At 51.6% G+C, this 113,754-nt stretch carries 127 protein-coding genes, 2 tRNA genes and 1 other annotated feature (1 of these 130 only partly in view); of the genes, 14 read left to right on the forward strand and 115 right to left on the reverse strand.

The features are described 5' to 3' along the window. Nucleotides 1-12 precede the first annotated feature (12 nt). The 10 genes from panD to V5G20_RS15650 form a co-directional block, all read right to left on the reverse strand. A complete protein-coding gene (panD, locus tag V5G20_RS15605) occupies nt 13-396 on the reverse strand; it encodes an aspartate 1-decarboxylase (protein WP_003387042.1) in 384 nt (127 codons plus the stop codon). A gap of 23 nt (nt 397-419) precedes the next feature. Beyond that, nucleotides 420-1,280, reverse strand: a complete 861-nt coding sequence (gene panC / locus V5G20_RS15610; RefSeq protein WP_003387043.1) for a pantoate--beta-alanine ligase — start codon at nt 1,278-1,280, stop codon at nt 420-422. Next, complete coding sequence (gene panB, locus V5G20_RS15615) at nt 1,277-2,140, reverse strand: 3-methyl-2-oxobutanoate hydroxymethyltransferase (protein WP_003387044.1); 864 nt, start codon at nt 2,138-2,140, stop codon at nt 1,277-1,279. Before panB ends, panC begins: the two co-directional genes overlap by 4 nt. A 263-nt stretch (nt 2,141-2,403) precedes the next feature. After that, nucleotides 2,404-3,387: a biotin--[acetyl-CoA-carboxylase] ligase gene (locus V5G20_RS15620; protein WP_024985008.1), complete on the reverse strand. Its 984-nt coding sequence runs from the start codon at nt 3,385-3,387 to the stop codon at nt 2,404-2,406. Continuing rightward, on the reverse strand, nt 3,377-4,600 hold the full coding sequence (locus V5G20_RS15625) for a CCA tRNA nucleotidyltransferase (RefSeq protein ID WP_024985007.1): 1,224 nt from the start codon (nt 4,598-4,600) through the stop codon (nt 3,377-3,379). The genes V5G20_RS15620 and V5G20_RS15625 overlap by 11 nt, the downstream gene beginning before the upstream one ends. A 132-nt stretch (nt 4,601-4,732) precedes the next feature. Further along, nucleotides 4,733-5,854: an N-acetyl-alpha-D-glucosaminyl L-malate synthase BshA gene (bshA, locus tag V5G20_RS15630; RefSeq protein WP_031933270.1), complete on the reverse strand. Its 1,122-nt coding sequence runs from the start codon at nt 5,852-5,854 to the stop codon at nt 4,733-4,735. Between the two features lie 18 nt (nt 5,855-5,872). After that, nucleotides 5,873-6,568 carry a bacillithiol biosynthesis deacetylase BshB1 gene (gene bshB1, locus V5G20_RS15635; RefSeq protein WP_311067562.1) on the reverse strand — a complete coding sequence of 232 codons (696 nt, stop codon included), beginning with the start codon at nt 6,566-6,568 and terminating at the stop codon, nt 5,873-5,875. Nucleotides 6,569-6,573: 5 nt separating this feature from the next. Next, the gene (locus tag V5G20_RS15640; RefSeq protein ID WP_003387049.1) at nt 6,574-6,975 is read right to left on the reverse strand and encodes a methylglyoxal synthase; all 402 of its coding nucleotides are present in this window, start codon (nt 6,973-6,975) and stop codon (nt 6,574-6,576) included. 51 nt (nt 6,976-7,026) lie between these two features. Beyond that, on the reverse strand, nt 7,027-7,779 hold the full coding sequence (gene dapB, locus V5G20_RS15645) for a 4-hydroxy-tetrahydrodipicolinate reductase (RefSeq protein ID WP_024985006.1): 753 nt from the start codon (nt 7,777-7,779) through the stop codon (nt 7,027-7,029). Further along, nucleotides 7,779-8,120, reverse strand: a complete 342-nt coding sequence (locus V5G20_RS15650) for a nucleotide pyrophosphohydrolase (RefSeq protein ID WP_003387052.1) — start codon at nt 8,118-8,120, stop codon at nt 7,779-7,781. Before V5G20_RS15650 ends, dapB begins: the two co-directional genes overlap by 1 nt. A 332-nt stretch (nt 8,121-8,452) precedes the next feature. Here V5G20_RS15650 and V5G20_RS15655 point away from each other — a divergent pair, with 332 nt between their 5' ends. Next, the gene (locus V5G20_RS15655; RefSeq protein ID WP_003387053.1) at nt 8,453-9,310 is read left to right on the forward strand and encodes a YitT family protein; all 858 of its coding nucleotides are present in this window, start codon (nt 8,453-8,455) and stop codon (nt 9,308-9,310) included. A 144-nt stretch (nt 9,311-9,454) separates the two neighbouring features. Here the strand turns inward: V5G20_RS15655 and V5G20_RS15660 are convergent, their stop codons facing one another. From V5G20_RS15660 to aroC, 24 genes are all read right to left on the reverse strand, one after another. Beyond that, a complete protein-coding gene (locus V5G20_RS15660) occupies nt 9,455-10,270 on the reverse strand; it encodes a sporulation protein YpjB (RefSeq protein WP_031933269.1) in 816 nt (271 codons plus the stop codon). Between the two features lie 48 nt (nt 10,271-10,318). Continuing rightward, nucleotides 10,319-10,918: a DUF1405 domain-containing protein gene (locus V5G20_RS15665; RefSeq protein WP_003387055.1), complete on the reverse strand. Its 600-nt coding sequence runs from the start codon at nt 10,916-10,918 to the stop codon at nt 10,319-10,321. Between the two features lie 74 nt (nt 10,919-10,992). Further along, nucleotides 10,993-11,790, reverse strand: coding sequence for a menaquinol-cytochrome c reductase cytochrome b/c subunit (locus V5G20_RS15670; protein ID WP_003387056.1), 798 nt, complete (start codon nt 11,788-11,790; stop codon nt 10,993-10,995). A 26-nt stretch (nt 11,791-11,816) separates the two neighbouring features. Continuing rightward, on the reverse strand, nt 11,817-12,488 hold the full coding sequence (qcrB, locus tag V5G20_RS15675; protein ID WP_003387057.1) for a menaquinol-cytochrome c reductase cytochrome b subunit: 672 nt from the start codon (nt 12,486-12,488) through the stop codon (nt 11,817-11,819). 1 nt (nt 12,489) lies between these two features. Further along, entirely contained in the window at nt 12,490-13,008 is a 519-nt protein-coding gene (locus V5G20_RS15680; protein ID WP_003387058.1) for a ubiquinol-cytochrome c reductase iron-sulfur subunit, read from the reverse strand. Nucleotides 13,009-13,237: 229 nt separating this feature from the next. Continuing rightward, entirely contained in the window at nt 13,238-13,645 is a 408-nt protein-coding gene (locus tag V5G20_RS15685; RefSeq protein WP_003387059.1) for a DUF2487 family protein, read from the reverse strand. A gap of 81 nt (nt 13,646-13,726) precedes the next feature. Continuing rightward, the gene (locus tag V5G20_RS15690; protein ID WP_003387061.1) at nt 13,727-13,942 is read right to left on the reverse strand and encodes an IDEAL domain-containing protein; all 216 of its coding nucleotides are present in this window, start codon (nt 13,940-13,942) and stop codon (nt 13,727-13,729) included. Between the two features lie 9 nt (nt 13,943-13,951). Beyond that, the gene (locus V5G20_RS15695; RefSeq protein ID WP_024985003.1) at nt 13,952-15,067 is read right to left on the reverse strand and encodes a hypothetical protein; all 1,116 of its coding nucleotides are present in this window, start codon (nt 15,065-15,067) and stop codon (nt 13,952-13,954) included. A gap of 118 nt (nt 15,068-15,185) precedes the next feature. Beyond that, nucleotides 15,186-16,124 carry a tetratricopeptide repeat protein gene (locus V5G20_RS15700; protein ID WP_172921101.1) on the reverse strand — a complete coding sequence of 313 codons (939 nt, stop codon included), beginning with the start codon at nt 16,122-16,124 and terminating at the stop codon, nt 15,186-15,188. Nucleotides 16,125-16,244: 120 nt separating this feature from the next. After that, nucleotides 16,245-16,874: a zf-HC2 domain-containing protein gene (locus V5G20_RS15705; RefSeq protein ID WP_231504352.1), complete on the reverse strand. Its 630-nt coding sequence runs from the start codon at nt 16,872-16,874 to the stop codon at nt 16,245-16,247. Nucleotides 16,875-16,888: 14 nt separating this feature from the next. Beyond that, nucleotides 16,889-17,479, reverse strand: a complete 591-nt coding sequence (locus V5G20_RS15710; protein WP_003387065.1) for an RNA polymerase sigma factor — start codon at nt 17,477-17,479, stop codon at nt 16,889-16,891. 147 nt (nt 17,480-17,626) lie between these two features. Then, complete coding sequence (locus tag V5G20_RS15715; RefSeq protein WP_338461247.1) at nt 17,627-18,748, reverse strand: amidohydrolase family protein; 1,122 nt, start codon at nt 18,746-18,748, stop codon at nt 17,627-17,629. A 315-nt stretch (nt 18,749-19,063) separates the two neighbouring features. Beyond that, nucleotides 19,064-20,344 carry a 3-phosphoshikimate 1-carboxyvinyltransferase gene (gene aroA / locus V5G20_RS15720; protein WP_003387067.1) on the reverse strand — a complete coding sequence of 427 codons (1,281 nt, stop codon included), beginning with the start codon at nt 20,342-20,344 and terminating at the stop codon, nt 19,064-19,066. A gap of 114 nt (nt 20,345-20,458) precedes the next feature. Then, nucleotides 20,459-21,559, reverse strand: a complete 1,101-nt coding sequence (locus V5G20_RS15725; protein ID WP_024985000.1) for a prephenate dehydrogenase — start codon at nt 21,557-21,559, stop codon at nt 20,459-20,461. 70 nt (nt 21,560-21,629) lie between these two features. After that, entirely contained in the window at nt 21,630-22,724 is a 1,095-nt protein-coding gene (gene hisC, locus V5G20_RS15730) for a histidinol-phosphate transaminase (protein WP_003387069.1), read from the reverse strand. 30 nt (nt 22,725-22,754) lie between these two features. Beyond that, nucleotides 22,755-23,573, reverse strand: coding sequence for a tryptophan synthase subunit alpha (gene trpA / locus V5G20_RS15735; protein ID WP_003387070.1), 819 nt, complete (start codon nt 23,571-23,573; stop codon nt 22,755-22,757). Then, on the reverse strand, nt 23,570-24,802 hold the full coding sequence (gene trpB / locus V5G20_RS15740) for a tryptophan synthase subunit beta (protein WP_003387071.1): 1,233 nt from the start codon (nt 24,800-24,802) through the stop codon (nt 23,570-23,572). Before trpB ends, trpA begins: the two co-directional genes overlap by 4 nt. After that, complete coding sequence (locus V5G20_RS15745) at nt 24,799-25,443, reverse strand: phosphoribosylanthranilate isomerase (RefSeq protein ID WP_003387072.1); 645 nt, start codon at nt 25,441-25,443, stop codon at nt 24,799-24,801. The genes trpB and V5G20_RS15745 overlap by 4 nt, the downstream gene beginning before the upstream one ends. Continuing rightward, nucleotides 25,440-26,249, reverse strand: coding sequence for an indole-3-glycerol phosphate synthase TrpC (gene trpC / locus V5G20_RS15750; protein WP_251237474.1), 810 nt, complete (start codon nt 26,247-26,249; stop codon nt 25,440-25,442). The genes V5G20_RS15745 and trpC overlap by 4 nt, the downstream gene beginning before the upstream one ends. After that, the gene (trpD, locus tag V5G20_RS15755) at nt 26,239-27,264 is read right to left on the reverse strand and encodes an anthranilate phosphoribosyltransferase (protein ID WP_003387074.1); all 1,026 of its coding nucleotides are present in this window, start codon (nt 27,262-27,264) and stop codon (nt 26,239-26,241) included. Before trpD ends, trpC begins: the two co-directional genes overlap by 11 nt. Beyond that, nucleotides 27,258-28,775 carry an anthranilate synthase component I gene (gene trpE / locus V5G20_RS15760; RefSeq protein WP_024984997.1) on the reverse strand — a complete coding sequence of 506 codons (1,518 nt, stop codon included), beginning with the start codon at nt 28,773-28,775 and terminating at the stop codon, nt 27,258-27,260. The genes trpD and trpE overlap by 7 nt, the downstream gene beginning before the upstream one ends. Before the next feature lie 439 nt (nt 28,776-29,214). After that, a complete protein-coding gene (gene aroH / locus V5G20_RS15765; protein WP_024984995.1) occupies nt 29,215-29,580 on the reverse strand; it encodes a chorismate mutase in 366 nt (121 codons plus the stop codon). 6 nt (nt 29,581-29,586) lie between these two features. Next, nucleotides 29,587-30,687 carry a 3-dehydroquinate synthase gene (gene aroB, locus V5G20_RS15770; RefSeq protein WP_338461256.1) on the reverse strand — a complete coding sequence of 367 codons (1,101 nt, stop codon included), beginning with the start codon at nt 30,685-30,687 and terminating at the stop codon, nt 29,587-29,589. Continuing rightward, nucleotides 30,687-31,847, reverse strand: coding sequence for a chorismate synthase (aroC, locus tag V5G20_RS15775; protein WP_003387080.1), 1,161 nt, complete (start codon nt 31,845-31,847; stop codon nt 30,687-30,689). Before aroC ends, aroB begins: the two co-directional genes overlap by 1 nt. 266 nt (nt 31,848-32,113) lie before the next feature. Between aroC and V5G20_RS15780 the strand changes: the two genes are divergently transcribed. Next, nucleotides 32,114-33,559 (forward strand): IS1182 family transposase, encoded by a 1,446-nt coding sequence (locus V5G20_RS15780; protein ID WP_024985259.1) that lies wholly within the window; start codon nt 32,114-32,116, stop codon nt 33,557-33,559. Between the two features lie 41 nt (nt 33,560-33,600). Here the strand turns inward: V5G20_RS15780 and V5G20_RS15785 are convergent, their stop codons facing one another. From V5G20_RS15785 to V5G20_RS15895, 23 genes are all read right to left on the reverse strand, one after another. Further along, the gene (locus V5G20_RS15785) at nt 33,601-33,768 is read right to left on the reverse strand and encodes a hypothetical protein (protein ID WP_170208335.1); all 168 of its coding nucleotides are present in this window, start codon (nt 33,766-33,768) and stop codon (nt 33,601-33,603) included. A gap of 73 nt (nt 33,769-33,841) precedes the next feature. Next, on the reverse strand, nt 33,842-34,615 hold the full coding sequence (locus V5G20_RS15790; protein WP_003387081.1) for a CheR family methyltransferase: 774 nt from the start codon (nt 34,613-34,615) through the stop codon (nt 33,842-33,844). A gap of 150 nt (nt 34,616-34,765) precedes the next feature. Next, on the reverse strand, nt 34,766-35,209 hold the full coding sequence (gene ndk / locus V5G20_RS15795; protein ID WP_003387082.1) for a nucleoside-diphosphate kinase: 444 nt from the start codon (nt 35,207-35,209) through the stop codon (nt 34,766-34,768). A gap of 103 nt (nt 35,210-35,312) precedes the next feature. Then, the gene (locus V5G20_RS15800) at nt 35,313-36,278 is read right to left on the reverse strand and encodes a polyprenyl synthetase family protein (RefSeq protein WP_003387083.1); all 966 of its coding nucleotides are present in this window, start codon (nt 36,276-36,278) and stop codon (nt 35,313-35,315) included. A 19-nt stretch (nt 36,279-36,297) separates the two neighbouring features. Further along, nucleotides 36,298-37,149 carry a menaquinone biosynthesis protein gene (locus V5G20_RS15805; protein ID WP_024984993.1) on the reverse strand — a complete coding sequence of 284 codons (852 nt, stop codon included), beginning with the start codon at nt 37,147-37,149 and terminating at the stop codon, nt 36,298-36,300. Nucleotides 37,150-37,153: 4 nt separating this feature from the next. Continuing rightward, complete coding sequence (locus tag V5G20_RS15810) at nt 37,154-37,750, reverse strand: UbiX family flavin prenyltransferase (RefSeq protein WP_024984992.1); 597 nt, start codon at nt 37,748-37,750, stop codon at nt 37,154-37,156. Continuing rightward, nucleotides 37,747-38,616: a UbiA-like polyprenyltransferase gene (locus V5G20_RS15815; RefSeq protein WP_003387086.1), complete on the reverse strand. Its 870-nt coding sequence runs from the start codon at nt 38,614-38,616 to the stop codon at nt 37,747-37,749. Before V5G20_RS15815 ends, V5G20_RS15810 begins: the two co-directional genes overlap by 4 nt. A 42-nt stretch (nt 38,617-38,658) precedes the next feature. Next, entirely contained in the window at nt 38,659-39,384 is a 726-nt protein-coding gene (locus V5G20_RS15820) for a demethylmenaquinone methyltransferase (protein ID WP_003387088.1), read from the reverse strand. Then, entirely contained in the window at nt 39,384-40,217 is an 834-nt protein-coding gene (locus V5G20_RS15825) for a heptaprenyl diphosphate synthase component 1 (RefSeq protein ID WP_003387089.1), read from the reverse strand. The genes V5G20_RS15820 and V5G20_RS15825 overlap by 1 nt, the downstream gene beginning before the upstream one ends. 103 nt (nt 40,218-40,320) lie before the next feature. After that, nucleotides 40,321-40,836 (reverse strand): hypothetical protein, encoded by a 516-nt coding sequence (locus V5G20_RS15830; RefSeq protein WP_003387091.1) that lies wholly within the window; start codon nt 40,834-40,836, stop codon nt 40,321-40,323. Nucleotides 40,837-40,879: 43 nt separating this feature from the next. Beyond that, complete coding sequence (mtrB, locus tag V5G20_RS15835) at nt 40,880-41,122, reverse strand: trp RNA-binding attenuation protein MtrB (RefSeq protein WP_003387092.1); 243 nt, start codon at nt 41,120-41,122, stop codon at nt 40,880-40,882. A gap of 41 nt (nt 41,123-41,163) precedes the next feature. Next, nucleotides 41,164-41,838, reverse strand: coding sequence for a lytic transglycosylase domain-containing protein (locus V5G20_RS15840; RefSeq protein ID WP_003387093.1), 675 nt, complete (start codon nt 41,836-41,838; stop codon nt 41,164-41,166). Between the two features lie 156 nt (nt 41,839-41,994). Next, nucleotides 41,995-42,071: transfer RNA gene (locus tag V5G20_RS15845), tRNA-Pro, on the reverse strand. 274 nt (nt 42,072-42,345) lie between these two features. Then, on the reverse strand, nt 42,346-43,617 hold the full coding sequence (locus V5G20_RS15850) for an MFS transporter (RefSeq protein ID WP_122958397.1): 1,272 nt from the start codon (nt 43,615-43,617) through the stop codon (nt 42,346-42,348). Nucleotides 43,618-43,913: 296 nt separating this feature from the next. Next, a complete protein-coding gene (locus V5G20_RS15855) occupies nt 43,914-44,195 on the reverse strand; it encodes a hypothetical protein (protein ID WP_243014301.1) in 282 nt (93 codons plus the stop codon). A gap of 263 nt (nt 44,196-44,458) precedes the next feature. After that, nucleotides 44,459-44,535 (reverse strand) — tRNA-Pro (locus tag V5G20_RS15860). A 67-nt stretch (nt 44,536-44,602) separates the two neighbouring features. Continuing rightward, on the reverse strand, nt 44,603-45,163 hold the full coding sequence (gene folE / locus V5G20_RS15865; RefSeq protein ID WP_003387096.1) for a GTP cyclohydrolase I FolE: 561 nt from the start codon (nt 45,161-45,163) through the stop codon (nt 44,603-44,605). Nucleotides 45,164-45,334: 171 nt separating this feature from the next. Continuing rightward, on the reverse strand, nt 45,335-45,607 hold the full coding sequence (locus tag V5G20_RS15870) for an HU family DNA-binding protein (protein ID WP_003387097.1): 273 nt from the start codon (nt 45,605-45,607) through the stop codon (nt 45,335-45,337). Between the two features lie 237 nt (nt 45,608-45,844). Further along, the gene (gene spoIVA / locus V5G20_RS15875; protein ID WP_003387098.1) at nt 45,845-47,323 is read right to left on the reverse strand and encodes a stage IV sporulation protein A; all 1,479 of its coding nucleotides are present in this window, start codon (nt 47,321-47,323) and stop codon (nt 45,845-45,847) included. Nucleotides 47,324-47,501: 178 nt separating this feature from the next. Beyond that, the gene (locus tag V5G20_RS15880) at nt 47,502-48,233 is read right to left on the reverse strand and encodes a hypothetical protein (RefSeq protein WP_003387099.1); all 732 of its coding nucleotides are present in this window, start codon (nt 48,231-48,233) and stop codon (nt 47,502-47,504) included. A gap of 18 nt (nt 48,234-48,251) precedes the next feature. After that, nucleotides 48,252-48,596, reverse strand: a complete 345-nt coding sequence (locus V5G20_RS15885; protein WP_003387100.1) for a 2Fe-2S iron-sulfur cluster-binding protein — start codon at nt 48,594-48,596, stop codon at nt 48,252-48,254. Between the two features lie 15 nt (nt 48,597-48,611). Further along, complete coding sequence (locus V5G20_RS15890; protein ID WP_024984949.1) at nt 48,612-48,908, reverse strand: 2Fe-2S iron-sulfur cluster-binding protein; 297 nt, start codon at nt 48,906-48,908, stop codon at nt 48,612-48,614. A 15-nt stretch (nt 48,909-48,923) separates the two neighbouring features. Next, nucleotides 48,924-49,112 (reverse strand): DUF2768 family protein, encoded by a 189-nt coding sequence (locus V5G20_RS15895; protein ID WP_003387103.1) that lies wholly within the window; start codon nt 49,110-49,112, stop codon nt 48,924-48,926. Nucleotides 49,113-49,250: 138 nt separating this feature from the next. On the opposite strand from V5G20_RS15895, the gene V5G20_RS15900 reads away from it, so the two are divergent. Further along, nucleotides 49,251-49,739, forward strand: a complete 489-nt coding sequence (locus V5G20_RS15900; RefSeq protein WP_003387104.1) for a hypothetical protein — start codon at nt 49,251-49,253, stop codon at nt 49,737-49,739. Nucleotides 49,740-49,858: 119 nt separating this feature from the next. Here the strand turns inward: V5G20_RS15900 and V5G20_RS15905 are convergent, their stop codons facing one another. The 17 genes from V5G20_RS15905 to prsW form a co-directional block, all read right to left on the reverse strand. After that, on the reverse strand, nt 49,859-50,131 hold the full coding sequence (locus V5G20_RS15905) for a stage VI sporulation protein F (RefSeq protein WP_003387105.1): 273 nt from the start codon (nt 50,129-50,131) through the stop codon (nt 49,859-49,861). A gap of 78 nt (nt 50,132-50,209) precedes the next feature. Next, nucleotides 50,210-51,262: an NAD(P)H-dependent glycerol-3-phosphate dehydrogenase gene (locus V5G20_RS15910; RefSeq protein WP_031933259.1), complete on the reverse strand. Its 1,053-nt coding sequence runs from the start codon at nt 51,260-51,262 to the stop codon at nt 50,210-50,212. An 11-nt stretch (nt 51,263-51,273) separates the two neighbouring features. Then, a complete protein-coding gene (gene plsY / locus V5G20_RS15915; protein ID WP_024984947.1) occupies nt 51,274-51,879 on the reverse strand; it encodes a glycerol-3-phosphate 1-O-acyltransferase PlsY in 606 nt (201 codons plus the stop codon). Nucleotides 51,880-51,894: 15 nt separating this feature from the next. Beyond that, complete coding sequence (gene der, locus V5G20_RS15920; protein WP_338461272.1) at nt 51,895-53,208, reverse strand: ribosome biogenesis GTPase Der; 1,314 nt, start codon at nt 53,206-53,208, stop codon at nt 51,895-51,897. Nucleotides 53,209-53,262: 54 nt separating this feature from the next. Beyond that, the gene (locus V5G20_RS15925; protein WP_003387109.1) at nt 53,263-53,445 is read right to left on the reverse strand and encodes a capping complex subunit for YIEGIA; all 183 of its coding nucleotides are present in this window, start codon (nt 53,443-53,445) and stop codon (nt 53,263-53,265) included. Beyond that, complete coding sequence (locus tag V5G20_RS15930) at nt 53,435-54,352, reverse strand: YIEGIA family protein (RefSeq protein ID WP_003387111.1); 918 nt, start codon at nt 54,350-54,352, stop codon at nt 53,435-53,437. The genes V5G20_RS15925 and V5G20_RS15930 overlap by 11 nt, the downstream gene beginning before the upstream one ends. Nucleotides 54,353-54,358: 6 nt before the next feature. Next, the gene (locus V5G20_RS15935; protein ID WP_327926562.1) at nt 54,359-54,997 is read right to left on the reverse strand and encodes a YphA family membrane protein; all 639 of its coding nucleotides are present in this window, start codon (nt 54,995-54,997) and stop codon (nt 54,359-54,361) included. A 104-nt stretch (nt 54,998-55,101) separates the two neighbouring features. Continuing rightward, a complete protein-coding gene (gene fni, locus V5G20_RS15940; RefSeq protein ID WP_327926563.1) occupies nt 55,102-56,130 on the reverse strand; it encodes a type 2 isopentenyl-diphosphate Delta-isomerase in 1,029 nt (342 codons plus the stop codon). 57 nt (nt 56,131-56,187) lie between these two features. Next, nucleotides 56,188-57,360 (reverse strand): 30S ribosomal protein S1, encoded by a 1,173-nt coding sequence (gene rpsA, locus V5G20_RS15945; RefSeq protein ID WP_024984945.1) that lies wholly within the window; start codon nt 57,358-57,360, stop codon nt 56,188-56,190. A gap of 247 nt (nt 57,361-57,607) precedes the next feature. After that, the gene (locus tag V5G20_RS15950; RefSeq protein ID WP_003387115.1) at nt 57,608-58,216 is read right to left on the reverse strand and encodes a lysophospholipid acyltransferase family protein; all 609 of its coding nucleotides are present in this window, start codon (nt 58,214-58,216) and stop codon (nt 57,608-57,610) included. A 4-nt stretch (nt 58,217-58,220) separates the two neighbouring features. Continuing rightward, on the reverse strand, nt 58,221-58,883 hold the full coding sequence (gene cmk, locus V5G20_RS15955) for a (d)CMP kinase (protein WP_003387116.1): 663 nt from the start codon (nt 58,881-58,883) through the stop codon (nt 58,221-58,223). A 137-nt stretch (nt 58,884-59,020) separates the two neighbouring features. Continuing rightward, entirely contained in the window at nt 59,021-59,203 is a 183-nt protein-coding gene (locus V5G20_RS15960; RefSeq protein ID WP_003387117.1) for a hypothetical protein, read from the reverse strand. A gap of 23 nt (nt 59,204-59,226) precedes the next feature. After that, nucleotides 59,227-59,916 carry a flagellar brake protein gene (locus tag V5G20_RS15965; protein ID WP_003387118.1) on the reverse strand — a complete coding sequence of 230 codons (690 nt, stop codon included), beginning with the start codon at nt 59,914-59,916 and terminating at the stop codon, nt 59,227-59,229. A gap of 105 nt (nt 59,917-60,021) precedes the next feature. Further along, complete coding sequence (gene ypeB, locus V5G20_RS15970) at nt 60,022-61,389, reverse strand: germination protein YpeB (RefSeq protein WP_003387119.1); 1,368 nt, start codon at nt 61,387-61,389, stop codon at nt 60,022-60,024. Between the two features lie 25 nt (nt 61,390-61,414). Beyond that, nucleotides 61,415-61,942 carry a cell wall hydrolase gene (locus tag V5G20_RS15975; protein WP_003387121.1) on the reverse strand — a complete coding sequence of 176 codons (528 nt, stop codon included), beginning with the start codon at nt 61,940-61,942 and terminating at the stop codon, nt 61,415-61,417. Nucleotides 61,943-62,113: 171 nt separating this feature from the next. Next, nucleotides 62,114-62,275 (reverse strand): hypothetical protein, encoded by a 162-nt coding sequence (locus V5G20_RS15980; RefSeq protein ID WP_170208336.1) that lies wholly within the window; start codon nt 62,273-62,275, stop codon nt 62,114-62,116. A 21-nt stretch (nt 62,276-62,296) separates the two neighbouring features. Continuing rightward, a complete protein-coding gene (prsW, locus tag V5G20_RS15985; RefSeq protein ID WP_003387124.1) occupies nt 62,297-62,971 on the reverse strand; it encodes a glutamic-type intramembrane protease PrsW in 675 nt (224 codons plus the stop codon). Nucleotides 62,972-63,056: 85 nt separating this feature from the next. Between prsW and V5G20_RS15990 the strand changes: the two genes are divergently transcribed. Next, nucleotides 63,057-64,028, forward strand: coding sequence for an asparaginase (locus tag V5G20_RS15990; RefSeq protein ID WP_003387125.1), 972 nt, complete (start codon nt 63,057-63,059; stop codon nt 64,026-64,028). A 55-nt stretch (nt 64,029-64,083) separates the two neighbouring features. Here V5G20_RS15990 and V5G20_RS15995 read toward each other — a convergent pair whose 3' ends face one another. Beyond that, a complete protein-coding gene (locus V5G20_RS15995; protein WP_412679164.1) occupies nt 64,084-65,316 on the reverse strand; it encodes a Glu/Leu/Phe/Val family dehydrogenase in 1,233 nt (410 codons plus the stop codon). 397 nt (nt 65,317-65,713) lie between these two features. On the opposite strand from V5G20_RS15995, the gene V5G20_RS16000 reads away from it, so the two are divergent. After that, nucleotides 65,714-66,460: a PIG-L deacetylase family protein gene (locus V5G20_RS16000; RefSeq protein WP_039070924.1), complete on the forward strand. Its 747-nt coding sequence runs from the start codon at nt 65,714-65,716 to the stop codon at nt 66,458-66,460. A gap of 81 nt (nt 66,461-66,541) precedes the next feature. Here the strand turns inward: V5G20_RS16000 and V5G20_RS16005 are convergent, their stop codons facing one another. From V5G20_RS16005 to V5G20_RS16035, 7 genes are all read right to left on the reverse strand, one after another. Beyond that, nucleotides 66,542-67,144 (reverse strand): genetic competence negative regulator, encoded by a 603-nt coding sequence (locus V5G20_RS16005; RefSeq protein ID WP_003387128.1) that lies wholly within the window; start codon nt 67,142-67,144, stop codon nt 66,542-66,544. Nucleotides 67,145-67,422: 278 nt separating this feature from the next. Beyond that, entirely contained in the window at nt 67,423-67,845 is a 423-nt protein-coding gene (locus V5G20_RS16010) for a hypothetical protein (RefSeq protein WP_003387129.1), read from the reverse strand. A 118-nt stretch (nt 67,846-67,963) separates the two neighbouring features. Continuing rightward, on the reverse strand, nt 67,964-68,866 hold the full coding sequence (locus V5G20_RS16015) for an NAD(P)/FAD-dependent oxidoreductase (protein WP_122958402.1): 903 nt from the start codon (nt 68,864-68,866) through the stop codon (nt 67,964-67,966). A gap of 59 nt (nt 68,867-68,925) precedes the next feature. Continuing rightward, nucleotides 68,926-69,690, reverse strand: coding sequence for a LysM peptidoglycan-binding domain-containing protein (locus V5G20_RS16020; protein ID WP_122958403.1), 765 nt, complete (start codon nt 69,688-69,690; stop codon nt 68,926-68,928). Next, nucleotides 69,687-70,259 (reverse strand): CPBP family intramembrane glutamic endopeptidase, encoded by a 573-nt coding sequence (locus V5G20_RS16025; protein ID WP_227277478.1) that lies wholly within the window; start codon nt 70,257-70,259, stop codon nt 69,687-69,689. The genes V5G20_RS16020 and V5G20_RS16025 overlap by 4 nt, the downstream gene beginning before the upstream one ends. A 5-nt stretch (nt 70,260-70,264) precedes the next feature. Beyond that, a complete protein-coding gene (locus V5G20_RS16030) occupies nt 70,265-71,848 on the reverse strand; it encodes an ATP-dependent DNA helicase RecQ (protein ID WP_327926580.1) in 1,584 nt (527 codons plus the stop codon). Then, nucleotides 71,829-72,962: a helix-turn-helix domain-containing protein gene (locus tag V5G20_RS16035; protein ID WP_122958406.1), complete on the reverse strand. Its 1,134-nt coding sequence runs from the start codon at nt 72,960-72,962 to the stop codon at nt 71,829-71,831. Before V5G20_RS16035 ends, V5G20_RS16030 begins: the two co-directional genes overlap by 20 nt. A 104-nt stretch (nt 72,963-73,066) precedes the next feature. On the opposite strand from V5G20_RS16035, the gene V5G20_RS16040 reads away from it, so the two are divergent. From V5G20_RS16040 to V5G20_RS16070, 7 genes are all read left to right on the forward strand, one after another. Beyond that, the gene (locus V5G20_RS16040; protein ID WP_003387143.1) at nt 73,067-73,978 is read left to right on the forward strand and encodes a hypothetical protein; all 912 of its coding nucleotides are present in this window, start codon (nt 73,067-73,069) and stop codon (nt 73,976-73,978) included. Nucleotides 73,979-74,081: 103 nt separating this feature from the next. Then, nucleotides 74,082-74,291, forward strand: a complete 210-nt coding sequence (locus V5G20_RS16045) for a ferredoxin (RefSeq protein ID WP_003387144.1) — start codon at nt 74,082-74,084, stop codon at nt 74,289-74,291. A gap of 124 nt (nt 74,292-74,415) precedes the next feature. Next, nucleotides 74,416-75,348, forward strand: a complete 933-nt coding sequence (locus V5G20_RS16050; protein WP_003387145.1) for a manganese-dependent inorganic pyrophosphatase — start codon at nt 74,416-74,418, stop codon at nt 75,346-75,348. Nucleotides 75,349-75,673: 325 nt separating this feature from the next. Next, nucleotides 75,674-75,920 (forward strand) — a binding site (T-box leader). A 162-nt stretch (nt 75,921-76,082) separates the two neighbouring features. Beyond that, nucleotides 76,083-77,237, forward strand: coding sequence for an alanine--glyoxylate aminotransferase family protein (locus V5G20_RS16055; protein WP_338461289.1), 1,155 nt, complete (start codon nt 76,083-76,085; stop codon nt 77,235-77,237). Beyond that, nucleotides 77,230-78,813: a phosphoglycerate dehydrogenase gene (gene serA / locus V5G20_RS16060; RefSeq protein ID WP_003387147.1), complete on the forward strand. Its 1,584-nt coding sequence runs from the start codon at nt 77,230-77,232 to the stop codon at nt 78,811-78,813. The genes V5G20_RS16055 and serA overlap by 8 nt, the downstream gene beginning before the upstream one ends. Nucleotides 78,814-78,936: 123 nt before the next feature. After that, nucleotides 78,937-80,217, forward strand: coding sequence for an SLC13 family permease (locus tag V5G20_RS16065; protein ID WP_122958407.1), 1,281 nt, complete (start codon nt 78,937-78,939; stop codon nt 80,215-80,217). A 15-nt stretch (nt 80,218-80,232) separates the two neighbouring features. Further along, nucleotides 80,233-80,508 (forward strand): hypothetical protein, encoded by a 276-nt coding sequence (locus V5G20_RS16070; protein ID WP_003387149.1) that lies wholly within the window; start codon nt 80,233-80,235, stop codon nt 80,506-80,508. Nucleotides 80,509-80,767: 259 nt separating this feature from the next. On the opposite strand, the gene V5G20_RS16075 is transcribed toward V5G20_RS16070, so the two are convergent. The 7 genes from V5G20_RS16075 to V5G20_RS16105 all read right to left on the reverse strand — a co-directional run bounded on the left by V5G20_RS16075 (nt 80,768) and on the right by V5G20_RS16105 (nt 88,852). Beyond that, a complete protein-coding gene (locus V5G20_RS16075; protein ID WP_122958409.1) occupies nt 80,768-81,904 on the reverse strand; it encodes an HAD family hydrolase in 1,137 nt (378 codons plus the stop codon). A 19-nt stretch (nt 81,905-81,923) separates the two neighbouring features. After that, nucleotides 81,924-83,702, reverse strand: coding sequence for an ATP-binding protein (locus V5G20_RS16080; protein ID WP_122958410.1), 1,779 nt, complete (start codon nt 83,700-83,702; stop codon nt 81,924-81,926). After that, on the reverse strand, nt 83,703-84,419 hold the full coding sequence (locus V5G20_RS16085) for a response regulator transcription factor (protein WP_003387153.1): 717 nt from the start codon (nt 84,417-84,419) through the stop codon (nt 83,703-83,705). It abuts the gene before it with no gap. Between the two features lie 103 nt (nt 84,420-84,522). Continuing rightward, entirely contained in the window at nt 84,523-85,752 is a 1,230-nt protein-coding gene (gene ccsB / locus V5G20_RS16090; protein ID WP_003387154.1) for a c-type cytochrome biogenesis protein CcsB, read from the reverse strand. A gap of 24 nt (nt 85,753-85,776) precedes the next feature. Continuing rightward, a complete protein-coding gene (resB, locus tag V5G20_RS16095; protein ID WP_003387155.1) occupies nt 85,777-87,405 on the reverse strand; it encodes a cytochrome c biogenesis protein ResB in 1,629 nt (542 codons plus the stop codon). An 8-nt stretch (nt 87,406-87,413) separates the two neighbouring features. Further along, nucleotides 87,414-87,941, reverse strand: a complete 528-nt coding sequence (gene resA / locus V5G20_RS16100) for a thiol-disulfide oxidoreductase ResA (protein ID WP_031931834.1) — start codon at nt 87,939-87,941, stop codon at nt 87,414-87,416. A 161-nt stretch (nt 87,942-88,102) separates the two neighbouring features. Further along, a complete protein-coding gene (locus tag V5G20_RS16105; protein ID WP_338461300.1) occupies nt 88,103-88,852 on the reverse strand; it encodes a pseudouridine synthase in 750 nt (249 codons plus the stop codon). Between the two features lie 169 nt (nt 88,853-89,021). On the opposite strand from V5G20_RS16105, the gene V5G20_RS16110 reads away from it, so the two are divergent. Further along, on the forward strand, nt 89,022-90,389 hold the full coding sequence (locus V5G20_RS16110; RefSeq protein WP_031931833.1) for an MATE family efflux transporter: 1,368 nt from the start codon (nt 89,022-89,024) through the stop codon (nt 90,387-90,389). 140 nt (nt 90,390-90,529) lie between these two features. Next, a complete protein-coding gene (locus tag V5G20_RS16115; protein WP_003387160.1) occupies nt 90,530-90,979 on the forward strand; it encodes a MarR family winged helix-turn-helix transcriptional regulator in 450 nt (149 codons plus the stop codon). A 122-nt stretch (nt 90,980-91,101) separates the two neighbouring features. Here the strand turns inward: V5G20_RS16115 and V5G20_RS16120 are convergent, their stop codons facing one another. The 26 genes from V5G20_RS16120 to V5G20_RS16245 form a co-directional block, all read right to left on the reverse strand. Continuing rightward, on the reverse strand, nt 91,102-91,635 hold the full coding sequence (locus V5G20_RS16120; RefSeq protein ID WP_003387161.1) for a spore maturation protein: 534 nt from the start codon (nt 91,633-91,635) through the stop codon (nt 91,102-91,104). Between the two features lie 12 nt (nt 91,636-91,647). Beyond that, entirely contained in the window at nt 91,648-92,238 is a 591-nt protein-coding gene (locus V5G20_RS16125; RefSeq protein ID WP_003387162.1) for a nucleoside recognition domain-containing protein, read from the reverse strand. Beyond that, nucleotides 92,231-93,397, reverse strand: coding sequence for a D-alanyl-D-alanine carboxypeptidase family protein (locus tag V5G20_RS16130; protein WP_003387163.1), 1,167 nt, complete (start codon nt 93,395-93,397; stop codon nt 92,231-92,233). The genes V5G20_RS16125 and V5G20_RS16130 overlap by 8 nt, the downstream gene beginning before the upstream one ends. Nucleotides 93,398-93,484: 87 nt before the next feature. Further along, the gene (gene scpB, locus V5G20_RS16135) at nt 93,485-94,069 is read right to left on the reverse strand and encodes an SMC-Scp complex subunit ScpB (RefSeq protein WP_003387165.1); all 585 of its coding nucleotides are present in this window, start codon (nt 94,067-94,069) and stop codon (nt 93,485-93,487) included. A 3-nt stretch (nt 94,070-94,072) separates the two neighbouring features. Continuing rightward, a complete protein-coding gene (locus V5G20_RS16140) occupies nt 94,073-94,828 on the reverse strand; it encodes a segregation and condensation protein A (protein ID WP_003387167.1) in 756 nt (251 codons plus the stop codon). Between the two features lie 21 nt (nt 94,829-94,849). Further along, nucleotides 94,850-95,524, reverse strand: a complete 675-nt coding sequence (locus tag V5G20_RS16145; protein ID WP_003387168.1) for a site-2 protease family protein — start codon at nt 95,522-95,524, stop codon at nt 94,850-94,852. An 87-nt stretch (nt 95,525-95,611) separates the two neighbouring features. After that, on the reverse strand, nt 95,612-95,941 hold the full coding sequence (locus V5G20_RS16150; RefSeq protein ID WP_003387169.1) for an AzlD domain-containing protein: 330 nt from the start codon (nt 95,939-95,941) through the stop codon (nt 95,612-95,614). Then, nucleotides 95,938-96,666 (reverse strand): AzlC family ABC transporter permease, encoded by a 729-nt coding sequence (locus tag V5G20_RS16155; protein ID WP_003387170.1) that lies wholly within the window; start codon nt 96,664-96,666, stop codon nt 95,938-95,940. The genes V5G20_RS16150 and V5G20_RS16155 overlap by 4 nt, the downstream gene beginning before the upstream one ends. Then, nucleotides 96,666-97,397, reverse strand: a complete 732-nt coding sequence (locus V5G20_RS16160) for an alanyl-tRNA editing protein (protein WP_003387171.1) — start codon at nt 97,395-97,397, stop codon at nt 96,666-96,668. The genes V5G20_RS16155 and V5G20_RS16160 overlap by 1 nt, the downstream gene beginning before the upstream one ends. Nucleotides 97,398-97,462: 65 nt before the next feature. Further along, nucleotides 97,463-98,278, reverse strand: a complete 816-nt coding sequence (locus tag V5G20_RS16165; RefSeq protein ID WP_031931827.1) for a TrmB family transcriptional regulator — start codon at nt 98,276-98,278, stop codon at nt 97,463-97,465. Nucleotides 98,279-98,453: 175 nt separating this feature from the next. Then, nucleotides 98,454-98,888 (reverse strand): peptidylprolyl isomerase, encoded by a 435-nt coding sequence (locus V5G20_RS16170; RefSeq protein ID WP_003387173.1) that lies wholly within the window; start codon nt 98,886-98,888, stop codon nt 98,454-98,456. A 168-nt stretch (nt 98,889-99,056) separates the two neighbouring features. Further along, nucleotides 99,057-101,339: a bifunctional diguanylate cyclase/phosphodiesterase gene (locus tag V5G20_RS16175; protein WP_338463476.1), complete on the reverse strand. Its 2,283-nt coding sequence runs from the start codon at nt 101,337-101,339 to the stop codon at nt 99,057-99,059. A 167-nt stretch (nt 101,340-101,506) separates the two neighbouring features. After that, a complete protein-coding gene (lysA, locus tag V5G20_RS16180; RefSeq protein ID WP_338461311.1) occupies nt 101,507-102,829 on the reverse strand; it encodes a diaminopimelate decarboxylase in 1,323 nt (440 codons plus the stop codon). Nucleotides 102,830-103,003: 174 nt separating this feature from the next. Beyond that, the gene (locus tag V5G20_RS16185; protein WP_003387176.1) at nt 103,004-104,476 is read right to left on the reverse strand and encodes a spore germination protein; all 1,473 of its coding nucleotides are present in this window, start codon (nt 104,474-104,476) and stop codon (nt 103,004-103,006) included. Further along, nucleotides 104,457-105,044: a stage V sporulation protein AE gene (locus V5G20_RS16190; RefSeq protein WP_003387181.1), complete on the reverse strand. Its 588-nt coding sequence runs from the start codon at nt 105,042-105,044 to the stop codon at nt 104,457-104,459. Before V5G20_RS16190 ends, V5G20_RS16185 begins: the two co-directional genes overlap by 20 nt. 30 nt (nt 105,045-105,074) lie before the next feature. Then, nucleotides 105,075-105,425: a stage V sporulation protein AE gene (gene spoVAE, locus V5G20_RS16195; RefSeq protein WP_003387182.1), complete on the reverse strand. Its 351-nt coding sequence runs from the start codon at nt 105,423-105,425 to the stop codon at nt 105,075-105,077. Beyond that, complete coding sequence (gene spoVAD / locus V5G20_RS16200) at nt 105,425-106,453, reverse strand: stage V sporulation protein AD (protein WP_003387183.1); 1,029 nt, start codon at nt 106,451-106,453, stop codon at nt 105,425-105,427. Before spoVAD ends, spoVAE begins: the two co-directional genes overlap by 1 nt. A gap of 11 nt (nt 106,454-106,464) precedes the next feature. After that, the gene (gene spoVAC, locus V5G20_RS16205) at nt 106,465-106,944 is read right to left on the reverse strand and encodes a stage V sporulation protein AC (protein WP_003387184.1); all 480 of its coding nucleotides are present in this window, start codon (nt 106,942-106,944) and stop codon (nt 106,465-106,467) included. Nucleotides 106,945-107,046: 102 nt separating this feature from the next. Next, nucleotides 107,047-107,469 carry a stage V sporulation protein AB gene (locus V5G20_RS16210; protein ID WP_003387185.1) on the reverse strand — a complete coding sequence of 141 codons (423 nt, stop codon included), beginning with the start codon at nt 107,467-107,469 and terminating at the stop codon, nt 107,047-107,049. Continuing rightward, nucleotides 107,466-108,080 carry a stage V sporulation protein AA gene (locus tag V5G20_RS16215; protein WP_003387186.1) on the reverse strand — a complete coding sequence of 205 codons (615 nt, stop codon included), beginning with the start codon at nt 108,078-108,080 and terminating at the stop codon, nt 107,466-107,468. The genes V5G20_RS16210 and V5G20_RS16215 overlap by 4 nt, the downstream gene beginning before the upstream one ends. An 85-nt stretch (nt 108,081-108,165) precedes the next feature. Continuing rightward, nucleotides 108,166-108,921: an RNA polymerase sporulation sigma factor SigF gene (gene sigF / locus V5G20_RS16220; protein ID WP_003387187.1), complete on the reverse strand. Its 756-nt coding sequence runs from the start codon at nt 108,919-108,921 to the stop codon at nt 108,166-108,168. A gap of 11 nt (nt 108,922-108,932) precedes the next feature. After that, nucleotides 108,933-109,382: an anti-sigma F factor gene (gene spoIIAB, locus V5G20_RS16225; RefSeq protein WP_003387188.1), complete on the reverse strand. Its 450-nt coding sequence runs from the start codon at nt 109,380-109,382 to the stop codon at nt 108,933-108,935. Beyond that, nucleotides 109,382-109,732, reverse strand: coding sequence for an anti-sigma F factor antagonist (gene spoIIAA / locus V5G20_RS16230; RefSeq protein WP_003387189.1), 351 nt, complete (start codon nt 109,730-109,732; stop codon nt 109,382-109,384). The genes spoIIAB and spoIIAA overlap by 1 nt, the downstream gene beginning before the upstream one ends. Nucleotides 109,733-109,880: 148 nt before the next feature. After that, entirely contained in the window at nt 109,881-111,068 is a 1,188-nt protein-coding gene (locus tag V5G20_RS16235; protein ID WP_003387190.1) for a D-alanyl-D-alanine carboxypeptidase family protein, read from the reverse strand. 256 nt (nt 111,069-111,324) lie between these two features. Further along, nucleotides 111,325-113,391 carry a methyl-accepting chemotaxis protein gene (locus V5G20_RS16240; RefSeq protein WP_338461316.1) on the reverse strand — a complete coding sequence of 689 codons (2,067 nt, stop codon included), beginning with the start codon at nt 113,389-113,391 and terminating at the stop codon, nt 111,325-111,327. Nucleotides 113,392-113,562: 171 nt separating this feature from the next. Further along, on the reverse strand, nt 113,563-113,754 hold the end of the coding sequence (locus tag V5G20_RS16245; protein ID WP_003387192.1) for an ABC transporter ATP-binding protein. Its footprint extends 768 nt past the window's final position; 192 of the gene's 960 nt are visible here — the last part of the coding sequence; its start codon lies off the right edge, out of view; it ends in the stop codon at nt 113,563-113,565.

Below are 113,754 nucleotides of genomic sequence, written 5' to 3' on the forward strand. Positions count from 1 at the left end.
AGATTCTCCCGATTAATAGACGGTGGCGTGTACTTCCTCGGCGAGAAGCTGTGCAATTTTATTGTGCTCATCCATGATCGCAACCCGCGGTTTGTGGCTGCGGGCTTCTTCATCGCTTACCAGCGCATAGGAAATGATGATGACGATATCGCCGGGCTGCACCAACCGGGCTGCCGCTCCATTCAGGCAAATAACGCCGCTTCCCGGTTCTCCCTCGATCACGTACGTCTCCAGACGAGCTCCGTTGTTGTTGTTGACAATCTGCACTTTTTCATTCGGCAAGATGTCCAAGGCATCGAGAATGTCCTTGTCAATCGTAATACTTCCTACGTAATTCAGATTCGCTTCCGTTACCGTTGCCCGGTGAATCTTTGCTTTCATCATCGTACGAAACAAAGGGGAATCCTCCTTTTCCTGCATCAAACTGTCACAATCACGTTGTCAATCAAGCGTGTTTTGCCAAATCGCACAGCCAGGGCGATCAATACCCGGTCTCCCTTTTCCGGTGCTTCTGGCTTTGTCAAATCAGGGTATCGCAACAGCTCTACATAATCGATGTCCGCCAGCGGCTCGGCCTCGATGGTACGGATCATCTCATCCCGGACGCTATCGAGGTCTGCTCCGCTCGCCACTTTCTTTTCGGCTAGCTGCAGGCTGCGGTACAAGACAGCAGCCTGTTTTCGTTCTTCGGCGCTGAGATAAACATTTCGCGAGCTCATCGCCACGCCGTCTGCTTCGCGGACAATCGGGCAAGGGATGATGGTCACAGGCACGGAAAGATCCCGTACCATCTGCTCCACAACAGCAACCTGCTGCGCATCCTTTTGTCCAAAAAAGGCGTAATCGGGCTGCACGATCTGGAACAGCTTCAAAACGACTGTTGCCACACCGTCAAAATGACCGGGACGGGAGCGGCCGCAGAGCGGTTCCGAGACGCCTGAGACAGAGACGTTTGTTTTTACTTGCTGCGGGTACATTTCCCCTACACTGGGCGAGAACACAAAGTCAACACCGGCAGACGCCGCCATCTTCAAATCCCGCTCCATATCGCGAGGATAACGGTCAAAATCCTCGTTTGGCCCAAACTGCAGCGGATTGACGAAAATGCTCATTACGACGATCTCACAGTGTTTTTTTGCTTCATTCACCAAACTGAGGTGTCCCTCATGCAAGTAACCCATCGTCGGTACGAGCCCAACCCGTTTTCCCTGACGACGAGCTTCTTTCAGATGCTGCCGCAGCTCGGCAATCGTCACTACTTGCTGCATGGTCTGCATCATGACCGTAATCCCCCTCCTCCGTACAGCTTCGAAACCATTTCTTCTTTGGCATGAAAGACATGTTCCGGAGCAGGGAAACGGCGTTCCTTTACTTCGGATACATAATCACGCACTGCGTCCCGGATGGAAGTGCCGACATCCGCGTACCGTTTCACGAACTTCGGCTGCAATTGCGACGCATACCCCACCAGGTCATGAAAAACGAGGACTTGTCCATCGCAAGAACTGCCAGCGCCGATGCCGATAACCGGAATGTCCAGTTTGGCGGAAATAAGCGCTGCCACCTCTTCCGGCACACATTCCAGCACGAGGGAGAAAATGCCTGCCTCCTGCAATGCTTCCGCCTCGTCCATCAGCCGGCGCGCCGCTTCCAGATCCCTTCCCTGGACCTTGTAGCCGCCTAATTGATGAACAGCCTGGGGGGTCAAGCCGATATGACCCATCACGGGTATGCCCGCCTGCACGCAACGTTTTACGAGCGGAACAAGTTCGGTGCCCCCCTCCATTTTGACGGCCTTTGCCAACCCTTCCTGCAAGAGCCTGCCCGCATTTTTCACGCCTTCTTCTACGGTACCGTGATAGCTGAGAAACGGCAAATCCGCCACGACGAACGCTCTCTTGGCCGCTCTGGTCACAGCTTTGGTATGGTGCAGCATGTCATCCATTGTCACTGGCAGCGTCGAGTCGTATCCGAGTACGACCATGCCGAGTGAATCACCGACAAGGATCATTTCGGCCCCGGCCTCTTCCACCAGCTTGGCTGAGGGAAAATCGTAAGCGGTAATCATGGCGATTGGTTCGCCCGCATGTTTTTTTGCGCGCAGATCAGACGTTGTGATCGGCGCCAGGTTGTTTGTCATCTCTCTCCCACCTCTACATGCGCCCTTTCCCGTGAGACCAGTACGGAAACAAAAAAACCTTCTCGCCGATAAAGGGAGAAGGTTGTCCACGCAAATACCTGGCAACATCATCAATGTCGCCGGATTCCTTCTGTCTCGGTCCACACAGGCTCTGAGCAGATTGTTGTCCATAGCATTACACAGAATGAAAAGAAAAACCCCACATACGGGAGTGCCGGTCGGAAACCCGATACAGCCTCCACTCATGGAGTATATCAAAAGAATCAGGAATTTGCACCATAATTGACGTCTGCCGAGTACACCTTGTGCCTCTTTCCAGTAGCGTCTTCCAGGATCAGCACGCCTTCCTCGTCCAGGCCAATCGCCCTTCCTTCGAGCGTATGCTGAATCGTGCTCACGGTAATCCATTTGCCGATCGTATAGGAGTGCTGCTCCCATTCCGATTTGACCCGCTCAAAGCCCTCCCGCAAATAGTGATCGTATTCCCGCTCAAAATTCTCGCAAAAGCGCTGGATGAAAGCGACCCGCTTGATCGGCTTGCCCGATTCGATGCGAAGGGAAGTCGCGATCGAGGACAGCTCCGGCGGGACGTCCTTTTGCTCGAGATTGGCGTTGATCCCCATTCCGATCACCAGGTAGTTGACGCGGTCCGACTCTGCATTCAATTCCGTCAAAACTCCGCTGACCTTCTTGTCGCCGATAAAAAGATCATTGGGCCACTTTATTTTGATGTCAACGCCGGTTTCTTCCCACATCGTCTTGGCCAACGCTACCGCGGTCAACAGCGTCATTTGCGGAGTTTTGGGCAGCGGAATTTCGGGTCTGATGATCAGACTCATCCAGATACCGGTCCCCCTCGGAGAATGCCAGGGGCGGCCAAGTCGTCCCTTTCCGCCCGTTTGCTGCTCCGCGATCACTAGTGTTCCCTCAGGCGCACCTTTGGCGGCAGCCTCGTGCGCCAATGGCTGCGTCGAGAGAACGGTGTCATACGCCAGAACCTGCTGGCCGATCCGATAGGTGCTGAGTCCGGCTCTGATCTCCTCCGCTGAAAGGCGGTCGGGTGCAGCGATCAAGCGATAGCCTGATTTCCGCAGAGCCTCAAACTCATACCCGTCCTTGCGCAGCTCCTCGATATGCTTCCAGATCGCTGTACGCGAGCATCCACAGGTCTGACTCAGCTCCTCCCCGGAGATGAACTCCCCGGGTTTTTCATGAAATGCCTTGATAATCTCTTGCTTAATATTCATGACGGGCAACCTCTTTCTTCGCTTCCTCAAGCAATGCCTCCGGCGTATTCGCCAAACCGTAAAATGCCGTCTGCTCCCACAGATGCTGCAGCATGTGCTGTACCCATTGGCCGGGCTTTTTGTCCAGCAACGTATACAGTTGCTTTCCGTTCAAGGCCAATTCCTGCACCGATTTGACAGGCATTTTTTCGCAGGTATCTTCCAATGATTTTTTCAAATCAAGAGCCGGCATGTTTTTCCATACGGCCTCAAGAAGATTCGACAGCTCCAGACAGAACGGCAAACCCGTTTGCAAGAGCAGGGGCCTCCAGTCGATCACAGTTGGTTCATCCCATTTCGGCTTCAATTGCGTAATATGCTGGACAAAGGAACAGACCGCTTCTGTCTCCCGTTTTGACAGCTTCAGCTCATGGCAAACGCCTCTTGCCTGATCGGGGTCAAGCCCGGCCGCATACATCAGCAATGCCCATTTTTGCGGAAGGTTCGCAAGGAAAGGCAATCGCGAGACATACTCCTGTCTCACCGAGAAAAGGCGCTGCAGCAAAGGTGATGTGTGCAGTGCTGCCGTCTCCGCCAAAAGCCTTGCCCCTACCTCCGGCGCTGGACTGTCCATGATTTTATGCAGTTCATCACGAACTCGCTCCATCGCGATATGGGACAGCAGAAAAGAGGTTTCGCTCATGGCTGCAAGAGTTGCGGGCTCGATCTGAAAGTGTAATTGTGCGGCAAAGCGAACAGCCCGCAAAATACGAAGCGCATCCTCCCGAAAGCGTTGAACCGGTATGCCTACCGCGCGAATCAGACCGTTTTCCAGATCAGCCTTGCCCTGAAGGGGGTCTTTCAAACAGCCATTCCGATCCATGGCAATGGCATTCATCGTAAAGTCCCTTCGCTCCAAATCGATTCGCAGCTCCGAGACAAAACTGACTTCGCTCGGCCTGCGAAAATCTTCATACCTTCCTTCAGTGCGATAGGTCGTCACTTCATAGAGCGAGCCGTCCAGCTTGACAGAAACAGTCCCATGCTTGAGTCCTGTCGGCACATGGTCGGGGAACAAGCGCATCACGTCGCCTGGATGGGCATTGGTACATATGTCTATATCATGCACAGGTCTATTCAGCAGCCAGTCACGGACGCAACCGCCGACGAAATAAGCCTCGTACCCGTTTTCCTCCAGTATTTTCAAAATGATTTCTGCCTGTTTCTTTCCCACACGTTACACTCCGTTTTCGTCCGCCCTGGTTAGTAGGAGGCGTAGTTGATGAAATTTCTCATGGGTTTATTTATTATGATTTCGAAGCTGTTTCAGCTTGCAAAAAGCAGTCCGGTCCGTTCCGTCCATAAATCAAGATTGATTGATTAATTGCAGATAGAGCGACTCGTACTCCGAAGCGATCTTGTCGTGACAAAATGTTTCACATGAGCGCTCGATGCTGCTCCGGGAAAAGCGGGCGTACAATTCTTCATCCTGCAGTAAACGCAGCGTCTGTTCAGCCATTCCAGCCACATCTCCGATTGGGCGGAGAAACCCGCACACGCCGTCCAACACGACTTCCGGCAAGCCGCCAGCCAGTGTAGCGACCACAGGTACGCCACATGCCATCGCTTCCAAGGCTACGAGTCCAAAGCTCTCTTTTTCGGAAGGAAGCAGCATCACATCCGCCATCGAGATGACTTCGGCAACATCCTCCTGCTTCCCGAGGAAATGAACGTCTCCCTCCAGGCCTTTTTCAACGATTTTCTGGCGTACCATGCTCAGATCAGGCCCTTCTCCGATCAACAGCAGCTTTGCCGGCATCTGATCCCGGACCCTTGCGAAGACTTCAATCACGTCCTGTGAACGCTTGACCGGTCGGAAGTTGGAAATATGCATGATAATTTTCTCGCCGTTCGGGGCAAATACCCGCTTGATTTCGCTTACTTCCTTGGGGTAGTACCGGCGCTTGTCGACGAAGTTATACACAGGGACAATGTCTTTCTCCACGTGAAGCAATTCTTTTGTCTGGCGTATCAAATCATGGGATACCGCCGTGACCATGTCGCTTTGTTCGATCCCAAAGCGGATCAGGCTGCTCAAGCTCGAATCGTAACCGAGCACCGTGATATCGGTCCCGTGCAAAGTCGTGACGATTTTAAGCTGCTCGCCCACCATCTGTTTGGCCAGATAGGCACAGAGAGCATGCGGTACGGCGTAGTGAACATGCAGAACGTCCAGCTTCTCGTTCTTTGCCACTTGTGCCATGCGGTTCGCCAGCGTCAGATCATAGGGCGGATATTTGAAGACGTCGTAATGACTGACCTCTACCTCGTGATAAAAAATGTTGGGGTGAAACTTCCCGAGGCGAAACGGCATGCTTGATGTAATGAAATGCACCTGATGCCCGCGTTCGGCAAGAAGCTTCCCCAGCTCTGTCGCCACAACGCCAGAACCTCCCAGTGACGGATAGCAGGTAATTCCGATGTTCATTCTTGATTTCACCTCTGTTTACAAACGATCCAGCACATAGGGTGTGGCGCTGACAAACCCTTCGGCATACATAACACCAGACTGCTGTCCGAATAACCGCTCCCGGTATTCCACTGATTCCAGATAGCCGTTATTCAACGGGGTAGCGACTGTCCCCTCTTCACGTTCAAATTGGCTCCGGTAACAGCGCAGCACATCCATTTTTTCTTTGTAGACAGATGTAATGTCTACAACGACATTTGGTGTCACGGTCGTATTGATAAAGTAGTACAACAGTTTTTCCGGACGATAAGCAGGAAGCGACAGGCCAGCCGGGTACTTGCGGATTCCCGCGGAAAACACGGCTTCGCGGACGATTCTGCTCACGCTTTCGTGATCGGGATGCCGGTCCTTCCAATAAGGAGCGAGCACAACGCGCGGTTTGATCTGCCGAATCAAATCGACCGTCCGGCTGATAGCCTCTTCCTTTACAGCTTCCAGGCCGCGGTCAGGCAACCCGAAATTGTACCTTGTAATTCCCCCTAAAGCCCGGTCTGCCGCCGCTGCTTCCTGCTGCCTGCGCTCTACGGTCCCATTGGAAGAGAGCTCTGCATAGGTCAAGTCCAGGATTCCGACACGCTCTCCTCGTTTTGTGGCGAGCAGCAAGGTTCCTGCGGCGCCTATTTCCACGTCATCGGGATGCGCTCCGATTGCCAGGATATCTACACGATCCATGCGTTTCACTCCTTGTGAACAATTTCCCGCCAGCTAAGCTCACCGCGTTCCAGAGCTTTCAATAAGACCTCAGCCGTTCCCAGATTGGTGGCAAACGGGATTTTGTGCACGTCGCAAAGTCTCAGCAAAGCGATAATATCCGGCTCATGAGGCTGAGCCGTCAGCGGGTCGCGCAGGAAGATGATCAGATCCATTTCATTCCGTGCGATCATGGCCCCAATCTGTTGGTCACCACCAAGCGGTCCGGAAAGGAAACGAGTCAGGGTCAAGGAGGTCGCCTCCATGATCCGAAGACCTGTCGTACCGGTTGCATACAGCTCGTGTTCAGATAAAATGCCTTCGTACGCCATGGATAGGTTTACAATCTCTTCTTTCATCCGGTCATGGGCAATCAATGCGATTTTCAATCAGACCTCTCCCTTGTCAGTAGGAATTAAACGATCGTTTAAAAATGCAACCTAGTCGATCAAATGCTCCAGTCCATAGACCAATTGATTGAGGTTCATCACGGCTTTAATGGCCATGTTCACGCCAGGCATGAACGATTCGCGGTTGATCGAATCGTGCCGAATCGAAAGAGTCTGACCAGTCGCTCCAAACAGCACTTCCTGATGAGCCACCATCCCCGGCAAACGAACGCTGTGGATGCGAAAACCATCGTAGTCAGCACCCCTGGCTCCAGCGATTGTTTCTTTCTCTTCCGGATGCCCTTGCTTCATGTTCTCCCGGACAGCAGCGATCATTTCTGCTGTTTTCAATGCGGTTCCGCTTGGTGCATCCAGCTTTTTATCGTGGTGAAGCTCGATAATTTCCACATGCGGCATGTATTTTGCTGCCATCGCCGCGAATTTCATGCACAAAATGGCCCCGATCGCAAAGTTCGGGGCAATAATGGCTCCAAGCCCCGCTTCTTTATAGCGGGCCGTCAAGTCTTCCAATTGCTCCGGAGTAAGCCCGGTCGTCCCGACAACCGGTCTTACATTGTGACGCAAGCACAGCTCCATATGCCGATAAACCGTATGCGGAGTCGTGAAGTCAACCAGCACATCCGGCTTCATCTCTGCCAGCTGCCGCTCAATTACTTCATCACTCACCCTCGTGTCCAATGCTCCAGTATAGACCAGCTCCTGATCCTCGCCAAGCATTTTGACGACTTCTTGTCCCATTCGGCCTTGCGCTCCTGCAACCGCGATACGAATCTGTTTTTCCATCATTCTTCCGTCTCCTCTATTCTTGTCCACCGGTCTTTATCCCGTGTGTTGAACTTATGCATGATACGGTCAAATGCCTCTTGCAGGTCGATGCCGAGCGAATTGGCAAAACAGAGCACAATAAAGAAAACATCACCCAGCTCCTCTTCGACCGTTTTTTCGCCCTCATCCTTTTTCTTTGGCTTTTCGCCGTAAAAATGATTGATCTCCCTTGCCAGCTCGCCCACTTCTTCTGTCATTCGGGCCATCATTGCCAAGGGGGAAAAATAACCTTCTTTAAACTGTGATATGTATTGATCTACTTCTTGCTGGATTTCCTCCAGGGTTTTGCGCTGAGTCATCGGGTCACTCCTTTTGCAGCCTTGATTTGCCATTGCCTTTATCGTAACCGAAACAGGGCCGTTTGCCAAATCTCAATACGCTGCGACTGGCAGCATATGGACATTTCCATCAGCCTTCAATTATAATGGCTGTCGTATACATCAAAGCAACTAGGTATGATAAACAAAGTTTCGCCAGTATGAAGGAGGCACCCGAAGGGCACGGGATCTGGCTGCGCATGGATGCTTATTCGAGGCAGTTTCGCCAGTTTAAGGAGGCACCCGAAGGGCACGGGATCTGGCTGCGCATGGATGCTTATTCGAGGCAGTTTCGCCAGTTTAAGGAGGACTTTATGAAAATTCGGTTGACAAGCATTATTGCCATCATCATTGGTTCTGCCATCATGGGGTTTGGCATTAACGCCTTTAATATTCCCAATAACCTGGCAGAAGGCGGAATCACAGGGATCAGTATCTTGATCAAGCTGCTTTTCCCGAGCGTCGACCAAGGTATTGTGTTTTTCTTGCTGAACATTCCCCTGTTCATCCTCGGCTGGAAGGTTTTGGGGCGGACTGCTTTCATCTATACCATTTTGGGAACTGTCTCGTTATCCGTTTTTCTCTCCTTGTTTGAAGGTGTCTACCCGATGCCGATGCAGGACCGCCTGCTCGCCTCCCTGTTTGCCGGGGTTGCTGTAGGTGTCGGACTGGGGATCATTTTCCGATACGACGGAACGACGGGTGGAGTCGACATCATTGCCCGATTGCTGCAAAAATACATGGGAATTAGCATGGGACGTACACTCTTTTTCGGAGATATTCTCGTCATCGGAGCATCCCTTGTCTATTTGAATGTGGAAAGCGCGATGTACACGCTGGTGGCGGTATTTATCGCTGCGCGAGTGATCGACTTTTTTCAGGATGGAGCGTATGCCGGAAAAGCGCTCACCATCATTTCCGATCACGCAGACGACATTGCCAAACAAATTCTTGACCTTGGCCGCGGCGTAACACTTTTGGCGGGAAAAGGGGCATTCTCCGGCGCAGAAAAGCAAGTCGTCTATGTCGTCGTTAGCCGAAATGAGGTAATGCGCTACAAAAGCATCGTACAGGGCATCGATCCTCACGCGTTTGTGATCGTCAATGATGTTCATGAGGTGCTTGGCGAAGGCTTTACATTGGACGAAAACAAGCAGCCTATACGGAGTTAACGATTTAAGCCAATCAACGGGAAAACACCTCGGGATTTTTTCATCTCGAGGTGTTTTTTTCGGGAAAGTATAAAAGCCTAATAAGAAGAAAAAGAGGACAGGCATAAGGCGGTTAGCTTCAACATCTATCTCCTCCACGCTATGCTACGATACCGTCCGGAACTGTCCCTGATACTTTTTCCACGCTACGTAGGCCAAGGTCATCAAAACAGCCGCTACGATGCTGAAAATCAAACCAAATGGCGATTCGCTGCTGATCAGGTAGGCAATCGTGCTCTTGTCTTCGCCGATAAAAGCTTCCTGCATGCTGGTTTGCAGTTCCCGCAGAGCGCTCCGGATTTGATTCCATTCGATTTTGCTGTTCCTCATTTCCTTGGAGATGGCGTCATATGCCGAATCGATTTTCTTTAGCTGTTGTTCGGGAAGATGGATCGTCATCGCTGGTCTGATCACGTGATACAACCGAGAGTTTTCTTCGAATTGTTCGCGAAAATGAGCGTAATCACGCTTGACCGCAGATTCCAACAAATCCTGCAGCTGTGCAGAAACGGACGTGTAATAGCCCCTCCACATCGGCTGATGATCATGTGTCAGCGCGTCGATAACGACTCGTACACGAGTAGCATGCTCCAGCAGTTGCTGCTCATCGAGCGCCGTGTTGTTCAAGCCGTTCCTGGCAGCAAGAATTGATTGCGTGACCGCATTCAAGCTTTCGATTCTCAGCGTTTCCGGCAGCTGCAGATGAGGGAACTGCTCTGCCAGCATCCGGACCCGCTGCCGGGCCGACTCCAGGTCCCCTTTTCGTGCTGCGTCCAACATCTGGTGAGCTATGTCATCCAATGCGGCAAGCTGCTTTTCCTCCGCCGGCCGCTCAAGGTTCGTCAGTAATGAATGAATCGGCCACGATAAGAGCAAGCCGATCACCAGGAAGAACAGCAGGAACCGGATGTTCTTCTTCACACAAAAACCCTCCTTCCCTTAGTACAACCTATGGAAAGGAGGACATGTTTAGACCTTGTTTCTGCCGAATCGCATATTGGCAAACCAAATAATCGAGATCGAAACGATACTGAGAAGCACTGTACAAAAACCGATGATACCCGTATAGGGATCGAGCACGGCAGGCAGCCACGGATGAATATCCATCACATAATCGAGGAAATCATTGTTCAATGTCCATAGTGCAGCAATTCCTACAGGAAGCCAGCTCAATTTATAAAAACGAGCATACAACACGGACTCGGCGGCCATTCCTGTATGAGAAACCAACAGCATAATATCGGTTCCGCGAATGGGATTCCCCATCATCCAGCCGGCAATGATAATCGCTACCGCCCATATGCCGTATTTAAAATTGGTAATGCCAGCGAGGGCTTCCAAAACAGGAATGTGGCGTCCGAGCAAATACGTTAGCAACACCAGGGTAAACAAACCACTGCCTGTCGGGCTGTCCGGGACGAACAAGCGAAGATACGCCGGTGTGTCAGCTAATTGATTGCCGTACCAGATGAATCCATAAATGGTTCCTAGCAAGTTTACGACAAACAGGGTCCAGAGAAACCACCTTTTCCCTAATGACTGCCAAAACCACTCCCATAACAAGCTCATGAAAATCGTCTCCCGCTATGTTCGCCGCTAAAGAAAAAGCTGACCGAACGACAGTCAGCTTTTTCTTTATAGGCTTATTTCAAGGATGCCAGGTACTCTGCAAGTTTTTGGATCTCTGCCTCGTCCTGAATCAGGCCGCCAGGCATCTGTCCTTTACCGTTCTTGATGACTTCTGCAATCTGTGCAGCGTCGAGCTGGCTACCGATCTTTTGCAGATTCGGTCCGAGTGCGCCTTCCATGTTTTTGCCGTGGCAACCCATGCAACCCGTTTGTGCTGTCCAGAGAGGATCTGGCTTGAAGCTTGGGTCGGCTGGTGCTGCAGGAGCAGCAGCGCCGGAGCCACCGCCGTGTCCGCCGCTTCCGCCCTTGCTGGAGGCATGGTTCAGAGAGTGCTCATGGTCAGCTGCCCAAGTCAGGTAAAAGATACCAACCAACGCTGTCAGCATCAGGCCTGTCGCAACAGGACGACGAGACGGACGGCGGTCTTTACCAGTGTCCAGCCAAGGTGCCAGCATCAAAGCACCGAACGCAATACCTGGGATGACAACTGTTCCGAGGACGACCCAGTCCCCTGCAGCCCAAGGATACTTGAGCAATTGGTACAGGAACAAGAAGTACCAGTCAGGCAGCGGGATGAACGAAGTGTCGTTCGGGTTTGCCAGATCGGTCAAAGGCGATGGGTGTGAAACCGTTAACACCAGGAAACCGACCAAACAAACAGCTGCGACCATCCATTCTTTCAGCAGGAAGTTCGGCCAAAACGGCTCGGATTTTCCCGGAAAATCCGAATAAGATGGGGCAATATTCGGGATGCGCTTCGCCGATATTCGGGAGTCTCCGACGAAGGTAGCATCTTTGTCCTGTTTTGCCATGCTAATACCTCCTTAGTATCGAAAACTTATAGTGGGCCCGAAATACCTTGCACCCGAATCATAACGAAGTGAGCTCCCAACAGTCCAAGCAGTGCGCCTGGGAGGAAGAACACGTGAATCGCGAAGAAGCGAGAAAGCGTCGTCGCCCCTACGATGTCCCCACCGGTCAGCAGCGTCTTCAAATAAGGTCCGATCAGGGGAACAGAGTTTGCGATCTCCAGACCTACCTTTGTTGCGAAGTACGCAGTGTTATCCCAAGGAAGCAGGTAACCGGTGAAACCGAGGCCGAGCATTACGAAAAAGATCAGAACGCCCACTACCCAGTTCAGTTCGCGTGGACGCTTGTAGGAACCGGTAAAGAATACGCGCAATGTATGTAGGAACATCATTACGATCACCAAGCTGGCTCCCCAGTGGTGCATACCGCGAACGATTACGCCAAAGGCTACTTCGTTCTGCAGGTATTTTACCGATTCGTACGCGTTGATAATATCTGGTACATAGTACATGGTCAAGAACATACCAGACAGAATTTGAATGACTGTAATAAAGAACGTAAGGCCACCAAAGCAGTAAACAAATGCAGAGAAATGGTGAGCAGGGTTTACGTGCTCCGGTACTTCATGGTCGGCCAAATCCCGCCACATCGGAGTAATGTTTAAGCGTTCATCGACCCAGTCATACATTTTTTGCAACATGTTAGCCACTCACCCCCGGACGTGGATTTGGTTTCAGTTTGCCCAGATAGAGCTTGCCGTCTTTTACTTCCGTCTCGTATTCATCGAGGGATGCTGTCGGCGGTGTACCCAGAATGTGTGCCCCTTCAATGTCATAGCGTCCAAGGTGGCACGGGCAGAAATACTCGTTTGGATGATTCGGGTCGGTATTCCAGTTGACCGTGCAACCCAAGTGCTTACAGATTGGGGACAGAGCGAGAATCTCACCCTTCTCATTCTTGGTTACCCATGCAGACAAGGTCGATTCGGATTCATACCAACCGTCCTTGGTATGTACCTTAAATTCCACAAGCTTTGGCTCTGGACCAAAATCATCGACACTACCAACAGCTACTGTATCTCCACCCGCATGGCCCTTGAGCAAGGGGTCGACCGCAAAACGGATCATAGGTGTGATCATACCCGCAGCAAGGAACCCGCCAGTTCCCATAAGTGCGTAGTTTAGAAATGTTCGCCTGGAAATTTCTCTGTTATCGCCCATCTCTTTTTCCCTCCTTATCCTGTAGAATCGCACAACGATGGCGTTTTCAATACATATACACTAGGTCAATCCCAATCATAGCTAACGCCTAAAAAGATGTCAAGAATGTCCAATAGACATGCCGCATGGCAATCGCGCAAGTAGAAGAGATTGTTACCATTTTGTCAAATATGGCATATTGCTTCTCTGATTTTCCTAGTGTCTCCAAAAATATCAAGCATTAATGCCTCTATTTCTCCTGCCACATGCGGATGACTTCCTGAGTCAAAATGTCGACCGTAACCTCGAACCGGAGGGGGGAATCGAGGTCCTCATCGCCAACTGTCAGCCTGCGCGCTTCTTGACCGAGCAGCTTGATATCATCTCCGCTGAACTGAAGCAGGATGCAATGCTGAAAGCCCTCGGGAAACTGCTGCGGGATCGGTTCGTGCCCAAATTGGTAGCAGAGTGGAAACAGAAGCACTCTCCCCTTCAACTTCTGCTCAATCGAGGCTGCCACATTTAACAGATAACTCGTTCTCATCACATGATCCACGAGCTTTGTGTCCGGACGGTACAAATAAAGAGGGAGCAGCGCAGTATCCACGAAGGGCTGCAACTCCTCCCACTTTTCCATTTCCTGTATGTTCCATTGCATATGCCGTCTCCTCTTTCCTGTTTTTTTCTGGAGACTAGCGTATCACGAAATCCGCAGCTCTAGCAATTGTCCTTTCCCAAACTACGTGGCTTCGTAAGCCATGATTTCACGCAGCTCGTTCGTCAAGACGAGGAAGCGCTCCTTGTCCTTTTCCGCTAAAGCTTCGTCAATTTCCTGGTACAGCGTTCTCTTCCGGTACAGCCGCACTTGCTCGTCGATCAGCATTTCGGAAAGCAAACCGGATACTTGCTGATTGTTCGTTCCATATGTATTCGAATAAAAATTTGGCCACTCCATGCACATCCCTCACTTCAATAAAATGGTAGATTCTGTGAATCCATTGTATTTGCGAAGCCAAGATTGGCTGGCGTACGTCCCGGAGTAAATCCACTCTTCACCCGACTGGCCGACGCGAATCAAGCCAAGGTGAACCATCATTTTTAAAATCCGATTCACCAGAATATTGTTCGGATCATCATAGTAAAAAGCGCGAATCCAGGGAAGAAGACTTCTCGCAAGAGCCGTCTGGGTGACCCAGCCGCTTGCTGCCATCATCGGTATCAGTTGGACGAGCATGGGCAGATTCGGTATGGCACGCTTGTACAGCCTCATCCAGAAGCGGATGACTTCGTGATACAATGCGTCACTATACGGTTTCTGCAATTGTTCATTGCCCGCTTCCGTGAGTGATACCTGACCCGGAATCTCTTCGATCCACCTCTGGTAGTAGCAAAAATCGTAGATGAGAGAAAACCTGTCCGGATACAGATCAAAATGCAGACCGTAGCCAAAGCGCCAGCGCTCCGGCGTGAGCGGCTCCTCCTTCACCTGCAAAAATTGAAGCACCTGCTGCTGATACCGTTTGTACATCCCGCCTTCTGCAGTCAATGGGACGGGCTCCCGCTGAAGAAATCGCAAAAATTGCATGATATCGTCAACAAGGGCCGTGCCTTCATCCCGATACGCATCCGGCTCCAAAACGAATGCATTTTCGTCCTTCTGCCATTTTTGCAGCCAAGTGTGAAGAAGCGGCTCTCTGATGTCCAGCGGCACCTGGTACTGTCCGATCGTCCTGCTTTTTGCCGGAAAAATCCAGCCGCGCTTCATCGCTTTCGCTACGTATTTGCGGGCCTCCTCCTGCTTGCCTTCCTTCTTCGCATCCAAAGCTACGCCGGCCTTTGCGAGAAGGTCCTCCAGAGACATCTCCGTGCGCTTGTCCAAGAACAGGAGCAGAAAAAAATGCGTCTCTTCCGGCGACAGCTGTTCGATCTCGCGGGAGATTGTCTGCTTATGGCGCAAGTTGGCCAGCAACGTAGTGATCAATTCGTTTTTTGAGTGAGGATTGCATTCACAGCCGTAATGGTCGGCCATCTGATTGAGCTGCCGGATGTCGGTGTAGACTAAAATCTCTGCCAAGTTCATCTGGGCATCCCTTCCTTAACGAAGGCTTTTGTTACCCACCATTCTTGTCCAATTTCCGGCAAAATAAACAGGAAGCCACAATAGTGACTTCCCTAGGAAACAAGCAATTTGCCCGCATTTACTCTTCGTCTACATTCCAAGCATCGAGCAGCTTCTGGTATTCTTTTGCGTCCTCATAGCGTCCGGATTGCGTCAACAGGGCGACCAGCCTGCGGATTTGATCGAGATCGAAGCCCGACAGCTCCACGTATTGCTCAAGCGCTTCGATCGATTTTTCCGTTTTCCCCATGGAGAGGAAAATGTCAGCCGCCAACGGATACCCGGCGACGTACTCTTCATCCAGCGCGAGCAATCTTCCCACATAATCAGCTGCCTCTTCGACATTGCCCGTATGAAAAGCCATCAGGGCACAGCCGTACAGAATCTCTGCGCTTTGCTCCTGTTCGAGAGCATGCTGGTACAGATGATAAGCCTGCTCAAAGTCTCCATTCTGAGCCAGAACGCGGGACTTCGAGAGGAGCAGCTCCACACTTTGCTCCCCGGCCTGTTCCAGCGCTTTCATCGCTTCATCATCTTTGCCGATCTGGAAGTACATGTTCCCAAGCGCCGTGAGAATTTCCTTGTTGTCAGGTTCCTTCTGGCGCGCCTGTTCCAGGTACTTGATGGCGACCTCATCCAGCCCTTGCATGGCGTACAGATCAGTCAGCAATAGGTCCAGCCGCAGGTTCTCATAGCCGGACTCCTTCAATTCGTACAAGATGTGCTGCGCCGCTTCAAAATCGTTCCCATCCAGCGCAATTTCCACAAGGAGCAGCTGGCACTCCCGTCGCAGCGGCGGATCAAGCTCAGGATTTGCCTTCATGACCTCTGCAAGCAATTCCGCCGCTTCATCCAGATGGCCCAATCGATACCACACCTCCGCCAGATACAGCATCACTTCCGGCAAATCCTTGCCATGCTCCTGAACCTTTTGGAGCGCTTGCAGCCCTAGCTCCACTTCATCGTTCTCAATCCGCTTGATCGCTTCGTCGATCACATACAGCCACTGTTTCGTCATTTTTGTTCACCTCATCTATAGGGTGGCATTTCTTATGTACAAGCTTTATATCAAAACAAGCTGCAAAAGACCGTCCGAAGACGGTCTTCCCAAATAGGACGATACTATAAAGATAAACCATTAAGCCCGCGTAAACCAGCTCATTGTCAAAACGGTTACCAAAATGCCAAACACACTGAGGACGACGGCGTAATTTGGGCTTTCATACTCGCTGGCTCCCTGCTTTCCGTCCATCGGTACAATAGAGGCCGTCGCATTGGCAAGCGGCTGTCCTTCAGAGACTAACTGATCCGATTCGACGATATATGTACCGTCTTCGGTCTGCATGGAGGAGGTCACGACTTGCGCCTGTTTGCCCATCGCCAAAACCTCGCCGCCGATCAAAAGAGAGTTTGCCTGTTCTGCATTGCTTGTGTTTACATACAACGTAAACGTACAAAGCATCAACAAAACGACAGCGGCGCACGCACCGATGCGACGCATTCTCGCTGTAACCGAAAACACCTTTCGGCCAAACGGAATCGCCCACTTCTCTTCTGACAGAATACGCGCCATGACCGCATCCACGATCGACTTGGTGGGCGCAATGGAATGGTACCGCTCTTTGTCAGTCTCCATCCACTCGCTGCTGTCCTTCCACAGTTCGTAATCTGAGCGACAGGAAGAACATGCAGCCAAATGATGATCGACACGCCGCCGCGTTACATCGGGCAGTTGTCCATCTGCGTAATCCGGCAACTTATCTTGCACATCTTCACATCTCATCATCGATTCATCCCTTCAGCTTCATCCAAATGAGGGTCCAGGATGTAGGCTTCCAATTGAGTCTTGATGCTCTGCCGCGCTCGAAACAGCAAAGATTTCACTGAACTCACTGTCAAATCGAGGATCACGGCTATCTCATTGTAGTCCATTTGCTCGTATTCCCGCAAAATCAGGGCGGAGCGCTGTTTTTCAGGCAAATTGTTAATCGCCTGGCGAACGAGATGCTCCCGCTCGTTGCGAAGCAGCACTTGCTCCGGCAAGCGTTCAAACGAAGCCAACGGCACCTGCAAAGTATCTTCGAGATACACATCCGAATTCCGGCTCTTGCGCAGCTCGCTCAATACGGAATTGCGGGCTATGGTGTAGAGCCAGGTAGAAAAGGTCGCTTCTACATCACGGAACGAATGAATGCTCTTGTACGCCTTGTAAAAAGTCTCCTGGCATAAATCCTCTGCCACATGCTCCAGATGTGCCTGACGGAGCAGATGCGTGATAAATGCAAGAATCTTTTTTTCATACCGACGTATCAACTCGGCATAGCATTCGAGATTACCTTCTTTTATTTCGCGGATAAGCTGGGAATCGGTCATGATCAGGATTACCTCCTTGCGATTCCGATCCCTCCGCAGTCTTTGTATGTTTAGACTGCCAGGGATGTAAAAAGTTGCGCTGACCTGACAAATCTTTTTCTCGTCAGGTACCCGGAATCCTTTACGAAAAAACCCCCAAATCTGGGGTCACATGACAAAATTGTATGGCTTGATGTCCAGATGGCATCGTCCCATGCCTATGTTTGCGGCAAATTGCTGCTCGGCAAAAATCCACTTTCCGTTCGACATAACAGATGTTGGAAGGCGGATTTCGCTAAAATTGAGAATAGTGTAAAGATCAAATTTTGTCAACCATTGTTCTTTTTTCACGAATAAAAGATCTGCGTCAGCACCGGGAATGATGCACCCTTTGCGTGGGTAAAGCCCCAATGCCTTGGCGGTATTTGTCGAACAGAGCTTGACGAGTAAGCGGAGCAATTCCGCATCCAGCCACTTCGTACGCCTCAGATCTACCTGGACGCTGTCCAGCGAAGCCATTACGGAAAGCGAGCGGAAAGGATGCTCGGCCAGAAAACGGAGCGCATGATCTGCGGTCATCCCCTTTACTTGATACACATGGTAGAAATCATCAAATGACTCCAAAGCCTGTGCCCAATCGGCCTTGACCCATGTGCGAATCTGCCAGAAGCGGCAGCGCCTGAGCCATTGCCTGTGCATATTTCGCTTTTCCTCCCGTGAAATAGCGGAATCGTCCGGTATGTGCAAAGTTAGTAGCACCCTATAAGACGTAAGTATCGGGGAAAACGTTTCCCATTCCAGACGGTTAATTTCTTCCTGCTTGCGAACGGTCACCCTGATCGACCTGTATCCTTCCAAGCAAAGCTGCCGAACCAGTCCATGCGCCATTTGGCTGGCGGAGACCTCCACCACCATCGTATAGTCGATGACATTGTTGAAATGAATGGCAGCCTGATACCGCCATTGATCGGATTTTTTCCAAGGATCTACGTGCAGCACATCGGTCATGCAGGTGTAGCCGTTTGCTGCCAAAGAACGGACGGCATGCAGATATTCTTCCAAGCTTCTGATTTTCGCATAGGATTTATCGAGCAAGGCAAGAAAGCCCGGCAAAATGTACATTCCGGAGGCATCCCACTCTTCAAGCGGCTGGTCGGTATCTCTGTACACCCGTAACAGATCCTTGGCCACCCGTTTGATTTTCCCGTCCTCTATCCAAATGTCTGCTTCGACAATACCGCTCGCGGTTACAACAGTTCCATTTCGAATAACCAGTTCGTTCATTGCCATAGCTCGTCCCTCCTCCATCCGCAGATGGACGCTCTTCCAGTACGAGCATATGCATGGGTGGAGGAAAAAAGGACAAAAAAAAAAGCCACCGTCAATGTAAGCGCATTCAAACGGCGGCAGCACATCTGTGCTTTATTATATTGGATAGGAGTGGAGAGAAACCATACTGTACCTTTATTATATCTGAATGTAAGCGCTTGTCAAACACTTTTTACCTATTTTTCTGTCCATTCTTTTCGAGGCTTATCCCGTCTTCACTAGTCAAAAAACGAACCCGCGATCAGCACGGGTTCGTCTCGTTGTTTCATCGTTTCGCTATTTACTGATGCTCTGGAGAACGTCAGGAAAGCCAGGGAATGAAACCAAAATGGCGTCGTCATTCTCGATCAGCGTTTCCCCTTCTGCTGCCAGCCCTGCGATCGCCATGGCCATTCCGATCCGATGATCGCCAAAGCTGTCGATGACTGCACCCTTCAGCGGAGTTGGTCCCTCGATAATCATGCCATCCTCCGTCGCGATGATCTTTGCTCCCAGCTTTGACAGTTCGCTCACAACAGTGGCAATTCTGTCCGTTTCTTTTACTTTTAACTCCTCCGCGTCCTTGATGACGGTGCGTCCGCCAGCTTGCGTCGCCATTACAGCAATAACGGGGATTTCATCGATCAGCCGGGGGATGATGTCGCCGCTGATCTCGATTCCTTGCAGCTCGGAATAGGTCACGAGCAGGTCTGCGACCGGCTCTTCATTGACCACTCGTTCGTTGATCCGCTCAATTTTTCCGCCCATTCTGTCTACGACATCCAAAATTCCGGTGCGGCTTGGGTTGATCCCCACATTTTCGATCAGCAGAGAGCTGCCCGGCACCATCATCACTGCCGCAATCATGTAGGCTGCAGAGGAAATGTCTCCTGGGACCTGAATGGCTCTCCCCTTCAATTTCTGCCCGCCTTCAATTGAAACGGTCAAGCCGTCGCGGACGAGCTTGACGCCGAACGCTTGCAGCATTCTCTCCGTGTGATCTCGGGATAGATGCGGCTCGGTCACACTCGTAACGCCGTTTGCCTGCATGCCGGCGAGCAAAATCGCCGATTTGATTTGGGCACTGGCCACAGGGGATTGATACGATATCCCTTGCAGCTCCCCTCCACGTATGGAGAGCGGCGTGTATTCCCCATCCTTTCGCCCATCGATTTTTGCCCCCATCTGGCGGAGCGGTCCGATTACTCTGCGCATCGGGCGTTTCGCGATGGATTCGTCCCCTTCCATCACACTGTGAAACGGTTGGGTAGCGAGAATGCCGGCCATCAACCGAATGGTCGTACCGGAGTTTCCTACGTCGAGGTGCTGGGAAGGCTCCTGCAGTCCGTACCAGCCCTGGCCGTGAACGGTGACCCGGTCCTTGTCCTGCTCAATCTCTATGCCCATCTTGCGAAAACAGCTGATCGTGCTCAAACAATCGGCACCCGGGAGGAAGCCTTCAATACTTGTTGTTCCTTCTGCCAGCGCGCCAAACATGACGGCGCGATGGGAAATCGATTTATCTCCTGGTACTCGAACGGTTCCGTTGATCTGACTTGCTCGTTGAACGCGCAGCACAGTGACTCTCCCCTTTTTTCTCTGTATTTCTACGTATCGTAGCTATATTCTGTCCACGCACGTGCATTCGCACAGCAAAGCGTCTATCCCCCAAAGCGGGATCGTATGAGCAAACTACTCCCGTCTGTATACGTTATATCCGAAGTAACAGAGCAGCTCTTCGCCCTTTTCCAATTCGAGCTGACTGCGAAACGTTATCCGCAGGACACCGAGTATATCTTCGCGGGTTTCCCGAATCTGGAGATTGGTGATGTTGATGTTTTTCGCGCCAAGCAAAGTCGTAATCCGGCCGATTTCCCCCGGATGGTCCGGGATATCGATATACAAGTCGTACAGCGGAGGCATTGCTCCCTTTTTTCTTTCGGGAAGGCCGTCTCGGAAATCTCGGGCGGTCCGGAAGAAATGCTCGATCTGTTCGGCATCTCCTTCTTTTACAAGCCCCATGACATTATCCAGCGCTTTCGCCCAATCCTCGGCAATGCGCAGGAGGTGCTCCCTGTTGTTCAGCAGAACATCCCGCCACATCCTCGGGTTGCTTGATGCGATCCTCGTAATGTCGCGAAAGCCGCCAGCAGCCAAGCGATGGTGCCACGGATTGCTGTCGTCGTAGCTGGCGACGAGATTCACCAGAGCCGACGCCAAAATATGCGGGAAGTGGCTGACCGAACCGACAACCTGATCGTGTTCATCCGGGTCCATGCGAATCACTTTGGCTCGTGTCAAAGCAAGCAAGCTGGCCAATTTCTCCACCTGATCCTCCGGAACATCAGATGCCGGAGTCAACACGTAATAGGCATTTTCAAACAGCCGGTCAGACGCCGCCTCGACCCCCGACTTGTGCGATCCCGCCATCGGGTGCCCGCCGATGAAGGTGACTTCTCTTGGCATTTTCTCCCGTGCGTAGCGGACAATGCCGGATTTTGTGCTCCCCACATCCGTGACGATGACTCCCGGCTGCAGGGACAAGGACGGAAGCCTGTCCAATGTAGCGTAAATTTGCTCCACCGGTGCAGCGATAAAAATAATGTTTGCTTCTCTGACGGCGGTCTGCAGATCAGTCGTTCCGGCGTGTATGACACCGGAAGTAAGCGCCTTGTCCAGGCACTCCTGGCGCACGTCGAAGCCGACGACACTCACCTGCGGGTCCTGGCGCAGCGAAAGCGCGATGGACCCGCCGATCAAACCGACCCCGATAATTGCGATGGTGGTCTTCATCTCCACACTCTATCCTCTCTGTGTATGTCTAGACAAAAATGCCGGATGCTGAACACCGGCATTCTTGCATTTATTTTCCTGCTCCCACGACGATATTGGCCAAAGCCTGCAATACCTTTTCGTTTTGCTCTGCCGTTCCCACTGTGATGCGCTGATATCCCGGAAAGCCGAGCGCCTTGCCGGAGCGAACGATGATTCCCTGCTGCAGAAGTTGTTTGAACACTTCATCGGAATCGAGGTTCAGATTGACCAGGACGAAGTTCGTTTGAGACGGGTAGTAGGACAATCCCCACTCGTCAAACCGGTCTGTGAGCTGCTTCAAGCCTTCCCGGTTTCGTCTGCTGCATTCCTTGACGAACTCCTGGTCTTTCAACGCAGCGCGAGCGGCAGCCTGGCCAAGCGAGCTGGTGTTGAACGGTTCGCGGACGTGGTCCAAATGGCTGATGATCTCTTCGGATGCGATACCATAGCCGACACGCAGCGTAGCCAGACCGTAAATCTTGGAGAAAGTGCGAAGAATGATCAGGTTTGGATACTGTGCGAGCATCGGGATGGTCTGCGGATACGCTTCGTCCACGACATACTCGTAGTACGCTTCATCCATCACAACGAGGACGTCTTTTGGCACCTTCTTCAGAAACGCCTCCAGCTCGGACGTGCCGACAATCGTTCCGGACGGATTGTTCGGGTTGCACACCCAGACTACCCTCGTCTGCCCGTTGATCGCGGACGCCATGGCCTCCAGATCGTGAACGCCGTCTTTCAGCGGCACCTCGATCAGCTCGGCACCCTCCACCATTGCGTTGGAACGGTATTGGGAAAACGTCGGAGTTGCCATTACCGTATTGGTTCCCGGTTCCAGATAAGCCCGGGAAATCATCAGAACAATCTCATCCGATCCGTTTCCAAACATCAGCTGCTCTGGCTTTACACCGAGGAAGTCTGCCAGATCCCAGCGAAGCTGGAGACTTGCTCCGTCCGGGTAGAGTGCGAGCGAATCCAACTGCGCTGCAATCGCTTCTTTGGCCTTGGGTGAACAGCCGTAAGGATTTTCGTTGGACGCCAGTTTGATAACTTCTGTCAAGCCGAACTCTCTTTTCACATCATCGATCGGCTTTCCCGGCTGGTAAACCGGGGCGCTGAGAATACGCTGCTTGGGTCGCATCCACACTTCACTCCAGTCACATTTTTCCCCTTATTGTAGCGCACTCGTCAGCTGATGTACAAAGGTTTTTATTCTTTCGACACCTTCCTCTACCCGATCTGGATCCGCCAACAGCTCGCGCTGACGCTCGATTTCCATCACGATGGCGCTGCCGACAATGATCCCGTCCGTGTGAGGAGCAACTGCCTTTACCTGCTCCGGCGTAGAAATGCCGAAACCGACGGCCGTAGGTGCCTTTGTCGAAGAGCGGACCCGCTGCAGGAAGTCAGCCAAATCCTCGCTCAAGCTGGCTCTCGCGCCGGTCACGCCAAGCGAAGAGACGCAGTATAGAAAGCCGGTGGCCTGCTCGCCAATTGTTCGAACGCGTTCCTCCGAGGTTGGAGCGACCAGTGAAATGACGTGGAGTCCATGCGCCGTAGCCGCTTTTACTGCAGGGGCATTCTCCTCCACGGGCAAATCGGGAATGACGATCCCGTCAGCTCCCTTCGCCGCCAAATCAGCGAACAGGCGATCGATCCCGTATTGCAGGACCGGGTTGATGTAGGTGAAGAGCACGAGCGGCGTCTCCATCCCGGATTGACGCAGACGCTCCACCAGTTCAAGCGCGTCCTTGATCGTCACTCCGTTGGCCAGTGCCCTTTGCGAGGCTCTTTGTATCGTAGGTCCATCTGCCAGCGGATCGGAGTAGGGAACGCCGAGCTCCAAAAGGTCTGCCCCCGCTTCTACAAGGCCGTGCGCCAGTTGGAATGTAGCCTCCAGGCTAGGGTCTCCCACGGTCAAAAAAGGGATGAACCGTTTGCGTGTACGGTCGGCAAACAGGCGATCAATTCGATTTTCTCTCTGGCTCATTTTGCTTCCCCTCCTGCTGCTCTCGTCTCCAATGCATGCTGAATCGTTTCCACGTCTTTGTCTCCTCTTCCCGACAGACAAATGACCAGGACCTGGTCAGAGGACATGTGCGGCGCCCGCTTGATTGCTTCCGCTACGGCATGGGCGCTCTCCAGTGCAGGAATGATGCCCTCTGTACGGCACAACAGCTCTACCGCCTGCAAAGCTTCGTCATCCGTAACCGACGTGTAATGCACCCGTCCCGTATCTTTCAAGTACGAATGCTCCGGACCTACGCCCGGATAATCAAGTCCGGCGGAAATCGAATGCGCCTCTTGTACCTGGCCGTACTCATCCTGCAATAGATAGGTCATGGCCCCGTGGATGACACCCGGCCTGCCGAGACTGAGCGTCGCGGCATGCTTGTCTGTCTGGATGCCGTGTCCTGCCGCTTCCACTCCGCGCAACGAAACGGCATCGTCCTGGATGAACGGATAGAACATCCCGATGGCGTTGCTCCCTCCGCCGACGCAGGCAATCACTTCGTCCGGAAGCCGTCCGAGCATCTCCCGTATTTGTGCACGTGTCTCTTCGCCGATGATTTTTTGAAACTCCCGGACCATGTAAGGATACGGATGCGGGCCGACGACCGAACCGATGACATAAAAGGTTTGATCCACATGGGACACCCAGTATCGGATCGCTTCATTGGTGGCATCCTTCAGTGTCCGCGAGCCCGATTCTGCCGGAATCACTTCGGCTCCCAGCATCTTCATCCGAAAGACGTTCAGCGCTTGCCGCTTGATATCTTCCGTTCCCATAAACACTTTGCAGGACAAGCCCAGCTTCGCTGCTACCGTTGCACTGGCAACGCCGTGCTGGCCAGCGCCCGTCTCTGCGATAATGGAGGTCTTGCCCATCCGTTTGGCCAGCAGCCCTTGACCCAAGGCGTTGTTGAGCTTGTGGGCGCCGGTATGGTTCAAATCCTCGCGTTTTAAATAAATCCGGGCACCGCCGAGATGTTCGGTCAGTTTATCGGCGTAAGTGAGCGGAGTCGGTCTGCCGGCATATTCGCGCAGCAAATCGCCCAGCTCTTTGCGGAAAGCCGGATCAGCCTGCGCATCGGCAAATGCTGCCTCCAGCTCAGCCAGAGCGTTCATCAGCGTCTCCGGAACGTATTTCCCCCCAAAAGCCCCAAACCGTCCGTACTGATCAGGTACTTGCTTTGCCTGCGTTTCCGTCGTTGTCATGCCTCTCTCACCCTTCCGACAAATTCTCGTATTTTCTGTTCGTCCTTTTCTCCCTCTGTTTCCACACCGCTCGAAACGTCAATCACGGACGGCCGGTAATTCCTGATCAGCTCGCCGACGTTTTCTGCGTGAATCCCGCCAGCAATAATACAGGGGAGCGGCGACGCCGATTGTTGCAGAAGCGGGATTTGCTCCCAGGAAAAGCGTTTCCCCGTCCCTCCTGCCAGCGCCGGATCATACGTATCAAACAGCAGGGCATTTGTCACGCCAAGGTACGCTTCTATCTGTTCTGCCCCTGCATGAGCGCCGTTGTCGCTTCCCACCGCCATTGCTTTCCAGACCGGCAAGGAGAAGCGTTCCTGTACTTGCTGGCAAAAATCTGGGGTTTCACGGCCGTGGAGCTGGATCACGGAAAGTTCGGCCTGTTCCAGAACCTCTTCCAGTTCGGCCAGTGTCGGATCTACAAACACCCCGACAGCAGGTGGATGACCCGGCACTGCGTTCATTATGGCTCCAGCTTGTTCAGCCGTCACTTGACGCCTGCTTTGCGCAAAAACAAATCCGACGTAATCGACAGCCAATGCTGTGAGACATGCAAGTGTCTCCGCTCGTTTAATGCCGCAAATCTTGATCTTCGTCATAACCTCACCTGCTCGCTGTTCTCCGCTTTTTTCCCGACCAGATCAAGCACGGCCTGAGTGACGTTCTTCTGGCGCATGAAATGCTCCCCTACCAGAATCGCACGCGCCCCGGCTTCTTGGACATAAGCTACGCAGTCCACGCTGTTTATCCCGCTTTCGCTGATGATCGGAATCCCGGCAGGCACCAGAGCCGCAAGCTCGCTGGTAGCAGCCAGATCGGTCTGAAACGTATGCAAATTACGGTTGTTGATGCCCAAAAGAGTCGGTGTGACAACTTGGAATACCGATTCCAGCTCCCGCCTGTCATGAACCTCGATCAGATAGTCCATGCCAAGCTCCGTTGCCGTCTCGGCCAGCTCCTTTAGCTGTGGCCCATCAAGAATAGCAGCGATCAACAAAATGCAATCGGCACCGCAGGCTCTCGCTTCGACTACCTGCAGTGGGTCGATCATAAAATCCTTGCGCAGCAAAGGCTGGGAAACGGCCTTTCTGATGTCCTTCAGATACGCTTTGCTTCCCTGAAAAAAAGGAGTATCGGTCAGCACCGACATGCATTCAACTTCGGCAGCAGCATAGCTTTGGGCAATGGCTACCGGATCAAAATCGGGCCGGATCAATCCTTTTGACGGCGAAGCCTTTTTCACCTCGGCAATCACACTGACAGGGCGGCTGCTGTGCAGCAAAGCTTTCCCGAAGCCCTTGGCCGGCTGCATTTCCTTTGCCTCCTGCAGCAGCTTTGCCATGCTGGTGGCGGCCCGAAGCTGCGCCACTTCCTCCCGTTTTCTCTCCACAATTTTAAGAAGCATGAATCAGCCCTCCTGCCACTTGCCGAAATTGTTCCAATTTTTCCTTCACAATGCCATCGTCGATCAATTCGGCAGCGGTTATGACACCGTGGCCGATACTGCTGACTCTGCCGGAAAGATAGAGGATTGCTCCCGCATTCAGGAGTACGATGTCGCGGGCTGCGCCTCGCTTCCCGTTGTAGATGTCCTCTATGATTTTCGCATTTTCCTTGGCGTCCCCGCCCCGCAGGGCATCCAGGGAATATCGCTTTAGTCCGAATTGCTCCGGCTCGATTTCGTAATTGGTAATGATGCCGTCGCGAAGCTCGGAGATATAACTGGTCCCCGTCACTGTCAGCTCGTCGAGACCATCCGCGCCAGCCACGACCAGCGCCCGCTCGACACCCAATTCACGCAATACTTCAGCAACGGTATGCAATAGCTTGGCGTCATATATACCGAGCAGCTGGTACTTTGCGCGCGCCGGGTTGGTCAGCGGGCCGAGCAGATTGAAAACGGTCCTGACCGCCAGCTCTTTGCGCGGGCCGGCTGCATGCTTCATCGCCTGATGGTAGAGCGGAGCGAACAAAAAGCAAAGGTTCGTCGCTCGCAAGCAATCGGCTGCATCTTCCGGGGAAAGGGTAATTGGCACGCCTAACGCCTCAAGCACATCGGCGCTCCCGCTTTTGCTCGATACGGCCCGGTTCCCGTGCTTGGCAATCGGCACGCCTGCACTGGCCGCCACAATAGCCGCTGCTGTCGAGATGTTGAAGGTGTGGCTGCCGTCTCCGCCGGTACCGCATGTATCGACCATGCCAGGGACATCAAGAGGAAATTGCACCGCTCGGTCTCTCATCGCTTTTGCAAATCCGATGATTTCTTCGACGCTTTCCCCTTTCATCCGCATGCCCGCCATAAAAGCACCGATCTGTGCCGCCGTCGCTTTGCCATCCATGATCTCACCCATGGCTGCTTCCGCTTGCACTCGGTCCAGATCGCATCCGCCAATGATTTTTTCCAACGCTTTCTTCAGCATATCGGCTCCTCCTTCCGGGCGAAAAGCTGCTCTGCCTTTTCCAAAGCCGCCAGCATCGCCGCCGCCTTGTTCACGGATTCCTGGTACTCTGCCGCCGGATCGGAATCGGCTACGATCCCTGCACCTGCCTGGACGTAGGCGTATCCTCCCTGGAACAGCAGCGTCCGGATTGTAATGCACGTATCCATCGTCCCGTCAAACGCCAGGTACCCAATTGCCCCGGCGTACAGATGGCGGGAATCCGGCTCCAATTCAGCGATAATTTCCATAGCCCTGAGCTTGGGCGCACCCGAGACCGTTCCGGCCGGAAAGGCTGACAGCAAAGCGTCGAAGGGATGGGCGTCCTCGCGCAGCTGTCCCGTTACGTGAGAGACCATGTGCATGACATGTGAATAGTTTTCGATAACAAGTGCTTCTTCGACCTGAACGCTGCCGTAGCGCGACACTCTGCCCACGTCATTTCTCCCAAGATCCAGCAGCATGTAATGTTCAGCCCGCTCTTTTGGGTCATTCAACAGGTCTTCCGCCAGCCTGGCGTCTTCCTCGGCAGAGCTGCCCCTCTTTCGCGTACCGGCGATCGGGCGCATTTCCACCTTGCCGTTCTCTACCCTCACCAAAAGCTCCGGAGAAGTGCCGACGATCGTTTCCTGATCGTACTGCAGAACGTACATGTACGGGGATGGATTTAGCGTCCGCAGCACTCTGTAGACGGAAAACGGATCAACCTCTGTCGCAGCCCGGAAGCGCTGGGAGAGCACCACCTGGAAAATATCCCCTGCGGCAATATACGACTTCGCTGCTTCCACCATCTTCTCGTAAGCTTCGCGGCTCATGTTGCTCTCAACCGCTATTTTCCGTGCCGGCACTTCCCCCAACGGAAGCCGTTGATTCCCATCTTGTCCCGGGGCTGTCACCCGGACGGCCAGCTCCTCCAGTCTGCTGCATACTGCCGCATACTTTTCACTGATGCGCTCCGGGGTGTCATCCGTCTCCACGTGGAGGTTGACGATCAGCTGGATCTCCTGTTTCAAGTGATCAAAAGCGATGATCTCGTCGGCAAACAAGAAGCGCATATCCGGCAGCTCCAGGCTGTCTTGCCGATGGCGCGGCAATTGTTCGAAGTAATGCAGGGTGTTATAGCCAAAAAATCCGACGGCTCCGCCGCTGAGACGGGGAAAATGACTTAGCTTCGGACTCTTGTAGCGCTCCATTTCCTCACGCAGGTAATGGACTGGGTTCCCTTCGAGCGTAAACTGCTCTCCGTTTCGTTTCTTGACCGCAATCAGGTTGCCGGTTGCTTCGACGGTCTGAAACGGATTGAGCCCGATGAACGAGTAGCGGGCCCAGCGGGAGCCTCCCTCCACACTTTCCAACAGGAAAGAATGGGGTGTACGAATCTTCTGATACAAGCGGATGGGGGTTTCTTGGTCAGCCAGCAGTGTCATACGAACCGGAATCAGCGAGTATGACTTCGCCAGTGACTGGACTTCTGTCAAGGATGGGGTAAACATGAATACTCTCACCTCTTTTGTCGAGGTGCCAAAAGAGTATAGGGGGAAGAAGCCTTCGCAAGCAGAGCAAAAGGAAACCCGAGCACAAGTCGTCGAAATTGTGCGCCTTTTCCTCGTATGCTGTCTGCTATCGATGCACAGGGCGTGCACTGGCCGATTCTGTCCCGGGGCATGGGCAGATCCCGCCACGGCTCTTGATCCTCTTCCTCTTTTGACACCTGCGTGTTAGAGGAAGAGATAGGGGGAGAATAAAAAAACCAGGAGGATCCCTGGATTGATTGTGTATGCATGCACAATCCCAGCTTGCTCTTCTCTCCTCAGCCTAACTCTTCTTCACTCAACTCTGCTCAATCTCTACTCTGCCGGTTTTGCTTGTTACCGGTAAAACGAGGCACCCTCGTTTTTTACTATACTAAAAGAGGGTGCCCATGATGTCAATCTACTTTACCAAATCCGGCCGCAATTTTACGGCATCCCGCATAAAGACGTGCTCGATTTCGGCTGCTGCTTTATCGGTGTTGACCAGCATCATGACACGGATACAGGAAGGCAGGCTTCCCGGCACCGGTATCTCTCTGGCACACATCAACGGAACGTATTGCCAGCCCTCGATCTGCCTGGCTGCTTGGGCAGGAAATGCCGCCTTTACATCCTCAGTCGTCGTGATTAAGATGCTGGCGATGTCATCTGGTAAAACGTGATTTCGCTTGACCATTTCTTCAAGCAACAGCTTGGTAGAAGAGACAATCTCCTCTTTCGTATCTTTTTCTATCGTAATGGCTCCTCGTATTCCTCGCACTCCCATTTTCTCTTACGCCCCCGATTCTTCATTCATGACTGACAAGATAAGTTCTTCGTCTACCTGAGAAAACAATTCTACGGCGCCGATAGCCCGCGGCAAAACAAGCGCCAGTTTGCCGCCGACAGCCTTTTTATCGCGCTTCATCACTTCCAACACCTTTGCCGGATCGAGCTTGTGCGGCCATTCTGTCGGCAATTGATACTGCCGCAGAAGCCCCCGGGTACGATTGTGAACGCCTGCCTGCGCAATCCCCATGCGCTCCGCCACCTTCGCTGCGAGGCACATCCCGATTGAGATCGCTTCACCGTGATTGAGCGTCGAATACTCGCAGAGGGCTTCAAAGGCATGCCCGAACGTATGCCCCAGATTAAGCAGCGCCCGCTGGTTCTGCTCGGTTTCATCTGCCGAAACGATGTTCGCCTTCACTTCACAGCCGCGATAAATCGCTTTGCTCAACAATTCAGAATCTAGCTGCCAAAGCTTTTCTGCGTTTGCCTCCAGCCAGGAAACAAACGTCTCGTCGGCAATCAAACCGTGCTTGAGCACCTCCGCAAAACCGGCAGCACGTTCCCTCTCCGGCAATGAGCGGATTGTGGATGTGTCGTATAGAACGAGCCGCGGCTGGTGAAAGGCGCCGATCAGATTTTTCCCGAGGGGATGGTTGATCGCTACCTTTCCTCCGACAGAGCTGTCGTGCGCCAAAAGTGTTGTCGGCACTTGGACAAAAGCGATGCCGCGCATGTAAGTCGCAGCGACAAAGCCTGCCAAATCACCTACTACCCCGCCGCCAAGGGCGAGGACAGCCGATTTGCGGTCCAATCCGGCAGAAATCGCTGCGGTCATCACTGCTTCATACACGGCGAGGCTTTTTGACTGCTCTCCGGACGCAATCACAAAGGAATGGACAGCGTATCCCTCCGCTTCCAAGGCGGTTTTCAGCGTTTGCTGATAAAGCAGTGCCACGTTTTCATCCGTAACCACGAATAACTTGGACGTCGGGGCCAGCCCCGCCTCCCGCAGCATGGGCCCCGCCTGCTGCAAGAGGCCGTCGCCGATGACGATCGGATACGAGCGTTCGCCCAGTTCTACTCGCAAGATTTCTCTATTCATCAGAATTTCTCCGTATAAGCACGGTATTGGCGGACGTTTTCCAGCATGTCATCGAGCGAATCGGATGGGAACTTCTCGCACATCGCCGACGCGATTTCCCAAGCGACCACTGCTTCAGCCACTACGCTCGCGGCCGGGACCGCGCAGCTGTCGGAGCGCTCGATGCTGGCTGAAAACGCTTCGCGGCTATCAATGTCAACGCTCATCAACGGCTTGTACAGGGTCGGAATCGGCTTCATGACGCCACGCACCACGACAGGCATTCCGGTCGTCATGCCGCCTTCCAGCCCCCCTGCCCGATTGGATTTTCGGCTGTATCCGGTCTCTTCGCTCCAGACGATTTCATCATGAACCTGCGATCCCGGCCGTCCTGCTGCTTCGAATCCGATCCCGATTTCGACGCCTTTGAACGCCTGGATGCTCATGACTGCCTGCGCCAAACGGCCATCGAGCTTTCGATCCCATTGAACATGGCTGCCCAGGCCGACCGGAACGCCATCGACGATCACCTCGACGATTCCGCCCAGCGAATCTCCGTCCTGCTTCGCCTGATCGATCGCAGCCATCATCAGCTGTGCAGCCTCCTCATCGAGACAGCGAACAGGGGATTCTTCCGTGCGGGCAATCAGCTCTTCCAGAGGAAGATCGATTCTTTTGGCAACGACATTGCCGATCTGCAGCACCTGTCCGCCAACGCGAATGCCGAACGCCTCCAGCAATTGTCTGGCTACCGCCCCGACAGCGACACGAATCGTCGTCTCACGGGCGCTGGACCGCTCCAGAATATTGCGCATATCGCGCTGATGGTACTTGATCGCTCCATTCAGGTCTGCATGACCAGGGCGCGGCCGGGAAACACGGCGTTTTTCTTCAGCACCCTCGACCGGCTCGACACTCATGATGCCCTGCCAGTGGGCCCAGTCTTTATTTTCGACGACCAGCGTGATCGGAGCCCCGGTTGTATAACCGTGTCTGACACCGGAGAGTACCTTCACCTGGTCCTTTTCAATTTGCATTCTTCGGCCTCGACCGTGACCTTTTTGCCGTCTCGCCAATTGTTCATTGATCGCCTCGACAGAGAACGGCAGGTTGCTTGGAATCCCTTCGATTATCGCCGTCAATTGCGGCCCGTGCGATTCCCCTGCTGTCAAATAACGCATCTCTCGCTTCCTCCATCCTCCAGGCAGCACTTTCTTTTCCCGAACGGGGGCGCTGTCCTTTATCACTTTTAAGCGTTATAATATCATACCTATTACCCCGAGGAAATACAAAAGTGGGAAACTTTCTGAATCTAGACAAAACGCTTCTCTTTTCGGAGAAGCGTCCAGCCTGTAGACAAAGTTCCGTAAGGAACAGGGTCTGCAGGCTTTTTTGTTGAATATAGAACATGTTACGTTTTCAAAAGTTATTTTTTAGAGGTGGCATTATGCTTAATAAGCAAGAGGCCGAAGGGCGTTATCAGATATCTGCATTCTCGCTAGATGAGTTGGTGCCAGAAGATCATCTCGTAAGAAAAATTGAAAATGCAATCGACTTTTCGTTCATCTATGACTTGGTGGAAAGCCTCTACTGTCATGACAATGGCAGACCCAGTGTTGACCCTGTAGTCTTAGTTAAAATTGCTTTCATCCAATATATTTTTGGAATTCGTTCCATGCGACAAACGATTAAAGAGATCGAAACCAATGTTGCCTATCGGTGGTTTATTGGCTATGATTTCAGTCAGCCCATTCCCCATTTCACGACCCTAGGCAAGAACTATGTTCGCCGTTTTCGGGATACTCAACTCTTCGAGTCGATCTTCCTTCGAATATTGGAGGAGGCGGTTCATCATGGATTCGTGAAGCCTGATGTGCTTTTCATTGATGCTACGCATGTAAAAGCCAGTGCGAATAAGCATAAATACGTGAAAGAAATCGTTGAAGAACAAGCGAAGAAATATCAAGAGCTGCTGGACGAAGAAATCAATCAGGATCGTATTGCACATGGAAAGAAGCCCCTTGAAAAAAAGACAGAAACTTCGAAGAAGGAGGTGAAAGTCAGCACAACTGACCCGGATTGCGGATTGTTTGTAAAAGGGGAAAAGGAACGTGTATTTGCTTATAGTTTTCATACAGCATGTGATCGAAATGGATTTGTGCTTGGTGCCAAGGTAACGCCAGGCAATGTGCATGACAGTCAGGTTTTTGAGGATGTTTTGAATCAAGTGCGAAAGACGTTTGCACAGCCTCAAGCTGTGGCAGTGGACTCGGGATACAAGACGCCTTACATCAGTAAAACACTCCTTGATGACCAGATTCGCCCCGTTATGCCCTACACAAGACCACGCACCAAAGAAGGTTTTTTTAAAAAGCACGAATATGTGTATGATGAATATTTCGACTGCTACATCTGCCCGAACGAGCAAATCTTAACATATGAGACAACAAACAAGGATGGGTACCGTATCTATCGATCAAATTCTCAAGTTTGCCGAAGTTGTCCGTTCTTGAAACAATGCACGGAAAGTAAAGACTACACAAAGAGAGTGAGTCGCCACATCTGGGCTGATTACCTCGAAGAGGTAGACCACCTCCGGCATACCGAGGAAAACAAACAAATCTATAGCAAACGGAAAGAAACGATTGAACGTGTATTCGCTGATATGAAGGAAAAGCATGGCATGCGTTGGACGACCTTACGAGGACTGGAGAAGGTCACGATGCAGGCGATGCTTGTTTTCGCTGCCATGAACTTGAAAAAAATGGCGACCTGGCTATGGAAATCAGGTCGCCAAAAGGTGAACGATCAAAACACCTTCGGTATTTTCATCAAATTATTAAACAAACTCCCTCTGCTGTTCGTTCAGCGAGGGAGTTTGTCTGCAACCTGAACGCTTCTCTTTTCGGAGAAGCGTCTGCTGTCACGTCCAGTTTAGTAATAATCAGCCAAAAACAAAGGATTCGAAGGAACCGAACGCCGGCTATGATCTGCGCGGACGAGGTCATCCACCTGCGTTTTTTCCGCACCAAGAATTTGACCGCACTCCTGGAGAGTGATCAAGCCTCTTCGATATGCCTCGATGACCTTATGCTTATCCATCTGCTTCCTCCCTATCGGCTTGTTATTCATAGTGTTGGGAAAAAACAGCATGGATATACCCGCTCGGCTCCTTTTACCCTAATTTTCGGTAAAAGAATGTATCCTCTGTTTCAAACTGGTACTGCTGCGGCTGAAAAATCTGCTCCGTGCTGCCGACGAACAGGACGCCGCCAGGCTTTAGGGCACGGCTGAATTTGTGGTAAAGCTCATGCTTGGCCTCTTCCGTAAAGTAGATCATCACATTGCGGCAAATGATCAGGTCAAACCCGGATTCGAACGTATCGGCCAGAAGGTTGTGCTTGCGGAAATTCACGCGTTTTTTTACTTCATCTGAAATGCGGTAGCTCAAGCTGTCCTTTTGAAAATATTTGTCCAGCAAATCTTTTGGACAATCCTGCAAGGCTCTTTCTGTATAAACCCCTTGCTTTGCTTTTGCGATCGCTCCTTCGTCAATATCCGATGCCAGCACCGAAGCGTCCCAGCGATGGCGCAGCAGCAAGAGCGACAGTGTGTAAGGCTCTTCTCCCGTCGAACATGCGGCACTCCAACATTTCAGACGCGGAGACTGACGTACCAGCCTGGGCAAGATCTTATTTTCAAGCACTTCCCAACGCCCCGGATTGCGAAAAAACTCCGACACGTTGATCGTCATGCGATCGAGAAACTCGTAAAACAGCTCTTTGTCTTTTGCGATCGCCTCGAAGTACTGAGCGAATGTCGTATAACCCCGTTTCAAGCGGAGCGAAGTAAGCCGCCGTTTCATCTGTGCTTCCTTGTAGAGTGCGAGGTCAATTCCTGTCATTTTTTTTACGCTGGCGATGAACTGGAGAAAATCCTTGTCTTCCATACTTCGAAATCCCCTTTCGACGACTTACTCATGCGATTCGCGTTTTTTTGACAAAATCCTGCCGAATTTTGTTGCAGATTCGCGAATAAAAGAAAAAGACCCCTTAGCGGAGTCTTTATCCATCTGCGTGATTGCTCTTTGTTCAAGAGCTTAGATCCAGCGTTGGATCGTCTTTTCGTAGGAAAGAACTTCTCCTTGGCCAAACCACAGAGCGATTTCGCGCTCAGCGCTTTCTGGAGAGTCGGAACCGTGGATGATGTTCATGCCAACGGAAGTTGCGAAGTCGCCGCGGATTGTTCCGGATGCAGCGTCTGCAGGGTTGGTTTTGCCCATCATGGAACGAGCGGTGGAAATCACGTTGTTGCCTTGCCATACCATCGCGAATACAGGTCCGGAGGTAATGAAGTCAACCAGTTCACCAAAGAACGGGCGCTCTTTATGCTCAGCATAGTGCTGTTCAGCCAGCTCGCGGCTAACATTCATCAGCTTTGCTCCAACGAGTTGGAAGCCTTTTTTCTCGAAGCGGGAAACGATCTCTCCGATCAGGTTGCGTTGTACGCCATCAGGTTTTACCATCAGAAACGTTTTTTCCATCGTAAGGTTGCCTCCAGTATAGCTATGTATTGGTATTTCACACACCATCAGAAATTTTATCAAAAGATAGAGGGGCAATCAACCTGCTCCTCAGCAAAAAACGCTAAAATTTGCGATCGATAATAAAATCGGCCACACCGATCAGCGATTTTTTCGTTGAATTGTTCGGCAGGTCGGCGATAATGCTGCGCGCTCTGGCGATATAGCGCTCCGCCAGCCTCTGCGAAAAAGCGATGCCTTCGTCTTTTCTCACCAGCTGGATCGCCTCGTCCACATGGTTCCAGAAGGTATCCTCCCGAATCCATTTTTGAAACTGTTCCCGAGCAATGCCGTGATGAGCCGTGTACATCGCGGGAAGGGTAATGTTGCCCTGGCGCAAATCGCTTCCCGCAGGCTTGCCCAATTGCTTTTCCGTACCGGTAAAGTCAAGGATGTCATCCGTGATTTGAAAAGCCATCCCGACATTGTAGCCGTACCAGTACATCCTGCGGACGAGATCCTCTGTCGCTCCGCTCGCAATCGCCCCCATCTGGCAGCTGATCGCGATCAAGAGAGCGGTCTTGCGCTTGATTCTGCGCAGGTACATACGGAAATTTTGATCCCAGCTGTGCAGAGCCCGCACCTGCTCGATCTCTCCCTTGACCATTTCGACGATCGCGTTGGCCAAAATCTGGTGGAGCTGAGGAATCTTCAGCTCCGTCACAATCGACAGCGCCCGGGCAAGAATGTAATCGCCGGTGTACATCGCTACTTTGTTGTCCCATTTTGTTTTGACCGTATCCCGGCCTCTACGCTTGTCCGCATTGTCGACAACATCGTCGTGCACAAGCGTGGCCATATGAATCAGTTCGAGCGGAACTGCCACGTACTTGAGCCGGGTCACGTCATAGGACCCCCACTTTCCACCAAGCAACACAAATACGGGACGGATGCGCTTCCCTCCCGCCTTCAGCAGGTGCGTGGACGACTGATACAGCTCCCGCACTCCCGTATCGATGGACAGCTCCAACTGATTTTCGATGTACTCCACATCTTTTTTCATCTCAAAGTATATATCGACTAGGTTCATCCGCTCCACCTATTTTCGTTCAACGTAGTTTTTGCCGTCCGGACTTCTCCCACAATTCCACAGTAACCGGTCCCGGAAGCAGTCCCTGCTCCGCCGCGCAGCGATAGTAGTACTCCAGCCCCGTTCTTTGCTCATCGCCAAAAACGTGCTGCAGACCTTGAAAGTATTGGCGCCAATCAGCCTTTTCTCCGCCATAATGCTGATGTACGTACTCGATCAACGGTTCAGGATTGCTTAGATGTTTCTGTTTGCTCTCCAAAAAGGCATTGTGCACCTCGCTGAGCAATTCGGCATGTTCGGCCAGAATCGCCTTGCGGACTGTCCACAAAGCAAAGGTCATGGAATATCCGGTGAAGCGATACCAAAGTTCGCCTAGATCGTAAATCATATAGGGAACACGCTGGCGTATCGCCCTGATCGCATCGTCTCCAATCAGGAGAGCCGCATCGGCACCAAGCATCATTTCTTCAAGTACAGGTGCTTGCATCGAGTAAGAGACTTGCAGCCCGTAAAACTTTTGCAGAATCACTTTCAACAAATTGATGGAAGTAGCTGACGTATTGGTCAAGGCAATTCGCGCCTCATTCAGCTCTTCGATCGGCTTTTTGCTGAACAGAAAGATCGAGCCGACTGGGCCTTTGGCGCTGACGGACAGGTCCGGCAGTACCAGGTAATCCTTCGCATGCTCTGCGTAGCTGAAAGAAGAGATTGGTCCAAGGTCGATCTCGCCGCGGGCCATCGCCTCGTTTAACTGGGCAGGAACCTGCCGGATAAACGAAATCCGATCTTCAAAACGGGCTTGGTCAAAATGAAATGTGACAGGGAAGGTGTTGGTGTATAGGATTTGTCCAATGCGCAAGGACTTTTGCATATTCTTATTCCCCCCAGCGCCGAAACAAAGCGTGCGGCACATCGAGTGCGTCCAATGCTTTGCCTACGACAAAATTGACTAGGTCATCCATCGTCTGCGGTTTTTGATAAAAACCAGGCATGGCCGGCAATATCTTGACACCGAGCCTGCTCAATCGCAGCATGTTCTCCAGCTGGATCGCGTTCAAAGGCGTTTCTCTGGGAACGAGTACGAGCTTTCGTCCTTCTTTCAACATGACATCTGCGACACGCTCAAGCAGGTTGCCTGAGGCACCGTGCGCAATGCCGGAAAGAGTTCCCATCGAACAAGGCACAACAATCATCCCCTCGCAGCGGTACGATCCGCTCGCAGCGGGACAATTAAAATCGCGCAAGCCCCAGTAACGAAGCTCTCCGGGAAAATCCTGCTGAAGCTTTTCCGCCAATAGTCCTTCGCGGTTTTCCGTATTCCAGTCCAGTTCGTCATGAAACACCTGCCAGCCTGCCTCCGTCACCATCAAGTGCACGGTATGCCCGCTCTTCAAGAGCTCCTGAACCAGTCTCACGCCATAAATCGCACCACTAGCACCTGTGATTCCAACAGCCCATGCTTGTGTACTCATGATATCACCAGATCAAGCATGGTAAAAGTAAACATAACCATGCTGAGTATTCCGTTCATATTGAAAAAGGCGACGTCAAGCTTGGACAAATCCGTCGGCTTCACCAAGCTGTGTTCGTACAGCAGAATGGCCCCGGAGATCAAAACGCCGACCAGGAACCAAATGGACAAATCTGCGATCATGTACAGCGACAAAAGGCCGAAGAACGTAATCACGTGGCAGCCTCTGGCAATCAGCAGCGCTTTGCTGATGCCAAACCGGCTTGGCATGGAGTACAAACCTTCCTTGCGGTCAAAGTCCGCGTCCTGACAAGCGTACATAATATCAAAGCCGGCTGTCCAGAACAGCACGCTGATAAACAGCAGAAGACCGGTGCCGTCTACCTGCCCTGTCGTTGCCACCCAACCGCCCAGAGGCCCAAACCCGATCGCTACACCCAGCACAAAATGGCAGAGCCAGGTAAAGCGCTTCGTATAGGAGTACAGAATGAGTACAAAAACAGCTAAAGGCAACAATTTTACCGCAAGTGAATTCAACTGGAAGGCAGCAAAGAACAACACAGCAAAAGACACGACGATGAAGACGACAACTTCTACTATCGAGATCAAACCGGCAGGGATCGCCCTGTTCGCGGTTCGCGGGTTCTTCGCATCGATGAACCGGTCAATCAACCGATTGAGCGACATGGCCGCGCTTCGTGCCCCTACCATCGCGACAGTCACCCATAAAATTTCCATCCAGGTCGGCCACGTTTGCTCTACTACAATATTACCCAATACGGCACCCATAAAAGCAAACGGCAACGCAAAAATAGAGTGCTCGAATTTAATCATTTCCAAAATAATTTTTAATTTACGGAGACTCACAAAATACACTTCCTATCCACTGAAGAGATACCCGATGATTGATCAGGGCTTGGTCCCGATATGCAGTGCAGCCACTCCACCCATGAACAATTTCACCTCAACCGGGTCAAGGCCTGCCTGCTGAAACATGCGGGCAAGCTCTCGGCTATCGGGAAAATTCGTCAGTGACTGTGGCAGCCAGGCGTACTCCTCATACTTGTTAACTGTCCATTTCGCAATCAATGGCAAGATTTTGTAGAAATACAAATAGAAAAGCTGGCGATACGGATAAAAAGGAGGCTTGGACACCTCCAACGACACGACTTTGCCCCCAGGCTTGACCACTCGAGCCATTTCTTTCAACACGGTTTGGATATCAGGGACGTTCCGCAGCGCAAAGCCAATCGTTGCAAAGTCAAAGGAGTTATCCTCGTACGGCAGCTTCATGGCGTCACCGTTTACCAGTTGCACGATTCCGCCCACGCCCCTCTGCGCAACCTTGTATGCGCCTACATCCAGCATATTCTGGCTGAAATCAAGTCCGACGACACGACCATCCTTGCCAACGGCATCCGCTAATGCGATCGTCCAGTCACCCGTGCCGCAAGCCACATCAATCGCCGTTTGGCCCGGTTGGATATTCATTCGCTTCATCGTATAGTTGCGCCAGGCAACGTGGCTGCCAAAGCTGATGACATTGTTCATCTTGTCGTACTCTTGCGCGATGCTTTCAAACACGCTGTGCACGTGCTGTGCTTTTTCTCTCATCTGCATCTCGTTCACTTCCATCACATCTCCTCAATAACCCGTTTCAGACGATTCACGCGGTGGGAATATCGAGATGTAAACCAAACGAGCACGTCCTGGGCTTCAGTCTGATGAAGGGTACGCAATAGCTGTTCGCACATGTTGATCAGTTCAGTCGCTTTTGTTTCAATCCCGGCCAGTACCTGGGCTAGTGTCGCCCCTGGTTTTTGCAGCAAAAAACGGGCAAAGCCGGCAGGAACCTGGTCTTGCCACTTTAATTGTTCCCATTCGTTTATCATGCTTTCCACCGTTGACGTGTCCTTTAGGAGCGACGTCCAGAAGCGGCGTTCTTCCTCCGATTCGGCATACTTGTCAACCATCGCGACGTACAAGCCCGTATCAATGACAGTTCGCAGCTCCAAATACGCTTCGGAGGACAATTTTCCCTCTTTATCTGCCAAATAAAGCTTCATCTTGGCCTCGTTTACATGCTGAATCGCATCCGCCAAGACGCGAATGGCTTCTACTTCACCGGCATGAGCGAGCAACTGGTAGTAACGGCTGCTGTAATAATCGCCTGCCAAAACCGTTAATTGCCTGTTCCGTTCTTCCACAAGTGTATCGCCATAAGCATTTTTGACAGTTTCATGCATGTCCAATCCTAATTGCATGAGGCCGGTTGTAATTGAGAACGTCCGTGCGCGTTCCTTGCCTATTCCCCGGTTCAATAAAAAGAGGTACAACAGCGCTAGCCGATTCTCAGCTATGGCCGGTACGTCTACGTATTGTTCCACATAGGAAATGGATATTCGCTGGTAGATCTGATCGATAATGGCACGGATCTCGTCGATGAATGGGTTTTTTTCTTTGCTCATGCGTCCTCCTCCACAACCTGGTCATTACCTGTTCCGTTCGGTTTCATGCTTTTACCGAGTGTCGGCAAAATACCATCCCTACCATCATACCATACTTCACCCGTCAAGGACTAACTCTCTCGTAAAAATAAGGCTCTACCCGCACCGGGAATCTTGTCTTGACGTGCGTCTCATAATCCTCCACATCCGTCGGTGAGACGAAGTAGGCTGCTCGATCCGGACGATTCGCTTCGATGGCTACAAGCAGTTTGCTCGTGTTCTCTACCTCTTCTTTTTCCAGCAGCCGAAAATATACATGCTCCACATTGCCGGTCAATCGAAAGAGATCGTACGTTACTGCGTAAAAATCATGAAACACCCGATTTGCATCTATCCGGTCTTTTGGACTCACCGCCAGATCGACAAAAACCGACGGATTTTCCCATTTTACACGCTTAATATTATAATGAGTCGTCATGAATGTAAATAAATCCACTACATTTTGTTCACTCAGCTCTACTGGTCTGGCGGCTTGAAAAGCAGGCACATCCTCCTGTTTCCAGGACAATGTCGGAACCCATGACAACATGGCGGCCAGGAACGCGGACATAGCGATGGCGACAAACAGTCTGCGCGGCATAGACATCCCTCCTCACCACCATTGTACAAATAAAAAAAGCAGGCTATGCCTGCTTTTCATCCGACGTATCGATAATCCCGTGATGCGTATAGATCACGGCTTTTCCTCTTACCTTGATCGCGGAGGTGTGCTCGGTAAACTGGGCCAGCATGACCTCGCCCTTGTCCAATTTCTCCGTATGATGGAAACGGGTATCGGAGCCTCTTGTCAAACCGATCACGTGGACCCCGTTTTCTTTTGCCTTCACCACAAAATATTCTTGCTGCCCATTCGGTGTTTGTGCCACCTAAGTTCCTCCTAACTGGCAATTTCCGTAGTTTTTCGTTTCTAGGATGTCCCGCCTGGTTCCAAGCGTTTCATGATCTTGTCAACATACCTCTGGGTCTCCTGTGGAAGAAGCTCGTACTTTTGCTCTAGCTCATCATCCGTATCAATGCCCAGGCGGCTGATCCGTCCGGGGCCGGCATTGTAGGCAGCCAGAGCGACCTTCACGTTGCCATCGTAACGGTCAAGCAGGCCGCGCAAGTACTTTGTTCCCCCGGCCAAATTGTCGTCCGGATTATAGACGTTTCGCACATGCAAGGACTTGGCCGTGGCATCCATCAGCTGCATCAAGCCTTTGGCTCCAGCACGAGAGACTGCGTTGGGATTGAAGTTCGATTCTGCGCGAACGACCTCCCGAACCAGATTTTCATCGACGCCGTACGAACGGGCGACTCGGCTAATTTTGTCCAATATTCCCTGCACGTTCTGCGGTGTTTGACTGCTCGATCCGGTTGTATATGTATCAGAAGCATCAGTAAAATCCCAGTCTGTTGATCCGTCTAGCTCGGCCAATATCTGCTCGGCCCGAATAACCCTTTGACCATTTGCTAGTTCCGCTTGAAGCACTTCAGAAAAAGGCATCTCTGCTGAAGGCACATAAGAAGCAGGCTCGCTTTCGCTCAGATCATACCTGTTCATTGCCGACAGATAGGGTTGGATAGGCAGTGACATCTTCATCAGTGAACAACCTTTCTGCTTGTCATTCTTCTATCATATTATAGGGAAGAAAAATAAGGAAGCCAAGAGGCATTTTGGCTGACAGAAAAAAAGAAGCCTGACTGATCGATACACAATCAGAGGCTTCTTTTCACAACGAGCTGCTCGCTGTGTGTATGGTCGGAATGCAGGGATTTGAACCCTGGACCTCACCCACCCCAAGGGTGCGCGCTACCGGGCTGCGCCACATCCCGAAAATCATTCAAGCGTATATTCGGAAATATCCAATCACAGCAAACTTGAAAGTTTTTGAACTTGACATTCCACGCTTTCAGGACTTATTTTATCATACATTTACTCACCTTCGCAAGAAAAAAACCAGCCCGCCATAATATGAAAAAGTGCGGACGGGCTAGGTTTTTTGAACAGAGCTCTTTTTACAGCAATACGATACCCCGCCTTGAATGCAATCAGAAAATCACCTTGAAGACTCATTCAACTCAGATGAGCGGGCATCACTGCTTTTGCCTATTGTACTTGCTTGGTTTTGCCTCCCCGCTCTTGCTCACTGCTGACTTTATCCAAACCGGCTGCCGACCGCATCAATTTGCCCATAGAAAAGGCTATTCCTAGCGCCGCCATCAGCAATAGGCCAGCAAGTACGAGGTAACCTGCCGCTGCCCCGGTGTAATCAAGCATGACGGTGAACAAAGCGAGCAGCAGCAGCCTCATCAACGTACCGACCGATCTGAAGAAGCTGATTACCCTCCCCATAAATCGATTTGGCACCAGCTCCATATACAAAGTTTGCCGGATAAGCCGGGTCGAGACATTGCACCAGCCTAATAGGGCAGATAGCAGTACAAAGACCCAGGCTTTCGGCATGGCAACTGTCAAAACAAGAGCGATCGCCATCAGCACGTAGGTAAAAACCATATACGGAAATGCGCCGAATTTTCGGCAAAGCAAGACAACCAGCACTCCTGCCACCACTGCTCCAATCGAATAGGTAACCTCCCCAAGTGAATAGATCCTTACATCGCTCTGCAATGCTTGGCTCACAAAGATAGGGTTCAGAAGATTTGCCAGCATCACGGCTAGAAATGGCATCAGAGCCGAGACGCCAAAAATCAGAAAACCACGTCTTTCGTTGATATAGACCCAGCTTTGGTGAAATTGCATCATCCAAGATGTTCGAGGGGCCGTTGCTTTCTGTTGTTCCGTGGAAAACGCATACTCCATTCCCCACTGCATCAGAAAGGCAAGCAAGTACGTCAATGAGTTAATCAGCAATACCGCCTGCAACCCAAAGCTCTCCAAAAGCAGCCCGGAAAATGCTCCAGCCAGGACCAGAGCAGATTGGTTTTCCATCTCCAGCAAGGAGTTGATCGACTTGTAATGCTTTTGGTCAAATGCTTCCTGTACGAAGGCAGCCTGTGCCGGTTCGTGAATATGGAGCATAAACGTGGATGCCAAAAAAATGAGGACCATCATCCACTCATGGTAGGCACCGAAAAATCCCCATACTGTCAAAAGCGCTAAAACAGTAGAGCCTCCCAGCTGTTCGACTTGCAATATCGCCTTGCGCGAAAAGCGGTCAATCAGTGTACCTGAATACGGTCCGATGAGAAGCGTCAATATTGAAGAGATAAGCATCGCAGAGCCAAGCAAGCTGGCTGAGCCTGTCGACTCAACCAAATGCCAGGAGATCCCAATCATGGTCATCCCCTGACCAAATCCTGAAAATAAATTTGAAAAGAACAACCTCCGAAAATTCCGATTGCCAAAAACCTCTCCCACTTCCGTCACTCCTTCGGTTTATTAGGGCTGATGGGGGATCAATTTTCAACCCATTTTGCAGCCCTAATAAAAACATAAAAGGAGCCTGAATATTGGAGAGTGTTTACACTCAACAATGATCAGGCTCCCGGAATTTCCGTGGGCTCAGTAGGTTTTTCACGGCAACGTATACAGCCTTTCTCTTTCAATGGCATACTCGGCTTCCTGCGAGGGAAATGACCGAAGCGTACCAGAATGCTACTACTTTTGACTTTGGATCTGGTTGGTGCCAATAACATTTTAACTGCCTGGATGGCCTACTCCTCATTTTCCTCGGAGGCAATGACGCCAAACCGAACTCTGGAGGGCAGTGGGTCAACACCGATATGACGGTAAGCATCGATAGTATCAGGCACATAGCTTTCCGTTAACTGAATGCCGCGGATAATCTGCTGTCGCGCCTCGGGAGAAAAGGTGAGCAATCGATTCCCGCACTTTTCACAAGCAAGGCACCATAAGTCGTCTACCTCCTCCACCAAGTGGTGGATATTATACCCGCCTGCATGATTGCAGTTTGAACAGCTTGTTTTGAAACGCATGCATTCCTCTCCCCCTTTGATTCTGATTATACCAGAATCCAGGAGTCGCTTTCGTTTCTATGTTCCGGTTTCTATGTTCCGATGTATTTGTCTTTCTCGAAAACAAAAAACACCTCTCTATTGATCGGAACTGATCAATGAGAAGCGTTCTATTTCGCGGTGTGTACACTCGTTCACTCCAACAGATAATCTCAAGCGGCGACGGGCCGCTGCTGTGCACCTTGGTTACCTGCATCAAGCGTGAAGACGCTGATTTTGACGAATGGTCGGAATGCAGGGATTTGAACCCTGGACCTCACCCACCCCAAGGGTGCGCGCTACCGGGCTGCGCCACATCCCGACTGTACATCATCACTATACAAAATTTTAATTACACTGTCAAGAAAAAATTTCCGTTCAGCATCCGTCTACTTGATCAGACTGAATACCTCTGCCCGTGCCGCGGGGTCATTTGCAAAGATTCCTCGTACAGCCGAGGTGACTGTTTTGGAGCCTGGCTTTTTCACTCCGCGCATCGTCATGCACATATGCTCAGCTTCGACGACGACAACTACTCCGTGAGGGTCCAGCTTGCGAACGATCGCATCCGCTACATGAGCCGTAATGCGCTCCTGAAGCTGCGGCCTGCGAGCGACAGTCTCGACGGCGCGAGCCAGCTTGCTCAATCCTACGACACGACCTCCGCGGGGAATATAGGCAACATGCGCCTTGCCAAAAAACGGAACCAGGTGGTGTTCGCACATGGAGTAAAACGGAATATCCTTTACAAGCACCATTTCCTCATGGTCTTCGCTGAAAACCGTCTCAAAATACTTCTCTTCATCTATGCCAAGGCCTTCGAATGCCTCTGCGTACATCTTCGCTACGCGCTTCGGTGTATCCAGCAGACCTTCCCGGTCCGGATTTTCACCGATCGCTTCGAGTATCATTCGAACGGCAGTCTGAATCTTTTCCAAATCGACGTTCATTCTCGTACCTCCTCCTCACACAGCGAAACAAGCCCATCTTACCACATTAGCCCAGAAAAGACAAAACGAACTGTGCTTGAGAAACACTTTGACCGAAAAAGGCATAAAACGTAAAAAAATCCACATTTATTCAATGTGGATTTTATGTAAGTGAAACTTTAGCAGACGTTATTACTTGATAGAGTCCTTGAGTTGTTTGCCAGGTTTGAAGGCAGGGACTTTGCTGGATGCGATTTCGATTTCTTCACCAGTTTGCGGGTTACGACCTTTACGAGCCGCGCGCTCGCGAACTTCGAAGTTACCGAAGCCGATCAGTTGGACTTTATCACCGTCTTTCAACGCTTCAGCGATTGCATCGAGAACCGCGTCAACAGCTTTCGTTGCATCTTTCTTTGTGAGCTCGGTGGTCTCAGCCACTTTTGCGATCAGTTCTGTTTTGTTCATATTGTTCACCTCCCCTCAATGACGGTTGAGTCGTAGGTATTACTTTTCTTTACCGAAACCCTGCGTTTTATACGCGATTGGGTGTTTTTACCGCTCTGACAAGCTTATAGTAATACACCATTCTTGTAAATTCAAGCCCCCTGATGTCGAATTTAAACGAAATCCAAGAAAAAAAGGCTTCCCGTCATGCCGGGAGCCTCCTTTGCCTGTCTATATTCTGGTTCTTTATACCTATTTTCACAAGATAATAGCAATCAGTCCGCCCGAGCCCTCGTTGATGATGCGACCGAGTGTTTCCTGCAGCTTGTAGCGTGCGTTGTCCGGCATCATGGTGATTTTCGCCTGAATTCCTTCGCGGACGATCGAATGGAGCGAACGCCCGAATATATCCGAATTCCAGATGGAGAGCGGATCTTTATCAAAATCTTGCATCAGGTAACGGACCAGCTCTTCACTCTGTTTTTCCGTTCCGATGATCGGCGCAAACTCCGATTCAACATCAACGCGAATCATGTGAATCGACGGAGCCGTCGCTTTTAGCCTCACACCGAAGCGAGGTCCCTGTCGGATAAGTTCAGGTTCGTCCAAGGTCATCTCATGCAAGGACGGTGCCGCTATGCCGTAGCCTGTGGTACGAACCATGTGAAGCGCCTCGGCAACCTGGTCATACTCGCGTTTTGCATGTGCGAAATCCTGCATAATCGTCAAGAGGTGGTCTTTTCCGTTTATCTCTACACCAACGATCTCCATCAAAATCCGATCGTACAGTTCATCCGGCGCATACAGATCGATTTCAGCGATACCCTGCCCCATATGCATACCGGCAAGCGAAGCCCGCTCGACAAAGTCATATTCATTAAAGAACCCTACGACCCTGTCGACATCGCGCAAGCGCCGGATGTCCTGTACAGTGTCTCTGACGGCTTCCTCGTAGTTTTGACGCAGCCAGTGTCCATTTTCCAGTACCATCACCCAACTGGGCAGGTTCACGTTTACTTCATGTACAGGGAATTCAAACAGCACTTCTCTCATGAGCATCAATATTTCCTGCTCAGACATGTGATCGACGGACAACGCCACAACAGGCACATCGTATTTCTCCTGCAAGTCCAATCGCAGGTTCTGAGTTTCATCCGAGCGCGGCCGAGTCGAGTTGACGATAATGACAAAGGGTTTCCCCACTTCTTTCAACTCGTTGATGACTCGCTCCTCCGCTTCGATATAACCGGCCCTCGGGATCTCCGCGATACTGCCATCCGTTGTGACGACGATACCGATCGTGGAGTGCTCCTGGATTACTTTTCGCGTCCCCACTTCGGCCGCTTCCTCGAACGGTACCGGCTCCTCATACCAAGGGGTATGCACCATGCGCGGTCCGTTGTCGTCCTCGAAGCCCTTGGCTCCTTGAACCGTATAGCCGACGCAGTCAACGAGGCGAACGTTGATGCTGAGCCCTTCTGTAACGTCTACCTGGACGGCTTGGTTCGGAACGAATTTCGGCTCCGTAGTCATGATTGTTCGCCCGGAAGCGCTCTGAGGCAATTCATCTGTCGCCCGAATACGTTCCGCCTCCGAGTGAATGTTGGGGATGACGACCTGTTCCATAAACCTTTTGATAAAGGTCGATTTTCCCGTGCGAACCGGGCCAACTACCCCCAGGTAGATATCCCCGCCCGTCCGTTCGGCAATGTCTTTAAAGATATCGACTCGTTCCACCATCGATGACCTCCTTCTATTTGTCTATTGTTACACTATGACCGTTTTTCCGAATTATCCCTGACCGCCAGCATTTTCCCGTGAATCTCGTACTAGAATCTTGGACAATACAAATATATGTGAGAATCAGTTCCGTAGAACAAAAAAAAGCAGCTCAACTTGAGCTGCCCCGATCATTTCAATTATTCAATTTGAGCAATTTCGGTTCCCCATTGACCATTTCGTAGGGGAATGATTTTGCCGGGACAAACATAGATTTTCTAGCCATGACGTATCTCGGATCCGTAGCCTTGGGGACCTCCGCCTTTGAATTCCGCAGGACCGTCGCAATGTCCGCCGCATAATCGATCCCTACTTCTCCTTTTTCGTTCATCACCAGTGGCAACAGGTAATTGCCTGCTGTGCCCGGAACCTGCACTTCCTTCATGCTCAGCTTTGAAAAATCAATGGAATAGTAACCGTTGCCGATGTCTGCCTTAATCGGCAGCTTTTCGTAATTTCGTTGATAACGGATGACGGCAGCCTGGATGTCCGCCACCTTGCTCACCGATCCGAGATGGATCAATCTCACTGTCGGTTTTGTCTCGACATCGATCAGGGTGTACATATAAATACCGCCCTTTTCAAACGCGTTGGCAGGTACGTCAGGCAAATATTTGGGCATCAGCTTCCGAAAATCGATCTCATACTTTTCGAAGATCGGCGTGTTGATGTCCTTTGTAGCAATCGGAAGCACCCCTGTGTCCTTCTGGAACTGCTCGACAGCCTTTTGGGTCGCTTCCAGGTAAAATTCGCTAGGGATCTGGTTTTCCAGCTTTTTTTCCTCGGGATACATACAGCCGCCTAGCAGTGCCGCGATCATCACCAGCAGCGCTGTCAACAGTCCTGTGTTTCTCATTTTACGCAACATCTCTCGCTACTCCTCTAGCTACCATTCTTCTTCCTCCAGGCGCTGTCTCTCCAGCGCCGCCTGAACGACCGATTTCCATTTGCTCTCCGGAATCCGGACGGAACAATCGGTCCCCATCACCTTTGCCTGACAGGCAAGCCGGATGCCTTTGCCAAGGTCCGCTTCAGGCATTTTCCGCTTTTCCAGCGTACTCGGCTCACTGAGTTGCCCGCTTTCCACAACTACCCGGCACATGAGACAGGACGCATGTCCCCCGCATCGCTGCGGAATGACGACTCTTGCCGCCTTCGCTACGCTCGTAATCGATTGCCCCGGCCTCGCTTTTATCGACTTGCCCGCAGGCAGAAACGTAATTTTTGCCATTTCACCACTCTCCCGTCAATACGGACGGTGAGCCAGAGTAACATTGCCCTCGTGAATCACTTTGATTTGACAACCGAGCCGATACCCTTCGGCCCGCTCCGCTTTTCTCAGACGAAGCTTTTCCGCATCCGTAATCTCATTCAAGTGTTCCGCGCCTGCCTCAACATGCGTTCGGCATTGCGCGCATATCCCCCGCTCGCAAGCATAGCCCCAGCTCAGCTTATGCTCCTTTGCGATAGCGACGATTGTTTTTCCCATCACAAGAGGCAGCTGGTGCGTGCCGGAGCGCGTATGTAATGTCAATTCCTTCAACTTCTGCCACTCCCCTTAGGCAAATATAACGATGATGATCATGACGAAGGTGACCAATAGCATGAGAAAAGCAAACGTCTTCAACAAGAAGCGAACCAGGTTGTTTGCGGTCTTTCGTGCAAAAATCATCAAAAAATTACAGATGAACATCAGCGCAATCGCAACCAAAGAGATGTTCATCTTGGTCATCGGATCGATAGGCATTGTCTTGACAGCATCCTTTTCTCTTTAAGTTTTGCTTTATTATACCATACTTCCCGTATTCCACGCTTTTTCATCTGAACCATGCACTAGACGCCCGCATAGACTATTTTGATGAATCCGCCCAATGGAGGGATACAGATGAGTACGAAAAAATGGCGCAATCCTTATGCCCCCATACCGAGTAAAAAGCTAAGCGATCAAATAACCGATGTTTCTTTGGCTGTGACGCCAAAGAAAGTGGTGCAGCCAGTCGATCTCCGGACATCCGTATCAAAGATGCGCACCAATATCAAGGGGATCAGCAGCACGATCCGCCAAGTCGAAGAAACCATGGATACGCTTTACGGTGCCATGGAGATGTTTGAATCGATTGGCAAGCGCAGCGCCAAAGGAAACGCCACAGAAAAATCTGTGGAAAGACCCGCAGACAGGCCCGTTTCCAAAAAACAAACCGCAGAGAGCAGCCAGGAACCTGAAACCGTGCGGGACGAAGCAGAAAACAGCGGATCAAACCCTTTGGCAAACATAGATATCGGACAGCTTCTGGGGCTTTTGCAATCTCCTCTCGTTCAAAACCTGCTGAGCCAGTCGACAAACGGCGCAGCAAAACGAAAAAAAGAGGGATAATCTCCCTCTTTTTTTTCTTGATCCTGCAGACCAGCCATGTCCCTGTAGAGCCATGATTGTTCCTAGTCATACTGTATGACATTTTGTCAAGCATGCAACGGTCATAACCGCCCATTTCTCTACGAGCGCAATAGTTTTGTAAGGGACTGGATGTCGTTTAGGCTGATCTCCTGATTGCGGAACATTTCCACGATCTTGTCTTCCCGCTCTTCATTCAAAGTCTTCCCACTCAGCGCTGCAAGCGAGCGAATGATTTGACGCAGCTTGGTTTCATCCTCAAAGTCGCTGCGCTGGAATTGACCGGCCAGCGAGCGCAATTTCCCTTCATCGACTTTATCTGAAGCCTGTTTTTGCAACCTCTCCAAAAAACGGCGAGAAATACTATTGCTCATCGCTCAAAGCCCTCCTTGCAACATTTGGATTACACCATTAACGTATGTGCAGGAGCCTAAAAAGGTGAGCGAATCGACTTAGATACTGTATGGGCCGAGGTATTCGTTTTCACGTGTGCGCCCGCGTCCCATCAATTCCTCCACTCCTTGCCGGGGGGAGGTTCCTTCAAACAAGATCCGGTATAAAACGTCCGTGATGGGCATGCTGACATTTTCCCGTCCCGCCAGCGCATAGGCAGCGTTGGTTGTCCGGACGCCTTCCACGACCATCCCCATTTGTTCCAACACCTGGTCAAGCGGCTTTCCTTGTCCAAGCAAATAGCCTGCCCGCCAATTTCGGCTGTGCTTGCTCGTGCACGTAACTACAAGATCGCCAATTCCGGCAAGACCGGCAAAGGTAAGCGGCATTGCTCCGAGCTGGATGCCCAGCCTCGTGATTTCCGCCAAGCCCCGCGTCAGCAATGCGGCTTTTGCATTGTCTCCGAACCCCAGTCCATCGGACATCCCCGCTCCGAGCGCAATGATGTTTTTGAGCGCCCCCGCAATTTCTGCCCCGACCATATCCGGATTGGTGTACACGCGGAAATAGTTGTTCATCAACAGGTCTTGGGCTCGCAGCATCTTTTCATCTGAAGCAGACGCTACCACTACTGTCGTCGGAGAGCGAAGAATCACTTCCTCGGCATGGCTGGGGCCGCTCAGCACGACCAGTCCGCTGGCGATCGATGCCGGCACTTCTTCACCGATCACCTCCGACATCCGTTTGAGCGTTTCCATCTCAAAGCCTTTGGTCGCATGAATCAGCAGTACGTCTGGTTCCAGGTAAGGCACCAGCTCACGCGTTACCTGCCGCATGGCATGCGACGGAACAGCCAGCAGGACGACTGGCTTCCCTTGCACCGCTTCCTTCATGTCTGTCGTCGCGACGATTTGCGGGGACAACCGAGCCTCCGGCAAATACTTTTCGTTTACGTGCAACGTATTTACTTTCTCAGCCAGCTTTGCATCCCGCATCCACAAAGTGACCTGATGGCCGTTGTATGCAAAAACGGATGCCAGCGCCGTTCCCCAACTTCCCGCACCTATGACTGCAACTTGTAAACTCAATAGTTCCCCCTCCACACTACACATTGTTTCGGAACTTACTTAAACGGGCGCTGGGCAGATTCCCCCAGCCTTCGTTCCTTGCCTGAGAGAAGATTTCGGATATTACTGTAATGACGAATGTAAGCGAAAATGGCGAGTACGGTACTCACCCATATAAAGGCAGGTTCCTTGGCAAATACGTATAGAAAAATTGGAAGCATCGTCACCAACACGAGTGAACCAAGGGAAACGTATCGCGTAATCGCAATAACAATAATCGTAATAATGCCCGAAATCAGAAAGGCAAGCGGAGAAAAGCCGAATGCCACCCCAACGGTTGTGGCAATCCCCTTTCCTCCGCGGAATCCGAAAAAGACAGGCCAATTGTGTCCAATGATGGCAAACAAACCGGACAAAGCGTACGCCAGTGCATTCCCATCAGTCAACAAATGGGTAAGTCCCATTGCGGCCAGACCTTTCAAAGCATCCAATACCAGCACGGTGACAGCGGGTCCTTTCCCCAGGACACGCAGCGTGTTGGTAGCGCCGGCATTGCCGCTGCCGTGAGAACGTATATCGATACCCGCGATTTTTTTGGCAATGAGGTAACTGAAGCTGACTGATCCGATCAAATAGCTGATCAGCAAGGACAAATACACCATGGTCGTTTCCTCTCCCTATGTTTTTTTGCGCGTCCAGATACGAATCGGCGTTCCCTCAAAGACAAACGCTTCTCGTATTTTGTTTTCTATGTAACGCTCATAGGAGAAATGCATGAGTTCCGGATCGTTGACAAATAGGATGAAAGTAGGCGGTTTGACCGTCGCCTGTGTCGCATAGTTGATTTTAAGGCGTTTCTCGCGGTCTGAAGGCGGCGGCGTCATGATTGTCGCATCGGTAATCAGGTCATTGAGAACCGATGTAGGCACCCGCATCGAATGGGCTTCCGCCACTTGGTTTACCTTTGGCAGGATGGTGTGAACACGTTGCTTCGTCTTCGCCGACACATACAGGATCGGAGCGTAGTCGAGGTATTTAAACTCTTCGCGGATCAGCTCGGTAAAGCGATTCATCGTTTTGTCGTCTTTTTCGAGCGCATCCCATTTGTTCACGATGATAATGACGGCACGTCCCGCTTCATGGGCATATCCGGCAATCTTTTTGTCCTGCTCAATGATTCCTTCTTCCCCGTTCAAAACGACCAATACCACGTCAGATTCCTCAATGGCACGCATAGCGCGCATCACACTGTATTTTTCCGTGGTCTCGTACACTTTTCCGCGCTTGCGCATACCTGCCGTATCCACAAGCACATACTGCTGTCCGTCGCGTTCGAACGGAGTATCAATCGCATCCCGCGTAGTTCCGGCAACATCGCTGACAATGACGCGTTCTTCACCGAGAATGGCGTTCGTCAAAGAAGACTTGCCCACATTCGGGCGCCCGATGATCGAGACGCGGATGACGTCGTCGGCCTGATCTTCTTCCTCTTTTGCAGGGAAATGACGGACCACTTCCTCCAGCACGTCTCCGAGTCCCAAACCATGGCTGCCGGATACGGGAAACGGCTCTCCAAGCCCCAACGTATAGAAATCGTAAATCTCCGCTCGCATCTCCGGATTGTCTACCTTATTTACGGCCAATACGACGGGTTTTCCCGTGCGGTTCAGCATGCGCGCAAGCTCCAGATCGGCGTCTGTCGCACCAGTACGGCTGTCTGCGATCATGATGATGACGTCCGCCTCATCGATGGCAAGCTCCGCCTGATGGCGCATTTGCGTCAAAATCTCGTCGGTCTCGCCGAACTCAATACCTCCCGTGTCAATCACGTGAAAATATTGATCCAGCCATTCCCCTTTCCCGTACAAACGGTCCCGGGTAACGCCTGGCTTGTCCTCTACAATGGCAATACGTTCACCGACCAATCGATTAAATATCGTGGATTTGCCCACGTTGGGTCTCCCCACAATGGCTACCACTGGCAATCCCATAGTTGACAACACTCTCTCTCGTATCTGTTTTTAACTAGACAATCATACCACACACTACTTGTGACTCACAATGACCAGGGTATCATCATTCAATTCGTGGACCATCGCATCCAAAATTTTTTCCAGAACAAAGGCTGTCTTCTGCAGACTTTCCTTGTCCTCTACTGCGAAAATGGGGGCTCCGCCTGCTACTTGCTCTTTCTTCATCGTAACGATGGCCATGATCTTACCCGCCATGAGCGCCTCCCTCCGCCGCAGCAGGCGATTCCAGCGGCTTTCGGAACACGCTTTCCAAAATCGGCACAGACTCAATGACGATTTTTGCCCGCTCCTGATCCATGACCTGCGGCAGCAAAAATACGCCCAGCCGACCACTAGCCAAATCTCTCTTGATTAAAGGGGTCAGGGATGGCTCTCCCTCGTCCGTGAACAGGCCCATCTGAACAGCAACGTCATGCAAAATAGCCTGGCGCTGGCCCGGGTGCGCAATCGTAACGCTGGCATTCGCGTCTTTCGGTACAAGGATAAATCCCAGCCCCTGCTTCTTGATGACGTCCTGTGCATCTCGAAGTCCGACGTTCATGATATAGATATCGCCGACATACAAATCCTTTCCGTCGACTCGCACCTCCGCGGGAACGACATCGACGATATGGGACAAGTTCTTGCCTGATTTCAGCCACCGGGAGACCAGCAAAGTACCGATACCCGCCAAAACACCGCCCCACCAGTCGAACAGGACCGTTGCAAAGGTCGTCAGCAGGGAAGTGAAGATAACCAAATAGTTTCTTCCCTCGAACACCATCGCAATACCTTCGATATAGGGACCTCCGCGGGGGATCAGCTCCCTCTTGTCGATCTCCGTCAAAGTAGTGCGTTCCATGTTGCGCACATCGCGAAACTGCTGGGCAGCAACCGTTAAAAAGGTTACCGCCGTATAATCCTGCTTTAGCAGCGAGGGAACTGCAAGAGCGCCGAGAGCAGAAGCAATGACTCCCAGAGAAACGTGTATAATCTTGCCGTGCGGATAGGTGGGGTACTGCCGATAATCCGTTTGCAACAGGTATATGCGGCAAACGATCCCGAATCCAAAGCCAAGCGAGAGCGGAATTACATATTCATTGGAGAGCAGTTCTTGAAACAATGAGCATCACCTGTTCGTGTCTGAATTGGAAGTCTTCCTCCCCCCAAACCGGAAGAGCATTCTCGCCATCGCCCAGCCGCCGGCGCATACTCCCCACAAGGAAATTGCGCTCCACAACAAATCGTGCGCATACTCTTTGCCAATTTGACAGGAGCCAGTCAGCTTCCACTCATAAAGCGAATACAGCAAATCGCTTAGAGGCAAGGAGAGGAGCAGCAAGAACATCTGGGTTAGGCTTGAACGACTCACTGTCAAAGCGGCAAAAACAGCACATACAGGCACCATCCACCTTACATCCCAGACGGCGAGCACCGGATCTGTAAAGAGCAGCCAGCGAAACCAAAACAGCGCTATCCCGATACATCCGCCGATGATCACGTAGATTCTCTTCCGCCCGTGCTGCTGGTTCGAATACAGCCAACCGGCGCACAGAAAGGGCAGGATCGCTCCACTGACGCTTACGCGAATAGCCGGAAAAAAGGAGAGCTGCCAGCTGACGAACGTGCAGACGAGAAAAAGGGTCACTACAGCCAACGCACCAGCTCTCTTGATCCCCCAGCGGTGAAAAACTCCGTCGCAGACACCCATCCATATCAGACAGAGGAAGCACCACTGGATGAGGATCGCTAGCGTTCCATCGTTCATGTCCATCTCCCTCTAGATGCGGTTGTCTTCCCCAAGTATGCCTCATTTTTCATCCTTTCATGAATCAGGAATCTCGCTTGCCCAGTCTTTTCCTCGCATATTTTTCAGGCGCTATTCCGCGCAGGCGAACGCTCTGCCGTTCTGCCTGTGATCATTACCGTCACCTGCTGCAGTTCGTTGATCGAGGCTGCTCCCAGTGCTGTCATGGCCACGCGGATCTGATGATGCCAGAGGTCGACGGTCGCCAGGCACTCCTCTATGGAAACCGTCTGAACAAGACGCAAAAAAGAACCGGCCATGCCAACGGCGGACGCTCCCAGAGCAATGGCTTTGACAGCGTCAAGCCCATGACGAATGCCTCCCGAGGCAATAAAAGTGATTCCCCTTGATTGAAGCTCGGCCGATTCCAACAGACTCTCCGGTGTTGTAAAGCCCCAATCCTCGAACATGAACATCGGCGTGTGATGGCGTCTGTTCTCAACTTTGGCAAAGTTGGTACCTCCCCTGCCCCCTACATCCAGGAGGGTGATACCGGCATCTGCGAGTTTTTCCATGCTTTCTGCAGACATGCCAAACCCTACTTCCTTTACGCTCACCGGGACCCCAACGTGCTCCTTGATGCGCCTGATGTTATCGAGATAACCTCGGAAGTCACGGTCTCCTTCCGGCATCAGGAGTTCTTGCATGACATTGAGGTGAATCTGAAGGCCATTTGCTTCAATCATCTCCACTGCTTGTACTGCTTGTTCAACAGTTGCTTCCGCACCCAGGTTGGCAAACACCATCCCTTTCGGATTTTCGCGCCGGACAACCTGGTAGCTTTCTCTGACGGCAGGATCGCGCAACGCCGCCATTTGTGACCCCACTGCCATCGCCAACCCTCTTTCGCGGGCGATGACCGCAAGCTTCTGATTGATTGCGGTGACCGCAGGAGCACCCCCGGTCATGGCATTTATCAGCAGGGGAGAAGAAAGCTGGAGGGGAGGCAGTGATGCAGCAAGATTGCAGTTACCATAAGACATATTCGGTAAACTATTTGGCGCAAAGGATATGTCATCCCAGATACTGCTTTCTTCCTCTCTCGTTTCTAATGCAAATTGTATATGGTCCATTTTCCGACGCGAACGATCCATGGATTACCTCCGTATCTACAGAAAAAGGGACACGCCTATGCGCATCCCCTTTTATTCTTACTTCAGTTTATCTTTCAGGTCTCCAAACAGTTCTCCCAGCGTCACACCCAAAGGTTGATTGTTCTCTTGCTGGAACTGCTGCTGTTCGCGCTTGCTCGCACGCTCTGCCTGCTCTACACGATCTTCTTCAACGGCACGAATGCTGAGACTGATGCGCTGCTCTTTCGGCACCACATCCAGGATTTTCACCTGAACCTCTTGGCCTTCCTTCAGCACCTCACCTGGAGTCGCTACCCGTCGGTTCGCGATTTGGGAGATATGGACGAGGCCTTCGATCCCTGGCGCCACTTCTACAAATGCTCCAAAGGAGACGAGGCGTTTTACCGTACCGGCGACCACATCGCCAGCTTTGAATTTCTCAGCGGCTTCTGCCCAAGGTCCTGGCTGCGTTTCCTTGATGCTGAGGCTGATCCGTTCGTTTTCCTTGTCAACCTTCAGAACCTTCACCTTTACTTTGTCGCCTTCTTTGACGACATCAGAAGGCTTGTCGACACGGTTCCAGGCCAACTCGGATACGTGTACCAGTCCGTCAACTCCGCCGATGTCAACGAATACGCCAAAATCAGTCATTCGCTGCACGGTACCTTCCAGTACCTGACCGGGCTGCAGTTGATCCAAAACAGCGCTCTTCTGCTGTTTCGCCTCGTCCTCCAAAACCGCTTTATGGGAGAGGATTACCTTATTCTTTTCTTTATCCATTTCGACAACCTTCAAGCGAAGGTTTTTGCCCTTGTACTCGCTGAAATCTTCAACAAAGTGACGCTCAACCATGGAGGCAGGGATAAAACCGCGCACCCCTACATCTACGACGAGACCGCCTTTGACGATTTCCTTTACAACGGCTTCAATTACTTCGCCAGAAGCCATTTTTTGCTCCAGATCGCTCCAAGAAGTTTCCATGGCAACAGCCTTTTTGGAGACAACCAGTTCTTCTTTTTCATCGTTGAGCTTGATTACCTTTACCTCGAACGTGTCCCCTACCGAAACGACATCGGACACCTTTTCCACGTGCAGCGGAGAAAGTTCGCTGATCGGAATCAGCCCGTCGTATTTGTAGCCGACGTCTACCAATGCCTGTTTTTCCTCCACCTTGGTAACCGTAGCCTTAACTACATCACCCACGGAAATCACTGTTGCATCCGTCAGGCTTACGTTGCTTTCTTCCATCATGAGTAAAACCTCCTTCGATACCATCAAGTCCCAAGCGTCTATTTAGAGGCTGTTTAAAAAGCGAGGCAACCAAAATTTTGCATGATTGCAGGAAACAGACTGTCATCCAGCCGGTTACTCCTCCTTTTTAAACCTCCACTGTATAAGAACCGGGAACATGTATATTTGCAACTGACGCCAAATGGCTGACAGTTAGCTGACAAGCCAGGAAGTTCCAGCAAAGTTAGTATTCTACCCTTTGCTGTTTCTATTCCGCCTTGCGCGAGAATCGATGTTGATCCAGCAGCGATTGGATATGGCTCATGATCAGGTCAGTCGTCTCACGCAACGTTTCGGAGTCCGTTTTTCTCTCCCGCAAAGCCGAGAGGTCAATCGGCTGTCCGTAGACGATCTTGACCGGCCGGAACAACTTGTATGGACCGATGATGGCCACTGGTATGACTGCAGCATCAGATTTGAGGGCAAACATGGAGACGCCGGGCATACCGGCGCCCAACTCTCCCGTTTTGCTGCGAGTTCCTTCCGGGAAAATTCCAAAGATTTTTCCCTCTTCCAGCAATTTGAGAGTCGCGCGGATCGCTCCGCGGTCGCCAGCTCCCCTTTTCACGGGGAAGGCGCCGAATTTGGTGATCAGAAACGAAATGACGGGGATCCGGAACAGCTCTTCCTTTGCCATGAAATGCACCTGTCTGTCGATCCCGCTGCCCAGCAACGGCGGATCCCACAAGGAGAGGTGGTTGCAGCAAAGAATTACAGGGCCTTCCTTAGGTATATGTTCGGCACCGATTACTTGCCAACGGTAAAATGTAGAAAATATAAAGCGGAAAAAGCCCCGAAATACACGATAGTAACTCACGTTCTTACTCACCCGATCGCTTGCAAATTTGTAGGATCCGATCGACAACCTGCGGAATGGTCATGCCTGTCGTATCCAACAGAACGGCATCCTCTGCCTGTCGCAGCGGAGCAACCTCCCGCTCCATATCGCGTTTATCTCGCTGCGCGATCTCCGCTTCCAGCTCGGCCAGATCCGTTTGATGCCCTTTTTGCTGCAATTCCTTCAATCTTCGCTCTGCCCGCTCACGGATGGATGCGGTCAAAAAGATCTTTACTTCCGCATCGGGCAGCACATGCGTGCCAATGTCCCGCCCATCCATGACGACATTGCCTACCTGAGCCAGTTGCCGCTGCAAAACGAGCATTTGCTCTCTGACCGCACCATAGCTGGCTACGACAGAAGCGTATTGACTTACCTGCGGTGTCCGGATTCGATCGGTAATATCCTCGTCATTCCAATAAACGCGCTGCTGCGCAGAGTCTCGCTTCAAGTGAATAACGTTGTTTTTCAACAATTCGGAGACGGCTTGCTCGTCTTCTATTTCAATCTGGTGCTCTTGGGCAGCCCAGGCCAAGGCCCGGTACATAGAGCCGGTGTCGATGTACAGGTAGCCGAGCTGTTCTGCAACCATCTTGGCTACGGTGCTTTTCCCCGCTCCTGCTGGGCCGTCTATTGCAATGTTCATTCTGTTTCTCACCCGCTATGTATGAGTGCCGGAAAGATACAAAAACAAGAAAAGCTTCTGTCGAAGCCCTTTCATAACTTTCTCAACTCTCTATGTTGTCTATAATAGTACCATAGTATGGAAGCATGCGCAAACCCTTAAGGAATATGCGACACGCCTTCCAGACGTTCTGTTTCCAACAGGAAGACTCGCAGCGGATCAACCGCAAGCAGCAGTTCACCAGCTATGAGCAAAGCTGCGCAGACGAAAATAAGCAGGACCATTGCTCTTTCTACTCGCCTGGATAAACGGTCAAATTGCTGGTCGAAGTCTTCAGCCATCCGGTATCACCCTTCAGCAGTTGTTATTCCAGTACGCCTTTTTTTCTCATTTCCAACTGTCTCTCGTAGCATGTACGAACGATCTTTGCCCGATCGGATTCGTTGATTTTCGTGAATTTCACTGACACCCATTGATGCTTCCCCTTTTCATCTGCAGGCTTTTGCCGCACAATTTCTCCAAGGGCAAAAGCGTGATGCACCTGACCTGCCTTGCTGGGCAGCGACAGCCATATCTCCAGACTATCCTTCTCCTGCAAGCGCATGTTGTCCTCGCATGTAAAGGAGAGGCCGCCTCCACTCAAGTCGACTGTCCGAGCGAGAAAATGGTACTGTCTCAGCGGATCGTCCATTTTCACTGCAATCTCTACAGCCGTTTGAATACGGAGGTAATTGCGCCTTTGATTCCGAATGACCGCATCTTTACTTGGGAGACTCATTAGCAGGACCGGAATGTTTTCCGTTTGCCTGCCGATGATCGTTGAGCGAAACTCATAGCGGGAGCCGTCTTCTCCGATGTACCACACATCGCATTCAGTACCAGTCAACAGCGGGGCGGTTCTTCCGGTCTTCTCGCTAATGGGAAGCTCGATTACTGCCGTGTCGTCCCGAAGGTCTGCAACTCTTGTTTTTAATGTATGATCGCGGTTCTCATCCCAGGCATCGACGAGGTTAAGGCGGAGTGTTTGTCCGATTCTAGGCAGCAACATGATCATGCTTTTCCCCCTTTTTCTCCTCATGCCTTCCATTATAACCCGGGGGCCCAATAAACGGCAAATAGGGAAAACCGTCGCCAGCCGGCTTTCCCTTTGAAGAAGCATCTATTCTGTAGCTTTGCTTTCTTGTCCTGTGGTCATTTTCACAATTTCTTCCTCTTCGCCGGTCATTGCATTGATGTAGACCATGTACGAATTCCCTTCAAAGCTGCAGGCCAGCTCCCAGCACAGCACTTCATTTCCATCGTTTTTTCCTTCAATGAGCGCCAGCCGCTGGTCGGTGACTTTTACGCTGGGATTCACTTTTTTCTTTGCTTGCTCAGCTGTCACTTTCGGCTTGGAAAGGATTCGCTGCTTGTGGTTAAACAGATATTCGGTCGAATTGAAGCTGACTACTGTGCCATTGTCCAAAGCCGTTTTCACCGCAACTGCATCGGGATAGATGCGGACGCCATCTTGCTCGGGGACAAAGGTCATAACGGCCATGCCCTCATAACCGTCTTTTTCCGCTACGACCATATTCGAAAAGCCATGCGCCTCCAAAAATTTCTTGGCGCTCGCTTCCGCTTGCTCCATGGACATCCGCTGTTCCCCTACATCCCGTTCGTTCATCAACCATGCTACCTTGCCGCCGCGCTTCGTCACATCCATGTAAATAGGTGTCGGCGACTGGGGGGAGGTTAAGCGAACGCTGTACGCCGAATACGTTTCCGCCTTGCCGTTATCGTCGACCTCTACCTTTGTATTGGCCGGGTCTAAACCGGTAAAGGACAGAGCGATTTTTTGCGCCTCCTCCTTGGAAACCGGGTTTCCGTCAATTCCTTTGATCCGCTGCTGCTTTTTCTTGTCCAGGCTCTTGATGCCTACGCCCCAGTCTACTTCCGGAAATTCCTGTACCTTCTTTTCAATCGTTCGGAAACCGTCAATAATGGTGTTGTCCGTCTTTTTGTCATCAGATGCAAGAGCGGTCTCCACATCCATCCAGCGCAACCGTTTGTCGATCACCTTCGTCTGTACGTGCTGAAGCTGCTTTTGAATGCTTTTGGAATTGTTGTACAAGCTCTTTAACGTTTGATATTCCTGATTAGTGAGCGGATTTTTGTCCAGGTCGCGCACGGCTACCCTGTATGAAAAGTCAGCTACCTTGGCCAAAAATTCCTCTGTATTGTTGAACGGCATCAGTGTCAGCGGCAATTGGCCGACATCGGATTGAGCTGCATAAGCAAGTCGCCACACGTTTGTCAAAGATGGGGTCATCTGACTCCGCGAGTTGATTACGAGAGATTTCCCCAGTTCGTCATGAAGCTTGTCGATATGGTGGTTCAAGTCATGGAATGCGCGTTGATACTGGTTTTCGGCCTTGATCAGCACCGAGTTTTTTTCGTTGTGCTCCTGATAGCCCCACATGCCCGCTCCTACCAAGCCAACGAGAGCAACGGGCAAAGCAACACGTGCAATTGCTCCATATACCATGTTGTGATAGTCCCCCCTTCACTAGTTAACGACAAAATATATGTCTGCCGATTCTTTTTACCTGCGGTCGGCTCCAAATCCATTTTGAAGTAGCGGTCGCCGGATTGAAGTAATACGTGCAGCCCCCTGTCGGGTCCCAGCCGTTCAAGGCATCCCGGACAGCTTTTTTCGCCTGGGCATTTGGAGTCAGCCAGATTTGCCCGTCTGCAACGGCCGTAAATGCTCTTGGCTCAAAAATGACACCGGAGGGTGTATCGGGAAACGAAGGGCTTTCCACCCGATTCAAAATGACTGCCGCAATCGCTACTTGCCCCTCATACGGCTCTCCCCTGGCTTCACCGTAAACAGCATTGGCCATCATCTTCAGCTCATTGTCCGACAAGCGGGAGGGATGGAAGCTTTGCGTCTTTGCCTGCGCCTTTCCTTTTGCCGGTGCAGCGACTTCCACTTCCTGTGCAGTCGCCACCTGTTTATCCGGTTCGTCTGAATAAATCCAGTACCCGGCAACTGCAGCCAGCACTGCCAGTACCCCTGCGATCAGCTTCGTTCCCACGGTACACATCCTCCTTGACATATCATGCAATCTTTGCATAGTGTTAGTGGAGCTAGAAATGTTTATTCACGAATCCACCTTTCCGGGCAGAAAAAAAGAACCGGCATCATGGCCGATTCTTCTCTGCTCCGCGATCTCGTCGAAGCTAACGCTATTCGATTAGGGCAAAGACTATGGTTGTTCCTGAATGCTGAAATGTCTGTCGTTGTTGCAAAGACATTGTTTAAAGCCGGTCTCCACTTCTCCGCTGGGCTCTCGCCGTCCCCGGAGCGTAAACTTTTCTCCGCATTCATTGCAGCGAATCGTCACTTTCGTTCGTTGGTTCCTAGACACGTCTCTTCTCCTCCTCGCTACTTATTGTGGACGGGAAGTTAGTGTTTTAGAACCGAAATCGTGGGCCCTCTGCACTTTTTTCAGCCCTTGCCACCATAGAAGCAGCATAAAGGGAACTATGATCCAAATCCAGTGCTCTGTCGTCAAAAAGATGGAATTGTACAACGCGTGCAAAATGATCGGCAATGCAAGGGAGACAAACAAACGTCTCAGCTCCAGGTTTGCTTTTCCCGAAAACTTGGCTTTCCCTAAATAATACCCCATCCACACGCCGAACAGCGCGTGACTGGAAACGGGCAAAAAAGCGCGCCAAAAGGCAATATCCACCCCATTAATGATCAGGTAAATAAAGTTTTCCAATGTGGCAAACCCAAGGGAAACGGCTACCGCATACACAATTCCGTCATAAGGCTCATCAAACTCCACGTGTTTATAGACAGTGAAATACAGGACCATCCATTTAAAAAATTCTTCTACCACCGCTGACTGGAAAATACTCGCAAACAGCTCACTTCGCCAGTTCCACTCGGTCTGCATAATATGCTGCAGGACCATCACGGGAAAGACTAAGAGAACCCCGAAAATAAAGGTCCGAATCACCATGGATATCGGCTCGGGCTCCAAATTGTCACGGAGATAAAAATAACTCAGGATGGCGATACCGGGGGCGATAGCGGCCCCAATGACAGCAAGCATCTGAGTATTGCTCCTTTACACAAGACTATTATTCATCGTACCATGAATAATGGTTACTTGAAAACCGCTACAGGAGAGAGACTTTATGCAAAAGAAAATTTTAGTCATTAACACAGGCGGCACCATCGCCATGTCCGTCGACGAATCAGAAGGAGTCAAGCCTCTGGAAGATCACGCTGTCGAAAAAATTTTGCCTTTTTTGGATCGGTACGCCGATGTAACCATGATCAATCACATCAATCTGCCAAGTCCCCATATCACTCCTGCGATTATGAATGAGCTTCGCCTTTTCATTCAACACGAGTTGAGCCAGCACGGCTATGACGGGGTCGTGGTCACCCATGGAACCGATACATTGGAAGAAACCGCTTATTTCCTCGACCTAACCTTGCCTGTGACCGTGCCAGTCGTTGTGACCGGCGCCATGCGGAGCAGCAATGAGCTGGGAGCTGACGGACCTGTAAACCTGATCTCCTCCGTACGAACTGCCGCTGATCCCCAGAGCAGGAACAAAGGTGTACTGGTCGTGTTTAACGATGAGATTCACGCAGCCAGACATGTAACCAAGACCCACACCAGCAATGTCGCTACCTTTCAATCGCCGCAATACGGTCCGATCGGGACTATTTCCAAAAAAAGCGTCAGTTACCATCATGCTCCACTGGTCAGGGAATACTACCCGATCGCCAGCGCCCAGGCCGATGTGCCGCTGCTGAAGGCTGTTTCCGGGATGGACCCTCGCTGGCTTGGCTTTTTGCTGGAGCAGCCGGTTGACGGTCTTGTTCTGGAGGCATTCGGGCTTGGAAACCTGCCACCCGCGATCGTCCCTGTCCTGCAAGAGCTGCTGGACAAGAAAATCCCGATCGTCCTCGTCTCGCGCTGCTACAACGGCCAAGTCCAGGATGTCTACGATTACGCCGGCGGCGGCCGCCAGCTCAAGGAAATGGGCGTCTTGTTTTCAAATGGCTTGAATGGCCAGAAGGCACGCCTGAAATTGATGGTCGCCCTGCAGCAAACCCGCGACTTTCAAGAGCTTCAACAATTGTTCGAGCAATAAAGAAACCTCCTTGCTGCATACGCAAGGAGGTTTTTTTTTCGGAACAAAGCCTGTCTTATACCCAACCGCGGAAGCGGGAAGCTTCTGCCATTTTGCGTACACCCACCATGTAGGCGGCCAGACGCATGTCGATGCGGCGTGTTTGAGCGAGGGAGTATACATTCTCAAACGCTTTTACGAGAACTTTTTCCAGCTTATCAATAACTTCTTCTTCGGACCAGTAGTAGCCCTGGTTGTTTTGCACCCACTCGAAGTAGGAAACCGTTACCCCGCCAGAGCTCGCCAATACGTCTGGTACCAGCAGAATGCCGCGCTCTGTGAGAATTTTTGTAGCTTCGAGTGTGGTTGGTCCGTTTGCTGCTTCCACCACGATCTGCGCTTTGATGTTGTGCGCATTTTCAGCCGTGATTTGGTTTTCAATCGCAGCAGGAACGAGAATATCGCATTCCAGTTCCAGCAATTCTTTATTGGAAATGGTGTTGTTGAACAGCTTTGTAACAGTACCGAAAGAATCGCGACGGTCGAGGAGATAGTCGATATCAAGACCGTTCGGATCGTACAGGGCACCGTAAGCATCAGAAATACCGACGACTTTTGCACCTGCATCGTGCATGAATTTGGACAGGTAGCTTCCTGCGTTACCGAAGCCTTGAACGACTACGCGAGCTCCTTCCAGTTGAATGCCGCGGCGTTTTGCAGCTTCGCGGATGCAAATAGTTACACCCTTGGCGGTAGCTGTTTCGCGGCCGTGGGAACCGCCCAGCGCAATCGGTTTTCCTGTAATGAAACCTGGCGAATCAAACTCGCGGATGCGGCTGTACTCGTCCATCATCCAGGCCATAATTTGCGAGTTGGTGAACACGTCTGGTGCTGGAATGTCTTTTGTCGGGCCTACGATTTGGCTGATCGCGCGGACGTACCCGCGGCTCAGGCGCTCCAGTTCGCGGAACGACATTTCACGCGGGTCACAAATGATACCGCCTTTACCGCCACCATATGGCAGGTCGACGATACCCGCTTTCAAACTCATCCAAATAGAAAGCGCTTTAACTTCATCTTCTGTAACTTCCGGGTGGAAACGAATGCCCCCCTTGGCAGGACCCACTGCATCATTATGCTGTGAGCGATAACCTGTAAAGACCTTAACTTCTCCGTTGTCCATGCGAACCGGAATACGTACGGTCAGAACGCGCAACGGCTCCTTCAAGAGTTCGTACATTGCTTCCTGGTAACCTAGCTTTTCCAGTGCCTCTTTGATCACCGTTTGGGTCGAATGCAGCAAGTTCATGCTTTCTTGTTGTTCTTTTTTCCCTTGGGTGTTTTCGGTTACCACTTCGTGATTACCCATTACTTATTCACCTCAAAATAGTTGTCGGTAAACCCATCGTTAAGTATACACGCTTGTATCAGGGATGAGAAGATGAAAATTCCCTTTTCATGCGGAATAGGCACTTTCGGGCTAGACCCGGCACGTTTTTTTCAGCAGTTTATTCAGCAGGTAAATATGCTTGAAAGCCTGTCCTGACAGCAAATTCAAGGGAGGCTGCTCCTCCTTTCAGACGTGTCGTTAGCTTGCCCATTTTATTGGAAAAACATTACCTTTGCTGCACTTCCCCGACTGTCAAAACCGATTTTCTGTGCCATAATATAGATTATCACCCCATGCTGCCTAACGGAGGTTCATCATGAAAGAGAAAAGAATCTTGTTCGTTTTTGCTCACCCCGATGACGAAACGTTTACCTCTGGCGTCACGATCTGCAAGTACGCATCCCAGCCCGATGTATCCATACATCTTTTGTGCGCAACCCGAGGAGAGGCAGGCAAGCCCGGAGATCCGCCCATCTGCACGATGGAGGAGCTGCCGGCGGTACGGGAAGCCGAATTGCGAAAGGCTGCTTCCATCCTCGGCATTTCCCGTGTGGAATTCATGGGCTACCGAGACAAAGAACTATCGAATATCCCTCCGGCGGAGCTAGAGCAGAAGATCAATGAAGCGATTGAGCGGATCAAGCCACAGGTCGTCATTACATTTGCTCCGCATGGCATCTCCGGCCATCCGGACCATCAGGCGATATCAGCCGCAACTACGAGCGCGGTTCAAGCCTTGCCTGCCGGCTCAGTTACCCAGAAACTGTATTATGTTACTCATGCTGCGGACCAGAATTTCGGCATAGCGTCACCTCCCTATACCGATCCGATCGACAGCATCACTACGATTATTTCCGCGCCTGCTTATGTACCGCAGGTAGCCCAAGCACTGGCCGCCCACCGGACACAGCACCTGTCCGTCAGCCGTGTCTTCCCTGGCGTCCTGCAGGGCGATACGACTTATGTTCGTACAGTCAATCACTTCATTCTCGTCGGCGACCGTCCCCGGGAAACCTCTGTAGAGGAAAAGGAAACAGACCTTTTCAGCGGCATAACGACGTAGAAGCCTACATTTTGATGAAAACAGGAAAAGCACCTAGTTGCGCAACTAGGTGCTGTTTTCACGCGTATATGCGGAAGTTCGTTAGGTAAAGTGCCTGCATATTTCCTTGACAGCATCATCTGCGACAACCACTTTCCCGTATTCCTCCAAAACGTATACGGTCGTTGGCGTCGCCTCTCCATATTCCGAGAGGATCGCAATCATTTTCTGGTAGCGGTCCTGATCCAGGTCGAGCTCTTCCAGTACCAAATAGTATTTCCCTTGATAGAAATAAGCTGCGCCTCCGTTGATCAGGAATGCGTTTATACGATGAGCGGCTTCAACCAGGTGCTCAAAGTCGCGGAAAGAATAAATGACAAGATCGCTTTCCTCGAGTGTGACCTCGAGTTCGTACACATCGTCCTCGTCGTACTCTTCCTCATCTTTTTCAGTCTTTGAGCCTGTTTTTCCGCGAGTTACGATTACGACCATCCCCTGAGCTGGCAAGGCAAACACTTCAACGGCGACAGGACCCGACACCTCGAAACCAAGTTCCTGGTAAGCCTGCTCCATCATATCGTTGAACAGTTCATGAACTTTGGGAATGTCACGCCACATGTCCTCTTTTTCGATTCCTCGTTCCGACAAATCGTCGAACGTGAGAAAGATTCGTATCTTGTCTTGACCAAGGCGTTCAACACGCATGACCGTCCCCTCCTCGCCATCCAGTCGTACTACAAATTATGAATGAAAGCCTGTAAGAGTTCTCCGCATTTTCCGACGAATACCTGGCAGCGGATGACCCAATTTCCTACATTTCGGTCATACCTATATCATATCACATTTATGGACAAGTACATAGCGCTCTACCTGTCTTTTCAATCGGGGAGAACACTTTGACCGTGTCGAAAGCTAGCGAACTGTCACCTTTGCAAGGTTGGGGGATGTCGCTTCCTGCGCTTTCCCAGGAAAGATTTTCGCACTCATTTCTTTCGCGTCAGTTGAGTGATTTCCGTATAGAGTGCCCTTCGCCGTATGAGCTTGATTATTGAAAACAACAAGAGAAAGATGAGCAGTACAGCTGTCGGGCCGGGCATCTTCACATACTGGATGTAGGCAATCAGCGAGAAATACCCGCACATCATCAGATGCAAGAAGCTGTCCATGGAGAGAGGCCGCTGCGTCAACCGGAGAAAATGGCCTACAAATGGTTTTCCCCACAGGAGCGAAGCAATTAAAAACAAGGAAACAGAGATGATCAATTCGATGGGCTTAAACAACAGTAATGTCATCCCTTCTCCCAAGCCGCGTGCAGCCAGCTCCTTGACGGGAAACAATTTGTAAGCGCCATTCATAGACCACCAGGCAAGAACGCCGGCTATCAAATCCTTCAGGTACGCCGTCACTTCTCCCCCATCCTCCTCAATACCATACTTGCTATCAAATTATATGGCGTTCCTATTCACTTGTGCCTATCAACCCATGAAAAAAGATTGCACCTGTCAAAATGCAATCCGTCTACACCTAATCTTGTTGTAGCAACCGTTTATGTATCCAAATGGCCGCCTGGGAACCATCCCCCATAGCGATGGCTACCTGCTGAGAATGGGCAGCAACGTCACCGATCGCCCAAATGCCGGGATAGCTTGTCTCTTTCGTGCGGGGATTCACGATTGCATGCCCTTTCTCATTCATCTCAACCGGAAACGCCCGCAGCAAATGGGATTGTGCACGTGCTCCTGGGAATGCGAGAAAAACTCTGGACAGCTCGACCTGCTCTCCGGTTGCCAAATGCAAGCACCGCACTTCACCGGCTTGATGTTCAAGCGACACTACCGGTTCAAAGCAACAGGGGTACGAAGAGTTCTTGGCGCTGTCAATGTCCGCTGTTTCTTCCTCCGTGCTCGAGATGAAAAGCTGCAGCTTGTCCGTATAATAAGAAAGCGCATTTGCCATCTGAACTGCCTGCCTTGCCCGGCCGATCACCCCTGTTTGCTTGCCGACGGTTTCATACCCGTCACAATCAGGACAGATGAAAGCCGAGATGCCGAGGCACTCGTGCAATCCGTCGATATCAGGGAACGGGTCTGCGATTCCCGTTGCCAGCACGATTGTGCGCCCCCGGATTGTACTACGCGTACGTCTCGTTTCTACGCGAAAGAGCTGATCAGCATCCTGAACAAGGGAGACCACTTCATCCTCGAAGTACTCCGCTCCATAGCGCATCGCATGCGTCCGTCCTGCCTGCCGCAATTCGTCGCCACTGATTCCGGCGGGAAAGCCCAACAGGTTTCGATACCTCTTGGCCGCAGACGAACGCCCGCCACCGTCATCGATCACCGCTACCTTTCGCAGGCTTCGGCTCAATTGAATGGCAGCCTGCCAGCCAGCGATCCCGCCGCCAATTATCACGGTGTCAAATGTCAATGGTCATTCCACCTCGTCTGTCTGGTTTCCGTTATTTTTCCCCAGACATCCCCGGCTCATTACCGGGAAAGCGGAATTTGTACGATTTGCCCTTCCAAAAGCTGTGCTTCCGCGCTGATCCCGTTGTAACTTGCAATTTTCTTTACCCCGCTGTTATGGCCGTAGTACATCCGGGAAAGCTGAAACAGCGTCTCCCCTTTTTTCACTTTATGCTGTTTTACTTCGGATTGCGGCGAAGAAGCCTGTTGCTTTTCCACAGCGGCAGGCTTGTCTTCCGGTTTGGTCGCCGGGGAACTGCTGCCGCTTCCCTGATGGGCTTCCGAAGCAGCCTTCTCTGCTTGTTTTTCTCCTCCCGCAACAGCATTGGTCTCCGCTTGGCTCGCAGAAGGAGACTGGGAGGCAGAACCGAGCTTTTGTGATCCAGGCGACTGGTTTTCCGCATTTTGCTGTTGCCCAGGGGTTGACGAGTCTTGGCCCGACGCCGTATCTGCCTGTGGATGTACCGCTCCCTCTGCTGAGGCTTCGACTGGCCCCCTCTCTGCTTGCGAAGATTCTGTTCCCTGCGAACTCTCTACAAAGGAAACGGCACCTGGCACTGCTTGTGACGCCTTGTACAATTCGAATCCGATCAGAATCAAAAACAAAGTTCCAAAGACAGCAAGCCCTGATTGCAGGATGGTCCTGTAAGAAAAGGCTGGCATCTTCACCTGACCGGCCTGCTTGTGCTTTGTTCTCCTGGGGGGCAAGCCTCCATGCTGAGCGTTTGCTCCGTACTCAAAGCTTTCTATGCTCTCGGGCTGTTTTTTGTTCTCGTTTGGTGTCACTCCAGGTTCCTCCTCTCACGGGAATATCCATGTTGAATATAGAAGGCCAACAAAAGGTCAATGACGATGTGGGCCAGAATGGACGGAAGCAGGGAACCGCTCGTCTCCATCAGCCACCCCAACAGCCAGCTGGTGACAAATACACTCCCGACAAGCAATGGTTTGGACAAATAGCGGACGTGAACCAGCGTAAAAAGAACGCTCGTCCACACATTGCCGATAACCGGCTGGACGACACCGCGAAACAGCCATTCCTCGCCAATGCCAATGACGCAGCAGAGAACGAACGTGCCGCCGATAGAGAGCCCGGAAAAAATGCGTTCATTGATACTCCCGTCGTCCTGCCAGCGAGGAGGCAAAAAACGGTCCATGCCAATGCTTGACCCGACGACGACAGCAGCAACCCCTATCGCCCACATCAACGACCCGATGCCTGGAAAGCGAAACAGGGAAAGCGTGTCTGCCCATCCGTGGACAAAGAGGCTGCCGATCAGGGCCACACCAATGACGACGACTTGTGTCAGCCAGAGATTAAATCGCAATGTCGCATCGTCCAGACCATGGTGCACGCGCTTCAAAAGATGCTTCCTCCCTTTTTATTCGGCAAAAGCTTTTCCAATGCCTTCCTCAGATTCCATGCGTTTTTCTCTGTTCTTTCCGTTCGCGATCCGGACTTGTCCAAATAGGCGGATCTGTCCAACCCGCAATGACTGCAGCAGGCAGCCGATGAAGTATGATCGAGCTCGCCAAAGTATCTATTTAATCGCATCCGATAGCATTCGTTCCCTTCGAGCCAGCGAAGCATTTCCAACAGTTTTTGACGCTTTAGCCATTTCGGCTTTTCCATCGCTTCGATCATTTGGGATGCTTTTTCGGCGAGGTTCCCCATCTGCGAGGCATCACTCAGTTCATAGCGGTATTCTTCTCGTCCCGCTGCCACGTCACTGACGATCCCCGCTAGCTCTGCATAGAAAAATAAGAGAGCTGCCTTCTCTTCCGGGATGTCATGCATCGCAAGCTCGGAGATGGGCTTGGTCCCTGCCTGGGAAAGCCCTTGCAAAAACCGAAGCGCCTGCTCCGTGGTGGGATACTCCTTCTCCTGCAGATGGGTGTGAATCAGCCTGTCTTCCGGGACGTAGTAAAGCCCGGCATAGCCTGCTTTTCCATCCCTTCCGACTCTGCCGATTTCCTGCGCATAGGCTTCCAGACTTGGCGGAAAGTGATAGTGCAGAACAAAGCGGATATCGGATTTGTCGATTCCCATGCCAAACGCATTGGTAGCTATGATGGCATCGAGCTCCCCCCGCAAAAACTGCGTTTGCACAACCATTCTCTCCATGCTTCTCATCCCGCCGTGATAGCCATGCACACTTTTTTTCCCGGAAAGCTGATACTCCGCAACGAGCAGTTCCACTGTTTGCCGGGTACTGCAATAAACGATTCCCGGTCCTTGCAATTCGTCTATGGATTTTTTTACCATCTGTCTGCGATCCGCTTCGGACTCAGCCAGGATGACGTCTATGGCGATATTTTCCCGATTGAGCGGCTGGGTAATGACATTTTCCTGCTTGATGTCAAAGAGATCGCAAATCTCCGCTTTCACCCCTGGCGTCGCCGTTGCCGTCACTGCCAGCACAGGAGGCGATCCCAAGCTTTGGACCACCTGTGGCAGACGCAAATAATCAGTGCGAAAATCATGGCCCCACTGCGAAATGCAATGGGCTTCATCAATCGCGAGCATAGATACGCCAGCGCGGACCAGCGCTTTTTGAACTGCGGAATTTTGCAATTTTTCCGGTGATACATAAATGAGCTTGTACGCTCCGCGGCTGATTTCAAACAGGCGCTCCCGCGTCTCTGCAGGCTCCATAGTGCTATTGATGTACGCAGCGGGGATTTTTCTCTTCCCGCGAAGCTGCTGCACCTGATCGGTCATCAAAGAGATTAGCGGGGAAACGACGACTGCCGTCCCTGGCAAATAAAGCGCAGGAAGCTGATATGTCACGGACTTGCCTCCCCCCGTAGCCATCAGTCCCAGCACGTTTTCGCCTCGGAGAATCCGCTCGATGATTTCCCACTGTCCCGGACGAAAAGAGGAGTAGCCGAAATGACGCTTCAGAAGATCCCCGAGTCTTAGGTCAAGCGTCTCTTTTTGCATCTTCTTCTCCTCCTTTCTTTCTTGCCAGCGCCAGTCGGATTTGCAGATACGAAACGCCCGGGCCGAGCTGGTCTTTAATGAGTCTCAACCTGCTCGTCCCAAGCCGCTCACTGATTTTGACAATTTCTTCTGCCAGTTCAGCTGAAAGATATCGCGAGCCGTCCCACTCCGGGCAGCGCAAAGCGATTTCCACCAGGTGGTCTTCGACCGTACCCGGCTTGATGCCCCGCCTATTGGCAATCTGCTCGATGCTGCTTCCCTGTTTGGCCAATACGTATGTCAAAGATGCGCTTTCAGTCAGACGCGGGTCTTTTCCCCCCTCATTTTTCAGCAAAGCAGACAGCAGGGGGAACTCAGCGCGATTGTCCTGAATCGTACGGATCATCCGAGCCAGCCCGCAGCGAATCTGCATGTGAATATAAGCTGGAGCTTCCCGTTTTCGCAAACTCAGTTGTGACAGCGTGAGTCCCGACTGGGAAACGCCCGAAAAACGCTGGAAGATCATTTCCTGGACGGACTCAGAAAGCGGAGACATGGAACAGAACAGCTCCTGTGCCAAGCCTTCTGTCCAGCGAGCCCGCCGCTCCTTGTCCGCCAGACACTCTTTTACCCAGCGCTGGGTGCGTTTTTCCTGGACGATCGGCTGAAAGGAAAGATCGCCTTCCAATAAGTGGGAAACCGTCTGAACGATCAGATGCAGCCGCAGCCAAAACAAATCAATCTGCTCGGCGATATCTGCGGCGGTAAAGGGTTCAAACCAGTACGAAAAGTTGTACTCTCTTTCGCTTTCGGACGCGATTTGAAGAGCTTTTTCCGTCAAGACAAATGACGGTTTTCTTCCACTTTCCGCCCTCTGCATCGGGATCAGCAAAGACTCCTCCTGCAATTTATAAACAATTTTCTCCCAATCCTCTTTCAAAAGACGGGGAAACATCCGATAATACGGATAAAGGCTGTATAAATGAACGTCCTGCAGGGTCTGGTTTGCTTTTCTGCCACGCAATATGTAATAAAGGGCCTGAACCGTCCGCTCGCCTGCCAAGGGAAGCATCCCTGTAATGGTCAGCGAACGTATGAAAGCCCATTCCCGATCATGAAGAGTTGAACTGCTCATGGGTACTCCTTTTCCATATCGGGATACAGACCCGTGTATGATTGCTCTCCTGCTGCCAACACGAGACTCATCCCTTAATCGTACCAACAACTGTGGAGGATTGTATGAACAAGCGTCTGTCGAAGTCAGAATTTATCTTTGCCTACATGATCATCATAACACTTGCTTGCTTTGTTGGCGGATTTTTTTTCGGTGCCTACTATATGAAATCAAAGATTGAAGCACAGCAAGCAGCCGTTCTCGAACAGCAGAAGCTGGAAGCAGAACGGGAACGCCAGTTGCGCGAGCAAAAGCTGTACAGCGAACAGGACTTTATCCGTTTTTACTACGCCGTTTATGCTCCTGTGCAGGAATTGAAACGAGCGCATTTTGAGAAGATGGCAGCTTGGCCGAATCTGGACAAGTCCGCGCAAAAGGATGCGTTGGAGCAACTGGTCGAAGCCGCAAAGCAGACTGGCAAACAGTTGGACAAAGAAGTTCCCTTGCCAACCTCTCCTCTTCTCGTTCAGGCACACAGCCAATTTAATACTGGGGTGCGGGCTTATTTGGATGGTATGAAGCAATTGCTCTCCGATCAGAATAGTAATGCTCTCTCTCCGGCTGCAATCTCTTCTCGGCTGTCCTTGGACGGCTGGTTCAAGGGAAGCGAGCAGTTCTACCATTCATTGGCCGTTTGGGAGTCGGCGTACGTTACAAAGCAGACGCTCCCAAAAGACGTCCCAGCCAATGTGAGCGCAGACCAATGGAAGCAGTTGCCGTTCCACTACAAGACGTACATCGCGGCTCATTCCATCAGCGCCCATAAAAAATGGGAGAGCTACAGCCCGGAGGATTTGACCGCTCGTCTCGACTTGCTGTTTGGTTCTGACGATGCCAAGAACTTGGGTATAAAAGACGTTGACGCCGCAGTTCGCCTGTTGACAGCGACTGATGCGGTGCACAGCGGAGATTTTAAAGAGGTACAAGGCAAGCATTACAGCAGCCTGAAGGCACCTGAGATACCGCTTTATCGATAGTCGTACATTTTTAGATACGATTCATTCTTGAAATCTTTCCAGACAGAGCATACAATGAGTTATGACAGTGGACGTACCATCAGGTATGGGAGGTGAAACCACGATGACCACATGGGTAGATAAAGAAACCTGTATCGCTTGCGGTGCTTGTGGCGCAACGGCTCCTGACGTTTTCGATTACGATGACGAAGGCCTTGCTTTCAACAAGATCGACGATAACACCAATAGTGCTGAGATTCCGGAAATCCTTTTTGACGACGTTCGCGACGCGGCTGAAGGATGCCCTACTGATTCCATTAAAGTGGAAGAGTAAGATTCCCAGCTCACAAAAAACCGCTCACCGCTCTTCAGCTGTGGGGGGTTTTTTCATTTTCATCGCATTTCTCCCCCTTTTCATGGTATAATTTTCTCGCCAAAAACAACGAAGGAGCATTAGAATGGGAAAAACACTTATTTTCGGACATAAAAATCCGGACACTGATTCCATTTGTTCTGCAATCGTATATGCGGATCTCAAAACCAAGCTGGGTGCAGATGTGGAGCCCGTTCGCCTGGGCGAGATCAGCAGCGAAACGCAATTTGTGCTGGATACGTTCAAAGTAGATGCCCCCCGCCTGGTCGAGACTGTGGCAAACGAAGCAAACGAGGTCATCCTGGTAGACCATAACGAGCGCCAGCAAAGTGCAAACGACATTGATAAGGTCCAAGTAGTCGAAGTCATCGACCACCATCGCATCGCCAACTTTGAAACGAGCAATCCTCTGTATTACCGGGCCGAACCAGTCGGCTGCACAACGACCATCCTGAAAAAGCTGTACAAGGAACACGGCGTTGAAATTTCGAAGACAATGGCTGGGCTGATGCTGTCTGCGATTATTTCCGATACGCTGCTGTTGAAATCCCCTACTTGCACGGAGCAGGACGTAGCGGCAGCCCATGAATTGGCGGAGATTGCCGGAGTCGATCTGAATGCGTACGGCCTGGATATGCTGAAAGCCGGTGCCGATTTGAGTACGAAATCGATCGCCCAGCTGATCTCTCTTGACTCGAAGGAATTCCAGATGGGCAGCTACAAGGTGGAAATTGCTCAGGTAAATGCAGTCGATGTGAACGACGTTCTGGCACGCAAAGCGGAGCTGGAAGAAGCACTTTCTGCAATTATTTCCGACAAGGGCCTGGATTTGTTCCTGTTCGTGGTAACCGATATTTTGAACAACGATTCCATCGGCCTTGCTCTTGGACGCGCTTCGAATGCGGTAGAAAAGGCATACAACGTCAGCCTTGTTGATAATCAGGCGGTACTGAAAGGCGTCGTGTCACGGAAAAAACAAATCGTACCTGTTCTGACGGATACGCTGACCAACATGTAACCACTCTCCCCTGCATCACTTCCTTTCGTAAGCACTTGAGAAAAATGCCCTGTACCCTTCTGTGAGCTGACGGTAAAGGGCATTTTTCTTCAATGGGCATTCGATCAAGCAAAACCCGAACATTTTCCGCGCAAAAACCCATTTTATAGGAAACTTATTACTTAACGTTCGGTTTTAGGTTATTTTCATTAATCCCTTTTGGTAAAACCCCTATATTTCACGAACTATATATTGTTTTTTTGTATCAATGTTCTTTTTTTCTGTTTTTTGTGCTTGACGACTATAATTACCCGTGTTATCGTAGATACAAATCTTAGCGAATACTTCAACAACGGTGACGAAGATAGGCCTAGCCCGGAAACCCTCAGAGAGCCGATGGTAGCTGCGAATCGGTGGTTCCGCACTAGGATGAGCACTTCCGAGTTGTTGCGCTGAACCGATATCCCGGGTATCGCAGTAGGCGCGAACGGTAGATCCGTTATCTCTCAGGTCTTGTACCTGCCAAGGTCTTTCTTTGCGAGAAGAAGGACAAATGAGGGTGGCACCGCGAAGCATAGCCTCTCGTCCCTCACTGTTTCCAAGCTGGGAGCAGTGTGGGAACGGGAGGCTTTTTTGCATTCAGCAAATGTTTGCCTGCACTTTCGATTTGCTATTTTCATGGCGATCTTCGATGCTCGAACCGTCATGTTGCTTACTTTCCACTCACAGATCGATAACCAAGGAGGAGAGAAACCATGTTTGCAGACAAAATGATTTTGAGAATACCAGGTCCTACCCCGATCCCGCCCCGTGTCCAACAAGCGATGAATCAGCCGATGATCGGCCATCGCAGCGGACAATTTTCCGATTTGTTTGCCAGTACGGCAGAGCGGCTGCGTCCCTACTTCGGGACATCGGGAGACGTCTTTATCCTGGCCGGCAGCGGTACGAGCGCACTGGAAATGAGCGTGGTGAATACGCTTCAGCCTGGCGAAGAGGCCGCCGTACTGGTCAGCGGCGCATTCGGCGAGCGTTTTGCCAAAATTTGCGAGCGATACGGCATCGTGGTGCATCGCCTGGAGGTTCCTTGGGGCGAGGCTGTCACAGCAGAAAAGCTGGCGACGTTCCTGGCGGATAAACCGTCTGTGCAAGCGGTATTTGCAACATATTGCGAAACCTCAACAGGGGTACAAAATCCAATCCGCGAGCTTGCACAAGTCGTTCGCGAAAAATCCGATGCCCTCTTTATCGTCGATGCAGTCAGCTGCCTTGGCGCGGTCGCTTGCGAAATGGACGAATGGGGCGTAGACATCGTGGTTACCGGCTCGCAAAAGGCATTCATGCTGCCTACGGGACTTGCTTTTCTGGCAGCGAGCAAGCGGGCATGGGAAGTGATTGACAGGAAAAAGCCACTCGCCTTTTACCTGGATCTCAAAGCGTACCGGAAGAGCTTCGCTGACAAAACAACTCCGTACACACCAGCCGTCTCGCTCGTTTTTGGCCTGGCAGAGGTATGCAATATGCTCGAGGAAGAGGGATTGCCGGCGATCATCAAACGTCACGAGCTCATGCGTGATATGACCCGTGCAGCGATGCGTGCGCTGAACATCCCATTGATGGCCCAGGATGAATTCGCTGCCGCTACCGTTACTTCTTGCCATCCGCAGGATGCATTCGACCCCGAGCAGTTGAGAAAGGTGCTGAAAAATCATCACAACATCGTAATTGCCGGCGGTCAGCAGCATCTGAAAGGAAAGATCTTCCGCATCGGCCATATGGGTTATTGCGAACCGCTTGATGTCCTTCAGATCGTTGCCGCCATTGAATTGTCGCTTCGCCAAATCGGCGCTCCCGCAGAATTGGGAGCCGGTGTAAAAGCTGCCCAGGAGGTGCTCCTTACTCATGTATAAAGTATTGATTACGGATCCGCTCAGCGAATACGGCATCCAACAGCTGTTGGACGCACCAGATGTAGAAGTTGTCCGCAACACAAGCCTCTCCCCTACCGACCTGCTAACGGTCATCGGAGATTACGATGCGCTGCTCGTTCGCAGCCAGACACAGGTCACAGCAGAAGTGCTGGCAGCCGGCAAACGCCTGAAGGCTGTCGGACGCGCCGGTGTCGGTGTGGATAATATTGATGTCAATGCAGCTACGGAAGCCGGTGTCGTCGTCATCAACGCACCAGACGGAAATACGATCTCTACTGCGGAACACTCTTTTGCCATGCTCATGGCTGTCGCCCGCAATATTCCGCAAGCCTACCGAAAACTGGCTGACGGCACGTGGGATCGGAAAAGCTTCCAAGGTGTTGAACTGAACAACAAAGTGCTGGGTGTCATCGGCATGGGACGTATCGGGACCGAGGTAGCCAAAAGGGCAAAAGCGTTCGGGATGACCGTGCTCGGTTACGATCCATTTCTGACTGAGGAGCGTGCCCAAAAGCTGGGTGTTGCCAACGCAACGGTGGACGAAATTTGCCGCCAGGCTGATTTCATTACCGTCCACACTCCGCTGACAAAGGAAACGCGCTACCTGATCAGCAGCAGAGAATTTGCCAAAATGAAGAATGGCGTTCGCCTGATCAACTGCGCACGTGGCGGCATTATCGACGAAAAAGCACTCTACGAAGCGATCCTGACAGGAAAAGTAGCCGGAGCCGCGCTTGACGTATTTGAAGTGGAGCCGCCTGTCGACAACCCGCTGATCGGACTGCCCCAGGTAGTCGTAACGCCACACTTGGGAGCATCCACTGTCGAGGCGCAGGAAAACGTCGCTGTCGACGTATCGGGGGAAATTTTGAAGGTGCTTCGCGGCGAGCCGTTTAAAAATGCGGTCAACCTGCCTTCCATGCCGCCTCATGTAATGGAGCGCCTCCAGCCTTACTTCACCTTGGGCGAAAAACTGGGTCATTTCCTGGCTCAAGTAACGGTTGGTTCTGTTCAGGAAATAGCCATTACGTACAGTGGAGAATTGACCGACGTCGACACTGCTCCACTCACCCGGACAGTCGTGAAAGGCGTGCTTTCGTTCCACCTGGGCGAGGAGGTCAATTTCGTAAACGCGCCTCTGCTCGCAAAGGTTCGCGATATCACCGTCACCGAACAAAAAGCGGCTCAGAACAAAGGTTTTACCAATCTGTTGACCGTTACGCTCAAAACGACTCAGCAGTCGCGCAAGGTCGCCGGCACCCGGCTCAACGGTTACGGAGCGCGCATCGTGAAAATCGACGAGTTTGCCATCGACGTGGCTCCAGAAGGCTACCTGCTCTACATTCACCACAACGACCGTCCCGGTGTCATCGGGCGCGTCGGTTCCATCCTCGGTGAAAACGGCGTCAACATCGCCACGATGCAGGTAGGACGCCGTGACATGGGCGGCGATGCGATCATGATGCTGTCTGTGGATAAACCGATTACCGCCGAACTGTTGGACACAATGGGCGAACTTGCTGAAGTGAAGAGTGTGACCCAAATCGAGCTGTAGCCGCCTTATGCTTGCTTTTCCATCCACACGGCCTGGTCTATTGACCAGGCTCTTCCTTTACCCATATTAAAGTTATCGTTATAATTATATCCAGACTAATCCATTCACCGAGAGGAGATTCTTATGGCCACACAAGCGATAATCGCAATCGGCATCTTTTTGGTTACATATGCCTTCATTATCAGCGAAAAGCTTCACCGTACCATTGTCGCCATGTTTGGCGGAATCCTGATGATCCTGTTTGGCGTCATCGATCAGGAGCAGGCCGTGCATCACATTGATTTCAACACCCTCGGCCTTTTGATCGGCATGATGATCCTTGTCGCCATTACAGCGCAAACAGGCGTGTTCAAGTACATGGCGATTCGTGCTGCCAAGGCCGCGAAGGGAGATCCCCTGCGTATCCTGATCTATCTGAGTCTCATTACAGCAGCCGCATCTGCTTTCCTCGACAACGTGACGACTGTTCTGCTGATCGTACCGGTCACATTCAGCATTGCAAGACAACTGCAGGTCAATCCTCTCCCCTATCTGATCTCGGAGATCATTGCCTCGAACGTCGGAGGAACGGCAACGCTGATCGGCGACCCACCGAACATCATGATCGGAAGCTCTGTGCCTGAGCTGGATTTCATGGCGTTTCTGACAAACCTGGCTCCAGTCGTTATCGTCATTATGATTGTAACCGTTTTCTGTTTTGCTCTGATCTATCGAAAGGATCTCAAGACGACGCCGGAACTGAAAACAAAAATTATGAGCCTCAATGAGCTGGATGAGATCACAGACTCCAAGCTGCTCAAAAAATCGCTCACCGTCCTTGGACTTACGATTGTCGGCTTCATGCTCCACGGAATGCTGCATCTCGAATCCGCAACGATTGCCCTTACCGGCGCCTTCCTGCTCCTGCTCATCACTGGTGAGCACTATTTGGAAGAGGCTATCAGCAAAGTGGAATGGACAACCATCTTCTTCTTCGTAGGTCTGTTCGTACTCGTCTCCGGATTGGTGGAAACAGGCGTAATCGCGAAGCTGGCCGCAGAAGCGATCAACCTGACTGGCGGAGATGCCATGAAGACTTCGTTTTTGATCCTCTGGTTGAGTGCGATTGCATCGGCGTTCGTCGACAATATCCCGTTTGTCGCCACGATGATTCCGATGATCAAGGAGATGGGCGCACTGGGAATTACCAATCTGGAGCCGCTCTGGTGGAGCCTGGCATTGGGTGCGTGTCTCGGCGGCAACGGTACGCTGATTGGCGCGAGTGCAAACGTGATTGTGGCCGGCTTGGCGGCCAAGGAAGGACATCACATCAGTTTCGTCGGCTTCCTGAAGGTCGCTTTTCCGCTGATGATCATGTCCATCATCCTGTCGCACGCATACATTTTCCTGCGCTACTTTTTCTAATAAGGAGGATCGGGTATGGTTGCATATACGTTTGATCAGTCCCTGATCGAGATTCAGGAAACGGAAAATGAAAACGATGTTACCTTCTCCATCGAAGTGAAGTCCGAAGACATGCGCAATCGTCTGAAGCAGGTTCGCTCCTATTTTGAGGACAACAAGGACTATACCGATGCCTTTTTCTACTCCCGTCAAGGCGGCTCTTACGAAGTGATCGTGCGTAAGGATGCGGTTATTCCTTTCCTCGTACAAGCCTTCCGCTTCCGCTGTCTGGAATCTCTTCAATGGAAGTAATCAACGAATTTCACTATTAATTGAAAGCAATTGATTGAAAGCATACGAAAAGCCGGTTCTCTGCGACCCGGCTTTTTTTATTTTTTCACGCATTCGTCATCGCTTGCGATGAGTCCCAAGCAACCTTTTTTTACTGTCTGACTGCATCCATGCAGCGCCGCGACGCAAGCTGGGAGACGGCTGGAAATGACCCTAACAGCCCCTGATCCTCATTTAAAAAGCCCCGCCAACCACTGCTGACGGAGCCAAACACTTGCCATTATTCAAGAATCGAGAGAATGTCGCGAACATCGTCTAAAATATAGTCCGCTTTTGCGCTTTCGAATTTGCTCCGTGCCGCCTTTCCGGACAAACCTGTCAGTGTTGCAGCAAAACGGCATCCCATCGCCTGTGCAGCCAGCATATCTGCGGGGGAATCTCCGACGATCAACACTTCGTCCCCGTTTGGAACAGGCAGTGCAAAGCTATGAACTTCGCTGTTTGGCGTATCCAGGCCGAGCAGTCCTTTTACATAGCAGAATGGATGCGGCTTGGACAAAGGCGCGTGGGCCGGTGATTCCTTTTCTGCTTCCAGCACATGTGTCGCCGTCACGACACGGTTGGGATCAAACCACTCCAGCAGCTTCAGCTCTCCCAGCGGCACGTGCGTTTCGATAGACGGACGGCCTGTGCCGATTCCCAATGTGTAGCCCTTCTCTTTTAGTGTCCGGAACAGCTGAATCATCTCTTCCGGGCTGACAATCGGGATTTCATCATTCAGAAAGCCTTTCTTGCCGGGCTGCATCGTTTCACGGCCAATCGAAGCCGCGATACGGTCATCACCCAGGTACCACTCCTGAAAGGTCTCCTGGCAGAGCTGCCAGAGGTCGCTGTTTCTGGAAAAGACGTTGGTGACGACACCACACCGTTCGCGGGCGATCTGGTTGAGATACAGGAGCATTTCCGCCTTCTGGGCATTCCCGCGGGAAAAGTCGGTAGTAAACTTCGCATACTCGATCGCAAAGTCCGGAGCGTACTCTTTCGCCCATTCAGCCAGACGCGCCAGCTCTGCACGATTGATTTGTCCAGTCAAAAGATCGGTGACCTTTTGGCCCAATTCCGCTTTCAGCCGCTCACAGAGTCTGATGATCTGGTAGGCAACAGTCAAGTAGACCATATCCCAGTTGGAGTTGATCCCTCGCGACTTGATGAAATTGAGCACTTCGTCATTCGCAAAAACGAGTTCGCGGACGCGGCGGATGTCTTTTTCTTCCGGTGAAGCGGTAAAGATATCGCCGCTCAACCCGAGATAGAGAGGGCTGTGCAGAAATTCCCACACGGTTAACGCCGAGGCGTCAAAATAGCGCTCTTCGCTCAACATAACACCGTCTACATCAAACAGGATGGTTTTGATCATTCTCTCTCACTCCTCTAAATTATTTCTGTTTCTGTTTGTCAGGCAGGGCTATCGTAAAGGTCGTCCCTTCTCCCAGCTTGCTCTGTACGCCAATCGTGCCTCCGTGCGCCTCGACAATGTTCTTGGCGATTGCCAGGCCCAGACCCGTCCCCCCGGCTTTTCCCCGGGTGCGAGCCTTGTCTGCCTTGTAAAAGCGTTCGAAGACAAACGGAAGGTCTTCCTGGGGAATGCCGCTGCCTGTATCGTTTACTTCCAGGAGGAGTGTCCGATCGCCGCGCGCCCGCAACGTGACATTACCGTTCTCCGGGGTATGGCGGATCGCGTTGTCGATCAAATTGGTCAGCACCTGCTCCATTTTGTCCGGATCGATCCAGATGCTCGTGACAGATGTGTTGATTTCCAGGAGGAGGTGAATCTTTTGCTCCCTGGCCAGATTGACAAACTTGCGCTGAATCCGTTCCAGATACGGGCTGACCTCGACCTTTTCCAGCGAGACCTCCACATGGCCGGCCTCCATCCTTGCCAGATTGAGAAGCTCATTTACCAGCTTGGTCATGCGTACGGACTCGTCGTAAATGATCTGTGCCAGTTCCTTGTGCTCCTCGGGGGTAGCGGCGATGTCATCCACGATCGCTTCGCTATACCCTTGAAGCATCGACAGCGGCGTTCGCAGCTCATGTGAAACATTGGCCACGAAGTCATTGCGCATCTTGTCCAGCTTGCGCTCACGGGTCACCTCGCGGACGACGGCAACCGCCCCGCGGATTTGCTCGCGATCCGTGAGCGGAATCATCACCAGTGACCAGATTCGCCCCTGTGCCGGGATTTCATCTGTCACTTCCTGCCCTGTCTGTACAACCATTTGATAGAACGGGAACAATGGGATAGGCTCGTCTGGATGCTCATAAGTCCAGTCCCGCAAAAAGTGCTCGGCCGGAGGGTTCGTAACGGCAATTTTTCCTTGCTCGTCGATCATGATGACACCGTCAACCATGCTCCTCAAAACACTTGCGAGCTGTTCCTTTTCCTTGGACAAGGCGTCGACCAGCTTGTTCAGATGACTAGCCATGCTGTTGAAAGAAGCCGCCAACTCCCCGATCTCGTCGTTCGTGCGGATGGGGATTTCGGCATGGAAGTCGCCTTCCGCGATGCGGTGGGCTGTCTCTTTCATCTGCCGAAGCGGAAAGGTAATCCGCGAAGACAGGAAGAAGGCAAAGACCGTTGTCGAAATAAAACCGATCACGCCTACTACGAATATCAGCTTTCTGACTTCCTTCACGGTATCGTCAAAATCTTCAATCGCCTGATACATAACAAGTGCGCCCTGCTTGTCCTTCGACAGCTCGATCGGAACAGCCACAGCCAATAGCTGCACGGCTCCATTTCGGTCCGCCGGATTGTGCGAAAAGATAATTCGTTCAGGCGTATGGTGCTTGCCCTGCAGCGCTTCGCCCAGCTTCAGCTCCGGCGCTTCCAGCAGCTGCTCAACAGGGATAAACGAAAAATCGTTTCCCTCGCTCGCCCCGATCGGCTTCCCTTTTTCGTCCACCATGATCAGTCCGGTGCGATGCACGGCGGAAAAGCTGGCTGCTACTGAGAGAGCCGTCGTTTTATCGGTATAGGCCGACAAGGTTTGCGAGAGGCCTTCTGCCACGTTTTGCAAATTTTTCGTTTGTCGTTGAAAGTAAAAGCTGTCAAAGGACTGTACGATCATCAGACTGAACAGCGTCAGTACGAGAGCGAAAAGCGCGATGATGGTCATCCATAGTTTTCCAACTACGCTGCGAACAATATCCACTTACTTTGGCACCTCAAGCTTGTAGCCGACGCCCCAGACCGTCGCGATCATCTGTGCGGCTGCCGGCGACACGCGGTTCAGTTTTTCCCGAAGCCGTTTGATATGCGTGTCCACTGTGCGCAAATCGCCAAAAAACTCGTAGTGCCAGACGTCTTTCAGCAGCTCTTCGCGAGTGAACACCTTGTCGGGTGAAAGCGCCAAATAATGCAGCAGCTCGTATTCCTTTGGTGTCAAGCTGACCTCCTGTCCGCTTGCAATCACCTTATGCGCGTCGTGATCAATCGTCAGCTCCGGAAAAACGAGAACGGAGTGGCTGTTATAGGTCTCTGTCTTGAGATAAGCCGTTGCTGAAGAACGGCGGAGGATCGCTTTTACACGATAAACGACTTCACGCGGGCTGAACGGTTTGATCACATAGTCATCTACGCCAGCCTCGAAGCCGTGAACGCGATTCGTTTCCTCGCCTTTTGCCGTAAGCATGATGATCGGCGTCGCTTTTCGCTCGCGGATCTTTTGGCATACTTCAATTCCATCCATCCCAGGCAGCATCAGATCAAGCAAAATAATATCGTAATCGGATGTCAAAGCCATCTCCAATGCCTGTTCGCCGTTATCGGCCTCGTCAATCAGAAAAGATTCGCGCTCCAAATACATTCTCAGCAGGCGACGAATGCGCTCCTCGTCGTCAACGACCAAAATGCTTGCTGTTTTTTCCATAAGATCACCTCGTGGCTCCCTTTAAATTCGATCTGTTTCAACAACCGGATGATAGTCTAAAAAGCTGGCATCAAAACCAGCTTTTTAGACATCCAGTTTTCCCTTACACGCCTGCGTAAGAATGCAATCCGGCAATCACCAGATTGACGACGACAAGCGTTATTAAAATGATGACAAATCCGATGACAGACATCCAGGCGGATTTCGCCCCGATCCATCCCCGCGACAAGCGCAAATGCAGGTATGCGCTGTAGAACAGCCATACGATCAGCGCCCATACCTCTTTAGGGTCCCAGCCCCAGAAGCGTCCCCAGGCTTCTTCTGCCCAGATCATCGCGAAGATCAAGGCGCCCAGCGTAAATACGGGGTATCCGATACTGATCGCCCGGTAGCTGATCTCATCGATCAACTCGGGGTCAATGTCTTTGACGGCTGGCTGCATAGCCGCCCCCAACCGTTTGCGCAGGATCAAGCGCAATCCCCCGTACAAAACCAAACCGGAAATCACGGACCAGATCATCGTGTTGAGCTTTCGAGCCGCGTCTTTTCCTTCCATCCAGCTCGGAGCTGTAAACAGCGGTGTCATGGGACCTGCCTGGATAATCTTCGATCCTTCCGGAGCGACGATTGCAGGCAGCGTATACTCTACCTTCATTTTCTCCATTTCACCCTGAAAGTTCAATTGTTCTTTTGGCAATTCGAATACTGTTTTGTGATCCAGGCGCGAAAAAGTAGATTCCATACCGATAAAGCCCACCAGCATCATGACGACTGCCAGAACAATTTCAAGCCAGCGCGTGCTTTTGGTAGCCGCTTCTTGCGGTACCGTACGCACCAGATACATCAAGCCTGCGGCAAAGCCGACAGCGAGAATCCCTTCTCCCAAAGCTGCCGTCGTCACGTGAATATGCAGCCAGTAGCTTTGCAGAGCAGGAATCAAAGGCGTGATTTCCTTTGGAAAAACGTAGGAATAAGCAAGCATGATAACACCGAGCGGCAGAACGAACGCGCCGATCACGGTAAGCTTGTAAATACGATAAATAATCAGATACGCAAGGATAATACAGTAATCCAGGAAGGCCATAAATTCAAACATGTTGCTCGTCGGGCTGTGGCCCCCTGCGATCCAACGGAAAATGACGTACCCGGTCTGGGCGATAAAGCCGATGAGCGCCAGCCAATAGGCGATCCGGCCGTATTTTAATTCATGCTGCTTGGGATCGCGTCCCGCCCAATTTTTCCCCGTCATGGCTACGACAAAAACGATGGACGCCAACACGTACAGCACGAAAGCAATATCCAGCAACCAATCACTTAATTGTACAAGCTGCACGTCTAAAAACCTCCTCAAAGCTGTTTACGCTTTTGATTTATCTTCGATCGCAATCGGCAGTTTGGCTTGCTCGATCATCGCCCCCGCCTCCTGTTTCAAACCGTACCAGTTCTTGTTGGTATGTCCGGCCAACATGACTCTGGTGCCATGGAACTGGAGCCAGATGCGTCGGTGCTGCCAAAAGAATCCCATCGCCACGCCGATCATGAAGATAAAGGAGCCGAAATAGATGAGCGGAACAGCCTTGTCCTTGCGAACCATCAAACCGCTGATGTCGATCAGATCCGGCATTTTTATTTCAAGTGTATAGCGGGAGTCGTCTTTTTCCGTAATAATCGATCCGCTCAGATAGACCAGCTTTTCTGAAGCGTTGTCCGCCTCCGAGACAACTTCGAGCGCAAACATCGGGTTTTTCGGCAAATTCGTCTGGGTCGCCGGCTTCCCGTCTTTTCCCATCACAAAGTCAGGGAAGTAATCCAGGACGCGAACCTTGACACCATCTGCGACCTGTTGCTCAGCCGGGACATTGTAGAGATCCAGCTTGATCGGTCCGATCTCCTTGTTGCCGGCCTTTTTGTCGACCAGAACAAAATTCAAGGCTCCCAGCTGCATTTCCTGAACGCCAGTTTGATAAAGGGCCAGTCCTTCGTGTTCCATCGGGTGGTTGACGATGATCGGACCGCTTTTGATCTCGACCAGATCCGGGTTGGCCCCTGGCAGATCAGCATTTTTGTTGAGGTAGAGGATGGCGTCTGTCTGGTAACTCTTTACGACGGCTCCGCCTTTGAGATCCAGCTCCTGAGCCATTTCCTCCTCTTTCCAGTACTCTGTGTGATACTGAACATTTTTGACGTAGTACGGCGTGTCCGGGATCGCTATGGTCTGCCCTTCGCGTACCCAGACGAATTCGTCCAGATAGAAGCCCGGGACATTCCGAAGCAGCACACCAAGCAAGAAGATGATCAGACCGATGTGGTTGATGTACGGGCCCCATCGGCTGAAACGGCCTTTTTCCGCCATCATCGCTTGATCGTTTTGGAATATCCGGTATCCCTTTTTCCGCAATGCTGCCGAAGCGGCTTCCACCAATGCGGCGGAGTCTGTTTCTGCAGGCAATTCGGCTTCGCCGTAAAATTTCTGTCCTTTCAAAAAGGACTTGTGCTGATTGACGCGCGGTTTGCTCAGCGCCTTGTACAAAGGGATAACCCGGTCCAGACTGCAGATCACAAGCGACGTACCCAGCGCTACCAAGAGCGTGACGTACCACCAGGATGAGTACATATTGTGGAAGCCCAGGGTATAGTAGATCGTTCCCAGCTTTCCGTATGTTTCGGTGTAAAACCTCGCGACGTCCGGCTCTGTCGGAACCGGAACAGGAATATATTGCTGTTGGGGGAAAACGGTTCCAATTGCCGAAGCGACTAAAATAATAACGATAATGCCGATAGCAACCTTTACCGAGGAGAAGTAGTTCCAGATACGGTCGATGATGGTCCGGGAGTACGTCTGTGAACGGCGAGCCATCCCTTCATAGCGCATGTCCGGGAACGATGCTTCTCCTTTGATCTCCAATTCCAGCGGCCTGCCGCACGACTCGCAGAGCATGGTTCCGACCGGATTGGCATGACCGCATTCGCATTTTATCTGATCCATATTGCTCCTCACTTAGGCAAGATTTTTGCCACTTTTTGTGTAATCATGTCCTCGTTGAGCGGTCCCAAAAAGATTTCCTGCACCTTTCCATCCGGGTCGATGAAAAATGTGCTGGGAATTGGAACGATTCGATAGAGCTTGGTAATCTCCGATTGCTTATCCATCAGGATCGGGAACGTAATCCCGAATTGCTTCGTAAACGGCTCAACTGTAACAGGAGATTCTCCGATATTCACCCCGAGGATGACCAAGCCTTTGTCCTTGTAAGCCTCATACTGCTTCTGAAGATCTGGCATCTCTTTTTTGCATGGTTCGCACCAGGTACCCCAGAAGTTGAGGATGACGCCTTTTCCTCTGAAATCCGACAACGTGACAGCCGGGCCGTTCAACTGCTCCAGGCTGAAGTTGGGGGCTTCCTTCCCTACTTTGACTGCATTGGGGTCCTTGACGAAACTGGTATAAACGGCGAAGACGAGCGCCGCCAGCAAAACACCCAGGATCGCCACCCTGATGTATGTACGATTCTTTTTGTCCATTCTGCCCTAGCTCCCATCCTGCATCTTTTGGGTAACCAGATAAACGGTTCGGCGGTATGCAACTCTCGTTTGTTACCCATATTTCCCTTCTATTATAGCCTTGCTTTTTTTTCTGACAGCCTACAACATATGAACAGATTTTGAACGTCGCAAAAAACGGCTTAACGATGCCGTTTCCTTCTTTTTGGACCCGCCGAAAGTCCGCTCTTTATTTTCTCTACCTCAGCAGAAGTAAGCGGCCGATACTGCCTCGGCTGCAAGCCCTCCAATGTCAAAAAACCCAACTGGATGCGCTCCAGACTCAATACCGGATGGCCTATCGCTTCGCACATCCGGCGCACCTGCCGATTTCGTCCTTCGTGGATGGTGAGCTCCAGCAGTGAACGGTCACGAGCCGAAGTTGTTTTCAGCAGCTTGGCCTGTGCCGGCGCGGTCATTCCGTCCTCCAGCCTGATCCCGCTCTCGAGCTGGCTCACTTTCTCTCTGGCAGGAACCCCTTTGACCCATGCCCTGTACACTTTGTCCATCTCATAGGAGGGATGGGTGAGCATATGAGCCATTTCTCCGTCGTTCGTCAAGAGCAGCAGACCTGACGTATCGTAATCGAGACGCCCGACTGGATAGACGCGCTCTTTGATTCCTTTTAGCAAATCGACCACGACCCGTCTTCCCTGCGGATCCGAGACGCTGGTGATGTAGCCGGTGGGCTTGTACAGCAAGACGTATATCTTCCTTTCGAGATGCACCAGCTTTCCATCGACCTTGATCTTGTCATTATCCGGATCAACCCGTGTCCCCAGTTCCTTCACGATCTGACCGTTGACTTGAACCCTGCCTTGGACGATCAGCTCCTCGCAATGTCGACGAGAGGCAACTCCTGCATTTGCCAGCACCTTCTGTAAACGTTCCATGTCGAATCACCTCTACAACATCATACCCATTCTTACCAGTGTGGACAAGAACAACGGAAAATCTCCCTGCTGGTTTGCAAGTTTCTTCAAGTGGGTTGACAACGAGACATAAACATATTAGAGTTTAGTTAAGTTAACTTAACCATATAGAAGCAGGAGCTTGTTTATCATGACAGATACTAGCGTAAAATTGCGAGAAACACCTATCAGAAAGCTTTTCATTTCGTATTTGATTCCCTCTGTCCTCGGCATGCTGCTGATGTCGATCAATATCGTCGTCGATGGCATCTTTGTCGGGCACGGTGTGGGACCTAACGGTTTGGCCGGGGTCAATATCGCGGTCCCCGCTTTCTCTATCTTTCTCTCCATCTCACTCTGGATCGGGATGGGCGGGGCTACCATGTACTCGATCGCTCTGGGACAAAATGAAATCAAGCAAGCGAGAACGATCTTTTCTCACGCCATAGCACTTGCTGTTTTCCTCGTAGCTTCCATTACCGCCCTTTGTCTATGGAAGCTCGATGAGATTGCCTATCTGTTCGGAGCAAACGAAGTCATCCTTCCCTACGTTCGGGATTATTTGACTGTGCTCCTGGCCTTTGGCTTTGTCTACGTACTGGAAAATATCTTGAGTGTCTTTGTCCGCAATGACGGAAACCCGACTCTTTCGATGGCTTCATTGATCGTCACAGCGATCCTGAACATTTTGTTCAACTATGTGTTCATTTTCATTTGGGGCATGGGTGTGAAAGGGGCGGCGGCTGCTACGGTCCTGTCTGCGGCAGTCGGCTTTCTCGTCTTGCTGACCCATTTTCTCAGAAGGAGCAGCACTCTGCGCGTCGTTGCCTTCCGCTTGCAGCCGAAAATCTTCAAAGACATCCTGAGCATCGGATTTCCCAGCTTTGTCGCTGAAGCGTCGACAGCAATCGTGACCATCGGGTTCAACATCGCTTTCATGAAAGCGATGGGTGAAACTGGTGTCGCTTCCTACGCGATCGTGAACTACATCCACGCCGTCATGGTTCTGTTGTTCCTGGGCATTGGCGCAGCGCTGCAGCCGATCGCCAGCTTCCATTTTGGAGCAGGTCTTTTCGGAAGGCTGAAAAAAAGCCTGAGGCTCGGTGTGCAGACCGCCTTGGTTGCCGGAGTTGTCGCCGTCTGCTGCGGATTTGTATTTGCCGGCCCGCTCGTCAATTTGTTCGACGTCCAGTCTGAAGAGCTCTTTACTCTTACGGTAAAAGGGATAGGCATGTTCTTTCTGGCGTACCTGTTTCTCGGATACAACCTGGTTTACGCCGAATATTTCCAGTCTATTGGACAAATAAAAAAATCGCTAGTGATCATTGCCAGCCAGGGATTGCTTCTCGTCCCTCCGTTTCTATGGCTGTTCCCGAAATGGTTTGGAGTAGACGGGATCTGGTTTGTCTACCCTGCCGTTCAGGCAGTTACCGCTCTCGCAGTTGTTTTCATAAACCGATTGCAACAGCCGGTGCCGACCAGTCCTACTGTCGCTGCAGGCTGGGGCAGCAAGCAATGACCGCCACGTCGCATTGTCTTCGTTGCTGATGATGTTTCAATGGAAAGCCTGTACGAACCATGACCTTATCGTTACAATAATAAGGATGGTTATGTTCTTCACTTATGCCGTTCATTCTACTTTTCTCAGGAGTGTTGCGGATGTTCGAGCAATATCAGCAGGTAACAACCGAATTGCACAAGGCGATTGACGAGTTTAACGCCTTGATTTTAAACGATACCAAAGAGCTGGATCAGTATAAGCTGACTGCGCAGCAGGAGATTATCATGCTGCAAATCATTCAAAGGGACGAGATCACCTCCAATGAGCTGGCCAACAGCTTCAACATCTCCAAAAGCGCAGTCAGCCAGGTCATCTCGAAGCTGGAAAGCCGCCAGCTGATATACCGCCAGCCCAATCCCGCGAACAAGCGCGAGTTTTTTCTCAAGCTGACCGCAGAGGGTGAGCAGTATAAAAAGGTACTTGAGTCGATCGATATGCGACTCATCAATAGCTACTATTCAAAGGTCGATCTCGACGAGCTTCAGCAGGTCGTACGGACGATGAAGAAGCTTGTCGATATAGCAAAAACGGTCAATCAGCGCAGTTAACCGCATGTCACCTCGCTTGATCATCCAGGACGAAAAAAGCCAAACGCTCTGCAGCCTTCAGAGTGTTTGGCTTTTCTTTTAATCAGACAAAACACGGATACATCAGCGTGCAGCGAAGCATTTTATCCAAACACGTAGGATACGATCACCAAAGAAAAAATGACCCCGGCCAGGTCGGACCATAGACCCACGCGCAGAGCATAAGCGGAATTGCGAATGCCCACCGCTCCGAAATAGACAGTCAGCACATACAGGGTCGTATCTGTACTTCCTTGCATAGTCGCTGCCAATCTTCCCAAAAATGAGTCCGGGCCGTACTGTGCAATCATATCCGTCGCTACGGCAAGCGATCCTGTCCCGGTAATCGGACGAAGCAAGGCGAGCGGGACGATTTCCTCCGGGACATGCAGCAGCTCCAGCAGCGGCGACATCAGGGAGAGCAGCCATTCCAGCGCACCCGACTCGCGAAACATCGTGACAGCTACCATCATCGCAACCAAGTGGGGCAATATCCGGACTGTGGTGGTCAGGCCCCCCTTTGCCCCGTCTACAAACGTCTCATATACAGGAACGCTCCTGCTCCAGCCATAAACCAAAATAAAGGCGATCATGACCGGGATAGCCCACAGAGAGATCATGGAAATCCATTGGTACATGGCTGCGCCCCCTTATCTTGTTTTGCGTTCGTGACGGTAGCGGTACAGGCGGTCGAGTGTGAGGGCGACAACAGTAGCGCCAAAGGATGCAAGCAAGGTCGTGCCGACAATTTCTACAGGATTGGCTGAGCCGTATTGCATGCGAATGGCAATCATCGTCGTCGGTATCAGCGTAATACTGGCGGTATTAATCGCAAGCAGCGTACACATGGCAGGAGTGGCCTTCTGCTTGTCAGGGTTCAGCTTCTGAAGCTCTTCCATCGCCTTCAGTCCCATGGGAGTAGCGGCATTTCCCAGCCCCAGCAGGTTGGCGCTCATATTGGACAGAATGTATCCCATCGCCGGATGGCCTTTCGGCACGTCGGGAAACAGGCGGCTGATAATGGGCGAAAGCAGCCTGGCCAGCCCTTCCAAAAGGCCGCTCTTCTCCGCTATCCGCATCATCCCCATCCAGAACGCCAGGACACTCAACAGGCCAAAGCAGACGGTCACCCCCGTCTTGGCACCCTCGAAAGCCGCCTGGTTCACCGCTTCGATCCGGCCGTTGAGCGCACCAACGACGATACTGATCACGATCAAGGCAAGCCAGATGTAGTTAAGCACTCCACATTCCCCCTGCGATGATCTTCCATACCCTCTCCCAGAAGGTTGGATGATGGCCGCTTTTCGCCATGGTCGGCGAGTCGCCCAGAACCGCGAGCGGAACCTGCCCGATCTGCCGGTCGCCGATAAATATTTGCAAAAAGCCGGCATGACTCCCCGCGACCGCTTGGCTGACCTGCTTCTCGGTCAAGACAACCTTTTTCTTGATCTGTGCGGTTTCCTCTTTTCGCAGCGGATAAATCCATTCGTTGAGCGCCGCCAGCCTGATCCCCTGGCCCCTGTCGGACAACGCTGTCTCCACGATCTCCCCTTTTTCTACCACGGTGACATTGGAAAACTGCTGAAAGCCCCAATCCATCAACGCCATCGAATCATTCCAGTCATCCGGTGCATTGAGCGTAATCGTTGCCAACTGCCTTCCGTCTCTGGTCGCCGAGGATGCGAGACATCTTTTCGCCAGCTTGGTATAGCCTGTCTTCACGCCGTCTGCGCCCTGGTACAGATGGAGCAATTTGTTCTTGTTTTGCAGCCGGCGGTCGTACTCCTCGCCTTCCCAGGAGATGTTTTTTACTTTCGTGGAAACGATCTGCCGAAAGACGGGATTTTTCAGCGCATAGGCGGACAGCTTTGCCATGTCTTCCGCTGTAGAGTAGTGCATGTTGCTGTCATCAAGTCCATGCGGATTGGTGAAATTGGTGTGACTCATCCCGATCATGGCCGCTTTCTCGTTCATCAGGTAGACAAAACCGGGCACCGAACCGCCAATGTGATGGGCTACAGTAACCGCTGCGTCATTTCCGGAGCGAAGCATCAGTCCGTACAGCAGTTCCTCCAGCGTCAGCTTCTCGCCATTTTTCAAATAAATCGAGGAGCCCTCCACGCCGACAGCTTCCTTCGGCACGCTCACGATATCCTCCAACCGGCCGTTTTCAATCGCAACAATGGCTGTCATCGTCTTCGTCAAGCTGGCAATCCTCATTTTTTTCGAACCGTTTTTGGAATACAGAATCCGACCGCTGGCTACATCGATCAGGGCTGCCGCTTCCGCTGAGATTCCGGGTGCTTTGGATGCGGCTTTCACACTTGCGACATTCGGCGTCCCTAGCAGGAAAAAAAGAAAAACGACGAGCGCGCCGGACAGATATTTCCGTACGTTCATAACGTCCTCCCCATTTTGCGATACCAGTGTTTGTACCAGTATATGGGGACGAGTTATTCAATAGTACCGAATCTGTCCTGGACGAAGCTAGTCGTTTACGGGTTCTTCCGGGCTGCCAAAGAGTGCTGCAGCCTCCATTCTCGCTTCTTCAATATTTAAACTGACCGGCGGTTCCGGCAAATCGCTCAGTTCGCGCAGCCCGAAATGCTCGAGAAATTCTTTCGTCGTGGCATACAAGATGGGACGCCCTACGCCTTCGGCTCTGCCAGCCTCCCGGATCAACTGCTTGGAGAGCAGCGTATTCAGCGCCTTCTCGCATTTTACCCCGCGAATTTCCTCGATTTCCGAACGCGTAATCGGCTGTCTGTAGGCCACGATTGCCAGCGTCTCCAAGGCTGCCTGGGAAAGGGTCGACTGACTGGGGGAAGTAGCGAGTCGTTCAAAGTAGGGAACATGCTCAGGCAGTGTCGTCAATTGATACGCTCTGGCTACCTCGACAATTTGGATCCCTCGCCCGGCTCGGCGAAAATCCGCCTTCATATCCTCGATCAGATCGACAATCGTCTCTTCGGGCACTTCGACGATTTCGCTAATTTGCTTGGCGTCGATTCCCTCATCGCCCGAAATGAACAGCAGCCCCTCAATGACGCCTTTCAGCTTGTCGTAATCCATCAGCTAAAGGCCCCCTTCTTTCGATTGTTCACAGATCATGATGTCATGAAACAGCTTGGTTTGTACGCATGTAATGTGCTTGGACTTCATCAGCTCCAGCAAGGCGAGAAATGTCGTGACGATTTCCGTGCGCGTGGCATTCGCTGAAAACAACTGAAAGAAACGAACCATCCCTCCGCCAACCTTCAACAATTGGCGGATTTCCTGCATCCTGTCCTTGATCGAAATTTCATCACGGGATACTTTGGCCACCGGGTCTGTCTGGGTTACCCTTTTTACCAGCTTCTCCAAGGCGTGAAGCAGATCGTACAGCGTTACGTCCTTCACCGTATTTTCCTCTTCGCGCACATAGGGGGCCAAATTTTCCGCCGGACGGGTGAACACCTGGTTGCGGCCTACTTCCATCTCACGCAAATTCTCCGCCAGCATTTTATATCGCTTGTACTCAAGCAGTCGCTGAACGAGCTCTTCGCGGGGATCGATCTCTTCCATTTCCATATCCAGATGAGGCTGGAAGACATGCTCTTCCTTGCGCGGCAATAGCATCTTGCTCTTGATCGACAACAGCGTCGCTGCCATTACCACGAACTCGCTGGCCACGTCCAGCTGAAGCTCTTGCATCGTGTCGATCGTCGCCAAGTACTGCTCGGTGATCTCCGCGATGGGAATGTCGTAAATATCCACTTCCGCCTTGTCGATCAGATGCAAGAGGAGGTCAAGCGGCCCTTCAAAGGAATCAAGTTTGATGCTGTAAGACACGACTTCTCCCTCGTTTCTTGACTAGAACAGCGCTAAAATTGAAAAAGCAATTTCTTCCACGCTCTTCAGGGCTAATTCCAGCGGCACTCCCAGGATCAGCCCCCTGATCGCAGGCAAGAAAATTAACAACAGCAACAGCCACGGGCCGTAAATCTCCCATTTGTAAAAGAAGCTGTCCCACCGGCGCGGCGATAAAAACCGGACGATCTTCGACCCGTCCAGCGGGTGGATCGGCAGCAGGTTAAATACAAACAGCGCGCAGTTGATGACCACACAGTTGACGAGCGTCAATCTGATGGCGAGGCTCATTTTGTCGCTCATGTCCAGCAGTACGCCGGATTGCATCACCACGACGAAAATGACCATGAAAAAGACGGCCAAAATAAAGTTCACGAGCGGTCCCGCCGCTGCAACATAGACGATCCCCAGCCGTTTGTTGCCGCGAAAGTTAATCGGATTGAACGGTACGGGCTTGGCCCAGCCAAAAGGACCGAACAAGATCAAAATCAATCCGAAGGGATCGATGTGCGGAACAGGGTTTAGCGTAAGACGCCCCATTTGTTTCGCGGTGTCGTCTCCCAGTTTCCAGGCGACAAAGGCGTGTGCCCATTCATGCAACGTAAAGGCGATGACAAATGCAATCAGGCGAAAGGGCACCGTCTCCCAATCAAAGTGAAACAAATTCCCAAAGTCCATTCCGTTCTCCTCCGTAAAAAGGCTATCTTCTAGCATACCAGCAGAGCGCCGGGCTTACAAGCCTGTCTGTTCGCGGAGGAGAAGGAATCAAGCCGAGACTGGCGCCAGGAATTTGACGAGAAGCACGAGAAAAAGACTGATCCCGAAGCCGAGGAACACATTTTTCCAGCGGATCATGACAAGTACACAAATGACGCTTGCTCCCGCATACAACGGATTAAAGGTCCACTCCCCTCCCTTGACAAACAGGGAGGGAAAAATCAAAGCAGCGAATATGCCCAGCGGAATCATGTCCAGGCCGTTTTTAAGCCGCGCAGTGAAAAAAGACTCCGGCAAAGTAAGAAACGCCCTGCGCGTAAAATAAGTCACGATGCCCATCGCCAGGATTAGCAAAAACATACGCAAATCGCCGTTCATCCCGCTTTTCGCTCCTCTCCTTGCGCTCCCTTGCCTCCGTCTGCGGGCTTTCGGATAAATCCGACTGCAAATGCGAGCAGTCCGGCTCCCAGGACATGCAGGCCGCTGGTTGAGGCCATGCTCAAAAGACAGGCCACAGCACCGCAGCCGAGGAAAATCGCTACGCGGATTGGCGAAGACAGCATGCCGACTGACAGCGCAAGAAACATGGCGGTGAAGCTGTACTCAAGCCCAAACCTTTGCGGGTCCGGCAGCAAGTACCCGAACAAGCTGCCCAGCCATGTACCCAGCGCCCAGAACAAATGCAGAAAAAGGCTTACGGATAAAATGTAGGACTTGTCGAAGCCGTACTGCTGAATCCGGTTGTAGGTGATCGCATACTGTTCGTCTGACAGGAAAAACGCGATGAGATCGGCAAATCTTTTGTTTTGCCTGGAATAGTAGGGAGCCAGAGACATCGCCATAAGAAAATGCCTCGAATTCATGAAAAAGGTGACCATGACCATCGTCCAAAAGCCAGCCCCTTCCACCAGCATGGGCAGAACCGCAAATTGCGACGAGCCCGCATGTACAAAAAAGGACATCCATACGCTTTCTGCTGTGCTCATGCCAGTCTGCAGAGCCAGCATGCCGAATATCCCGCCAAAGACCAGAAAGCTCATGCCGACGGGGACGGAATCCCGGATTCCTTGCTTCCACGAGGCCATCTGTTGTTGCTCGTTCATCAGCTTTCCACCGCGGCCGGCAGCACGGCCCTTACTTCCATCCGCTTGTTGTTTTTCCCTTTGCTTTTTATATCGGTGATCACCAATGACCCGATTTCACTCGTTCGCTTTACATGCGTGCCCCCGCAAGCCTGCTCATCGATTGAGCCGATCGCCACAAGCCGCACCTCACGGACGGCTGGAGGCAGCAGGCTGATCATCGTTTTGATCATGCCGGAAGTCGCCTCGGCCTCCTCCCTGCTGACAGTCCGGTACGTGATCAGATGATCTTCGGCAATGATGCGGTTCGCTTCTCTGACAATCTCCTCCACCTCTTCTGAGGACAAGTCCTGCAATTGGTTGAAATCAATGCGCGCACGCTCGGGATATATTTGGTTTCCGGTGCAAAGAGCGCCGTATTTTTCATAAACGACCGCTCCGAGCACATGCAGCAGACTGTGATGCCGCATCAACCCGTACCGGCGCTGCCAGTCGATCTTTACTACTGCCTCTCCTTCGTTCAGCGTCTCGGCACCCTTTACGTAATGAACGATTTGGCCAGCTTCCTTTTTGACCTGATAGACTTCATATGCGTGCCCATTTTGCATCAATACACCTGTATCGCATTCCTGGCCCCCGCCAGTCGGATAAAAGATGGTCTGATCCAAAATGACTTTTTCGCCGTCTACCCGTTTAATCAAAACGGTGCATTCCTGATTGTAGCTGTCCTCCAAAAACAATGTCTGGGTCATTTCTGTTTCCTCCTGTTTATGAAGTTAGTATACTAACGACTAATATAGTGCCGGTAAAAAACGGTTCACTCTTCCATGAACCGCTTGCCGGTCACTACCTCGGACAAAATCCGATTGCTGCGCCAAAGCTTTTCCAGTTTTTCAGAGCCAAATTCTCTCGTCAGCTCTTCGATCATGATGTCATGCCTGATGTACTCGACTGCAACCTGAACGAGTGCAGGATCGGTCGTTTTGACAGCCCATGCCACGCCCTTTTCCGAAAAGTGGGCAATGACCACTTCTTCTCCGTCCCGAGCCGCGATCGTCAGTCTTCCGCCCATCCGCTCCTCAACCACTTCTGGCGGCATATAATTGTGGTGGAAGGTACTCCCCAAGCGTTTATCCTCGCTGCCGAACAGGATCGAGTAAACCGAAACGCCCCGCTTCAGCAGTGTCTGCACGCAAGGAAGTAAAGCCTCGTACTGCTGCTCCCAGACCGACAGCCAGCATTCCTGCTTGCTTCGCTCCATAACGGCCAGCATCTCGTTTAACACTGCCTGCTTGCCTCGAATATGCCAGATCACGTCCATTTCCGTCGTATTTCCTACAGATTCCAAGGCCTGCTCCAGGTAATCGAGCGTCTCTTCCATGCCTTTTCGCAGACGGCCAATCAACTCCTTGGCAGGGACTGGAGCGTATTTGACCGGATCGGAAGGAACGGTGTGAACGGCCTCTCTGTCCAGCAGCTTGCCGAGCACCTCATAAATCATCGAACGGGGCACTCCGGTGCGCTTGCTAAGCTCGTATCCGGTAATCGGCGACCCTTGCAGCAAGCCGACATAAGCTTTGCACTCGTACAAGGAAAAGTTCAGTTTTTGCAGTTCTCTGTAGATTTCTTCCATGATTGCTCCGTTAGTAGTTTGACTTATAACTACTATTTATCACAAACCGCCAATATATGTCAATCCTTGATTCGGTCTTCTTGGTTGATTGCAGCCTCGGTATATTCTGCTGGCCGGTCTTCATAAAAAAACCCGCGTCATCGATTCGCGGGTTTTGTGCCACATTCGGCGTTTTTTATTCAGAAATCGTTACTTCCTTCATTTTGTCGCCCTGCTTGATTTTGTCTACGTGCTCCATGCCTTCCACCACTTGTCCGAAAACGGTGTGAACCCCGTCCAGATGCGGGAAAGCATCGTAGCAGATGAAGAACTGGCTGCCGCCGGTGTCCTTGCCTGCGTGAGCCATGGACAGAGCGCCGCGAACGTGTTTGTGCGGGTTTCCTTTGGTTTCGCATTTGATGGTGTAGCCAGGGCCGCCAGTACCAGTGCCATGCGGGCAGCCGCCTTGGGCAACGAAGCCAGGGATTACGCGGTGGAACGTCAGGCCGTTATAGAAACCCTCTTTGGACAATTTTTCAAAGTTGGCTACCGTGCCGGGCGCTTCCTTTTCAAACAGCTCCAGCTTTACGGTTCCGCCGTTTTCCAATTCGATTGTTGCATACTTGCTCATATGTAAGGACCCCTTTCAGTCTCGAAATATGTACGACTACGATTATACGCGAATCAGACAAAAAAGGAAAACAGTAGATCAAAGGTGCAATGCCCCGAGCGCAGTGACACGCTTATTTCCCTGACACACCGCGGACAAGCAAGCAGTTCGAATATCCGACAGAATGCCTTAACACTCCTGGACTGCGTCAGAAAAACTGACCCCGTGCTCCTCCGCTTTGTCGGCGACAAATACGGTTCCCGGAATGCTTTTGGCGATTTTTTTCATCGCAGCGGCTTGCTGGGCGAGCTCCTCGACACTGCCAAATCGTCCTGGTGAAAGCCGCACACCTGCCATCGACATCGACAGTCCATTCGCGTCTGTGAGATTGCGCCTGTGATAAATATCTAAGAAATAGGATGAAAACGCCTGGATTATGAAAGCAGTCATCGCATCCAGACAATTTGGCGTTGTCATGACGATGAAATCATCCCCGCCGATGTGTCCGAGAAAATCGCGCTCATTGCCATAGTGCTGCACCGCTTCCTTTAACATTCTGGCCGTTCTCACGATAATTTGATCGCCCACTTCAAACCCGTAGCGATCATTGAACCATTTGAACCTGTCCAGATCACAGTAAATGACGACCTGCTGCTCGCTTCTTTTGATCCTCGCCTGCAGCTCCCGTTCGATCTGGACGTTTCCCGGCAGCCCTGTCAACGGATTGGCAGAGCTGGCCATCTCGAGCTTGATGGACGCCATTTTATCAAGCAAGCTCTGAACCGTAATAATTCCGATGTATTCCCCATTGTCACCGGTGATCACCACGACGTCGTAGAGGTGATAGGCATCCCGGGCCATTGCCCTTTTGGACACCTCATCTATCTGGTCGTCTTTTTTGACCGTGAGCGGATTCGTATTCATGATTTGCGAAATCGGCCGTTCATAGTAAAGTGCGATCCCGTATTGCCCTCCCAAAATTTGATAGAGCTGAAATCGCATCACCAGCCCGATCGGTTTGCCTTCTTCCAGCACGACGACACTTTCGATTCGCTGGTTCTGTTCAAAGATTTGATGGACCTGACGCACTTTTGTCTGTTTTCCCACACAGATCGTCTTGGTCACAATGTCAGTCATGACGGGGGCGTGAATTCGCGGCTCCCGATCTGTTTTGGCGCTTGCTTCGCGGACACGGCGAAGAAAATTCATGGCCTGGCCCGAGATGTGTGCCATCCCTTTTGCCGGAGATCCGAGATAGAAGCCTTGTCCGTATGTAACCCCCAGCTCCATCAGCGACTCCAGCTCCCGTTCCGTCTCGATGCCTTCGGCGATGATTTTGCACTTCACCTTTTCAGCGAATTGCACAATCGTTTCCAGCAGCGCCTGTTTGATCGGATCGACGTCAATATTGCGGATGAGCGACATATCCAGCTTGATGAAATCGGGATAGATTTCGGTGATGGATTCCAGACTGGAATAGCCCGCTCCGGCGTCGTCGACCGCCACCAGATACCCCTTTTTCCGGTATTCCTCGATAATTTTGCGAAAGACGCTGTAATTGCTGATGGCATGCCGCTCGGTAATCTCAAGTACGATATTATGCGGATTCAGCTTGGTCTGCTCCAGCAGCTTGATCAGGTCCCCGCGCAATAAATACGGGTCGTCAATCGCTCTCGGATCAATGTTGATAAACATCTTTTGGTGCGGCTTTAGATATCGGAGATGCTCCAATGCCCGCTTCCTGCAAATATGCTCCAGCCGAAACACGGTATCCGTCTCCTCGGCATAGCCAAACAAGGCAGCGGGAGAGAAAAAAGGCGTGTTCTCCGGTCCTCTGGCCAAAGCCTCCCACCCGAGCGGCATGCCGTCCCGCAGGTCGACGATCGGCATGAACTGCGTGTGAATGTCTTCATCCTGCAGCAGCTTGTGGTACTGTGTCACGAATGTATACTTCTCAGAAGAAATCCCGTATTTCGCCATGTGGACGGCATGCTTGACAGACGTGTACATCTCTTTGACGACGTCCTGGCCAGGAAATGCCGCATAGCCGATATGCACCCGCAGGTCCTCCCGGTTGACAAAGCTCACATGCCGATTGAGCTGCAATTCGGCCTGCTCCTGAAAGCTGATCGAGAGAAGCCGGCATTCCTCCTCATGGGAGCCTTTCGGAAAGGAAACATAGATGGCAAAATCGTCTCCCCACAGCTTTTGAATGGCTAATACCCGCCCCTTGATCTCCAGTACATCCTGGCAGACCGTGGGCAGCGTCCGCTCAAATATATGCAGCACTCTTTTCGCGATCAAATCCCCATAGCGATTTTCGATGTCCGTCAATTTGACGATGTCTACGTAAAACAGGACGACCGTCGCACCGTTGCCCACTTCCTCGGCAATCATCGACGTGATCGTTCGACGTTTGTCCAGAGCGAAGACGGAAAATCGGCGGAATCGCTTTCGCAATTTAGACCACATCATGGCTCTTGCCTCCTCGCCCCCTCATTATGACAAGGGACTCTTAAGGCCATGTAAAGAGTTAATGAACATTTTATAAATGCAGCAGTCTTGAGAACGAATGGATCAGAGGACGAATAGAAAAGACCTTCCCCTGTACAGCAGGGAAGGTCTTGGTCTGATGTAAGTTAGCGCAACACTTTCGAGCCTTTGGGCAGTAAGTCCTGACTTACCACATCGGCAAATGTTTCTCGTTTTACGACCAGTTCCGCCGTACCGTCATGAACAAAGACAACGGCGGGGCGCGGAATGCGATTGTAATTGTTGGACATGGCGTAGCCGTATGCGCCTGTGCTGCTGACAGCCAAAATGTCGCCGGCTTTCGCTCGAGGCAAGGCAATGTCCCTGATGAGCATGTCGCCGGTTTCGCAGCACTTTCCCGCGATGGAGACCGTTTCCGTGTCAGCCTCGTTCATCCGATTGGCAATTGCTGCTTCATACTGGGCCTGGTAGAGAGCCGGTCTCAGGTTGTCGGTCATCCCGCCATTGACAGCGACGTACTTGCGAACATTGGGAATTTCCTTTTGGGACCCGATGTGATACAAAGTGGTTCCTGCATCGCCGATAATGCTTCGGCCCGGCTCAATCCACAGCTCAGGCAGCGGCATTTGCCGGTCGGAAAGCTCGGCCCGAACCGCAGCCGTGATCGCTTTGACATAATCGCCCGGCGCCAGCGGTGTATCGCCTTCTACATAACGAATGCCAAACCCGCCGCCGACATTCAGCACTTGGGAAATAAAACCGAATTTTTCTTTGGCCTCTTCAAGCAATTCCACCAAACGTTTGATCGCGACCAAAAATCCGTCTGTTTCAAAAATCTGCGAACCGATATGGCTGTGGACACCGAGCAGATGCAGCCACTTGCTTTCGTTCGCCTGGCGGATCGCTTCCAAAGCCTGCCCGCTCTTTACGTCAAACCCGAATTTCGAATCCTGCTGCCCAGTGGAGATGTACTCATGCGTATGCGCCTCTACGCCTGGCGTCACGCGCAGCAGTACAGCTACCTTCTCCTGTCTTTCCTCGCCGAGCTGGGCCAGCAGCGAAAGCTCATAAAAGTTGTCAACGACAAAGCAGCCGATCCGGGCATCCAGAGCCATCTCTATTTCTTCTATGGACTTGTTATTGCCATGAAAGTGGATACGCTCCACTGGGAAGCCAGCCTGGAGAGCCGTGAACAATTCTCCCCCCGACACGACGTCAAGGGACAGCCCTTCCTCTTCAATCAGCTTGCACATCGCCATCGTACAAAACGCTTTGCTGGCGTATGCTACTTGAAATGAAAATCCCGATTCGCGAAAAGCGTCCACGAAGGCTCGACACTTGCTGCGAATCAGCGCTTCATCGTACACGTATAAAGGCGTTCCATACTCAGCAGCCAAATCCGTGACGTCGCAACCTCCAATTTCCAAGTGGCCCTTCTCATTGACTCGACTAGTTCCGTGTAGATACATCCCCAAATCCTCCCCGATACGCTGCTGGATAAATGTTCGTGTAGCGCCGCTTCTCTATATAGAAAGGCAACTGTATGACCTTACAGTTGCCACCTCTACCTGCTTTGGCTTATCAATCAATTTACTATAATAAAGCGCATTTGACAATGGGTGAAGCCTTCATTGTCAGAATATTTATTGCCGGGAAGAGTTGGGTGAACGGACAATGCTCGGCCGTCTGTTTTTCATCGGGACAGCCATCCTCACCAAGATATCCTTCATGGCTTTAAAGTTGAAGGGAATGAACGGCCACAGATACGGCGTATCGAGAGAGCGTGTCACAGCGAGACCGATGAGAACGACAAGCAAGCCGATCATCAGACCCGCAGTCGAGAAAAATCCGACCATCAGGATCAAGAATATCCGTACCAGCCGATTTGCCAAGCTCAGCTCGTAGCTGGGAGTCGCGAACATACCGACAGCTGCGACGGCCAGGTACAAAATGACTTCAGGGGCAAACAGCCCGACGTCGATGGCGACATCCCCGACCAAGATCGCAGCCAGCAGACCCATCGCGATTGACAGAGGGGAAGGCGTATGGATGGCAGCCATCCTCATCAGATCAAGTCCAACCTCCGCCATCAAAAATTGTGCCAGCAGCGGTATGCTCCCTTTGTCCTTGATCCCGATGAAATGCAGCGGTTCGGGGATGAGCGATGGATGCATGGCCAACAACAGCCAGACGGGGAGCAAAAATACCGAAGCAAAGATGCCAAAGAAACGCACCCAGCGAAGGTACGCTCCAACGACGGGGGTCTGTCTGTATTCTTCTGCGTGCTGTACATGGTGAAAATACGTGGCCGGTGTAATCATGACACTCGGCGAGGTATCCACGTAGATCAGCACATGCCCTTCCAGCAAATGGACGGCGGCCACATCCGGCCTCTCCGTATAGCGTACGAGCGGAAACGGATTAAAGGTCTTGCCGATGATGAACTCTTCCACCGTCTTCTCGGCCATCGGGATGCCGTCAATCTGGATATTTTGCAGCCGGTGTTTTAATTTATCAATCAGCTCTGTATTGGCCACACCCTTGATATAGGCGATGGCTACATCCGTTTTTGTCCTTTCTCCGATTTGCATGATCTCAAACCGCAAGCGTTCATCCCGGATACGCCTGCGTGTCAGTACGGTGTTGAGCACAAGCGTTTCGGTAAAACCGTCATGCGCACCGCGTACAATCCGTTCCGTATCCGGCTCCTCTGGCGAGCGTGTCGGCAACACTTTTGCGTCCATGATGATGGCATTGTGTGAACCTTCGATGACGAGTCCGACCTGACCGACGAGCAGTTTATCGATGAACTCATTTGCCGTTGCCACCTTGGCCATTTGAAAGTAAGGAATATATCTGTGGTACAAGTGCTCAAAAACATCGGCAGGCAGCTCTCTCTCCCGCAAGTCATTCAAATCCCGGAGAACCTGCGTAATGATGTTGTCGCTCGCAAAGCCATTGATGTAGTACAACAAAATGCGAGTCCGGCCAACTGTAAATTCGTGAACCCCGACGTCAAAGCTAACTCCAATGCCAAGCTTGTCGTTTAGGTATTCCTTGTTTTCATCCAGATCTTCCACGATCAGCCGCTTCTTCTCACTCTTGGTTTCCGGCATGGAACCCGCTCCTTTCCAATATCCAATTCACTGCAGCCATGGTAATCGGGCAACCATTGCGCAAGCTGTCCCTCCCTTGCATTTTTCCAATATCGCCGATTCCGATGATATTGGGCACATTAAGCTTGTTCAGGATATCGACGGTATCTCCGTAGATTCGGTTCTCCAGCTCTGTTTCCGCATAACCGTGTTTGTCAACAGCCTCATTGACAATCCGGCCGAGGTTGTCCACGGAAACCTTGACCGCAGCCCCGTTCACCCACTTTGTATTGGATGCCACTGCAATCGCACCCAGCACTTCGATATCGGGATGTTTGACAACGTATTCGATTGCCTGCTCTCCGCGGCCCCGACCCCTGTCTCCGTTGTCGTCAAACATGATCAGAACGGGGTCTTGCGGCGTCATTTTGATCAGCTCGACCATTTGGCTTCCGCTCAGCGGCGTCGGATTCCCCGCCGACAACGAAACCGCTCGTCCCCCAATCTTTCTGGCTATCATTTCTACCACTCTTTGCGCTACATGATCACCGTCTGTGATCAGAATGACCTTCCGTCGCTTTTCTGGCATGCACCTCTCCCCTTCCTCTTCACGGGGGGATCATCCCTTTGGTTTAAAGACTAGCGACGCCAGGAACCCGAACGCGATAGCGGCGGAGATGCCCGCACTCGTAACTTCAAAGATTCCCGTAACGACTCCGATCAGGCCGTGCTGCTCCGCTTCCGATATGGCGCCATGGTATAGGGAATGGCCGAAGCTGGTGATCGGAACAGTCGCTCCCGCACCGGCAAAATCAATCAACTTGTCATAGACGCCAATAAAATCGAGCGCAACCCCGGCGACGACCAGCGTGCTCATCACGTGGGCGGGGGTCAGCTTCGCCACGTCCAGCAACAACTGACCGATCACGCAAATCAATCCGCCAACAACAAAGGCGATCACATATTCCATCAGCTTCCTCCTCCTTCTATCGAAACCGCATGGGCTATGCAGGGAATGGAGTTGCCCTGCTGATAGCTGACCGGGCTTAGCAATGCACCAGTTGCACATACCAAAACCTTGTTTAGCTTTCCTTTGTTCAACTGGTCCATGATATAGCTGTACGTCACTACTGCACTGCTGGCACATCCGCTGCCGCCGGCAAAAACCTCCTGATCCGGCGAGTACACCATCAGACCGCAGTCGTTGTAAACCCGGTCCAAATCGTACCCATCCATTTTCATCAGGTCCTTGAGGATGGGAAATCCGACGGCTGCGAGATCTCCTGTTACAATCAAATCGTAATCATTCGGATTGCGGCCGGTATCCTTGAAATGTGTCTGCAAGGTAGATGCTGCAGCAGGCGCCATCGCCGATCCCATGTCAAATGGGTCTTTAATCCCCATATCGACGACTTTGCCGATCGTGGCGTACGTAATCCGCGGCCCGCTCCCGCCAGTACCGACAACGGCAGCACCCGCTCCTGTCACCGTCCATTGTGCCGATGGCGGCTTCTGTCCGCCGTACTCGGTTGGATAACGGTATTGCCGCTCGGCTGTCGCATTGTGGCTGCTGCAAGCGGCTAATGCTTTATTCGCATACCCGGCGTTGATCTGGGCAGCGGCATTGGCCAGGGTGAGCATCGAAGTCGAGCAAGCCCCGTACATGCCCATGAGCGGAATCGACACCTTCTCGGCAGTAAAGCTGGTCGTAATGTTTTGGTTCAGCAAATCCCCGGCGAAAAACACGTCAATGTCCTGTCCGCTCAGATTCGCTTTGTCCAAAGCAAGATTAACGGCATCCTCCAGCAGCTGTCTTTCCGCGTTCTCCCACGAGTCCTGTCCGGCATACATATCGTCGTAGACCTTGTCGAACAAGGCTCCGAGAGGTCCCTCCCCTTCTTTTGGTCCGACAGCAGTGGCTGTTGATAGAATGCGGACGTCATTCGGGAAGTGCCAGGTCTGCCGGCTTACCCGAAAATCGCTGGATCCATTATTCATAGCAGCTCCCCTCACACGATCATCTTCCAAACCGTTTTCAACACGCCGGCTATGAAAGCGGCGACCACGCCAAAAACAATGACGGAGCCGGCCAGCTTAAACATATTTCCTCCTACTCCAAGAACGAATCCTTCGCTTCGATGCTCAATCGCTGCAGAAGCGATCGAGTTGGCGAATCCGGTGACAGGTACCGCTGAGCCCGCACCTGCGTACTGTCCAATATTGTCGTAAATGCCTAGTCCGGTCAGAAGCACAGAGAGGAAAATGAGCGTGGCAACGGTAGGATTGCTCGCAGCCTTTTCCGAAAATCCGAAGAAGTTGATATAGATGTTTTGCAGCACCTGGCCCAGCAGACAGATGGCCCCCCCAACCCAAAAAGCGCGTATCGAATTGAGCAGGACGTTCCGTTTTGGCTGGTACTTCGCCGCCTGCTGCTGATAGAGCTGCTTCGTCATTTGATTCGAACCATTGGACTTCGATTTTGTCGCCATCTTTGTTCCTCCCACTCGTCCTGTCTGGTCAACATACTCACATATCCATATCTTGTCTCCTCGTCTCCATTCTATGAATGGCTGAATTTACCAGTCGGCGGGTCAAAGCTTCAGCCACCACTGAAGAAGAGATCCGATGATTTTCCCGAGAACCATCGCCATCAACAAGAAAATCAATTTCGAGTCCATGTTGAGCCTTTTTGCCAAGATCGGAAAGACGTTGAGTGCTTCGGTCAGTCCGGCGGCCAATGTGCCTACGAAGACACCTGCAAATACGCCGTAGATAGAAGTAAACAAGATAGGCAATGCGGCCACCCATTGAAAAAAATCGGCCAGCGTAAAAAACAGAGCGCCGCTAACCAGTGACCATTCCAATGCTCGTATGTAGCGATGCGCGTTGGTGAGCTGAGCCAGCCGGGGGATAATGTCCAGAACCGTAATAAAAGCAACGAACCCGCTGCCTACAGCGAGCCCTCCACCCAGTCCGATGATTGCCAGCAAGATATGCTGCCACAAGCTGCTCATGGCTTGATCCGCTCATTCTCCTTATTTTCATGCTGAATGTAATACTGATCGAGATTTTGCTGGTACAAGAACAGCTCAACCTCCAACGGACTGGGTTCTTCGTTGATTCGCTTCTGAAAAATATGGTTGAAAAACAGGATCATCCCCAGACCAATCCCGATGGAATAAGGGATTTGCAACCAAAGGGGCTGGTCGCTTGCCTGTCCGGTGATCAAATAGTGGATGCGCTGATGGACCTGCAGCATGCTGACGTCCGTGTGGAAGTTCATAATCGCAAGACCGGCACCGACGAAGAGCAGGACCCATACCAGTGTAACCATGAGGAGATTTGCCTTTTTGCGAGGGTTCAAAACTTCTACGACAATATGAGCCGCGCCCTGTACCTCCAATGCCAGCTCGGGGTGCACGCGCCGGATTTGTTTGATGACCTGCATAATATCAATGATAATGAGGTTTCCATCAGCAGGTTTCACCTGATAGACAGGCAGACGGGCCAATGCTTTTTCACGGTCGCCATCCCAATACAGCTGGCAAATATCTCCCAGCGTAATCGTCGCGTTCGGCTTGACAGCCAACCGTTTGCGCAGCTTGAGAAACAGCGGCTGGTTCATCTGCTCCCCCTCCTTTCAAAGACTATGTCCTGCTAGTATGTGCGTGTGGACAAAAGCCATGCACATAAGAAAAGACCAGGCTGAGCTAATGCTCAATCTGGTCTTTGATCGTTTGCAGGATTCGCTTTTCCAACCGGGACACCTGGACCTGAGATATACCCAGCCGCTCAGCCACCTCTGATTGGGTCTGATCCTTGTAATAGCGCAAGTAGACAATCAGCTGTTCTCTTTCTGTCAAACGGCTGATTGCATCCTTCAGCGCGATTTTTTCAAACCATTTGTTGACACTTTCATCTGCGATCTGGTCAATCAGTGTAATCGGATCGCCATCATTTTCAAATACAGTTTCATGGATCGACGAAGGGGCCCTGCTTGCCTCCTGGGCAAACACCACTTCCTCCGGTGTAATTCCTACCGCTTCCGCCACTTCAGAGATCGTAGGAGCCCGTCCGAACTGCTTGTACAGCTCGTCTTTCGCCCGCCTTACCCTGTTTGCGGTTTCCTTTAGCGACCTGCTTACTTTTACAGTGCCGTCGTCCCGCAAAAAGCGCTGTATCTCACCGATGATCATGGGAACGGCATACGTGGAGAACTTCACATCGTAATTCAGGTCGAACTTGTCCACGGCTTTCAAAAGTCCGATACACCCGATCTGAAACAGGTCGTCGGCTTCATAACCACGATTGATGAAACGCTGAACAACTGACCAGACAAGCCGAATATTGCTGTTTACAAGCAGCTCTCGCGCTTGTGCATCCCCATCCTGGCTCTGGGCAATCAGTTCTTTTACTTGGTCGTTGGTAAGAAACGGCTGACTGGCGTTTTTAATATCGGCACCCATAGGCACTACTCCTAATTCTGTAATGCTTTGGCAAAGGAAAGGCGTTTTGTCAGGCGGACAGTCGTCCCTTTCCCGACAGCAGTTGCCACTTCAAGCGAGTCCATAAAATTTTCCATAATCGTAAAGCCCATTCCCGAACGCTCCAGCTCGGGCTTGCTGGTGAACAGCGGCTGCATTGCCTGGTCGACGTCCTCGATTCCCTTGCCTTCATCCTCCACTACCAATTCCACGACACCCTCATCGATGCTGACCGAGATGCGGACAACACCATCCGGGTTTTCGTCGTACCCGTGGATGATGGAATTGGTCACTGCTTCCGAAACAACGGTCTTGATCTCTTCCAGTTCCTCAACCGAGATGTCAAGCTGAGAGATGAACGAGGCAACCGCGACACGGGCGAACGCTTCATTCTGACTTACGGCAGCAAACGCCACGCTCATAAAATTGCGTTTGGCCATCATTACGCCACCCCCAATACGTGCAGTGCTTCCGCTTCGTTCTCGCGAAACTTGATCACCTTAAACAGCCCGGACATCTCGAAAATCCGGTAGATGGTTGGATTGATCGAGCACACCACCATTTCACCGGAGCGAGCCGAAATCTGCTTGTACCGCCCCAGGATGACTCCAATGCCGGAGCTGTCCATAAATGAGAGCTCTGCCAGGCTGAGCACGATATGGCGAATAGACGATTGGCGCAAAAGGTCGTCTACTTTCCCGCGCAATTCCTCTGCTGTATGATGGTCCAGTTCTCCTTGCAAACGGACAACCAAGACGTCCTGTTTTGTTTCCATGATGATGCGTAGACTCATGGCTGAAACACTCCTTCATCCCGTAGTACACTCTCATTTCTTCTCTCTCTGTTCCATTTCCTGCCAGCCGACAAAAGAACAAAAAAATCGAGCGGCCACATGGTACAATTCGAGGCAACTCGATTCTTTTCGCGTTCTCGCTGTCAGGTTAATAGCTAATCAATACGTTTCTCGTTGTCCGCTTGAGAATCTCCCACATGCCTGCTTTGTCGACCGTTTGTTCCGGGAACAGGTCGATCCGGTTTACTTCCTTGCCGTCTTTCGTGCGGATAAAAATATGTCCGATCACTTGGTTCTTATCGAGCGGAGCGCTGATGTCAGACTGCAACACGACTTCGCGGTCATATTGGTCGGCAGACTCCCCGCGCTTCATCAACAGGCTGACAGCGTGCGGCGTGACCGCGTTAACCGTTGGCTGTCTTCCTTTGTCCACGCTCAAGCCTTGCACAACCTCCCCTTTTTTGTACAAGGGAGCTACCTGATAATGAGCAAAAGCGTAATTGAACAGTGTCGACACTTCGGCGTTTCTCGTTTTTGTATCGGGCTCGCCCATAACGACGGCAATGACCCTCATGTTATTTCGTTTGGCCGTAGCCGTCAAACAGTATTTGGCTTCGCTTGTATAGCCTGTTTTCAGACCATCTACGCCTTCATAAAAGCGAACGAGCCGGTTCGTATTCACCAACCAGAACGGGTTGGACGTTTCTTTTCGCAAATAGTCCTGATAAATTCCTGTATATTTGGTAATCGCTTCATGTTTCAAAAGTTCGCGGGACATAATTGCAATGTCCAATGCGGAGGAGACATGCTCCGGTGCAGGCAACCCGTTGGAATTGACGAAATGCGTTTGCTTCATTCCAAGCTGCTTGGCCCGCTCATTCATTTTGGCTACGAACGCTTCTTCCGTTCCCGCCAAATGCTCGGCCATTGCGACGGAAGCGTCATTCCCCGAGGCAATCGCGATCCCCTTGATCATGTCTTCTACCGTCATTTCCTCGCCAGGCTGGAGAAAAATCTGCGAACCACCCATGGATGCAGCTCGTTCGCTCGTACGAACCTTGTCCGTCAGCTTGATTTCTCCGCGCTCCAGCGCTTCCATGATCAATAGAAGTGTCATGACCTTGGTAATACTAGCAGGAGGCAGCTTTTCGCTTGCGTTTTTTTCGAACAAGACGGTTCCCGTATCCGCTTCCATCAATATGGCGGAGGTTGCATGCGGTGCAAAATTCATCTGTCCGTCTTTCGCCGGCGTGTTTTCCTTGGCTGCCGTCGCTATCGGAGAAAAGAACGCAACGCACAAGATGAAGCATAAGCTCAGATACAGACTCCTTTTCATAGCAAACTCTTCCCTCCATTCATGGTTCTATTCTCACCAAACAGAAAGGAAAATATTCACAGAAAAAAACGGGGTTTTCGCACTCTGAAAAATATGATTGAGAGAAAATCGTGCCGAACCGGGGCAGCTACTTCTCAAAAACAAAACTGCCTTTGTTCGATTAAAAGCTGCCTTGTTAGATTAAAACTGCCTCCGTAAGCAGCAAAAAAACTCCCTCCGAATTGACAACAGAGGGAGTTTCACGTGTTTTACCCATCTAGATCTTAAACTTGCTTACATTTTCCGACAAATCATCCGCAAGCTTTTTCAATTCTTCTACATTTTCACTGATTCGCGCAATGGACTGCAGCTGTTCGTCGACAGTCGCCACGACACCGCTCAGTGATTGATTGATTTCATCCGATACTTCGGAAAGACGCTGCATCGAGCTTGTGACAACCTGATTGCCTGCTGCCATCTCCTCAGAAGCGGCTGACATGGATTCGCTCTGCTCTGCAGCAGATTGAATATCGGATACGATATGCTGGAAGGCCGTACCTACGGTCTCGACGGACTGGAGACCGGTGCTGACCATGGCAACGATCTCATCCATATGCTTGCTCATATCCATGGCTTCGTCGTTGATCGAGTGCGCGATCGACGCGATCCGCTCAGAAAAGGAGCTGCTCTCCTCTGCCAATTTCCTCACTTCGGTGGCTACAACAGAGAAGCCTCTGCCGGCCTCGCCCGCTCTCGCAGCTTCAATTGCCGCATTTAAGGCAAGCAGGTTCGTCTGGGAGGCGATGCTGCTGATCATCTCGACAATGCTTGTGATCTGTCTGGCCCGCTCTCGCAATCCATGCATTTGCTGGGCCGTACGCTCTACTTCACCATTTGCTTGTCTGACGGTAGAGATGACGTTTTCGACCAGCTTCATGCCGTCCTGGGCTCGCTCAAAAGTGCGACTCGTCGCCCTGGTCGTCGATTCTGCCGCAATCGCCACCTGCTCGACGCCTTGGGAAATTTCTGAAACGGTCGTGGCAGCGGAAAGCACCTCTTTTGTCTGCTGCGAAACTCTCTCGGAAATCGAAGAGATATTCTCCGTAATAAAATGAATGGAGCCGGTGTTTTCCTGAGCCGATTGATTCAGCTCTTCCGCCGCGATGTTCAGGCGATTCGCTTGTCCCTGGACAAGGGATACGAGCTTTCTGAGCTCGCCCGCCATTTCGTTCATCTTGTGCCCGACCATGGCAATCTCGTCTTTTCCTTTTACCTGCACCTGCACGTCAAAACGGCCGGACCCGATTTTCTCCATGTCTTGCGCGATCGCCAGGAGCGATTTGCGAATCCGCTGTGCAAACCACCAGATGGAAAAGGCGGCCACAGCGATGATGGGAATACTGATCAGCCCGAATGTAATTCCCATGCCATTCAACTCGCCATAAACCTCCGAGGAAGCTGTCGTCAGGACAAGCGCCCAGCCCAGCGAGGCGATGGGAGCGACGGCTGCAAACGAATCCACGCCATCCGCTTCATATTCCAGACTCTGGCTTGTGCCGTTTTGCACCAATGCAAGCAATTCTGTATAATCCCCATTTTCTGCCAGCGACAGCTTGTTGTTTTGCGCCGAGTCCTTGTGGGCAACGACCAACCCATCCTTGCGAACGACATACGCATAGCCGTTTTGCATGAATGGAATTTCTTGTGCCTTTTTTACGATTGGGTCGATCTGAAAACCAACCACGAGAAGGCGGGAGGTGTCTTTATTCTTCTCCCCTACCGGAGTAGCCAAGTAAATGAAGCTTCTTTCCGCCCCAAGTACGACTTCCTCATCAGAAAAAACAGGTCCCCCAGAAGAGAGCGCATTTTGCACATATTGCTTCTGCTTGAAGTCGATCTCATTTTTGCCGGTCAACGAATACAACGATTTGCCTGTGCCGGGATCAACCAAATATATTTTTGAGACCTCTTTATGGCTTTGACGCAAGAGCCGGAACTGCTCCATAATGAGCGGCTCCAGATCCGTGGTCATGACCCTTTTGGCCGCTGTCTCCAGAGACGAGCTTTTCAGGTCATCGATCCAGTCTTCCATGCTTTCGGCATACTGCTCCGCCAGCATTTTCGCCTGGTTGGAAGTAATGTCAATCAACGTGCTTTTGGAAAAAGAAAGTGCTATGTATTGCAATGCACCAATGATCACGATAACAAGAATAATTCCAAAGGTAATCATTTTTTTGGCCATGGAACCCTGCAGTTGCTTGTTGAGACTGCCAACCACGTCAGCCAGCTTTTGCGGTGCTGACAGATTTTTTGGGCGAAAACGCGGCAATCGGAATATCCGCATGGTAACTACCCCCTTCTCTCTTTTGACGTCCTGAATACTCAGATGGAAAAATGAAAAGAGGCCCCGGACGCAAAGAATGGGGCGATTCCCCCATCCATTCGCGGAGGCCACAGTATCTCGCATGATGGAAAGACAGGATTCCCCATATGGTGGAAATCCTGTCGCTGTAATCTAGTTGTACAAATGGCAGGCAGCGAAATGACCAGGCTCTACTTCTTTCCATACGGGCTCAGCTGCAGCACATTCAGGCATTGCTTTCGGGCAACGCGTGCGGAAGTGGCAACCGCTCGGAGGATTCATCGGACTTGGAACATCGCCTTGCAGAACGATGCGCTCACGCTGGCGCTCTACCTCTGGATCAGG

This window comes from Brevibacillus borstelensis, from assembly GCF_036700025.1.
Taxonomy (GTDB): Bacteria; Bacillota; Bacilli; order Brevibacillales; family Brevibacillaceae; genus Brevibacillus; species Brevibacillus borstelensis.

Coding starts and splice junctions, on each gene's coding strand:
- panC (WP_003387043.1), bottom strand. CDS start 1,280: ATGATGCAGACCATGCAGCAAGTAGTGACGATTGCCGAGCTGCGGCAG.
- panB (WP_003387044.1), bottom strand. CDS start 2,140: ATGACAAACAACCTGGCGCCGATCACAACGTCTGATCTGCGCGCAAAA.
- V5G20_RS15620 (WP_024985008.1), bottom strand. CDS start 3,387: ATGAATATTAAGCAAGAGATTATCAAGGCATTTCATGAAAAACCCGGG.
- bshA (WP_031933270.1), bottom strand. CDS start 5,854: ATGAACATCGGAATTACCTGCTATCCGTCACTGGGAGGTTCTGGCGTT.
- bshB1 (WP_311067562.1), bottom strand. CDS start 6,568: ATGGATCGTGTAGATATCCTGGCAATCGGAGCGCATCCCGATGACGTG.
- dapB (WP_024985006.1), bottom strand. CDS start 7,779: ATGGAAAAACAGATTCGTATCGCGGTTGCAGGAGCGCAAGGCCGAATG.
- V5G20_RS15650 (WP_003387052.1), bottom strand. CDS start 8,120: ATGACTCAGCGCAAAACCCTGGAGGAAATCCAGCAAGAAGTAGATCAA.
- V5G20_RS15655 (WP_003387053.1), top strand. CDS start 8,453: ATGAAAATTCGGTTGACAAGCATTATTGCCATCATCATTGGTTCTGCC.
- V5G20_RS15665 (WP_003387055.1), bottom strand. CDS start 10,918: ATGAGCTTGTTATGGGAGTGGTTTTGGCAGTCATTAGGGAAAAGGTGG.
- V5G20_RS15670 (WP_003387056.1), bottom strand. CDS start 11,790: ATGGCAAAACAGGACAAAGATGCTACCTTCGTCGGAGACTCCCGAATA.
- qcrB (WP_003387057.1), bottom strand. CDS start 12,488: ATGTTGCAAAAAATGTATGACTGGGTCGATGAACGCTTAAACATTACT.
- V5G20_RS15680 (WP_003387058.1), bottom strand. CDS start 13,008: ATGGGCGATAACAGAGAAATTTCCAGGCGAACATTTCTAAACTACGCA.
- V5G20_RS15685 (WP_003387059.1), bottom strand. CDS start 13,645: ATGCAATGGAACATACAGGAAATGGAAAAGTGGGAGGAGTTGCAGCCC.
- V5G20_RS15690 (WP_003387061.1), bottom strand. CDS start 13,942: ATGGAGTGGCCAAATTTTTATTCGAATACATATGGAACGAACAATCAG.
- V5G20_RS15695 (WP_024985003.1), bottom strand. CDS start 15,067: ATGAACTTGGCAGAGATTTTAGTCTACACCGACATCCGGCAGCTCAAT.
- V5G20_RS15700 (WP_172921101.1), bottom strand. CDS start 16,124: ATGACGAAACAGTGGCTGTATGTGATCGACGAAGCGATCAAGCGGATT.
- V5G20_RS15710 (WP_003387065.1), bottom strand. CDS start 17,479: ATGACCGATTCCCAGCTTATCCGCGAAATAAAAGAAGGTAATCTCGAA.
- V5G20_RS15715 (WP_338461247.1), bottom strand. CDS start 18,748: ATGGCAATGAACGAACTGGTTATTCGAAATGGAACTGTTGTAACCGCG.
- V5G20_RS15725 (WP_024985000.1), bottom strand. CDS start 21,559: ATGAAGACCACCATCGCAATTATCGGGGTCGGTTTGATCGGCGGGTCC.
- hisC (WP_003387069.1), bottom strand. CDS start 22,724: ATGCGACCCAAGCAGCGTATTCTCAGCGCCCCGGTTTACCAGCCGGGA.
- trpA (WP_003387070.1), bottom strand. CDS start 23,573: ATGAGCCAGAGAGAAAATCGAATTGATCGCCTGTTTGCCGACCGTACA.
- trpB (WP_003387071.1), bottom strand. CDS start 24,802: ATGACAACGACGGAAACGCAGGCAAAGCAAGTACCTGATCAGTACGGA.
- V5G20_RS15745 (WP_003387072.1), bottom strand. CDS start 25,443: ATGACGAAGATCAAGATTTGCGGCATTAAACGAGCGGAGACACTTGCA.
- trpC (WP_251237474.1), bottom strand. CDS start 26,249: ATGCTTCTTAAAATTGTGGAGAGAAAACGGGAGGAAGTGGCGCAGCTT.
- trpD (WP_003387074.1), bottom strand. CDS start 27,264: ATGCTGAAGAAAGCGTTGGAAAAAATCATTGGCGGATGCGATCTGGAC.
- trpE (WP_024984997.1), bottom strand. CDS start 28,775: ATGTTTACCCCATCCTTGACAGAAGTCCAGTCACTGGCGAAGTCATAC.
- aroH (WP_024984995.1), bottom strand. CDS start 29,580: ATGGGAGTGCGAGGAATACGAGGAGCCATTACGATAGAAAAAGATACG.
- aroB (WP_338461256.1), bottom strand. CDS start 30,687: ATGAATAGAGAAATCTTGCGAGTAGAACTGGGCGAACGCTCGTATCCG.
- aroC (WP_003387080.1), bottom strand. CDS start 31,847: ATGCGTTATTTGACAGCAGGGGAATCGCACGGGCCGCAATTGACGGCG.
- V5G20_RS15780 (WP_024985259.1), top strand. CDS start 32,114: ATGCTTAATAAGCAAGAGGCCGAAGGGCGTTATCAGATATCTGCATTC.
- V5G20_RS15785 (WP_170208335.1), bottom strand. CDS start 33,768: ATGGATAAGCATAAGGTCATCGAGGCATATCGAAGAGGCTTGATCACT.
- V5G20_RS15790 (WP_003387081.1), bottom strand. CDS start 34,615: ATGGAAGACAAGGATTTTCTCCAGTTCATCGCCAGCGTAAAAAAAATG.
- ndk (WP_003387082.1), bottom strand. CDS start 35,209: ATGGAAAAAACGTTTCTGATGGTAAAACCTGATGGCGTACAACGCAAC.
- V5G20_RS15800 (WP_003387083.1), bottom strand. CDS start 36,278: ATGAACCTAGTCGATATATACTTTGAGATGAAAAAAGATGTGGAGTAC.
- V5G20_RS15805 (WP_024984993.1), bottom strand. CDS start 37,149: ATGCAAAAGTCCTTGCGCATTGGACAAATCCTATACACCAACACCTTC.
- V5G20_RS15810 (WP_024984992.1), bottom strand. CDS start 37,750: ATGAGTACACAAGCATGGGCTGTTGGAATCACAGGTGCTAGTGGTGCG.
- V5G20_RS15820 (WP_003387088.1), bottom strand. CDS start 39,384: ATGGAAGTGAACGAGATGCAGATGAGAGAAAAAGCACAGCACGTGCAC.
- V5G20_RS15825 (WP_003387089.1), bottom strand. CDS start 40,217: ATGAGCAAAGAAAAAAACCCATTCATCGACGAGATCCGTGCCATTATC.
- V5G20_RS15830 (WP_003387091.1), bottom strand. CDS start 40,836: ATGCCGCGCAGACTGTTTGTCGCCATCGCTATGTCCGCGTTCCTGGCC.
- V5G20_RS15840 (WP_003387093.1), bottom strand. CDS start 41,838: ATGAAGATGTCACTGCCTATCCAACCCTATCTGTCGGCAATGAACAGG.
- V5G20_RS15855 (WP_243014301.1), bottom strand. CDS start 44,195: ATGCGTTTCAAAACAAGCTGTTCAAACTGCAATCATGCAGGCGGGTAT.
- folE (WP_003387096.1), bottom strand. CDS start 45,163: ATGAACGTCGATTTGGAAAAGATTCAGACTGCCGTTCGAATGATACTC.
- V5G20_RS15870 (WP_003387097.1), bottom strand. CDS start 45,607: ATGAACAAAACAGAACTGATCGCAAAAGTGGCTGAGACCACCGAGCTC.
- V5G20_RS15880 (WP_003387099.1), bottom strand. CDS start 48,233: ATGTTGCGTAAAATGAGAAACACAGGACTGTTGACAGCGCTGCTGGTG.
- V5G20_RS15885 (WP_003387100.1), bottom strand. CDS start 48,596: ATGGCAAAAATTACGTTTCTGCCTGCGGGCAAGTCGATAAAAGCGAGG.
- V5G20_RS15895 (WP_003387103.1), bottom strand. CDS start 49,112: ATGCCTATCGATCCGATGACCAAGATGAACATCTCTTTGGTTGCGATT.
- V5G20_RS15900 (WP_003387104.1), top strand. CDS start 49,251: ATGAGTACGAAAAAATGGCGCAATCCTTATGCCCCCATACCGAGTAAA.
- V5G20_RS15905 (WP_003387105.1), bottom strand. CDS start 50,131: ATGAGCAATAGTATTTCTCGCCGTTTTTTGGAGAGGTTGCAAAAACAG.
- V5G20_RS15910 (WP_031933259.1), bottom strand. CDS start 51,262: ATGTGTAGTGTGGAGGGGGAACTATTGAGTTTACAAGTTGCAGTCATA.
- plsY (WP_024984947.1), bottom strand. CDS start 51,879: ATGGTGTATTTGTCCTTGCTGATCAGCTATTTGATCGGATCAGTCAGC.
- der (WP_338461272.1), bottom strand. CDS start 53,208: ATGGGATTGCCAGTGGTAGCCATTGTGGGGAGACCCAACGTGGGCAAA.
- V5G20_RS15925 (WP_003387109.1), bottom strand. CDS start 53,445: ATGGCGGGTAAGATCATGGCCATCGTTACGATGAAGAAAGAGCAAGTA.
- V5G20_RS15935 (WP_327926562.1), bottom strand. CDS start 54,997: ATGAACGATGGAACGCTAGCGATCCTCATCCAGTGGTGCTTCCTCTGT.
- fni (WP_327926563.1), bottom strand. CDS start 56,130: ATGGATCGTTCGCGTCGGAAAATGGACCATATACAATTTGCATTAGAA.
- rpsA (WP_024984945.1), bottom strand. CDS start 57,360: ATGATGGAAGAAAGCAACGTAAGCCTGACGGATGCAACAGTGATTTCC.
- cmk (WP_003387116.1), bottom strand. CDS start 58,883: ATGAACATTGCAATAGACGGCCCAGCAGGAGCGGGGAAAAGCACCGTA.
- V5G20_RS15960 (WP_003387117.1), bottom strand. CDS start 59,203: ATGGCTGAAGACTTCGACCAGCAATTTGACCGTTTATCCAGGCGAGTA.
- V5G20_RS15965 (WP_003387118.1), bottom strand. CDS start 59,916: ATGATCATGTTGCTGCCTAGAATCGGACAAACACTCCGCCTTAACCTC.
- ypeB (WP_003387119.1), bottom strand. CDS start 61,389: ATGGTATATGGAGCAATTGCACGTGTTGCTTTGCCCGTTGCTCTCGTT.
- prsW (WP_003387124.1), bottom strand. CDS start 62,971: ATGCTTGCTGTCATTGGGGCCGCTATCGCCCCCGGTATCGCCATCCTG.
- V5G20_RS15990 (WP_003387125.1), top strand. CDS start 63,057: ATGCAAAAGAAAATTTTAGTCATTAACACAGGCGGCACCATCGCCATG.
- V5G20_RS15995 (WP_412679164.1), bottom strand. CDS start 65,316: ATGAACTTGCTGCATTCGACCCAAACGGTGATCAAAGAGGCACTGGAA.
- V5G20_RS16000 (WP_039070924.1), top strand. CDS start 65,714: ATGAAAGAGAAAAGAATCTTGTTCGTTTTTGCTCACCCCGATGACGAA.
- V5G20_RS16005 (WP_003387128.1), bottom strand. CDS start 67,144: ATGCGTGTTGAACGCCTTGGTCAAGACAAGATACGAATCTTTCTCACG.
- V5G20_RS16030 (WP_327926580.1), bottom strand. CDS start 71,848: ATGCAAAAAGAGACGCTTGACCTAAGACTCGGGGATCTTCTGAAGCGT.
- V5G20_RS16035 (WP_122958406.1), bottom strand. CDS start 72,962: ATGAGCAGTTCAACTCTTCATGATCGGGAATGGGCTTTCATACGTTCG.
- V5G20_RS16040 (WP_003387143.1), top strand. CDS start 73,067: ATGAACAAGCGTCTGTCGAAGTCAGAATTTATCTTTGCCTACATGATC.
- V5G20_RS16045 (WP_003387144.1), top strand. CDS start 74,082: ATGACCACATGGGTAGATAAAGAAACCTGTATCGCTTGCGGTGCTTGT.
- V5G20_RS16050 (WP_003387145.1), top strand. CDS start 74,416: ATGGGAAAAACACTTATTTTCGGACATAAAAATCCGGACACTGATTCC.
- V5G20_RS16055 (WP_338461289.1), top strand. CDS start 76,083: ATGTTTGCAGACAAAATGATTTTGAGAATACCAGGTCCTACCCCGATC.
- serA (WP_003387147.1), top strand. CDS start 77,230: ATGTATAAAGTATTGATTACGGATCCGCTCAGCGAATACGGCATCCAA.
- V5G20_RS16065 (WP_122958407.1), top strand. CDS start 78,937: ATGGCCACACAAGCGATAATCGCAATCGGCATCTTTTTGGTTACATAT.
- V5G20_RS16070 (WP_003387149.1), top strand. CDS start 80,233: ATGGTTGCATATACGTTTGATCAGTCCCTGATCGAGATTCAGGAAACG.
- V5G20_RS16075 (WP_122958409.1), bottom strand. CDS start 81,904: ATGATCAAAACCATCCTGTTTGATGTAGACGGTGTTATGTTGAGCGAA.
- V5G20_RS16085 (WP_003387153.1), bottom strand. CDS start 84,419: ATGGAAAAAACAGCAAGCATTTTGGTCGTTGACGACGAGGAGCGCATT.
- resB (WP_003387155.1), bottom strand. CDS start 87,405: ATGGATCAGATAAAATGCGAATGCGGTCATGCCAATCCGGTCGGAACC.
- resA (WP_031931834.1), bottom strand. CDS start 87,941: ATGGACAAAAAGAATCGTACATACATCAGGGTGGCGATCCTGGGTGTT.
- V5G20_RS16105 (WP_338461300.1), bottom strand. CDS start 88,852: ATGGAACGTTTACAGAAGGTGCTGGCAAATGCAGGAGTTGCCTCTCGT.
- V5G20_RS16110 (WP_031931833.1), top strand. CDS start 89,022: ATGACAGATACTAGCGTAAAATTGCGAGAAACACCTATCAGAAAGCTT.
- V5G20_RS16115 (WP_003387160.1), top strand. CDS start 90,530: ATGTTCGAGCAATATCAGCAGGTAACAACCGAATTGCACAAGGCGATT.
- V5G20_RS16120 (WP_003387161.1), bottom strand. CDS start 91,635: ATGTACCAATGGATTTCCATGATCTCTCTGTGGGCTATCCCGGTCATG.
- V5G20_RS16130 (WP_003387163.1), bottom strand. CDS start 93,397: ATGAACGTACGGAAATATCTGTCCGGCGCGCTCGTCGTTTTTCTTTTT.
- scpB (WP_003387165.1), bottom strand. CDS start 94,069: ATGGATTACGACAAGCTGAAAGGCGTCATTGAGGGGCTGCTGTTCATT.
- V5G20_RS16145 (WP_003387168.1), bottom strand. CDS start 95,524: ATGGACTTTGGGAATTTGTTTCACTTTGATTGGGAGACGGTGCCCTTT.
- V5G20_RS16150 (WP_003387169.1), bottom strand. CDS start 95,941: ATGAACGGCGATTTGCGTATGTTTTTGCTAATCCTGGCGATGGGCATC.
- V5G20_RS16155 (WP_003387170.1), bottom strand. CDS start 96,666: ATGAACGAGCAACAACAGATGGCCTCGTGGAAGCAAGGAATCCGGGAT.
- V5G20_RS16160 (WP_003387171.1), bottom strand. CDS start 97,397: ATGACCCAGACATTGTTTTTGGAGGACAGCTACAATCAGGAATGCACC.
- V5G20_RS16165 (WP_031931827.1), bottom strand. CDS start 98,278: ATGGAAGAAATCTACAGAGAACTGCAAAAACTGAACTTTTCCTTGTAC.
- V5G20_RS16170 (WP_003387173.1), bottom strand. CDS start 98,888: ATGAGCAAGTATGCAACAATCGAATTGGAAAACGGCGGAACCGTAAAG.
- V5G20_RS16175 (WP_338463476.1), bottom strand. CDS start 101,339: ATGTGGTCTAAATTGCGAAAGCGATTCCGCCGATTTTCCGTCTTCGCT.
- lysA (WP_338461311.1), bottom strand. CDS start 102,829: ATGTATCTACACGGAACTAGTCGAGTCAATGAGAAGGGCCACTTGGAA.
- V5G20_RS16185 (WP_003387176.1), bottom strand. CDS start 104,476: ATGCCGGAAACCAAGAGTGAGAAGAAGCGGCTGATCGTGGAAGATCTG.
- V5G20_RS16190 (WP_003387181.1), bottom strand. CDS start 105,044: ATGCCAGAAAAGCGACGGAAGGTCATTCTGATCACAGACGGTGATCAT.
- spoVAE (WP_003387182.1), bottom strand. CDS start 105,425: ATGGAATATGTGATCGCCTTTGTTGTTGGCGGATTGATTTGCGTGATC.
- spoVAD (WP_003387183.1), bottom strand. CDS start 106,453: ATGAATAATGGATCCAGCGATTTTCGGGTAAGCCGGCAGACCTGGCAC.
- spoVAC (WP_003387184.1), bottom strand. CDS start 106,944: ATGGCGACAAAATCGAAGTCCAATGGTTCGAATCAAATGACGAAGCAG.
- V5G20_RS16210 (WP_003387185.1), bottom strand. CDS start 107,469: ATGAGCAGCTTGTGGCAGCATATCTTGCTGGCAATCATCGGACTGGGT.
- V5G20_RS16215 (WP_003387186.1), bottom strand. CDS start 108,080: ATGAACCAGCCGCTGTTTCTCAAGCTGCGCAAACGGTTGGCTGTCAAG.
- sigF (WP_003387187.1), bottom strand. CDS start 108,921: ATGGGTGCCGATATTAAAAACGCCAGTCAGCCGTTTCTTACCAACGAC.
- spoIIAB (WP_003387188.1), bottom strand. CDS start 109,382: ATGATGGCCAAACGCAATTTTATGAGCGTGGCGTTTGCTGCCGTAAGT.
- spoIIAA (WP_003387189.1), bottom strand. CDS start 109,732: ATGAGTCTACGCATCATCATGGAAACAAAACAGGACGTCTTGGTTGTC.
- V5G20_RS16235 (WP_003387190.1), bottom strand. CDS start 111,068: ATGAAAAGGAGTCTGTATCTGAGCTTATGCTTCATCTTGTGCGTTGCG.
- V5G20_RS16240 (WP_338461316.1), bottom strand. CDS start 113,391: ATGCGGATATTCCGATTGCCGCGTTTTCGCCCAAAAAATCTGTCAGCA.